Source organism: Bacillus sp. OV322 (assembly GCF_900112495.1).
In the GTDB taxonomy this organism is placed as follows: domain Bacteria; phylum Bacillota; class Bacilli; order Bacillales; family DSM-1321; genus Peribacillus.
On record NZ_FOMA01000008.1, the window covers coordinates 57,672 to 160,125 of the forward strand.

Below are 102,454 nucleotides of genomic sequence, written 5' to 3' on the forward strand. Positions count from 1 at the left end.
GGCTTAAGAAAGCTCCACGCAAAGGAACTTTCTCTAAAACTTATTTTAAAGAATAGAAGGGATATTCCGGAAGTAATAAACGAATTAAAGGAGTATCAAATGAAAATTGACCATTTTCATATAAAGGAATTGGCGGATTCCACTTATCTGCTCCATTTAAAAGTAAGGGTAAACTACCGTGAAGATATTTATGACTTCTATAATAACATCGCGAAAATAGACGAGGTTTATCGGCCGGAGATTAGTGGCTAGGGTAGTGAATCTTTTGTAAAGGAAATTTGATTTGCCTGCTTCTGGATCTAACTTAGCAGAAAGGGGAATGGCTATTTGCCGTTCCCCTTTTTCTCCATTCATTTTAAATTTGTCTTTCTCTCTTCCTTTTCTACATCATGATCATCCTTCATTAATGTCTTCATATCAATTTTTAGCATCCGGTCCGTGGGGTATCTGCCGGTATAACGGTACTTGTTGGCCCCAGATTCAAAGGAGACATAGAGGTCGCTTTTTACTAATACGGCTCCTTCTTTCATTGGAATGGCCACAATACTTTGAACCGGTTTTGCTGTTTGGCCATCTAAAAACCAGAGCGGCACCTGTTTTTCGCCTATCTTTACATATTGATGCGGCTCCTCTTTTAGCGGATCATTATAACGGTATAAAACACTGTCATTTGCCCGGCCATAGGAGGTTACTAACGAAATTCCTTTCTTTTGAACAATTGCTCCCTGTACTTTTCCTGTGGTCGATAAGACATAATCAGGAGTGGCGGGCTGCTCGTAATTTTTGTTCCATTGCTCGCTTGAAAGCATATCCGTGCTGTTTTTAATTTTATATCCGACCATCCAGGCATATTGCATTTCACCGGTCCGATTAACCAAGTGATGGGATGGGTCTGTAGGATAACTGCTTGGTTCGTAGAATTCACCTACCCAAAGGATGCCATAATCATCGTCATATACATCATAGGCTGCTTCGACTGGAACAGGAATCTGGTTCGTAAACTTTATTTCATCATTATTTTGTGCTGTGACAATATCACTAATATTTAATGTAAAAAGATATTTTTCGGAAGAAACCCAAACATGGTCCTTGCTTACAGCAACACCGCCTGCGTGTCCTCTGTATGGTGTACCATCAGGATTGTACAACTCGATGGATTTAATTAATTTTTCGGTAGCTGCATTAATCACACATAAAGTTCCAGGCCTGCCGTCATCCAAATAATTGATGGTAAATAACCAATCTTTTTTCTTATAATAACCGAGCCCCTGGGGTACCAGATCCTGTGCCAGCCCTGGGATTACCGGGCCGTCGCTGCTAATATTCCAAAGTGCCTGATAGTTTGGATTTTTATTGTTTGCGGACCTTTCAACCTGTCTAATGAGTTGATGTCCTGGTCTTACCGTGTAAATCGCTGATTTTGCCGATTCATTTCCCGAGGTATCAACAGCTGTCATTTGAAGGTGATAATCCAAATTCCCCGTAAGCAGGGAAAGGGTGAACTCTTGCTTGGAAGCGGGCACGGAGTACTCTATTGCGCCATCTTTATAAATATTATATCGGTAGAGGTCGGACTCTGGATTTTGATCCCAAGTTAATGAAACTTCACCGTTACCGGCAGCCGCTTTAATATTAGCAGGAATTTGCGGTGCGACCTCATCTAGCTTTGGCCTAGGAGGTGCCTGATTCGGATGGATCCAGCCTGGTGTCGGTGTTTGATTGCCGGAAAGAATTTGCATCGAGTGGCTTCTATCTTGCGGAAATCCAAAGGTGATGGATTTATTGGCGATGACGTTATCCCCTTTATAAGTGGCTTTAACAACTTCCTGGCCATTTGGTTCGATAAGGGATACTGTCTGCTGGCTGCTATTCACCAAACCGCCGATATTTTCTAACCGTTGTATACGATTTTCATTTACATATTTGCTATTGTAGGATGAAAAATAAAAGTGGTTAAGCCCTTCCAATGTGAGAGACTGAATTTCTTGCCTCCTTGTCCAAAAAAGCATCGTATCCCATGGGGCAATTTTTGCAGGCTGCTGAATAACTTCATTCCAGCCGCCGGATTTAAGGTGATACCCTTGTAAGTCTACCTCCTTGTCGCTATTATTATAGATTTCTACATACTCATAGGCATCATAACCAGAATAGTTATCTGTATCTGGAACAACCTCAGTGATCAGCAGCTTAGGAACCACATTTTCAGTTGCCTTTGATTTGGCAGTATCGAACACCAAGATGTTTCCTAGTGACAAAACAAGTGCAACAAGATATACTCCCCATTTGTGTGGCTTACTACTCGTCATTCGTTCCCCACTCCTTCATTTTTGGTGATCTTCAAAACAATCAGACTTTCCCAACGCAATTTTCCTGCAATAGAATCCTAGGCTTATACAAGGAAATAAAATAAAAAACCCTGTGACCTTCAAATATACTACAAAACTTGTAGTATATTTGAAGGTCACAGGGTTCTCCGTATCTCTACCCAAGGACCTACAATAGAAAAGTACCTAAATATCTGATTATTCAAATAATAACATAAGGTAAATGAAATGGCAATATTAAATATCAAAGTTCCAAAGGGAAGGATCCCCTGACGAAATAGCCAAGGCACCTGCTTCTAGCCCCTGCAGGATATCATCCTTGCTACTGATTAAGCCGCCGGCAATGATAGGAAGATTGATTTGTCCGGTAAGTTGATCAATTATATTTGGCATTAAACCGGGTAAGATCTCGATTGCATCCGGACTATAAGTCTTGCACATTTCAATCCCTTTTTGGATTGCAGATCGATCAATTAGGAAAATGCGCTGAATGGTCATCATTTTTTCTTCTTTTGCAAATTTAATGAGGGTGTTCTTCGTCGTAATGATCCCTGTTGGCTTCCAACTTTGGGCAATGTATTTAATTGCGCTTCTTGTGTTGGATAGGCCTTCGATAAAATCAATATGGATAAAAATATGCTTCTTTGCTTGTTTTAACCGGTCAAGATAATCCTTCATATTTAATAGATTTCCTGTTAATAGGAAAACAATGTTACAATTACTTGCTATAGCTTTTTCAATATCCGCTTCACTTTTTATGGATGCAATAACTTGTGACTGAACAAGATCGACAATATTCAAATGCAACAGCCCCTTGATTTTTACTGGAAAATTGAATAATAGTTCACATTATAACTATTGAAAAAATAGTATATATTATTATTCTATATAAAGTATTTTTTTCCTTTAAATAAGATATTAATATCATGATGTACTCACCTTGGATTCATTATGTTATTTAACAGAGAGACCACAAAACATTATCTGGAATGATAATGTTTTTGTGGACTCTTTTTATTTCCCTTATAAAAATAGGAAGTATGCAATAGATTATTCAAAGAATAATTGTTGCCGGTCCTTTCTTATTAAACTAACCATTGCGCTTTTAGTAGATATATTCTTCCTGCTGTTATCGTTCTGATAATGGATCTTTTAACAAGTTAGGTGCCTCTTATTAAGTTGTTTATTGGCTGCCCGCCCCTGAAGCAGGAACACCTTCTTTGATTAATGCCTTAGCAATAAAGTTTTCGCTATGAATCTTTCATTATTTTTTGTTGTATATGCAACAATTTTGAGGTACATTTAATGGGTGGTATTTTTGTTGCGTTTACAATAAAAAGGTGTGCTAAGGAGGTAATGATGAAAGAGATTCTTCGTGAAATTGGCATGATTGCAAGGGCATTAGACTCTATCAGTAATATAGAATTTAAAGAATATGACCTCACTAAAGGACAGTATTTGTACCTGGTCAGGATTTGTGAAAACCCGGGGATCATTCAAGAAAAGTTAGCTGGGATGATAAAAGTAGACCGGACAACGGCAGCCCGGGCGATAAAAAAACTTGAGATGAATGGCTTTATTGAAAAGAAAGAAGATCAGCATAACAAGAAAATCAAAAAACTGTTTCCAACAGATAAAGGGAAAAATGTTTTTCCTATTATTAAAAGAGAAAATGAATATTCCAATACGGCTGCATTGAAGGGGTTAACCCAAGAAGAGACAGAAATCATTGCCAATCTTCTTCAAAAGGTAAGGAAAAACGTAGAAAAGGATTGGGAATTCGTTAAAAAAGGAAACAAGAGAAGATATTGATGATGTAAAGGAGTGAAGATTTTAAGATGTCTATACATTTAAAAAAGTGTACGCTTAAAGATTTACACGAGCTTCAAGAAATGAGCTGTGAAACATTTAAAGAGACATTTATGCACCAGAATTCAGCTGAAAATATGAATTCCTACTTAGAAAAAGCATTTGATTTAAAACAATTAGAAAAAGAATTAGACAATCTTTCTTCTCAATTCTTTTTTGTTTACTTTAATAAGGAAGCCGCAGGATATCTAAAGGTCAATATCAATGATGCCCAGTCTGAAGAAATGGGCGATGAATCACTTGAAATCGAAAGAATTTATATAAAAAATAATTTTCAAAAACAAGGGCTTGGTAAATATCTGCTGAACAAAGCTATGGATATTGCGATGGAATGCGGCAAAAAGAAAATCTGGCTGGGTGTATGGGAAAAGAATGAAAACGCGATTGCATTTTATAAGAAATTAGGATTTGCCGAGAAGGGAGCCCACTCTTTTTATATGGGGGATGAAGAACAAACAGACATAATAATGACGAAGACACTCAGCTAGATCATGGCTGTTATGTATCCTTAAAAATACTTACCTTCGAAATATATAGGGAGTCAGATGGCGGCACCGCACTTTGCGGCATCTTTGGCTAAAAAGTATTTTTTATCGTTGCTTCCTGGAATTAGGGGTATAATTAGAATACTCATATTACTAACAGGAGATTGGAACATTGAATAAACAAGATAGTAAGTATAGATGGATTGTTTTTGCTTCAGTATTATTGTCATACTTTTTAATCGTAAGCCAAAGGACTGCACCCGGGCTGATTTCTGATCAATTGATGAAGGACTTTAGTGTATCGGCATCAATGATTGGATTGTTTGCAAGCGTTCAGTTTTTTGCCTATTCTGGATTGCAGATTCCGATTGGAATTTTATCTGACCGTTTTGGTCCCAACTTTTTTCTTATAGGAGGGACACTGATGAACGGCCTTGGAACCCTGCTGTACAGTCTGGCACCAGATGCACATGTTCTCCTGATTGCCAGAATGATGGCAGGAGTGGGTGACGCCGCCATTTGGATTAATTTGGTTCTTATATTAAGCCAATGGTTCAGGGCACAGGAATTTGTCGGTTTGCTGGGGATGGCAGGCATCACAGGCAGCTTAGGGTTTCTATTTGCTACCGTCCCGTTCTCAGTGTGGATTTCATCTGCGGGATGGAGACCGCCGTTTATGACAACAGGCATCATCCTGATTGTTTGTTCGCTTGTCCTTTATGTGGTCCTCGAAAAGAAACCAAAACAAATGAATTTTTTGTCTCCGGATAAAAAAGAGCATAAGCGGGAAAAAACTGTTTCGATCCTTCGCCGTGTCTTTTTCAGCAGGCAAGCCTGGAGCACGTTTTTCTGCCATTTTGGTGTTGTGGGAACTTATGTAGGATTCATCGGCTCCTGGGCTGTGCCGTTCGGAATGCATGTTTATGGCATGACAAGGTCCCACGCAAGCCAGCTTATTATGATTGGCCTTGTGGGAGCGATTGTCGGGTCGATTTTGACCAGCTGGATCTCTAAACGGATTGATACGGTGAAACGTCCATATCTTATTATTTATATATTAGTTGTCTTAAGCTGGTCGATGTTCTTAGTGATGGATGGGAAGCCTCCGTTTGTGATGCTCGTTATTCTGTTCTTCATCATTGGTTACGGAAACGGGGCGAGTATGCTGACCTTTGTCGTCGTCCGCCAATCCTTTCCTATAACAGAGGTTGGGGTCATTTCCGGCTTGGCTAATACCGGCGGTTTCACCAGTGCCATTCTTTTGCCGGTCATTTTTGGCAAGGTATTGGACCATTTTCATGCCAGTGCCGCGGTAACAGGGTATCATTATGGATTCATCATTCCCGTTGCCTTTTCGCTTATTGGCTTATTAGGAGTCCTTCTTATAAATGAGGAGCAGATAGCAAAAAGGACTGGCAAACAGTTATCTTCATGATTTTCGGGCAGAGTGGCAGATACCATAGGTCATTCAGCTCTGCTAAACGAATTAAAAAACATCTGCATAAAGCTGCAGATGTTTTTTTATAGGAGGAATTTAAGATGTTCACAATAGGAGTTACACAAAAACTGCAAAAAGAATTAATGCTCGACCTCTCAAGCTATGAAGAGAAGGCACAGGGCACTGCTGAGATATGGCATATGAATTTATTCAAAATTGGCAGATACAAAGGCATCGCCCTCGCCCATGATAAAACTCTATATAGTTTAGTGAAAATAGGGCTTAAAAAGAAAGACTTTATGAATATTGGAGAAATCATAAGAAACGGTCTCGAAGAAAATATGAAGGCTGATGGCTTTAAAAAAGAAGCCATAAACAGCTTCATGCAAAAGGGAGGAGAAATGGAATTTACTAAAACTCATGACAGAAGCACGATTGGCTGCCTCAATGAGATTATCTACAATGTTGAGCATTTCATTCAAACCGGGCAAGATGTATTGAACTTTAACCCAGAAGAAATGAATCGTTTTAATAATAGGTTTATTTTTATGAAGCTAAAGGGATATCCGGTTGATTTAATGAAGGAGTATGTAAATCAAGGCTGATAATTAGTAATAAATATGACGAAAAAGGAGAAATAAATGAAGGAATTACAGGCATTTGCAAAACAGTTTCAGAAAGAGATGGGCTGGGAAATAAATGAGGAAAATTATGAGAAAAGCAGAGCTTCAATTTTAAATAACTATATGCTTTTGACTACAGAGGTTGCTGAGGTTGCTGAAGAACTGAGAAAGGCCTTTAATCAGACAAATGAAAGTATTCATGATGGAATGGACGAAGAAATGGCGTTTACATTAGCAAGAGAAAGCATTAAAGCAGATTTGGGCAAGGAGCTTGCCGATTGCATGGCGTATATTATGAAGTTGTCTAATTACTTTGAAATAGATTTAGAAACAAGCTTTTACTCGAAAATGGAGGAAGTAAAGGCCAGAAAAAACAAAGACATCAGGCTGAAAACGAGTAAGTGATGATAGAGATGATTCAGATACATGCTTCTGTAAGTGTGGACGGGCTATTTAGAATTGGAAAACTGCCAAGAGCTCTCATTCATTTCATTTTGCAGTAGGAAGGCGAAGGTTGCAGCGACTACTGTTTCAATTGACGAAATGGGCGCTATGCTAACCCCTGAAAAGTCTACAGTGACTATTGCTATTATTTCCGTTTTGTTTTCTGTAAAATGAATGGTAATGACCTTGCAGTTTCAAAGGGGTCCATAAACCAGAAAGAGGGGATAATTATGGCTTTATCTTTATCTAAAGGGCAAAAGATTGATTTGACGAAAACAAATCCCGGGCTTACCCGAGTAGTGGTCGGACTTGGCTGGGATACAAACAGATATGACGGCGGCAATGATTTTGACTTGGACGCAAGTGTATTCCTTTTAAATGCAAATGGAAAATGCGCTACAGAAGCAGACTTTGTTTTTTATAACCAGCTAGAGGGCGGAAATGGTTCTGTAGTACATACCGGAGATAATCGCACAGGTGAAGGTGAAGGGGACGACGAGCAGATTAAGGTGAACCTTGCTAATGTTCCAGCAAATGTGGAGAAGGTTTCTTTCGTTATCACGATTCATGACGCAGAAGCACGCAGCCAAAACTTCGGGCAAGTTTCCAATGCCTTCTGCCGCATTGTCAACGAAGATACTAATGAAGAAATCATCCGCTATGATCTTGGCGAAGACTTCTCAATTGAAACAGCTATCATTGTTGGAGAGCTGTACCGCCATAACGGGGAATGGAAGTTTTCTGCAGTCGGTTCCGGCTACCAGGGCGGATTGGGGCGTATTGCTACAGACTTTGGCCTGCAGGTTTGACTATTTAGAGCAGTTTGGCGCATGAATTCGTTCATGCGCTTTTTTTCTGCCGTAATTAACTATTTCATATATGCTGGAGATATGTTACAATTTTTTTAATAACGACCGAGAGGATGATGGGTGGCCAATGGATAACTAACCTATTTTTTATCATTTGAAATTGCATATTTCAAATCATATAACATAGGATTAGTCTGCCCATTTTCTTTTAACTGTAAAGCTATTAACAATAGCTTATTCGAGTATGCAAAACGCGGCTAATCCTTCCAAAATATTGGGAGGATTTTTTTGTTCTCCCTTAAACGAGGGATGGATTGTATGAAAGAGCTTATGAAATTACAAAATATATGTTTTGAAATCAAGGATCATGTTGTTTTTGAAGATGTGAATGCAAGTGTACAGCAAGGAGATATCATCGGTGTCATTGGCAGTAATGGTGCTGGAAAATCCAGCCTGCTTGATATTATCAGCAATAACAGGGTTCCAGCGCAGGGGCACATACGCTGGCTCCAGCAGGACTTGAAGGTGGTGTTGGTTGAACAGGAAACCGAGTCTTATTCTGTGGAAGGAAGAAACCCTGCTGAGGCCAAATTACTGGAAAAATGGCATGTGCCAGTCCATGATTACCGGACATTAAGCGGCGGAGAAAAACTGAAAGCACGTCTTGCCGCAGGCTTTTCAATGGACGCAGATCTTTTGCTGCTGGATGAACCGACGAACCATCTTGACTCGCAAAGCTTAGAATTTCTTCATAAACAAATTAAAAATTATAAAGGCACCATCATTTTTGTTTCCCACGATCGATATTTCCTGGATGCTGCGGCAACAAAGATTTGGTCGATCGAAGGCAAAAAACTCATTGAACACAAAGGGAATTATTCCAGTTATATGGAGGCCCGAAAATTGAAAAGGCTCACCCAGCAGCGGGAATATGAAAAGCAGCAAAAGATGATGGAAAATATTCAGGCTCAAATGAATGAGCTTAATTCCTGGTCGCAAAAAGCCCATGCACAATCAACAAAACAAGAAGGTTATAAAGAGCACTATCGTGTTAAAGCAAAACGGATGGATGCACAAGTGAAGTCAAAACAAAAACGTCTTGAAAAAGAACTTGAGAAGGCAAAAGCAGAGAAGCTCGTGCCGGATCATGATGTGCGATTTTCTATGAAAGCAAATAATAAGACCGGCAAGCGGTTTTTAGAAATGAAGAATATCACAAAATCCTTTCACGGACGGACACTGTTCCAAAATGTTAATTTCACGATTCAGCATGGTGAGAAGGTATCCATATTAGGACCAAATGGCAGCGGAAAGACGACTTTACTGAAAGTGATTGCCGGACTGGAACGTGCACAGGGTGAGGTATGGGTATCGCCATCTGCAAAAATTGGCTATTTAACGCAAGAGGTATTCGATTTGCCTCTGGATCAAACTCCCGAGAAGTTGTTTTTTAAAGAAACCTTCCAGGAGAGAGGGAAAGTCCAGACACTGATGAAGAATTTAGGGTTTTTGGCATCACAATGGTCAGAACCTATCGGGAATATGAGCATGGGTGAGCGCGTGAAATGTAAGCTAATGGAATATATATTAGAAGAAAAAGATGTGCTGATGTTAGATGAGCCGACGAATCATCTTGATTTAGCTTCACGGGAACAGCTTGAAAAAACATTGTCTGAGTATAATGGCACATTAATCGTTGTGTCGCATGACCGGTATTTACTCGAAAAAACAACAACAAGCAAACTTGTTATTACCAATCATCGCATTCAAAAACAATGGAATGGAGAGGAAGAAAAAAAGGGTGATCAGGATGAATGCCGGTTAAGGCTTGAAACAGAAAGACAAGAAGTATTAGGGAAGCTAAGCTTTCTCACACCAAAAGACAAAGAGTATCAAAAGCTGGATTTGAAATTTATAGAGCTAACCAAACAAATCCAGCAGCTATTGAAGGAATAAATGATGATGTAAAAAAGTAAAAAAGAGGATATAGGGGTTTTGAGGCGAAATATGTGGATTAAAGGGGCGAATCTACGAACGAAATGAGGGGAAGGAGTTTTTCTATTGAATCAAGCGTTGCTGGTCATTGATGTTCAACAAGAGCTGGTGGATGGAAATAACGAAAATAAAAGTGTGCACAATAAAGAAACATTGCTTAATCACATTAATTTGGTGATTGATAAGGCACAAGAATCAAACGCATTAGTTGTCTTCATTAGAGACACAGATGTGGCTGGCGGTGAAGGGCCAGGTTTTCAGATACACCCTGAAATCAAGGTGCCGGCGGCTGCCAAAATATTTAATAAAGCAGCAACCAATTCGTTTTATAGTACGCCGCTTCTCGGCTATTTAAAGGAAAATGAAATCGGGCATCTTGTTATCATGGGATGTGCAACTGAATATTGCATAGACACTGCGGTCAGAACGGCAACAGTGAACCAGTTTGATGTTACCCTTGTCGGGGATGGACATTCAACCACTGATTCTTCCATTTTGTCTGCTGAACAGATAATAAGCCACCATAATAGAATTCTGCATGGCCATTATAATGTTGACAATTTTTCTGTGGTCCGTGCAGCAGAAGAGGAATTATTCCAGCCAACCCATGACAGCTATCGCAGCTGATACGGCTGGTAAAATAATTGAAAGATCATGCCCTCACGGGGCATAGTCATCCGGCAATTTGGAACTCTCGCCGATATATTGAAGCTGTTTATGGTGTTACATTTATAGAGGCATTCCGCTTAAACTTGGCATAGATGTGACTGTTGAAAATGTCTATAACAGAAAAGTTAAATCCATATAGATGAATTCATCAATACAGGAAGGAGGATAAACACTATCCTCCTTTTTGCATTGGTAACCTATTCACCTGCTGCTAACTTGTTATATCCTTCCTAAATGAAGCGTTAACATGAAGAATTAAAATTATTATAATTTTAAAGCATAGTTGTTTAATTCCTTACTCATTGTTTCTATTTTTACAATAAATGAAGAGAGTTCTTCTGTTGATTCTGCCTGTGCATTTCCAACTCGAACTACTTTGTCAATAGATGCTGTGATATCAGTCATAGACTTTTGGATGTTGTTTAAAATTGTACGGATTTTTTCTGTAGAAGATACTGTCTCATTGGAAAGTTTCCTTATTTCGTTTGCTACTACACCGAAACCCGCTCCTTTTTCTCCTGCTCTGGCAGCTTCAATTGCAGCATTTAAACCTAAAAGGTTTGTTTGGTCTGCGATTCTTTTTATAAAAGAAAGGACATCATCGGTATTATGTACTTCTTTTGCAGCTTGATTTGACTGCTCAAGAAGTGTATGAGTAATTTCTGCCAGACCTTCTGCACTGTTGGAGATGTTAGTGATCCTATGATTTGCCTGTGTGATAGAATCGACTATTTGCTCAGAGATATTTCGCAAGTCTCTTTCATTCTGTTTTTGCAATTGAATGGCTAATGCACCAATTACTTCACCATTATTTAAAATAGGTGCTGCTAATCCAGTAAAAGGAATACCAAATAACTCCTCCGGTATGTCTTGTTCAATCCGTTCGTTATTTCTAATACAATCCGCCAGTGGTTCCTTAGGATTTATTCTTTGGCCGGGTTTTAAACCAATATTGATTTTGTTTCCAGGATAATAAACCAGCCATTCCTCAGTGTTAGCCAAGCCGATCGATAGTTCTGGCAGCATAGAGTGAACAATAGAAAGCGCTTTAATATAGGGGGTTAGAATATTGGTATCTTGTTCTATTTTAGTCATTGCCGGCACCTCTTTTAGTTATAATTACCTATATACATATTAGCACTTTTTACCTAGCAGTCTAACTTATTTTTAGATTTATTAAATAATTATATTTAGTCCTGAATAACCTATATATCTTGATTACAGAAATTGATCCTGAATCAATCCCTGTGAATGTGCCTGATTGTGCCTGATTAAAATAGGAATCTAAATCTATCTTTAGGCCTTTTTCATATTACAATTTTGTAGTAAAGTAAATTTAAACTAAATAAGGGAATAAGATGAAATTAAACTGCAATATTGTAGCATGTATATTAGCAGCAGATTGTCCTGAAAAAAATGGATGTCAAATTCAATAAAGCGATCAGACGTTTAATAGCCATAATTTTAATTTATAGCTCTTTTCTTAGAGATTGTTGTTTTTTTAATTTGTTATGTGAGCCGTTCCCATTGTCAAGTCAGGTTGATTGGAGCGTAAGGTGCGAGATTCCTGCGGGATGAGCAGAACAGCCGAGGAGGTTCACCGGCTGCCCCGCGGAAAGCAGCATCCTGGAGCGGAAATCAACCACCTTTTCATACCAACAATGTTTACGGAAATAGCCTAATATATTTTAAACTTTAATCTGAATTATATTTGAATAGTTGATAGTTTTTCATCTCCTTCAAATATTGGTTGCGGAATATAAAGTAAGAGAAAAGAAGGATGATAATATATTAACTTTTGTTTGACCATTTTTTGGTCATAATTAGCAATTCCCTTATCATTTATTTAGGACTCTAAGTTATAAAGGAGAGGAAAAGATGTCTCAATCAGTCATTTTTGATATGGATGGAACACTATTTCAGACAGATAAAATATTGGAGCTATCACTTGATGATACATTTAATCATTTGCGGTCATTAAATAAGTGGAATGAAGGAACTCCTATTGATAAATACAGAAATATTATGGGTATACCGCTGCCGAAAGTATGGGAAGCACTGCTGCCTGATCACTTACAGGAAGAAAGAGAACAAACGGATGCTTACTTTCTCGATAGGCTTGTTGGCAACATAAAAAGCGGGAAAGGTGCTTTATATCCTCATACTGAAGAGATTTTCCGTTATCTGAGAGAAAACGATTATTCAATATACATAGCGAGTAATGGGCTAATAAAATATTTACAAGCAATCGTGAGCTATTATCATTTAGACAAGTGGGTTACTGAAACCTTCAGTATTCAGCAAATACCAACACTGAATAAAGGGGATTTAGTCCAATCAATCATAAAAAAATATGATATAAAAAAAGCGGCGGTGATCGGTGACCGTCTTTCGGATATCAATGCGGCGAAAGATAATGGATTAACTTCCATAGGATGCAATTTTGATTTTGCACAAGCTGATGAACTCGCACAGGCTGATTATGTAATAAATGACTTAATTGAACTAAAAGAAATTTTGCCTGATTTGAATAGGGTTGAGTGATAAAGGCTGCCGCTGAAGCAGCCTTTTTTATTTTCAAAAATGTATAAAGGAAATATTAAAAATCGGAATCTAACAGAGAAAATAGGGTAGGTGTATATAGTAAGTGCTGATGTTCAAGGGATTTCCTTTGAAGATTTGTTTCAGGTGTAACTCCAAGTTACACAACTTTAGGAATTATGGAAAATAAGGAGTGTTTAACATGATGCAGCGACATTTAAATCAGGATGAATATTCCTCTAGAGAATATATGGATAAACTCGATGCCTATTGGCGTGCAGCTAATTATTTATCAATAGGGCAGCTTTATTTAAAAGATAATCCTCTGCTAAGAGAACCGTTAAAGGCTTCTGACATAAAGGTAAAACCAATCGGGCACTGGGGCACCATTCCGGGGCAAAACTTTATTTATGCCCATTTAAACCGGATAATTAACAAGTATGATTTAAGTATGCTTTATATTGAAGGGCCTGGCCACGGAGGACAGGTTATGGTTTCCAACTCATACCTTGATGGCAGTTATAGTGAAATTTATCCGGAAGTTTCTCAGGATACAAATGGAATGAAAAAACTGTTCCGGCAATTCTCATTTCCTGGCGGTGTAGCCTCACATGCGGCCCCCGTCACACCAGGTTCTATTCATGAAGGGGGAGAATTAGGATACTCGCTTTCCCATGGTGTTGGAGCCATTTTAGATAATCCCTACTTGATTGCTGCTGTCGTCATTGGCGATGGTGAAGCGGAAACAGGCCCATTAGCAGCTTCATGGTTTTCAAATAGATTCATCAATCCGGTAAATGATGGCGCTGTTCTGCCGATTCTTCATTTGAATGGTTATAAGTTAAGTAATCCAACTATTTTATCGCGTATGAACGATGAAGATTTAACCAAATATTTTGAAGGAATGGGCTGGGAACCGTTTTTTGTCGAGGGCAGCGATCCTAATAACATGCATGGAGAAATGGCAGAAGTGCTGGACCAAGTGATTGAAGAAATCAAAGCAATACAGCTTAATGCCCGTGAATCTGGCATGTCTGATGATTATTCCTGGCCAATGATTGTTTTTCGGACACCTAAAGGCTGGACAGGACCTAAAGAAAGGGATGGAGACCCGATTGAAAATTCATTCCGTGCGCATCAGATTCCTCTCCCTGTAAGCCAGAATAATATGGAATATGCTGAAGCATTGACTGATTGGCTAAAAAGCTATCAGCCTGAGGAATTATTTGATGAAACAGGCCGGTTAATACGGGAAATTGCGGATATCACACCTAAAGGCGATAAACGCATGGCCATGAACCCTGCCGCAAATGCGGGTAAACACATCAAGGACCTGATTTTGCCGAATTTCCCTGACTATGCTATTGATAATACCATTCCAGGCAAGGAAACGGCCCAGGATATGTCTGTTTTGGGTGAGTATTTAAAAGATGTAATAAGAAAAAACCAGGATAATCGCAACTTCAGGATATTCGGTCCTGATGAAACAATGTCTAACCGCCTGGCGCCTATATTTGAAGTGACAAACCGGCAATGGGAGGCGTCCATTAACAGTCCCAACGATGAATCATTAGCTGTTGAAGGACGTGTCATTGATTCCCAATTATCCGAACACCAAGCTGAAGGGATGCTGGAGGGTTACGTTTTAACTGGCCGTCATGGTTTTTTTGCCAGCTATGGATCCTTTCTGCGTGTTGTTGATTCAATGCTGACACAGCACTTCAAGTGGCTGCGTAAATCAGCAGAACAAAAGTGGCGGGATGATATTCCTTCGTTGAATATCGTTTCAACTTCAACTGTGTTCCAGCAGGACCATAACGGCTATTCACATCAAGACCCGGGAATTTTGGGACATTTGGCTGACAAGAAACCCGAATTTATACGGGAGTACTTGCCAGCAGATGCAAACACGCTGTTAGGTGTCTTTGACAAAGTTTTAAATGACAGACAAAAAATCAACTTAATTGTTTCTTCCAAACACCCGCGTCCACAATGGTTTTCTGCTGCTGAAGCAAAGGAATTAGTGGATAAGGGCTTAAAGAGAATTGATTGGGCAAGTACAGATAACGATGCTGAACCCGATCTTGTAATTGCTGCTGCAGGAACAGAACCCACACTGGAAAGCTTAGCGGCAATCAGCTTATTGCATGAGCGGCTTCCTGACCTGAAGATTCGTTTTGTCAATGTGGTGGATATACTGAAACTCAGAAGCCAAAGGTTGGATCCCCGGGGATTATCAGATGAAGAATTCAACCATTTTTTCACAAAAGATAAACCAGTTGTTTTCGTATTCCATGGCTTTGAAGGCTTAATCAGAGACTTGTTCTTTGACCGCCAAAATCGAAACGTACACATCCATGGCTATCGTGAAAATGGCGATATCACAACTCCATTTGATATACGTGTCATGAATGAGATGGATCGCTACAGCTTGGTCAAGACGGCAGTACAGAACCTGCCTGATGATCAGGCAAAGGCACATATCACTCAAGAAATGGACGAAGTGCTCGAAAAGCATTACCATTATATTCGTTCTGAAGGTAAGGATTTACCGGAAGTGGAAGATTGGGAATGGAAGGAACTTAAATGATTAACATCCTTCACCCCAATGAAAAATAACTAATGAAAAGCTCCAATGCACAAGAAAAGTGCCTGAACCTGAAAACAGGATCAGGCACTTTTTGGTTCAAATGCACAGTCCCGCCTTGACTTCTCCATAGATTACTAACTTCCGCGCGCAAGCCTTTGGCACGATAACGTCCTGGAGCATAAATCAACGGGTCATTTTAACAGAGGCTAGAGGCTATTCTTAAAGCCTCTTTCAGCCGTCCATAATGATAGAATCAAGATTTTTTTTTCTTAGTACTGCTAAAACTCTATGAATCTCACCCATTATTGTATGAAGCCAGCATCTGAAGTGTAAGATCAGCAGACAAGTTTCTCATACTTAAGGAAATCTTAAGGATTTCCCAATTTAATGGGAAACAACTGAGATGAATATGCTGATTTGGAGGAATTTATTTGAAAAAGAATTATACAAAAATTGTACTGGACTTAATGACGGCAATCACTTTTGTACTGTTAATGAATCCGAGAGTATTTTAATTTATAGAAACAGAGGAGAAGATCCGGCTGCCTTGTTAGGCGGCTTTATTTTGTTCCATAAAAGAATGAAATCAATCGTAAATCTTTCATTTGATAGACTGTTTTTGAAAAATGCTTCTGGTATGGAACAAGGTAGCGGATTTCCGCTTCTGGCTCTCAGATCTCATCTCCTTACGTAAGCTCCAAGTTTGATTAAGTTACCTGGCTGTGAAGGATTTAGCTAACTAATAAAGAATTTAATCATGATAATTATCTTTTGCAGGAAATCATAAAGGAGGAGTATCAGGTGGATGCAAGATATCCAGTAGGGACATTTATATGTAATGATGAGATTACAAGTGATGTAATTGATCAATGGATAAAAGAGATTGAGGATTTACCCGGTTTATTGCGCGATTCTGTAAGTGGCATGGATGATGTGCAGCTTGACACGCCATACCGTGCGGGAGGGTGGACAGTCCGCCAAGTCGCCCATCACCTGGCAGATAGCCATATGAATGCCTATATCCGCTTTAAATTGGCCCTTACGGAAGTAAATCCTGTCATCAAGCCTTATGATGAAGCGGAATGGGCGGAGCTTCCGGATTATAAGCTGCCCATTGGCGTTTCATTATCCCTGCTTGAATCCTTGCATATTAGGTGGACAGAGCTTTTACGCAGCTTAAGTCCGGCAGATCTTGCAAAGACATTTATCCATCCGGAATCCGGCAAAGTTTCAGCTGCCGAAAATATAGGCATTTATGCCTGGCATGGCCGGCATCATCTTGCTCATATTACTTCTATAATATAAGTTAGAAAAATGGAAGAATCAAAAATTTACTTAATGGGAGTTGATTTAGCGTGGATACGCAAGTAACAGCGAAGTTTAAAATACTCAAGCCGGCTAATGAAGTGTTTGAAGCTATAGCAGACCCTGAAAGAATGTCTAATTATTGGTTTTCATCAGGAACTGGAAGAGTGGAGCAAGGCAAGACGATTACTTGGAGATACGATGAATACAATGCAGAAGTGGTGATAAATGTATTGGAAGTCGAGGCGAATAAGAAAGTCATGTTCTCCTGGGGGGGCCGGGGCCAAGAAACGATTGTGAAAATTACGCTAAAAAAGCTGGATGATACGAGTACAATCATTGAAGTAAACGAAGCGGGTTTGAGAGAAGATGACCCTGAAATAGTAAACAAAATGATTGGACAAAAAGAAGGGTGGGTATACATGTTAACTTGTTTGAAGGGTTATTTGGAAAATGGTATCAATAATTTAAGGGCATCTTTAATCCATTAGGTAACGCCTAATGAAGTCTTTTGGCTTTTTAGACAAAAATAAAAAACTTTTCTGAGCGGCGTATTTTAGTTGAATTAGGAATATGGATACATATTAATGACAAAAGAATAGGAGATCATCCATGAAAAAATATCAAAATCAAATACCAACTGTCATGAATATGGGAATCAGGTCTATGTTCAGCATGTTAAGGGATTCATTGTCAGGAAGAGCCGGGCGAAGGCCAGCCGCTTCCATCGATGCACGGGCCTTTAAGCAGGCTGAGTCTATCACGGCCAGTGATGCACCCCGGGTCACGTGGTTCGGCCATTCGGCTTTTTATCTTGAAATGGAGGGCAAGAGGCTGCTCTTTGATCCAATGTTCGGCTCTCGCCCTTCGCCTGTTTCGTGGGCAGGCACAAAACGGTATACTCGAAGCTTTCCTGTGCAGCCTGATGATTTTGTGGAGCTTGATGCAATCATTATATCCCATGATCATTATGATCATCTTGATTACCTGTCCATCCGCCAATTAAAGGACAAGACCCCGCGGCTGATTGTGCCGATGGGTGTGCGCCAGCACTTGATTAAGTGGGGGGTTCCTTCTGAGAAAATTACCGAGCATAACTGGTGGGATGAGCTGAAATTGGACGGGCTTACACTGGCTTGCACACCTGCAAGGCATTTTTCTGGAAGAGGTTTGTTTAACCGTGATTCAACCCTCTGGTGTTCATGGGTGATTGCCGGCCGGGAGACTAAGGTTTTCTACAGCGGAGATAGCGGATATGGACCTCATTTCAAGGAAATTGGCGAAAAATACGGTCCCTTTCATTTGACGCTGCTCGAATGCGGGCAATATGACGAGCGGTGGTCTGCAATTCATATGATGCCGGAACAGACCGTGCAGGCTCACCTTGATCTTGGCGGAAATCTGTTAATTCCCGTTCATTGGGGAGCTTTTACACTGGCCTTTCACTCATGGACAGATCCCGCTGAGAGGGTAACGAAGGCGGCACGAAAACATCAGATTGACATTTCAACACCCAGAATCGGTGAAACAGTCTTATTTGCTTCCGGGCAATATCCAAATACCTCCTGGTGGGGATAGCTATATGTTATATGTTATATATTATATATTCTTTAAAGTTACTGGAGTTTAATGTTACCTGCTGATAAAAGATGATGCAGGAGCTAAATAATGAAAAGGGGGAGTTAGTTATGCCATTTTGCAAAGTCGGTCAATTGAATATTTACTATGAAGAGATTGGGGAAGGCATTCCGGTCTTGATGATTCATGGGTTTTCTCCAGATCACAGATTAATGAAGGGCTGTATGGAGCCTGTTTTTAAGGATAGAGCAGGGTGGAGACGTATTTATATCGATCTTCCCGGGATGGGGAAAACAGAAAACTACAGTCATATAAGGAATTCAGATGAAATGGCGGAAGCAATATTACTGTTCATAGAGACTATGCTACCTGATCAGCCATTCCTGATTGCCGGGGAGTCTTATGGCGGCTATCTAGCAAGAGCAATCATTAATAATAGGAAGAAACAAATCTTAGGTGCTGCGTTTATTTGTCCCGTCATTTTTCCTGAAAAAGAAGATCGAATATTGCCCCAACATACAGTTGTCTTTAAAGATCATCAATTTATGGATACCTTGACGGAAGAGGAAGCAGAGGACTTCAGCCGTCATCAAGTTGTTCTGGATGAATACAACTGGCTTAGATATACCAATGAAGTGTTATCCGGCTGCAAAATAGCAGATCAGGATTTCTTATCGAAGATACAGGACAATTATGGATTTTCTTTTAATCCAGATGAAGGCTTGTTTGAAAAACCAAGTGTATTTCTTTTGGGAAAACAAGATTCTGTTGTCGGATTTCAAAATGCCATTGAACTGATGGATAAATTCCCAAGATCAACTTTTGCTGTATTAGACAGAGCTGGCCACAATCTTCAAATCGAGCAGTCCCGGCTGTTTACATTACATATCATTGATTGGCTGGAAAGGGTAAAAGAATACATGACTGAAGCATTCTGTTTTGCTGAACAATCGGGTGCAGAAGGCAGCTGTGATTAAAAGGATAGATTCAAGGTTTACAGAGATTTTACTGTTTTCAATCATCCCCGGCAATGTCAGTGCCTTATTGTCTGGCTGACAGGCTGTTATGTATGATTCAGCACTTGGTATTTAATGAATATTGTCGGCAAAAAGGAGAGCGTATGAAATTTGTTCTGATATTTGGACCTCAGGCAGTTGGTAAAATGACCGTAGGACAAGAGTTAGCGGATATAACGGATTTAAAGCTTTTTCATAACCATATGACAATTGATTTAGTGAATCCCTTTTTTGACTACGGTACGAAAGAAGGAAATAGGCTGGTAAGTCTATTCCGCCAGGAAATATTTGAGGAAGTATCGAAAAGTGATTTGTATGGGCTGATTTTCACTTATGTATGGGCGTTTGACCTCCAGGCAGACTGGGATTATGTTAATAAAATCAGTGCCATTTTTGAGTCCCGGGGCGGCAGTGTTTATTACGTAGAGTTAGAGGCTGATTTGAAAGAAAGGCTAAAGCGGAATAAAAGCCACAATAGACTTGAACATAAGCCAACAAAAAGGAATATTGAGAATTCTGAAGCTGATCTAAAGAGCACCATGCAAAAGTACAGATTAAACTCTTTTGAGGGTGAAATTAACAAGGGGAACTATTTAAAGATAAATAATACAAATTTGAGCCCAAAGGAAACTGCTAAAATCATTAAGGAAGAGTTTGGACTGTAATCGTGTCTGGAACGTTTTGCGGGAGTTTAGCAGATGGAAGATTACATTAATTAAGTATGGTTAATTATAAGAGTCCAACTAATTAAGAATCATCTAAGCGTCGTACAAAACGGGAACGGAAAAGGGCAAAGAGCCTTATTTATAGCAGAGGAAAATAAAAAATAAAATAATCAGCCAGTTCACGGCTGACTTATTGGAAAGAGGGATTTTTGAGGAAAAGATTTGCAATTATATCTAAGAAATTGAATGTAAAGGTAAAGCAGACAGAGGCTGTTTCAACTTACTCAACGATACCTTCAGATACAAACGGAAGATAGCGCATTCAAGGCTATCTGCCCGCACTAATATGTCTCATATCTTGACTCTATAAGTGAAGCTGGTTCTCTAATTTTCTTTTTCTGTTTTTTTGTATCCTCTTACTATTTCAGATGTGTGTTTGTTGGCAAACACAAGGTGGACTTTTTTATTTTGTGTATAAAACTAAATATAACGTACCTGGTTGACTGTGGTTTAGAGATGAATATAAAAAGTCTGCATCATTAATCTAAATAGTTACGGCAATTGTATCGTTTTAATGTGCTCCACATTCCAATACACCGCTTCCCCTTCAGCTGTTATCAAAATCATTTTGTTATTTCTTATCTTTTGGAGTAAACCAATTTTTTCAGGGTGGTCCCCGCCATCTAGTATAATTAATTGATTTTCAAATTTAGCCAACTGTTCACTAAAGGATCTGGCTAATGGAGCGGTTTTGGGCATTAGGGGCAGATCTTTACTCTTTAAGGAATACGGCGTTGTATTTGGCGGGTATGGAATTAGCCATTTTACATGGTTCATCGAAATAAACATTGATTTATACACAGGGGAATGAAAAACAAAATAGTCATTCATAATACTAGTTAAATAGCCATGGATGGATTTATTTCCTGTCACGTAAACCTGAACAAACGAGCCTTTAGCAATCGTTAATGCTTTACGAAAGGATATAGTATCCGTTTCAATCGGATTATCTGAAGGGGGATCATAAGAGGTATCTTCCTCCTCTTTGATGATTTCTTTAAATCTCTGAATATGAACCGTTGGAATGTAAATAAATGAATGTCCATCGTATAGCACTATGATGTCCAGCCCGGCATCTAGCAGGTTTCCTATATGAAAATTACCTCCAGAAATTTCCACCTCAATTTTCTTCCCTATTAAATCTGCAAAATCTATCAGCATCTTAATTCTCCTTTTCTAGAAATAATCTTATCGTTCAAGAACTCCGCCAAACAGCCAAAAAACCCAATAATATAAAACGATTAAAGTGAATAGCAGAACAGGCGGAATTACAACACTCGTAACTTTTACATACTCCCACCAAGTGATTCTTACTTTTCCTTTTCTAACAATATGCATCCACATCAATGTAGCGAGCGTTCCCATAGGAAGCAGTAAGGATCCTATGTCGCTGCCAATCACGTTTGCCAGATAGGCAACTTTCAAGGAAAGCAGATCTAGGTCCATATGTGTTAACGTGAGGGTTCCGACCATGAGGGCTGGGTGATTATTGAAAATATTGGAGAGTACAGAAAGAAGGATACCCATCATGATACTCGCATGGAGCAGGCTTCCAGATACGATAGGCCGCATGAATCCAATCAGCCAGTCCGTTAAACCAATGTTATTCAAACCATAAATAATGACATACATACAAAAGGCGAAAACGATAATATACCACGGCGTCTTTTTTAACATATCGCCAGGAGGTATTTTTAAATAAGCCCATCTCCATATTAAAAGGATAAACGAGCCGATAACAGCCATAAGGGAAACAGGAATATTCACAAATGAAGCTACAAAGAGACTGATCCGTACAGCAAAAACAAATAGAAGAACATTCCGCATGAATTTTGATCGTTCTTTTTCCGAAGTATGCGGATATCCTGTTTTGAGCGGATGGTAAGATTTAAGTGAAAACCCGGTTACTGTAGAAGGAATTGTCTTTGGTAAAACTTTGTAAAATCTCAGGAACAGGAGCCCGACTAGCAATAGAAGGCCAAGTGTTGCAGGTACAAACATCATTGCCGTATGCAAGTACAAACTCATGTGCACGATTTTCAGGGCGATTAGATTTACAATATTACTAACACCAATGGGAGCGCTAGAAGCAGTGGCTATCAAACCCCCTGAAAGTAAATAAGGGATTTTTTGATGATTTTTTAAGCGCATGTTATTTAATAACATGACTAGAATTGGGGTTGTGATTAAGATACTGCCATCGTTATTGAAAAAGAGTGTCATGAGAAAACATAAAAGATTCACATACCAGAATAAGCGAATCCCTGACCCTTTTGCTTTGGCAGCAAGTTTTTCTGCCATCCAATTAAAGAAACCAAAACTTTCTAAAACAATTGCCATGACAATGGTCGCCACAATGGTAATAGCTGCACCACTTATAGTGCCGGCTATTATAGCCAGGTCCGATATTGAAACACTCCCGCTAATCACAATGATAATCGCACCAATTGCAGCAGGTATGGCCTCATTTATCCCTCTAGGTCTCCATAGAATAAATCCGAGGGTAACCAAAAAAGTTAATATGGTTATCCAGGCGGTTAGATGAATCATATTTGTTCTCCTTTCATCCAGCTAGTTTTCCTTTATGTTTCTCCGAGACGGCCACACCTCCTCATTAAGTAAGTCCGCTCTTGTCCCCCCCATCCATCTGTCCCTCTTGTAATGTTGTCCTATATTTATATGTATCGCGAATAAGACAGGCTTTAGGTTTGTACCCGTTTTTACATAATTCCGCATGAGTCTATAAAGGAACTGGAATGTAAGTAAGACAATAGGAACTCGGAACTCACTAATGTGGTTGTAATTTTAAAATAATTTACAGCACCTAAAAATAGATAGGAATAAAGTGATTGATGTGAGGGTGAATCACTGGGAAGGGGTGTTAAGCACGGAAAAGACGAACATAATAAATAAACAAAAAGATAGTGTTTCTTCAGACATGTTAAAGATGGCCTCAAGACTTATATCAATATTTACAAGACTAATAATCATGCAAACACAGGCCAGGGTGTAAAAAATGAGGGAAGTATAAAATGAAAAATGAAACAAGCAAATATGGCTCAAGCAAAGAATGGGAAGAAGACAATCCAAAAGCATAGCTCACGAAATTTTTTTATGCTCCTAACTTGTATTAAAAGGTTAAATGTTCAAATGTAAATGTTGAGTAGACTGTGATAGTCTCTTTAGCCAGGCAGCTTATGCAGAAAATGCAGTCTAGACAAGGGTTCACCTTAATTTAATCAAACGTTTGATTAAATTAAGGAATGATAAAAACAGGATGCATGCCGTCTGTTACTGAGAGCAGACTTCCCCGGTTTGTGCAATCCTGCGATTTTATCTATAATACTCCTGCGGTACTTTGTAATAAAAACATATGGGAGGAACTTTGTGGATTTAAACTATTTTTATACCTTTAAGGAAGTTGTTAGATGGGGGAGCTATACCAGAGCTGGTGAGACGCTTGGTTATGCCCAGTCCAGTGTGACTACCCAAATTAAGAAGCTGGAGCAGCATTACCGGGTCAGGCTCTTTGAAAGGGCTGGGGGAAGGATGCGGCTGACACTGTCTGGTGAAGAGCTCTATTATTATGTTGATAAAATTCTGGCCCTTGCTGAGGAAGCCGAAGAAAAACTATCTAAGGAAAGCAATCTTAGAGGGACGCTGCGTATCGGGACGGTAGAGTCGCTTGCTGCATATTTCATTACCCCTTACATTAAGCAGGTTAAAGAAAAGCATCCGGAATTGAAGATTCTGCTGGAAGCTGGCCTTTGTCCGAATTTAACAGAAGGAACACTTGAGGGTAAGTTCGATATCAGCATCATACTGGACCGGTACAGGGAGCATCATGAGCTGACCACGATACCAATTCGCGAGGAAAGGCTTGTCATGGTGGCAGCGGCGGACCATCGGCTGCAGACACTGGATGAAATGGATTTGAAGGAGCTTTGTGAGGAAACCGTTATACTGACAGAAGAAGGATGTCCGTACCGGGTGCTGCTGGAGCAGCTTCTTCAAAAGGAAGGTGTGCAGCCGAAATCTGTTATTTCATTTAGCAGCCTGGAAGCCATCAAGCAGTGTGTCGCGGATAATCTGGGGATTGCTATATTGCCTGAGATTGCAGTGGAAAGCGAAATCAGGAGCGGCAAGGTGGTAAAGCTGCCATTTCATCATGAGCAAGCGAAATTATATACCCAAATTATTTACCAGAGGAAAAAGTGGCTGTCTCCGCCGCTGAATCAATTAATCGGACTTCTAAAGAGATAGCTGTATTATCAATAATATTGATAGTTGATATCAATAAGTATCAATAATTAGCCTTATCTTGTCTGTGCTAGAATGGTACTGCAATCTATTTATAATGAGGTGCTGAAATGAATACATTTTTACAATATAACCCGACAAAATTATATTTTGGCAAGGGAGAAGTCCGGCAATTATCAGCGGAACTTAAAAAAGGCATGAACGTTCTGCTTGTATACGGAGGCGGAAGTATTAAAAAAAATGGTGTGTATGATGAGGTCATCATTGAACTTGAAAAAATGGAAGCGAATGTGTTTGAGTTATCGGGTGTTGAACCCAATCCCCGTTTATCCACTGTACATAGAGGGGTTGAAATCTGTAAAACAGAAAAAATCGATTTCTTGCTGGCGGTCGGGGGAGGCAGTGTAATTGACTGTACCAAAGCAATATCTGCAGGTGCTAAATATGATGGAGATGCATGGGAGCTGATTACGAGAAAAGCCCCCATTGCTGAGGCTCTTCCTTTTGGGACTGTTCTGACACTTGCTGCTACCGGCTCTGAAATGAATGATGTTTCCGTTATTACCAACTGGGAAACAAAAGACAAGCTGGGCTGGGGCTCGATGCTTGTGTACCCTGCTTTTTCAATCCTGGATCCAAGCTACACATTTTCCGTTCCGAGTGACCAGACCGTTTATGGCATTGTGGACAGCATGTCGCATGCACTGGAAAGTTATTTCCACCGTACAGAAAACACACCAATGATTGACGGCTTTATCGAATCGCTTTTGAGAACAGCGATCGAAACGGCTCCCAAATTGCTTGAGGACCTCCATTCCTTTAAGCATAGAGAAACAATGATGTATATCAGCACTACAGCTTTCAATGGTTCTCTTGCAAACGGAACAGATGGGGGAGACTGGGCAACACACCGTATCGAACATGCAATTTCTGCGATTTATGATATTCCCCATGGCGGCGGATTGGCGATTCTTTTCCCAAACTGGCTGGAGCATGTTCTTGAAGAAGATCCTTCCCGTGTAAAACAGCTGGCTGTTAATGTTTTTGGAATTTCACCAGAAGGAAAAAGCGAATATGAACTGGCAAAGGAAGGCGCTAAAGCTCTGCGTGATTTCTGGAATTCAATAGGTGCTCCTAGCACATTGCGCGACTATGGGATTGATGATAAGGAATTTGATGCGATTACAGAGAAAACCTTTATCAAGCCAGGTGTGGGAATGTATAAAAAAATGGACCATGCCAGTGTCCGTGATATTTTAAAAAGATCTCTATAATCATACTAAAGGCCAAACGTTTAGCATGAACGTTTGGCCTTTTTTTGCCGGATCCGTAAAAGGTTCCTGGCACTCCTGCTGATCGCACCTGACTAATCCATCTTCAATCAGCAGTTCTTTAACCTTTTTTTATAAGGCTGTTTTCGTAAACTTTGTTGCTGCCTGAACAAGGGGTTGATTTTCGCTCCAGGATGCTCGCTTTCCGTGGGGCGGGCGGTGAGCCTCACAAGCAATGCTTGCGGGGTCTCACCTTCCCGCTAATCCCACAGGAGTCTCGCACCTTACACTCCAATCAACCCGGTTTAACAACAGGTTCGCTTCACAGAACAATTAAAAAACAACAATCTCTAAGAAAAGAGCCTTTTATAAAGATTTATTAGTGTCTTTTATAGCCATTTCATGTTCATATTTTATAACTTTCTGCTGAATCTTCTTCAGGTTTTCCTGTGTTTCGCGAATTTGCTGAAGGATGCTGCTTTCTAGCTGCTTGATCATTTCTAATCGTTGAGGAAGTGTATCCTCATCCCCATTCATTGTCCATTCAATGAACTGTTTGATTTTTTGGCATTCCCGTGTGTTTTAAAAATAAAATCATTTCAAGAAACTTTAGGGCGCCTTCGTCAAAAATCCGGTCTCCCTTTTCGTTTCTCTTAAGAAAAGGCAGCAAACCTTTATTATCATTGTAGCGCAACCCGAGAAATGATTAGCTGATTTATTTTTGCAGCTTGCCCGATTGTATAATTCATAGCAGTCTTCCTTACAGGGATTATTGTGTTACCAAGGGATAATTCCGTTCTTATCCAGTATTTTTCCGTTATAACTTTTGTCGCTTAATGCATAGGCAGTAATGATATGTGCACTTTCTGCCGTTGTATTGCCGCCTGGTGCGTTTCCATTAAGATCGGTTGTGGTAAAGCCGGGTGTAACGCCAAATATTTCAGGGCCATCTGAACCAAATTCTTTCCCAAAGGCTAATGTTAAAGCATTGAGGGCAGTTTTTGAAGAATTATAGCCTAATGCATTGATTGGGGCGACTTCTCCGTTATCAAACATTGTTTGTGAAGACATATCGGTAGTTACGTTAACAATTTTACCTCTATGAGCTTTTTTTACTAATGACATGAAAGCCTGTATCATTTGGAAGGTTCCAAAGAAGTTAACATCGAATGCTTGGCGCAGTGTTTCTAACTTTAATTCACTCGGCAAAGTATGAAGATCTAATGAGATACCGGCATTATTGATTAGTAAGTCCAAGTGGTTTGTTACTTCGAGAATTTGATTTACCGAGTTTTGAATCGACTGTGTATCGGAAATATCAACTTGGATGAACGAAACATTTGAAAGCCCTAATGACTTTACAGCTTCCTGTCCGAGTTCTTCACTGCGGGCTCCTAAAAATACATGAAAATTATTATTAGCTAATTGATGGACGATATCATACCCTATCCCTTTATTAGCGCCTGTTACAAAAGCAAATTTTGTCATGGTTATTCCTCCAATCTCTATATTGAAAAGATATAGCCTATACCCAGGTTTAGGTCAAGGGTTTTTTGTAGTTTGTTTGACGGAAAGAATATAGTATTCCTCAACATAGTTTCCAAACAGCGGGAATATAATAAGCAGCTTTTAGGCAATTTACATGCTTATCAATTGATTGACAGAGTTTGGATGGCGTGATATTATTATCTCGAATTAAAGATATATGAATTGAAAATAGATAAAATGATTTGTGCTTCTGTAAACAGGGAATTATGAAGGAATACAGGTTAAGACAAAATAATGGAGGAATGCAATGATGAATCATTTAAAAGGAATACACCACGTTACAGCTATTACCAGCAGTGCAGAAAAGAATTATGAATTTTTCACATATGTGCTGGGCATGCGCCTGGTAAAGAAAACGGTCAACCAGGATGACATTCAAACGTATCATTTATTTTTCGCGGACGATGTAGGCGGACCTGGAACAGATATGACATTTTTTGATTTCCCTGGCATCCCTAAAGGCATACATGGAACGAATGAGATTTCAAAAACAGGCTTCCGCGTACCAAGTGATGCAGCACTGGATTACTGGGTAAAACGTTTTGACCGTCTTCAGGTCGGGCACACGGGCATTAAGGAGCAATTCGGCAAAAAGGTGATTTCATTCTCAGACTTTGATGACCAGCAGTACCAGTTGATTTCAGATGAGAAAAATGAAGGGGTACAAGCAGGCATACCATGGCAAAAGGGTCCAATCCCTTTAGAATATGCCATTACTGGCCTTGGGCCGATTTTTGTCCGCATCGCCCAGTTTGATTACTTCAAGGAAATGATGGAAAAGGTTTTAATGTTCAAAGAAATCGCTAAAGAAGGCTCATTCCATCTGTTTGAAGTAGGCGAGGGAGGAAACGGGGCATCGGTCATCGTTGAACATAATAATGTTCTTCCACAGGCACAGCAGGGCTTCGGAACCGTACATCATGCAGCATTCAGGGTAGAAGACCGCGCTGTTTTAGAAGAATGGATCACTCGTATGGAAAGCTTCGGATTCCATACATCAGGCTATGTGGACCGCCACTTCTTCGAATCATTGTACGCGAGAGTCGCACCGCAGATACTTTTTGAATTTGCTACAGACGGCCCCGGATTCATGGGAGACGAACCTTACGAAACGCTTGGCGAAAAATTGTCCCTGCCGCCGTTTCTCGAAAATAAACGCGAAGAAATTGAAGCAATGGTGCGTCCAATTGATACTGTAAGAAGCACGAAGGAACTTGTGAAAGAATAAAAAGAAGCGGCGGAATCCGTAAATGGAGGTTCCGCCGCTTTTTTATTTGTCATTAAAAGTTTGTGCTGGAAGACCTTTAACTCCAGTTTTTACCTTGAATAATCCTCCTGACAAAGGATACTTTGCCAGCTGTTCATCGTTCATGCCTTCTCTAGCTGTCGTGATATATAATTCACTTAAATCTTTTCCTCCAAAGGTACATGAAGTGACATTCAGCGCTGGAATCTCAATTGAGGACAATGGTTTTCCAGTTTGCGGATCCCACCTGGATACTTTGGAACCTCCAAAGTGGGCTATCCAAAGCATGCCTTCTTCGTCAATGGTCATTCCATCGGGCATTCCTTGATCGTCCGGAAAATCAATAATCTCAATCGGATTTTCAATCCCGCCTGTTAAAATATGAAAATCAAAGCGAAGCACCTTCTTAGTAGGCGTATCAATCAGATAGAAAAATTTGTTGTCGGGAGACCAGGCCAATCCATTTGATAAGCTTAATTTATCCCACTTTTTTATTGTTCTGAGATCTGTATCCAAGCAATAAAGAGCACCTTGTTCCTTATTGTCCGACATGTCCATGGTTCCAGCCCAAAAACGGCCTTTGCTGTCGCATTTTCCGTCATTGAATCTGTTATTTGTCAAATGGATTTCAGGTTCGCTGATCCGGGAAATTTTTGCGGTTTCCAAATCTAAAAAATAAAACCCGTTTTCTAATGTGATAACTGCTCCGCCACTGGTTCTTGGAACAATAGCGCTGACACGCTCTTCCAGCTGGATTTCGCGGTTTTCATTTGCAGCTGGATCGAAAATACATACCTTTTTCTCTTCAATGTTAACCCAATACAAAAGATGTTTCTCCGAATCCCAGCAAGGCCCCTCACCAAGTACGGCTTTTGCGTCAAATACCAATTCTGCTTTTTCCGGCATACTAAAATCCCTCCGCCAATTTTAAAATTTATTACACAATCTTTTCTATAAGCTGTTTTCGTAACCTTTGTTGCTATGAAACAAAGTGGTTGATTTCCGCTCCAGGCTGCTCGCTTTCCGAAGGGTCTTACCTGTTCTGCTAATCTAAGCAGGAGTCTCGCATCTTACGCTCCAATTAGCCTGACTTAACAATGGGAACGTCTTAAATAATAAATTTAAAAAACAACAATCTTTAAGAAAAGAGCCTTTCTATAATTACCGGTACGTCAACATTCAATGCATCTCACATTCACTTTGGCTCCGTGCTGTAGAATTCGGCTTTTTTGCCTCTCCGGGAGCTGCAGCAGCGCACCCCATCGCTTGTCCAAAATTAACATACATAGCCTTGTGTCCGCTATATAGCTGCAGATGCATACGGCGATGTCCATAGCGTATCAAAAATTCGCCTATCCCACTTTTCCACAAATTCACCAGGCATAAACTGTACAGGGCTCTGGTTCTTAAATTTTCTCCTGATAATTCAATGTACATTGTGTGTTTCCTTTTGGAATGAAGATGGGAATAACTTAGAAGAAGAAAAATATACATTGGAGCTGATATTCATGCCGAATAACGGCCAATTGCCAAGGGACAGCGGTTTAGATCATACGCTGGGCTTATTAAAGGAAGGGTATTCATACATTTTGAACAAGCGCTACAGCATGAAGTCTGATATTTTTGAAACACGGCTGCTTGGGCAGAAAGCCATTTGTATGGGCGGGGCGGAAGCGGCAGAAATATTTTATGATCCTGAAAAATTTAAGAGAGAGGGGGCTGCACCTAATCGCGCCAAGGAAACTTTATTTGGAAAAAATGGTGTTCAGGGACTTGATGGGCAGGACCATAAGCACCGGAAGGCCATGTTCATGTCCCTTATGTCTCCTGATAGAATAAGTGAATTGACACGCATTGTCACAAAGCAGTGGGAGCTGGCCGCACATAGCTGGGAAGGAATGGATGAAGTACTGCTATATGAAGAAGCACAGAAAATAATGTGCCGGACTGCATGCCATTGGGCAGGGGTTACCGTTCCTGAGGAAGAAGAGAAAAGGCTGGCCGCGGATTTGGCTGCCATGTATGAATCTGCAGCGGCAGCTGGTCCTGCCCATTGGAAGGGAAGGCATTCGCGCAACCATGCTGAGAAGTGGATTGGAGAGCTTGTTGAAAAGGTTCGCGAGGGGAAGGTGAATCCTCCGGAAGGTACTGCTCTTCATACTTTTTCCTGGCATAAGGACTTGGAAGGGAACCTTCTGGATACTGAAACCGCGGCGGTGGAGGTGCTTAATATTTTGCGGCCAATTGTGGCTATTTCTGTATTCATCAACTTCCTTGTGCTGGCGGTCCATCATTATCCGGATGAAAAGGAAAAGCTTAGATCCGATAATGAAAACTATGCGCAAATGTTTGTACAGGAAGTCCGCCGCTTTTATCCTTTTTTTCCTTTTGCTGCAGCACTGGTAAAAAAAGATTTTATCTGGAGAGATTATAAATTTGAAGAAGGCACCTTAACATTGCTGGATCTTTATGGAACAAACCATGACCCGCAAATCTGGGACAGTCCCGATGTGTTTAATCCCGGGCGTTTCGCTGGCTGGGAAAGCAGCCCCTTCAGCTTCATACCTCAGGGAGGAGGCGATTATTTTATGGGACATCGCTGTGCAGGCGAATGGGTTACGGTTGAGGTACTGAAGACGAGTCTGGATTATCTTGTGAATAACCTGGAGTACACGGTTCCTGCCCAGGATTTGAGCTACAGCATGGTCAAGATGCCAAGTGTTCCTGAGAGTAAAGTTGTGCTCAGTCAGGTTAAGCGCCGCTTATAATTCATAATTCAGCAAAAAAATACATGATGGATCCAAGAAGCCGATTCCTTATTAAGGTAAACCGGCTTTTTGACATACCATCATAAAGTGCTGGCTGAGATTCTTTTGCAAATATATTGACTCTGCCCTAAGGGGAGACTTTATATTGAAAGATATCAGTGTAAGATAAAGGGGAAGCATCATGCAAAAACAGAACTCAACAATGTTTATTTTATTATTAAATTTATTCATCGCATTTTTAGGCATTGGCCTTGTTATACCTGTAACGCCAAAGATTATGAATGAACTGCATTTATCCGGCGCGGCAGTCGGTTACATGGTATCGGCTTTTGCATTAACCCAGTTAATTGTGTCTCCCATTTCAGGCCATTGGGCTGACAGGTTTGGGAGGAAAAAGATGATTCTTATTGGCCTGCTTATTTTCAGCGCTTCAGAGTTTTTATTTGGAATCGGAAAAACATCACAAGTGCTGTTCCTTTCCCGTATGCTTGGCGGAGCAGGTGCAGCCTTCATCATGCCGGCGATAACGGCATTTATTTCAGACGTTACCACACTCAAAACACGTCCAAAAGCAATGGGATATATGTCTGCAGCCATTTCAACAGGCTTTATTATCGGCCCTGGAATAGGCGGGTTTTTAGGGGATATCAGCACTCGCCTGCCATTCTTTTTTGCAGCAGGCCTTGGGGCTGTTGCCGCCGTGTTAACCATGATTGCGTTAAAAGAACCAGAAAGAAATCCTGAAAACGAGGAGAAAGCAGGACAAGAAAGAAAGCTGAAGCGAATTTTCTCTCCTTTATATTTTACCGCTTTTCTAATTATTTTTATTTCATCATTTGGTTTAGCTTCATTTGAATCGTTATTTTCCTTATTTGTTGATCACAAATTCGGTTTTACACCCAAGGACATTGCCATAATTATTACGGGCGGCGCCATTGCGGGAGCCATCGTCCAATTGTCTTTATTTGGCCGCTTAACAGCATGGCTTGGAGAAATCCGTCTTATCCGCTATAGTATGATTTTTTCAACTGCCCTTGTTGTCCTGCTGACATTCGTAAACTCATACATGGCCATATTGCTTGTTACAGTAACGGTGTTCATTGGCTTTGATATCATGCGCCCTGCACTTACAATGTATCTATCCAAAATTGCCGGCAAGGAACAAGGATTTGTCGGCGGCATGAACTCGATGTTCACTAGCATCGGCAATGTCTTTGGCCCAGCCATTGGCGGCATTTTATTCGATATTGACTTAAATTACCCATTCTATTTTGCAACGGCATTCTTAACAGCGGGAATTGGGTTAACGTATGTTTGGAAAAAGAAGGAGCATACCTACAGTACAAATTAGCCTTGAAGAGGAAATTAGGGGGGCGGCCATATTGAGAGAAACATTATATACAATCGGCGAGGTATCAAAGCTTGCGAACATATCGATTAAAGCCCTCCGTTATTACGATAAGATCAATTTGTTTAAACCTTCCTATGTGGATCCCGGCACAAACTACCGCTACTATAAGGATTCTCAGCTATATCGCCTTGACCTGATTAAATCACTCAAGTATATTGGAACACCATTAGAGGAAATGAAAAAAGCCCAGGAACTAAAGACGGAGGAACTATTTACATTTCTTACAGAACAAGAGAAGATTGTGCGGGAAAAGGTAGATTACTTATTGGAGATTGAACAAAACATTGCAAATGTGAAAAAAAGAATGCAGCGGCAGAAGGACTATCCGGTACTGGGTGAAGTATCTGTTCTCGAAGAAGAGGAAATGCGTATTATCCAGGTCGAGGCGGACGGGATCTCACAGAAGGAATTTCTGAATGCTTTTTACAGCAAACTTAAACATACAATAGAATCAATTGATGGATTTCTGAACAATGGGGAGGGTGCTATTTTCTCCTACCAGCCATATGTGCAGGCTGAAGAAATCAGATATATGAAATTGTTTATGCCGGTATTAACAGCCAAACAAGAATTATCTCTTCCTCAGAATGTGGAAATATCCTCTATTCCAGGCGGGAAATATGTATGTATTGCCTTTATTTACTCGCCGGAAAGCTATTTTAAAAGCCTGAAAAAGCTGATTTCTCATATTGAGGCTCACCATTTCACAGTAATCAGTGATATATATGAGGTATTCTCACCGAGCCATTACTCACCAAATCAAAGTGAAGAATATATCGTTGAGATGAAAATTCAGGTAATTGATTAATCGAAGCCGATTTCTATGAATCGGCTTTTTGGGTTATATCAACGCTTGTTAGTATAAATCGAGTCTTTTGAAATGACTGATCAGACCAGGCTTCCCGGTTGTGATATCTAGTCCAGCAGTACGGCTATTTCCTGCCCTGCCCGTTTGTCAAAAAAAGGATTGCGGTTTTCACTGAAAACTAATTCCAGTCCGGATAGATTGTCCGGCAATGGAGGAGAGACGACGAATTGGTAAGATATATGTCCATCTGATCCGCCGCCGCCAGTCATTCTGCAGTAATAATCTCCGCTGATCTTAAGCTCCCACAAACCGTGAAACCGATTTTCGCGTTCATCAGGGCCTGATGGAATTTCCCGATCAATGTTCAGATTTACGACACTTGCATTATCATACTGTTTTATAAAGGTAACGGAGTATACGGAATCTTCTTTTTCCACTAGTTTAAGGACTGGCAGGAGTTTCCGGTACTGATTTGGTTCAACAATAGGCCGAAAGGTTTCCTCATCTCTTAGCATGGAAAATAAGCCATGCAGTAAATCTTCATACAGTTCATATTCACTTGCCCAATTCTTGAGAAGCCCTGCACCCGGAAAACCAGGATTGCTATTTGATTGTTCCCTGCGCTGTTTCAGCAAAGCACAAATCTGTTCGTCAATATTAATAATGCTTTCGTCATAGTATTTTGCCGCCGATTCAAAATGAATTCGCTTCATTGTATGTATCACTCCCTTCTTATAGTTACATATTAACAGAAAATGGTATTTGGGGCTTTTGTTAATCACTGTCTTGGCAATGGAGGAACAATAGCGAGTTCCTTTAAAGAAAGAAAGGATAAGGTATAATGGATTACAAAGAAAGCCATCAGTCAGGAGTTTAGCTATGAACGAAAAGTATTATGATGCATTGCTGAATATTAAAACGGGCGGAGATCAGAAGGGATTTCATCAGTCGCTGCACTATCACCGCTACGAGCCAACGCCGTACAGTGCGCTTGAGCATTTATTTACTCAGCATGAACTGGAAAGCAGTGATAGGATTGTAGATTTCGGCTGCGGAAAAGGGCGCTTGAACTTTTACATACACCATCTATTCAATGCACATGTTACCGGTATTGAAATGGATGAAAAATTTTACCGGGAAGCATTGGAAAACAGGAAAAGCTATCAAAAGAAAAATAGGCATACACCGGAAAAAATCCAGTTTCAGTGCACACTTGCACAAGATTATGTAATTCATCCTTCTGATAACGTGTTTTATTTTTTCAATCCTTTTTCAGTCCAGATTTTCATGAATGTGGTCAAAAATATTCTGCAGTCTGTGGAAGAAAACAAGAGGGAAATAGAATTGATTTTATATTATGGATCAGAGGATTATACTTTTTTCCTTGAAAATCAGACAGCCTTTGAATTGAGGGAACAAGTTCTGCTGCCGGGATTATATGAAAGCAATCCTTTTGAAAAGTTTTTAATCTACCGTTTGGCTTATTGAATGGAGAACCTGGAACTTGATTCTAACTAGAATTTTAAAGGCGGGGTTATTTTTAGTAAGAGAAAATTCATGCAAAACTTGAGGGAACGATTACAATGGAGTGCAGCCGCATTTAAATCGTTCCGAAGCACAAGGGCATGATTAAACTTAAAAGACAACGTGAGCGTTCCCGATGAATGGCCGGAACTTTATTGCCGGTGTGAGAGAAGCTACTTCATGCGGATGTATTTAATCCGGGATTTGCGGGGATCGCGGTATCCTCCATTTATTTGATGTCCGAGCGAGCAGCTGATAATTACAGCCGCAAAAAAAAGAATAAGCCTCTTCAATTTAAAAACTTCTTTCTCTATTTTTTTTTCAAGGATACACCCATATAAATCATACATCAAGATATCTATGATAATGTTGAAAAAATGCCACAAAATTATTATAGGTTTATAGAAAAGATTGAAAACCAGGCCGAGAATTCTTTGCTTGGTTTTTTTATATGGAGGGAAACTGAAGTTTAATTCTCCCAATCAAATTTTTTTAGCAAAATGACGTGCGTTGCGAGCAGAATCAAAAAGATATGAGCGATTCACATGGATTTATGGGCACCTATTATTAAATATCAGGGCCATTCAACAATAAAATTGGAAATAAAATGGATAATAAGTCCAAATGAGGCTTCATTCGAGCCAAATCATGTGTGATTAGAGCGAGATTAAGCTTCATTAGAGCCAAATGGCTTGTCATTCGAGCCAGATCCAAAATTAAAGGTCAGCTCCGGTACATTCAAAGCGCCAAGAATACTTCAAAACATTTTCAGGTATAAAACTCGAAAGACCATGTATAGTTGAGGTATAATATAGGAGAATGCAAAAAGCTGGGAAGTGCCACGTGAGGGCTTCTGTGATACCAAAGAAGCATGCAGCATTGGCTAAGTTTATTTAATCATTTTGTGAACCCGAAAGAGAGTGGAACCCAATGGGACGTAAATGGAATAATATTAAAGAGAAAAAGGCTTCAAAAGATGCGAATACTAGCCGTATTTATGCCAAGTTTGGCCGCGAGATTTATGTGGCAGCCAAGCAGGGTGAGCCGGATCCGGAATCAAATACTGCGCTGAAAGTTGTGCTGGAGCGCGCAAAAACGTACAGTGTGCCGAAAACCATCATTGACCGTGCAATTGAAAAGGCAAAGGGCGGCTCAGAGGAAAGCTATGACGAGCTTCGCTATGAAGGATTTGGCCCGAATGGTTCAATGGTCATTGTTGATGCATTGACAAATAACGTAAACCGCACAGCTTCCGATGTTCGTGCGGCATTTGGAAAAAATGGCGGAAACATGGGTGTGAGCGGATCGGTTACGTACATGTTTGATGCAACGGCGGTCTTTGGCGTTGAAGGCAAAACCGCGGATGAAGTACTTGAACTTCTGATGGAAGCAGATGTGGATGTTCGGGATATCATCGAAGAAGAGGATTCAGTGATCGTGTATGCAGAGCCAGATCAATTCCATGCTGTGCAGGAAGCTTTCAAGAACGCTGGCATCACTGAGTTTACAGTGGCTGAGCTGACAATGCTGGCACAAAATGATCTTGAACTCCCTGCGGATGCACAGGCACAATTCGAGAAAATGATAGATGCGCTTGAGGATCTTGATGATGTTCAGCAGGTCTACCACAACGTAGATTTTGGAGAATAATGCATCTATAATCCTGCGCAGGCGCCCATTAAGGTGCTTGCGCTTTTTAACTAACATATAAGGAGGTGGCAGCAATGGCAATTTCCATGCCGAACTCTGCAGCGTCTCATGCAAAGCCTGATTTTGAAATGGCGATACTTTGCATGGGGCGGTCTTCTATTTTAAACAAATCGCCCAAGTAAGCGTATATTGCCTTTCATCTATTCGGCTTTGCACCTTATTTCATTGGATTAAAAATAAGGGGCTGGCAGAAATGAAATATGTGAAAGCAACCGCTATACTACCTGAAAAGCTGATACTTGAAATTCAAAAGTATGTTCAAGGAGAGACCATTTATATTCCAAAGCAAGAAGCTGCATACCAAAAGTGGGGTACGCGTTCTGGAAGCCGAAAGCTGATTGATGACAGAAATGCTTTAATAAAGACTGCCTTTAAGAGCGGCAGCAGCATTTATCATTTATCTGAGGAATATTGCCTCTCCATTGAAACGATAAAAAAAATCGTTTATTCCAAATAAGAATGCAAGGCAATCATATGGACTATCAAAATGGCCCCGGTTTTATGCCGGGGCCATTTTCTGGAATCTCATTTATGGAAATCGGAAGTTGTTAAGCAGTGATTTATTTGTCATATTCAAAAATTATTTGGACATAACTTCAGGCAGGGGGTGAAATAATGCAAACTGCAGTTCTATTAATAGTAGTGATTATCTCAATTTTAATTTATTGGGGAGTACAAAAAGGCAGTATGAGTGCTACGGCTAAAAAATTTATACTGGGATTCCTGATCACTATAGTAATCATTAATATTATCATGGTTTTCCTCATGTAAGAGAAGGACAGCTGGAATACTCTGCTTTTAATGCAGTAAAGTTTTAGGTATAGTTTGATTCGTATTCATTTTCTCCATTTACTGGCATTTGCTTTTCTTTTATAGTAAAGAGGAGAGCAGGGAGGGATTGGTATGGAACCTTTCATTAGGAGTGACCAGTTTAACTTTATTAAATATCAGACACAGATCATTATAAATGGCCATGCGACAGCAAACGACCTGAATGTCCGCCGCACGGTTAAGGATCTTGCAAAGGAGAAAGCTGCGGGTCTGTTCAGTGATTTAAACGAGGAACAAACAGAGCTGATTGAGGCCATTCATAACGTTGAGGATAAGGCACAAGCAGATGCCTATGCTGCGAGGCTTTACCCTTATGTTATTCCTTTTAAATCCATTTCAGAGGAAGGCATTAAGAAATTGTTCCGGAAGGTAAAGAAGCTCCGGGTTCCTTCTATTGAAGAATGGGATTTTCGTGATATATCTTATTTAGGGTGGAATGATGCGGGCTCTAACAGAAAATATCTCATTATACAGCAGGGCGATAAGCTTGCTGGATTGCATGGGACCTTCCGCAGCATTAATCAAAAAGGCATGTGTGCGATATGCAGCAGTTTCCAGGAACTTGGCTTATTCGTGTCTGAAACAAAAGGGTCAGGCAGGGATACCTTTATTAAAAGAGGAAACTATATTTGCACGGACAGCATGATCTGCAATCAACATCTTAAATCACTTGATAAATTACACGATTTTTTTGAGCGGCTGAATGGGTAATGCTTCATCAGTGAACAAGTACTGCGTAAAAGGCCAAGACACCTTAAAATGGATTCTTGGCCCTTTTTGTGTCTTTTTTTCAGTAAAATAGAAAATAAGGAAAACTTTTCAATGTGCTGCCTCGTCTAAGTTATAGAGAGGAGGGGCAGAGATGGAGGATTTAATGCTTGACGTATCTGAACTTGCAGATAGTGATGAACTGATTGATGAAATTATGAAAAGATATGGACAGGACATATTGCAGCTCGCTTTTTCATATGTGAACAGTAAAGAAGTTGCCGAGGATTTAACACAGGATATCTTTATCAAGTGCTATAAATCCCTTCATACATATAACGGAAAATCGAAGCTTAGAACATGGCTTTGGCGGATTGCGATTAATACCTGCAAGGATTACCTGAAAAGCTGGTATAACAAACGTGTTTTGGTTTCTGAAGAAGAGCCGCCGAACATGTCCACTAAAAGTGATGAAATAGAAGAAGCAGTTATTCAGAAGGATGAGGATAGCCGCCTGGTTTCTGCGGTAATGAGCCTGCCGATTGAATATCGTGAAGTGGTTTATTTATATTATTATGAGGAATTGCCAATAAAAGAGATTTCAGTTTTGATAGATACGAAGGAGAATACTGTGAAAACAAGGCTAAGGAAGGCTAAAAAGCTTCTTAAGGAAGGAATTGAGGATCAGTATGATGGATGAACGTTTAAAAGGGCTTCGGAAATCTATGAAAAAAACAGCATTCAGGGAGCTCCAATTCACCGGGGACCATGCTGCGGAAATCCGTAAGAAAATCAGCAGGGGCAATGATTGGGAAGAAGATATATTACTAGCAGTCATGCAGCTGACGGTACATGAAAAAACCGGGTTTGTTTTGGCCGGGCAATTACAGAGCCGCGGCATAAAAAAATTCGAAGATAATGAAGGTTTTTTATATACCGTATTGCATCAGCTTGAACAGGCCGGGATTTTGCAGTCATCCTGGGATCAATCTGAAAAGCTGTACCAGCTGACGGATAAAGGAAGAAAAGTGCTGAAAAAATCAGAAAAAGCAGGAAAACATGAGCGGTTTTCAAGAAACTGGCTGAGAGGTGAGGCATAAATGGCTGATAAAAAAACCTTTATAAGCGAGGTCACTGCCCAAATCCGGTCTAAAGAAGCGAAACAGTATGTGTCAGAGGAATTAGGCTATCATTTGGAGGAAGCGAAAAAAAGCTTTCTTCAAAAGGGCATGGCAGAGACTGAAGCTGAAGAAAAAGCAATCAAGAGGATGGGAAGCCCGCAAGAAATTGGCCAGCAGCTTAACAGGGTTCACCGTCCAAGGCCGGACTGGTACTTGTTAGGCTTGCTTTGTACGGTTTTGTGCCTTGGATTTTTGCCGTTGTTAATGCCGGGTTTCTTGGTTCCCCGGTTTATCTTATCAAAAGTGATTATAGTAGTGATCAGTGCAGCGGCTGCTTTTGTGCTGATGAAGATAGATTATAGGAAATGGAAGAGAGCCGGATGGCTGTTTTATACAGTCGGAGTATTGTTTCTGATTGGAATCGACTTTTTTTCTAACCTAACGATTAATGGAAAGGCATATTTGAAATTCGGATCCATTACTTTAGACAGCATTATGGTAATGCCGTTTTTTTACCTAGCGTATGCTTCTTTTATGAATAACCGCAAATGTAAAGTTTGGCACTTTGTACTGTTATTTCTGGTACCGCTTATTTTGTTTGGTTATGTTCCAAATCTTTCTGCAGCCTTTATCTATAGCATGATGGTTTTTATCATGCTTTGGAAAAGTGTTTTTTCAAGGAAAACCATCATTGCCATCTGGTCAGCAGCGGCAATGATGCTAGCTTTTATCACTGCCATTTTTTGGCATAGTGCCAGGTATTATCAAAAAGAAAGGATATTGGCGATTTTACATCCTTACCATGATACTGGATATACGAGTATGCAAGCTAAAAAGCTGCTAACCCATGCAGGATGGTTCGGCCAATCAAACCCCTATGACCTTTTCATTGCGGAGCCTTACACCAATTTTGTTTTCGTTAGCTTCACTTACTGCTATGGATGGCTCTTAGCTGCTTTCCTTGTGCTGATTCTGATTATGTTCCCGGTAAGAATGGCCATGACGGTTTCAAAGGTGAAGGATGGGTACGGGAAACTTCTTACTGTTGGTGCAGCTGCATTTTTTACAGTCCAGTTTGCCTGCCATATTGGAATGGCAGCGGGTGTTTTTCCTATGACGGAGATGTCTCTTCCGTTCATCAGCTATGGATTGGCGCCTGCATTGCTTAATGCTGCTGTGATTGGAATTGTACTCAGTGTATACCGAAAGAAAAACCTGGTCGCGGCGGGGATTTCTGCAGAAAAAAGGTAAGAGAGGATGAGGATATTTTGATTCTGCTTAATGGTAGCTTAGCATTAGCAGCAGGACTCCGATGTTATGGCAGAAATTCAGGAGACTGAAATCGATTCTATTACTGGGAGTGCTTATGTCGATAGGAATTGAGTTTCTGCAATTTTTTGAGTTGCTAGTTTCAAGTGAAATGGGCAGGACTGTCGACATTGACGATGTGATCTGCAATACGGCAGGCGCTATTCTCGGCTATATTTTATACCAACTAATAACCGCCGTCGCAAACAAGTATCGCATCAAATCCCTGCAGCAGATGTTTATCGGCGGATGACATAAAAAAGACTGCTGACTGAATTACTTATGCAGAAATTTAACAAGGTCAAAAACCAGTCAGAACAAAGCACAAATTGACAGGATTGCCCGAACTGAGGCTGGTAGGATATGAAGTAAGGAGTGAGTGATATGGGCTGGGTTGAGTCTTTGCAAAAAGCGATCGATTATATGGAGGATCATTTACTGGAGGATATGGATATGAAACAGATCGCGAAAGAGGCGAATTCCTCTGTTTTTCATTTTCAGCGCACCTTTGCGCTGCTGACTGATGTATCTGTCGGTGAGTATCTCCGGCGCAGGCGTTTGACACTGGCAGCCCAGGAGTTAGTTAGATCTCAATGCAAAATTATCGACCTGGCCTATAAGTACGGCTATGACACTCCGGAGGCATTTTCCAGGGCTTTCCGAAGGCAGCACGGCGTAAAACCCAGTGAAGTCAGGAAAAATCATGGAAAGCTGAATGCTTATAATCGCCTGATTATCCAGGTAACCTTGAAAGGGAGAGATCCGATGAAGTATAAAATTGTAGAACGGGAAAGTTTTCAAGTTGTTGGTGTCAAACGGGAGTTTTCGTTAGCAGGCGGTGAAAATTTAAAGGGAATCCCGCTTTTTTGGAACGATGTCCATTCTGATGGAACAAATGACGTGCTGCTTAGCTTGGACAATGGAAGAATGTACGGAATATGTGTGGATAAAAGCAGTGAAAATCAGCAGATGGATTATTGGATCGCTGCAGAATACGGCGGTGAAGTACCAGAAGGATTATCAGCCTTTACGATGCCTTCCTCAAAATGGAGTGTTTTTGAAGTTCATGGTGCAATGCCGGATGCCATTCAAAAGGCGTGGAAGCAAATCATGTCAGAGTGGTTTCCATCAGGGCATTATCAGCATGGAGGCACCCCGGAGATGGAAGTCTATTCCGACGGAGATCCGTCAAGCCCGGATTACTATTCTGAAATTTGGATTCCAGTAAAATAAGTAAATGATACTTGCATTTTTATGAAGCAGGGACCGGTCGCCACAAAAACCAGCATTCCATCTTGGATGCTGGTTTTCCACACTGTTTTATGAATTTTTATCTGGGATGATGCTGAAGAACTTTTTCAGTGTCTTTTTTGAGTTTGTTCCATTCAAACCAAAATAGTTGCCAACCAGCTTAATGTATTCAGTATAGGTGATTTTCCTGTTCAGGCTTGTCAGCCACCACGTTGCAGGATGATAATGGCTGCCGCCGCTTGAGCAATAGGTCAGAGTGATGCCTGTTTTCTTAAATGCCTTATCATAATTATATTTAACCCGTCTCATATGATAATTGGAGGAAACCACAATCGCAGATTTCAATCCGTGCTGCTTCATAAGCTTTTCTGTAAATAAGGCATTTTCCGACGTGCTTGTCGCATGATTTTCTAAAATGATGGAGCGGGCAGGGATACCGGATGCACGGGATCCCTGATAAAGGTTGTTTTCACGGCCGTTAGAGAACATCAGATGAGATGCATACCCCTTTTTATATAATTCGATTCCTTTTTCCAGGCGGTTAGTGTCGCCGCTTAATACAATTACAACATCTGATTTAACAGGTTTTTCATCCACAACAAGAAAATTCCCCGCAAGCTCTATAAGAATGATGAAAATAATCATCACCGCCATTAATTTTTTAAAAGTACGTTTCTTCCGCATTTTTATCCTTCCTCTACCAATGCTTCAAAGCCTTGATGCAGATTGCGGACTGTGAGAAGCAAGAATCATATTTATGTGAAAATAAAAATTTAAAAACTCTTTTTGTTTATTAAATATCCATTTGCAGTCATGGTAAAACTGTGCTCGCCATTGCTTGGCCATGACAAGTATAACATAGGATATTCGTAAACTTTAGAGAAAATTACTGACAGTATTCTGCTTTTAATGAGGATGTTTTTAAAAGGACACTTGAATACAATTCATGGTGATGGGGTACACGTAAGAATATATACGTTGGCTTGAAAAATAATCAATAGACAGGAGATTCATATGAAACCGAACGATCACTCCGATTTAGCGGTACAAGCAGTAGATGATATTGAACATATTTCAGGCACGTTTCCCGGGTATCGGCGTGCCCATGCCAGAGGGCGCTGCTATAAGGGGATATTCACTCCGAATGGAAAGGCAGCTCCTCTCACCACTGCTCCTCACCTGCAGACAGAACCTGTGCCTGTTATTGTCCGGTTTTCCAACAGTTCGCCCAATCCCGGCCACTCAGATGCCCTAACTCCTGTTAAAGGGATGTCGGTGCAATTTCAATTAGGGAACGGAGAGATCACTAATTTAATAGCTGTTACTATCCCTGTTTTCTTTGCGAAATCTCCCGAGGCATTCTCCGAAATGTTTAAATTGATAAAATCAGCGAAAACAGGCTTGCCAAATCTTAAAAGCCTGATGAAGGTGCTTGTGAAATACCCGGAAGGCGATGCTGCAGTTCGGATCTTGAAGGAAATGCACCCTCCAGCAAGCTATGGCTCTGCACAATACTATTCGATTCATGCTTTTTATTTTGTGGATAAAGAAGGAAGAAGGCAGGCGGTTAAATACCAATGGAAGCCAGATGCAGGGCTCGGCATGCTGAAGCTAAAAGAAGCGGCAAATCGTCCAGAGGACTATCTTGATCAAGAAATGGATGAACGCCTAAAACAGGCGCCTGTAGGGTTTGACCTTGATATCCAGCTGGGAGCGGAAGAAGACCCTACGGATGATCCAACCGTACTCTGGCCTGAAGACAGACAAAAAATGACTGTAGGCCATCTCGAAATAACAGAAAGGCTTGAAGATCAAGGAGAAGAATTGCTTTTTGATCCAACAGTGATAACAGACGGAATTCAATTGTCTGAGGATAAAATCCTGCATTTTCGCCATGCTGCTTACAAGGAATCCTATCGTCGCAGAATTCATAATGAATGAAAGCGTAGCTGTTTCAAAGGACGTTAAGCACCATGCCTTTGAGACAGCTTTTTTTGTGATTCATTTCAAAAACATCCGGAAAAACCGATATAAGGAAAAAGATAGGAAATAACTTAACTGCGCAGGTGAAATTTTGCATATTACATATAGGACGTTTATCAAAAAGCTGATTAGGAACTATGTAATCGGTTCGCTGACAGCTGTATTCGGGGTAGGAGGAATATTTATTTTCTTTGCTTTAAAGGTATCGGCTGAGGAAATAGTAAGCCTTCTGTCCATTCTATTCATATCGCTTGTTGTTATGCTGTTTGCAGAGTTTATTGTATTTTCCAGGCATATCCGCCCTATACGGAGCCTGTTTTTGGAGAGCAGTCCGGACTTCAGCATGCTGCAGTCTGTATATTTTCAGACACACCGGTTTCCAATTTTGGCAATTAAGCGGATTATTGGACCGCATTTTCTGGGTCTGTCCATTCCAGCCATGCTCATGCTTTGGGGGGGCATCCATAGCGGACTTTTGAACTTGCCCCATTATTATATTTTGCTGGCTGCTTTTGGATTGCCGCTTGTAGCTTGTATGCATGCCTTTATCGAATTCTTTTTAACATCACAGTCCATCCGTCCAGTTGCCATGCACATCAGACAGCTTTCCATGGATTTATACAATATTGATTTGTCTCTGAACGGAGAGGTGCTGGTATCTATTCAGCGGAAATTTCAATTCAGTACCTTTTTAATTGGAACATTTCCGCTGTTCCTCTTCAGTCTGGGTGAGTATATCCGCCAGAATGTGCTTCATGAATCTCATGATTACTGGAAATGGACGGGTATCATTCTTCTTGCAGGGATTATCTTTTCTTCACTTGGAGCCTGGGTATTGTCAAAAGAGGTGCAGCATCCGATTACGAGCCTTTATAAGGGGTTGGACTCTGTACGGAGCGGCGACTTTGACGTGCGTACAGCTGATATTTATTCGGACGAGTTTTCCATGCTTGTGGCCGGCTTCAATCATATGGTGAGCGGGCTGAAGGAGCGGGAAACCATGAATAACCTGCTCATCCAGAGTTACTTCTCGACCCTTGCTGCGGCTCTTGATGCCAGAGATCCTTATACGGCGGGGCATTCCGAGCGGGTGGCATATTATTCCCTGAGAATCGGCAGGCTTGCAAGACTGCCGGAAGCTGAGCTCGATATTTTGCATAAAACCGCACTGCTGCATGATATTGGAAAAATCGGCGTCCGTGATGATGTTCTTCTTAAGGACGGCAAACTTACTGACGAAGAATTTAAGCAAATTAAACAGCATCCAGTATTAGGAGAGAAAATTTTAAAAGAAATAAAGCCCGCCGAATCCATGGCACCATTGCTTCCCGGTGTAAGATCACATCATGAACGATACGACGGAAGAGGATATCCGGATGGCTTAACAGGCGTCGGCATCCCGTTAATGGGCAGAATCATTGCTATAGCAGATGCCTTCGATGCAATGACCTCTGACAGGCCGTATCGCAAAGGAATGCCCGAAGAAAAGGCTTTGAGCATCCTTGCAGGCGGCAAAGGAACACAGTGGGACCCGGAATTGACCACTCTTTTTATTGCTAATTACGGAGAAATTAAGCTTCGGGAAGCAGAAGAGGGACAGGCTGAAGAATATGCAGGGTAATGTAGGACCGGATTTGATCTGGTTCTTTTTTTTTGGCTTTATTCGTAAACTTTTCTGCTGTGGAAGAAGGTCTCCTGTTCGTGATAAGTGTGTAGTTCATTAGAACTATTTTCACGGAATATCCTTGTATGACTTGCGAGCATTTTTCTTCCTTTAAGATACATCTATCCAATAATTTACAAATAAAGAAATTTGTGATGAGTCTGCGAGAAAGGAATTCCGATAAAAATGTCTGATAAACTCTATGATGCAAAAGCACTAATAGATGCAATGGAAGGACGCACAAAGGAATATGAAAGTCTGCATAAACAATTGGCGGCAATCAGGAAGGAATTTGATCTCATAGTAAAAATGGATGACGAATTGAAGGGAAAAGGTGCCGAAGCCATTAAGGGGTTTTACCAGGCACAGATTGATACAGTGGATGCTTGGACGGGTCTTGTTGATAGGCATATTGCCTTTTTTAAGGGGATAAGCGGGGATGCGGAGGAAGCCAAGCTTGGAGAGGGTAAGATTATCGATGTTCCCTTTTTAGAAAGTGAAGTGGCCCTTGCAGATCAAAAATCCAAGGATCTAGTTTCAGACCAAAAAAGGGACCTCAAAGTGATATTAGATCGGATACATGACATTATTGATCTAAAACCCTTCTCTGATGATGACTTTCAGGACGAAATTCAAAGTGCAGAAAATAAGCGGAATAAATCCATCGCTAAATTAAATGAAATTGACGGGAAGTGGCTGACAGAATACGCTGAATCAAGAGATGACCAGGTTTCTATCACGGCTCTCATGAAGCAGCTTAGCGAATCCAGCACAAGAGGCGGAAAGGTATCTCCGCTCCGCTGTACTTTAATGCCAAGTCCTACAAAAGTAGTGAGGTATACAAAGACCTGCAGGAGCAGAGAAAAGAAGACGAAGCCTATCTAAAGGTGAAGAAGAAAGAAGCGGAAGAGCGAAAGCGCAGGGAATTGAATGCAGACCTTGCTCGGCAGGTTTCAAATCCGCAGGAATATTTGAAAGTCGCTGATAAAATTGGCTTTACAAACCTCCATCAAGATCAGCGGAGCCTGTACATGAGGTATATGGAAGAAGAGCTTAAAAAAGGAGCTACTATAGGTTTACTTGATGCGGGAAAGGACTTCGCGAAAGATATCTTTAATTTTGTGATGGACCCGGAAGCAGCGGAGATGGCAGTCTATGAATCTGTCATTCATTACAAACAAACCTATAAGATTATGGCAAAAGCGATTCACGACTCCTATGAAAAAAACATGGTGAATGGAGATTGGTATTCCAGGGCGCACTGGGTGACATACGCCATCGGTTCCGCTTTCGCCAATGCAGCCGGCACAAAAGGAATGGGAGCTGCCGCCAAAACAGGGATGACTACAGCCAGAATAGCCACAAAGACTGTTGTTTCCAAGGCAGGAAAGCTGGCACAGATTCCCTCAAAAACACCCCTCGAATACTCACTTGCGGTAGACGGGCAGGTGCCCTATAATGCGATTAACAGCAAAGGATTAATGGACCGGCTTTCTGCGTTTAGTGGTGAGGGGAAGGTTGGTGGGGGTGCTGGTAAAGTTGAAATAAAGTATCCTTTAAGCTCCACGAATAAAAAGCATATTAACAAGCATAATATTGAATCTATAAAGCAACAGTATAAATATTTATCCGACTCTCAACTGGCAGATAAATTAGAATCTAGTTTTTTTAATCCAAAGTGGAGTGATGATGAGATAAATAAATATGCTGAAATTGCATATAATGATCTGAAAAACCAAGGTAAAACTGGGAAGCAGACATATGAAATAGGCGGGGAAATAATTGATGTCTTTATTCATCCTGATGGTCAATTAGGTAGTGTGTATGGTAGACATAAATTCACAGTTGAAGATATTAGAAAAATAACTAAATAAGGTGGAAGACAATGTTTAAAATAAGTTATAAAATATTTGAAAATAATAGCTTAGATGAAATGGAGCTCAATGGGGCAGACGGATATTTCCAATTTGAAATTGATAATGAAACTTATGGTATCCTCATCCCTGAAGATATCGATGAATTTTCAGTTTCTATTTATTGGTGGTTGTACTATTTTTCAAAAGCAATACTAATTTTGAAAACTGAAAGTTATGTTTTAATAAGTGATATTGACAAACCTAAGATTTGGATTGAACTAATAAGAGAAAAAAATATAGTGAAAATAAGTAAAGTTACAGCTGATAAACCTGAAGGAAGTGGGGCAATAGAAACGAAAAAGATGCCTAATTTAATTCAGTATTGGAAAGACAAACAAGTTAATTATGAAAACCTTAAAACAGAATTGGTAAATAAAACGAAGTTATATATCAAAGAAATGAGAGCGTTAAATAATGAAGGGAATAGAAATATTTTGAATTTGGAAAGTTTGTTACTTGAAATAGAGAAATAAATTCTTATATATTCTTATTTTGATAAGGAGCAATGGATTTCATTTGAGTATGGAAGCTATTTAAGAGAGTACAAAATATTTTGTGTAATGGAAAAAATGAAAAAAAGAAGACCTTTTCTTGGTAGAATTAAGTCACCACAAAAATTTCCTAGAAAGAGGTCTTCCTTATGAAGAACTTTTATTATTAAGTGAGGTTTTCGAAGAACTTCTTTATAGTACTTTTCAATTATTGGGCCTTACATTTAATAATGAGACAAAGCCTCTTTCTCAAGGAAGGGGTTTTGTTTGCGTTACAAAAGTTTTTGCCTGCCACATAACCAGTCCTGATTACGCTTCAATTGAGAGCACTCCTTAGTCTCTCTTGTTAACTCTTCTAAACTGATAAAACGGCAGCGTTTTACGAATTCTGTCTTGATGATTTTAAATGTTGCTACTGCAATAGCGTTATCATAAGGAAAACCACGCCCTGCTATCCATGACATTATTGATCTAAAACCCTTCTCTGATGATGACTTTCTGGACGAAATTCAAAAAGCAGAAAATAAGCGGAATAAAACCTTCGCCAAATTAAATGAAATTGACGGGAAGTGGCTGACAGAATACGCAGAATCAGAAGATGACCAGGTTTCCATCACAGCTCTCATGAAGCAGCTCAGGGATTCCAGCACAAGAGGCGGAAAAGTATCTCCGCTGTACTTTAATGCCAAGTCCTATAAAAGTAGTGAGGTATACAAAGACCTGCAGGAGCAGAGAAAAGAAGACGAAGCCTATCTAAAGGTGAAGAAGAAAGAAGCGGAAGAGCGAAAGCGCGAAAGCGCAGGGAATTGAATGCAGACCTTGCTCGGCAGGTTTCAAATTGCAGGAATATTTGAAAGTCGCTGATAAAATTGGCTTTACAAACCTCCATCAAGATCAGCGGAGCCTGTACATGAGGTATATGGAAGAAGAGCTTAAAAAAGGAGCTACTATAGGTTTACTTGATGCGGGAAAGGACTTCGCGAAAGATATCTTTAATTTTGTGATGGACCCGGAAGCAGCGGAGATGGCAGTCTATGAATCTGTCATTCATTACAAACAAACCTATAAGATTATGGCAAAAGCGATTCACGACTCCTATGAAAAAAACATGGTGCATGGAGATTGGTATTCCAGGGCGCACTGGGTGACATATGCCATCGGTTCCGCTTTCGCCAATGCAATCGGCTCAAAAGGAATGGGAGCTGCCGCCAAAGCAGGGATGACTACAGCTAAAATAGCCGCAATAAAGAGCGCTTCCAAGGCCAGGAAATTTGTGCAGATTCCCCAAAGAACACCGTGGAACTATCAGTTTGCGGTAGATGGGCAGGTGCCCTATAATACGGTTAACAGCAAAGGATTGATGGACCGGCTTTCTGCGTTTAGTGCGGAGGGGAATGGTAGTAAAGGTATAGATAAAACTGTTAAACCTAATGATGTAGTACCATATAGACCTAGTAATTCACCTTTAGAAAATCATCATGGTGTTATGGATATATGGGCTAAACATAATGTTCCTAACTATGTAAGTAGAGGTGGGAATACCCCAACAGTAGCACTTACAAAAGAACAACATGCTGCTACAAAAGCTGTTTATAGAGAATGGCTATATGAAAAAACAGGTAAGAAGGTTGGGGGCAAAATTGATTGGCAATCAGTCTCTCCAAGGGAGATACAAGAACTGACAGAAAGAATGTTTAATGCTGCAAATGTTCCCAAATCAGCCAGACAAGAATATTATAATTCCTTAAATAAATATAATTATCGGGAGTGAAGCTAATGGAAAAGATAAAGCAGTTGCTCACACAAATAAACACTTTACCACATTGTCGTATCTTTGAGCCTTCTGGATTACCCATTATTGATGAAGAAAAGCATATTTTACCTAATGATTTAAAAGAGTTTTATAGTCTTTGTGGGGGACTAATTCTATTTGAAAATGAGGAATATCCAATTTATCTTGTGTCTCCTGATAAGCTTGTATTGGCAAATCCAATAATTGTAGGAGAATTATGTGAAGAAGATATCTCATCTAACTGGTATATTATTTGTAATGATGGAACGGATGAATACTTAACGATTGACCTCAATGAAGATAGACTAGGTAGATGCTACGATAGTTTTTTTGATCGCCATGGACTTGTAGGTGAGTCCCAGATAATAGCTACTTCTTTTACTGATTTACTTGAACAACTTATAAAAAATAAAGGTCAATATTGGTATTGGCTAAGAAGTGATTTTATCTCCCTAGGTGATGCATATGATGAGATTGAATAGCTAATCATTTATATAGAAAAAAAGTTGACCTTGATTGTCTATATGCCTTTCAAGGTTTCTTTTTTTGTTTGTGGGGCACCGAGTGACGAATAGTTTATTTTTTATTGAGAGATTATGAGTAACTCCTGTTAGCCATATATTATGTTTTTAAGGAATTATATAGTACTTAAAACACCTTTGAAACGTATTCCCTATTTACTCCTTATATTTGTTAAGAATAACCATAATATCATCATTATTCATTCTTTAACCTTTTTCTTACGAAGTGTTCAATACCGACTACCAAATCAAGAAGGCTGAAGGTAAGCGAACTAAAACAATAGCCAAATTAATCTGCATGATGAAGTGTTGATCCGACTGTTCACTTGAATGTCCATTGCAGATACTTCATCCCGAAGATATACCGGAGTATTTAAAAGCTTTGAAGCAATGGAAAGACAGCGTACTCAAAAACCCGTTCTAAAAAGATCTTTCTTAAAAGATGGTGCTTTGTTTATCAATTTTGCAAAGGTTTTTCATTGAATTGTTGAGTGGAGGAAGGTGCGAAACTCGAGCGCACCCCCGCGGAAAGCGAGCATCCTGATACGGAAATCAGCCTCCTAAAGCACATGGTTACGAAAACAGATTTTTTAAAAAATGGGTTTGACCTTTACGCTGCGTCAAGGTGTAAAGTGAAGATGTCAGGAGGGAATCACATGGAATATACAGTCCGAAAATTAGGCATTCTGGCTGGCATCAGCACGAGAACACTTCGGTATTATGATGAAATTGAACTCCTTAAGCCGGCAAGGATCAATTCGTCAGGCTACCGCATCTATGGCCAGCGGGAGGTCGATCGACTTCAGCAAATCTTATTTTACAGAGAGCTCGGACTCACATTAGAACAAATCAGGGAAATTGTCAGCAATCCTGCCTTTAACGGGACCGAGGCCTTAAAAGAACACCGTGAGAAACTCCTGGACAAACGAAGGCAATTGGATGAACTCCTCCTTAACGTAGAGAAAACGATTGCTTCACATGAAGGGAGAATGACAATGAAAGATCAGGAAAAATTCGATGGGTTTAAACAAAAACTGATTGAAGATAATGAGAAGCAATACGGAAAAGAAATTCGAGAGAAATACGGTGAAGATACCGTAAACAAATCAAACGAAAAGCTGAAGAATATGACACAGGAAGAACACGCAGAGATTACTCGTCTGACGGATGAATTGGAACAAACCCTTTCAGCCGCCTTTAAGGAGGGTGACCCTGCAGGGAAACTCGCTCAAAAAGCTGCGGAAATGCATAAACAATGGCTTACTTTTTATTGGAATGAGTACAGCAAAGAGGCCCATGCCGGACTTGCGCAAATGTATGCGGACGACGAACGGTTTAAGCAGCATTACGACAAGGACCAGCCAGGAACGGCAGAATTTCTAAGAGACGCCATCCACATCTACACAGGCGTAAAAAAATAACCCAAAAAGCAACCCTCCATTTTGCGGGAGAGTTGCTTTTTTTACTATATGCAGAAGTTATCCTGGCTTCCGATGCTGCTGCTCTAGGTAGCACGGACCTTAACCACTGCGGGCAGGTAATAATGGTTGTAATGGATGAGAAAGTTCAACCTCAATCGCCTCTAACGCACATGGCTCAAAAGAAATCATTATATAGATCCCAAAAACTCCTTTTCTCTAAAAATGGAAAAAGGAACTTGGGGCAATTTTATATTCAAAATTCATGAAAGCTATATAATAGGAATAAAAGCGCTTACTATACATAATTAAAAGCGGGGGATAAGTTTGGCTGAACAAGAGCTGTGCAGAACGCTTATTGTGGATGATGAAATTTTAATTAGACAGGGCATTAAGCATTATATTAACTGGAAGCAAGAGGGATTTATCATTTGCGGTGAAGCGTTTTGTAAATCTGGCCAAGCTGAAGGAAATCAGTAAATTCATCTGTCAATGTAAGCCCGGTTCCAGGCCCGCTATTTAACCAAAAAAGGGAGGATCTTAAAGATATGGAAATAAAACCTGAAATCAGCTGGTTAAGTGATGTTAATAAATACGCAGTAAATAGGCTTCCGGCACACTCTGACCATGTTTACTATGAAACGCTCAAGGAGGCAAAAGACGCAGGGCAAATGAGCATGAGGCATGAATTAAACGGAAACTGGAAATTTGACTACAGCACCAATCCTGGCAGCCGCCCCGATCATTTTTATGAAAAAGAATTTAATTGCTCGGGCTGGGGGGACATTAAGGTCCCCGGGCATATCCAAATGCAGGGTTACGGAAAACCTCAATACGTGAATACCATGTATCCGTGGGATGGCCTTGCTGATATCCGTCCCCCGGAAATTCCGATGGACCATAATCCTGTGGGAAGTTATGTGAAGGAATTTTCACTTCCGCAAAACATGCAGGGCAAGCCAGTCTATATTTCTTTTCAAGGTGTAGAATCCGCTTTTTATGTGTGGATGAACGGAGAATTTGTGGGATACAGTGAGGACTCCTTCACACCCTCAGAATTTGAGCTTACTCCTTTTCTTTCAGAAGGAAAGAATAAGCTTGCGGTTGAAGTATACCAAAGGAGTACCGGAAGCTGGCTTGAAGATCAGGATTTTTGGAGGTTTTCCGGTATATTCCGTGATGTGTACCTTTATACAATTCCGGAGATTCATATAAGAGATCTTCACATTCATGCTGATCTGGATTCAACATTTACTAAGGGTTCTCTAAAAGCAGATCTTTCATTTTTAGCTGAAAATCGTGTTCCTTCTAAAATCACTGGGGAATTGTTTGATGCAAACGGAAATAAAGTTGCCTCAGGAACAGGGGAATATGCTGGCGGAAGCTCAAATTTGTCGCTGACTCTGGATAATCCGGAGCTATGGAGCGCAGAAAGCCCTTATTTATACAAGCTGTATATTCAAGTATTTGATGAAGACGGGCATTTATTAGAGGTTGTACCGCAGAAGGTTGGGTTCAGAAGGTTTGAGATGGTTAACAAGTTGATGACATTAAACGGAAAGCGCATCGTTTTTAAAGGCGTTAACCGGCATGAATTCAATTGCCGGACTGGACGTGCCATAACGAAGGAAGATATGCTCTGGGACATCAAAACACTGAAACGAAATAACATTAATGCAGTCCGCACGTCTCACTATCCGAATCAAAGTTATTGGTATGAATTATGTGATGAATACGGCGTATATGTGATTGATGAGATGAATTTGGAAACACATGGATCCTGGCAGAAGATGGGTGTGGTTGAGCCTTCATGGAATATTCCCGGAAACAAACCGGAATGGAGGGATATTGTCATCGACCGGGCAGTATCCATGCTCGAGCGCGACAAAAATCATCCTTCCATCCTAATATGGTCTTGCGGGAATGAATCATATGCGGGTGAAGTGATCCTGAGTGTTTCCCAATACTTTAAAAAAGCAGATCCGAGCCGGCTTGTCCATTATGAGGGTGTTTTTTATGACCGCAATTATAATGATACCAGCGATATGGAAAGCAGAATGTACGCGAAGCCGGCTGAAATTGAGACATACTTAACTGAAAACCCGGAGAAGCCTTACATCAGCTGCGAATATATGCATGCAATGGGGAATTCTTTGGGAGGCATGTATAAATACACAGATTTAGAAAAGAAATATCCTATGTATCAGGGTGGCTTTATATGGGATTATATTGATCAATCACTTATAAAAAAAGATCGTTACGGACAGGAATTCCTTGCTTATGGCGGAGACTTTGAGGACCGGCCGACAGATTACGGCTTCTGCACCAATGGAATTGTGTATGCCAACCGCGAGCTGTCTCCAAAGATGCAGGAAGTGAAATTTTTGTATCAGGACTTCAAACTGCACCCGGACAGAGATGGAGTCACCATCTTTAATGACAGTCTTTTCACAGACACATCACTATATGACATGGAGTACATTTTGTTCCTTGAGGGCAGGGAAGTATTTGGGGGTGTACTGAAAACATCTGTAGCGCCGCAAAGCGAAGGGCGTGCTCACTTTAACTGGCCTGCGGAAGCTGCGGAGCGTTCAGGCGAATATTGTATCCAAACCTTTTTCAGGACCAGGGAAAACCGGGATTGGGCGGAATCCGGCTATGAAATGGCATTTGGGCAGTATGTATTTCAAGTGGAAGCTCAGCATGCGGCTCCTTCAATAGAAAGCATAGATGAGCTGAAGGTTATCCATGGCGATGTGAATATCGGGGTGCACGGCAAGGATTTCAGAGCGATCTTCTCCAAGCAGGCCGGCAGTCTTGTTTCCCTGGTTTATGATGGAAGAGAGATGATTTCCCTTCCTCCGGCACCATTGTTTTGGAGAGCCACAACAGATAATGACAGAGGCTTCTCCCAAATGTTCGAATCAGGATGCTGGCATACGGCAAGCATGGCACGCAGATGTACAGACATTGATGTTGAAGAAGAAAATGGGTATGTTAGCATCATCTTCACCTATAAATTTTCCATCAGCGGAGATATTGGTGTCATGATGAAATACACAATTGACAGCGCTGGACATGTTCGTGTCCGTTCTGTTTACAAAGGAGCAGCTAAGCTTCCGCAGCTGCCGATCTTTGCTGTCACTTTTAAGGTTCCGGCAGATTATGATCAGCTTGAATGGTATGCAATGGGCCCTGAAGAGAACTATTCTGACCGTTCTATGGGTGCAAGGCTCGGAATCTTTAAAAATAGTGTTTCAGAGAATATTTCTTCCTATCTTATGCCTCAGGAATCTGGAAACCGGACCGGTGTACGTGAATTGAAGATTGCAGACAAGCTTGGGCAGGGAATCAAAATCGCCTCTGCTGGTGAACCGCTGGAGTGCAATGTTTCCCCTTATACAGCTTTTGAACTTGAAAATGCCCAGCATCACTATGAACTTCCGAAAACGCATTATACAGTCGTTACGGTTGCGGGAATACAAATGGGTGTTGGCGGAGATGACAGCTGGGGAGCGCCGGTTCACCAGGAACATCTCCTGCTGGCAGATCAGGATTTGGAATTTGAATTTACCATGGACAGAATCTAGATTGTTATAAAAGGAAACAAATTCAGGACAGCAATAGTTTGAAACATAGAGGCCTATCCCCTGTATAGCAAGGGCTCTCATGTTTCTGCAGTGCCCAATCACCAGACACTGCGCAATGTACCGCTTTCATCTAGGGCGAATACAGCTTACTTTCGAACCATTAGTAGGAACTTGATCCTCTGAAACTATCTGAAGAGGAGAGAGGGAGATTAAAGCTCAAGTATCTTTGTATACGCTTCCTACAGAGTTTAACGGCGCTAACAGCCAGCAGGCCATTCGCGGAGGAACTATCAGTCACAAATCTTTTATTTAAAAAGTACCCATTATATAATGTAAGATATATCTAAGTCTGTCTGCACTGGCGATTCTCCTTAGGGGAATCGTCTTTTCTTTTGCATTCATGGGGACATTTAATTACGAATTAAAGAAAGAAAATCAGAGGAGTTTCATAGATTAAGAAAGAAACATTTAAGAGGATCGTCCAATTAATGGTAAATAAAAATACAAGGAATAGCTTAAATAATAAAAGGGTATAGGATAACAGAACCGAAATAGATAACAAAGGGATTAATTTTTCTCAAATTCTCATATAGTTATATGGAATTACTATTTGTTTGGAGGAATGAGATATGAAAAAGTGCCTGATCTTCTTGATTGCCATCATGATTCTGCTGCCATCTGCCCTTGCATCTGCCGCTTCATCCAGTACGAATGCCACTACATATTTTACATCCATGAATTCAACCAGCAAAGGTGTTACTGCAAAAGCCGATTATATCCAATGGTATAGGGGCGAACGTGCCAGCCAGGAAGCCCAAAAAGACCACGAGTGCTACTGGTATAAAGGGAAATGCTATGTACCGGATGATTATTACATACGAAATGTGAATAAAAAAATCCGCAGCTTAAAAATCTCGAAAAGTGCCGTTATTACAATGGTGACCTATCAAATAGAAAAAACAAACGATATAAAGAAACAAAGAATTTCTTTGTCAGCATTCACTAAGGAAATGAAAAAGAAGCGGTACCGCTATATACCCTTCCATATCACCGTTAAAAATGGTGTCATAGTGAAAATAACTGAACAATTCATTCCTTAATAACTAAAACGGCATCATTCCAAAGATTAGGGGTTCGGTTGTGAAATACAAAATCAATTCACATCAAATCACACCCAAATTCGCACCTTGATTAACACTCCAATTAGCATTTATATTAGCGTAGAAAAACGCTCTGAGTTTTTATTCTCAGGGCGTTTATTTAAATTGGCACATATTTAATGCTCAAAAAAAATTCGTTAGCAACATCCATTCAAAAGCAGCATAAACCAAAACCGCAATAATAAGGAATATTATAGTTTTCTAAATTTTTTCAATGCGTGTGTGTTTAATAAGTATAACAGAAGAGCATATGCCATTAGACCAAGAAGATAACCCCAGATTTGAAGGAAACCATCGCCATAAAGCATTACACTCTTAATTGCGGCTACACCATAATAAACTGGCATAATGTAACACAGATTTCCCAGATGGTATGGAATCACATCTAATGGAATCAGCCCCGAAAAGAAAACTTGCGGAATAATAGTAAACGGTATCAGTTGCACGACTTGCAGTTCTGAACTAGCAAATACAGAAATCATCGCACCAAATGAAACGGCTGTAACCGCTAATAAAACCATTGCGGCCAAAATCCAACCAAGGTTCCCGACTGAACTTAATTTCAGCACATATAAGGAATAGAACACAATAAGAATTGCTTGAATAATCGCAAATACTCCGTATCCAATCGTGTAACCAAGAATGACCTCACCACGTTTGATTGGTGTCATCATCAACCTTTCCAATGTTCCGCCACTTCGTTCTCTTACAAGCGCCATCCCCGAAATGATAAACACTAGCAAGAATGAGAAGAGACCAAGAAACACATATCCGAGGGAATCAAATGTTGACTCACCTTGCGACCCATAGACATAGGACATTTTTACTTTTGCCGAAGGATTTAATGAAGTCATCGCCTTTTGAATTTCATTTACTGCCTTTGCACCCTTAGATGAAGATTCAAACATTGTAATAGTCGTTCCTGAGCTTTTTGAGATAGTGAAAATCGCATCTACATTTTTATGTTCTTTCAAATAATGTTTTGCATGTTGAGCATCATTGTTTGAAACATTTACAACTTTTAAATCTTGTGCTTTTAACGCTGTTACAAGAGGTACAGGCATTGTGTTTTTATTTATTCCAACTGAAGGTACATAACTTGAATTACCAAGCAGGAAATAAATCAAGGTCAAAGCAAATAGCGGTGCAACTAAAATCATCATTACGCTTCGTTTGTCATTTAACGTTTGGAGAATGACACGTTTAGCTAAGTTCATCATTGCCCAACACCACCTTCTGAATCATTTGAAGCAATAAAGAACAGTTCTTCGACTCGTCCACTTTCAGTTTTATTAAGTAAATTTTTGACAGTATCATATTGAATCAAGGAACCGTTATAAATGAGCGCTGCTTTATCGCACTCTGTCACTTCGTCCATAACATGAGTGGAAACAATAATGGTTGTTCCTGATTTTTTAATTTCCTGAAACTGGTCCCATATCGTTCGACGTAACACAGGGTCGATTCCAACTGTCGGCTCATCTAAGAATAAAACTTCAGGAGAATGCAAAATGGCAGCCGCAAGCGATAGCCGCTTTTTCATACCTCCAGAAAAATTTTTCACCAATTTTTTTCGATACTCAGCTAAATTCACTAAATAAAGTACCTCATCAATACGCTTTTCTAATTGAACTTTATCTAAATGATAAAGTCCTGCAAAAAATCGTAAATTAGCTTCAGCGGATAAGTCGTCATACAAAGCATCGTTCTGTGGCATATACCCTATCTTTTTTAACATGTTCATATTAGGCATTTTCACGTCTTCATAATGAATGGTTCCGTTATCCGCAGCAATAGCTCCTATCATCAGGCGAATCATCGTTGTTTTTCCAGAACCCGAAGGACCGAGCAAACAACATATTTCTCCAGTTGGAATCGTAAGGGTAATATCTTTTAAAACTGTCTTTTTTTCAAAACTTTTACTGACATTTGAGACTTGAATATCCATTGGATTTTTACCTCCTCTTATTGGCGGTGATAACACTATATAATTTTTCTTATACACATTTATTTCAGTTCCTCTATATCTTTAAATAAATAAACAACACGTTGTTTGCTGTGCAATTTCATTGTAATTATAGAGAAAACCATTATCAATAATCAGAAACAAAGGATATGTCGGTTATCCAACACATTTTCTGAATGTGTTGGAAAAAATAGGAGGAATGGGAATACGGGCTGTAAATCCTGAATTTGAGATGCACTAGTGGAATTAATAGAAGAAAATGGTTTAGATGTACTTACGGTTAAAGACATTACTATGAGGGCAAAAATCAATCGAGGAACCTTTTATGCCCATTACCAGGACAAGTATGAATGCGAGGAAGTTTATTGTCATATGAGCATAACAGAAATTGTAAATATATACGATGAATTGTTAATGTCCTTGAGCGTATTTTGGATTGAATTAGAGTAAAGATAGCTTTTTCCATCACCACGGCTGTTGTGAGTGGTCGTTCCAAAATGGATAATTTTCTACGGATGTGTTGAATAAACAAGTGGCTGCATTGTCATTTGCATAAAAAAAATTAACCCCGCAATATCTTTTGGCTAAAGAGAGGATAAATCCGTGGTGCAATCAACAGAATGGAAACCTCTATCGGGAGTGGCTAAAGAATGTTCAATCGGATTATCTGCATATTCGTTATTTATCCCGTTCTTGTGAGAACCACGATGGATGGAGTTGATTAATGATTTTTCCTCGTCTGTTAAAAAAGCCAGCATCAAGGAGGCTCACCGCACGCCCGGTAAAAGAGAAGATTCCTGCGTTCCAATCGATCGACCAATTTACAAAGGTTATCTTTTGAAGACTTTATCAGTGTTTTCGCTTTGTATATGTAGTTTTTTGCCGAAAAATAATTGTTCAGGGTGTGAAGGATTTATTATCAAGAGAAAAGAATTTAGGAGAGGAGTTGATTTTAGGTATATTATACCAAAAGGGGAGATTGTGATGAACGGGAAAAAGAAAGCAGCCAGCTTGGCTCTGGCCGGTGTTTTGTGTATTGGGCTGCCTTTTAGCGCCATGGCAAAACCAGTACAGAAAGACCTTCCTCAGCACGTGCAGTATGTTGCTTTAGGGGACTCTTTGGCGGCAGGGCAGACACCCAATGGCTATATTGACTACAGCTATGCGGATTATCTTGCAGGAGACTTTTCTGCGAATAAGTACAAATATAAGCTCGATGATTTCGATAACTTTGGTGTGCCCGGCTATACATCTGCACAGGTCAAAACGGACCTTCTAAAAAGCGGGAAGATAAGAAAAGAAGTAAAAGAAGCCACACACATCACCCTGGATATAGGAGCGAATGACCTTCTCGGCAAGCTTAATGACCCAGCGCATGTATCGGAAGCCATTTCTGCCGTAAGCTCAAATCTGCAGACAATCCTTTCCACTATCCACAAGCTTAACCCGCATGTGAAAGTGTATGTAATGGGCTATTATAATCCATATCCATATATGCCAAAAGATCAGCAGGCAGCATTAATGCCGCTTTTGAAAGCGCTTAACGCGCAAATCCAGACAGTTACTATGCAATATAAGGGTACCTATGTAGCGACAGAATCGCTGATTGCTAAAAAATACAAAGAATATATTACAAATAAGCAAAATATCCATTTATCACTAAGCGGCTACAAAGCGATTGCGGGTGAGTTCTGGAAAGCGATGATGAAGAAGTAATAAAGCTAAAACATCTGATACTAAAAAATAACGGGTTCAGTTTTAAAGTACAAGTGCTTTTCACGCGATAAATCGCAGTTGAACGGCAGTTAGCAACAAAAAAAGCTCGGAGCTATTATGCTTCGAGCCTATTTTATATACTTTGTTGAGGCTCAGTACCCATAGCTTAAGAAATCGTTTCACAAACTACAGAGAATTTTGGAATTACTCAAGTCTTATTTTACACTTTTTCACATACATAAATTAATTCATAACTATCGTTTGATATAGGCGTTTCCTTCCAATCTTTAAATATGTTCACTATCTTCAAGCCGTTAAATAATAAGATTCTTTCCATCTCTTTTGGGAAGACGTAGCGTAATCTTATATTAGTTCTTTTTTCATCTATAATTTTACCTTCATTGTTTAGATATTTTCTTATGGTTGCATAGTTTTGAATTTGCCTCAACGAATCATATCTACTAATGGTAAACACATCCACCTTATTTGTAGTATCTTCATCTATATATGACTTCCAATATTCTTCAGTATCAGGCTGGAATAACTCTTCAGGACTAGGGAATCTTGTATTAAAAATAAAGACGCCACCATGTTCTAAGTGTTTATTTACAGATGAGAATAGCCCATCCTGTTCCTCATTCGTAAGAAAGTGCTGAAACGAATTTCCTACAGAAAATATAAGATTACTCTTTACATTTAAGTTAAATTTAGTACAATCCTGTTCAACCCATTCAATTTGCAATTCAGGTTCTGGTGACTTCTTTTTGGCCTCACGCAACATTCCTTTATGGATATCAACTCCTATGAGCTTATAACCTAATCTCGCTAAAGGAATGGTTGCTCGGCCTGTTCCACAGGCTAAATCAATTATTGGTAAGCCCTCGCTTTTTGAGGCCCATTTAATTAAAAAAGAAAGATCCTCAACATACTTATCATTTTCCCTATCATATAAAATAGGATCATCGTACTCTTCCGAATTTGTTTTTACCTTTTCCATCATTTACTCCTTTAAAAAGTCTTTTCCTCAACTTTATACCGTAAACAGTAAATCCTTCTTATACATTACTGCTCTGTTATTTGAATAAGCCTTCCTATCATTTTAACATAAATATCCAGAAATTTTCTTGATCATTTATAAACACCAAATCACATAGCAAATAGCATGCTGACAATCACTTTTGTCACCTTACTGAAAGGAGTCAAAATTCGTGTGCTAAAACCCCCTAAATGAACTACCAAAAAAAAGCAATCAAATTCAGTTACGAATTGAACTGCTAATTTGTATGCGAATTTTATTTTTATGTTCGAAAACCGAACCCGTTACTAAAAAAATCAGGTGTTTTTATTTTGTATTTCAGCTAGAATAGCAGAATCAGACGAAAGCAGGTTGAACATGAGAATTAATAAGTATATAAGTGAGACAGGGTATTGCTCCAGGAGGGAAACGGACCGGCTGATTATGGCTGGGAGAATCACGGTAAATGGGCTGGTTTGCATGAAGGATACACTAGTTGAATATAATGATGATATTTTAATTGACGGAAAGCCTATCCCTTGTAAAAAGGAGCATGTGTATCTGATGCTGAATAAGCCTGCAGGCATTACCTGTACGGCAGCGAAGCATGTGGAAGGAAATATTATAGACTTTATTCATTTCCCTGAAAGGATTTTTCCGGTCGGCAGGCTGGATAAGGATTCCGTTGGATTAATTTTATTGACGAATGACGGAGATATTGTCAATAAAATCATGCATTCAGAGAATATGCATGAAAAAGAATATATTGTCACAGTGGATCGTCCCATCACAAATGCTTTCATTGAAAAGATGTCTGATGGGGTAGAGATATTGGACACGGTGACAAAGCGTTGTGACGTACAAAAGGTCAATGAATTTATGTTCAGAATCATTCTGACACAAGGGCTTAACCGGCAAATAAGGAGGATGTGCAAAGAACTCGGATATAAAGTGGAGAAGCTGGAAAGAGTAAGAATCATGAATATCCTTTTAAATGAACTGGAACGGGGACAGTGGAGAAATCTCACAGAAGAAGAACTGACGCTTCTATTCCTGCAGTTATCATAATAATCCAAGGTTTCGCTTAGGACAGTATAGCGGGATCTTTTTTTATGTTCAATTTTGAACCGGTTATTTTAGGGTGCTTATCACAGGCCATATTAAGTATTTGTCCATTGCCAAAGCTGCGGTTGTTTTGTTGACTTGAGGGGCAATTATTCATATAATCAGAAAAAGTAACATTTTCATGTGAGGAGATATAACATGGATGTATATGATGATTATTACCAGAATATTGCTTTTACAGTTCCTTATGAAGAAATGATTAAAATATTTAAAAATCTTAGAGATAAACGAAATCACGAGATTGACAGGATTAAAGAAAAGATTAAAAAATATGAACAGAAAAAAAGAGCGGAGGAAGCTTGGTATCAGTCATTGTCTTCAGTGAGAAAGTTTTTTGCGGGCCGCCCTCCCGCACATCATCAGGCCGTCGAATATCTTGTTCATGTAAAAGAACGATTTGCAGCGATTGAGCAATTAAAAAAGCAGATAAATAACTTGGATGAAATGACTGCGATGCTTAAAGAAGAACCTGAAAAAGAAAGGATTGTTCTGCCGCATTCCTTAATAGAAGAAATCAGGGAATGGAGGGACAATGAAAAATGACGATACATGAAATAAATGCAGGCCTTGATACCATCTGGGTTGTTCTTACCGCAGCTATGATTTTGCTGATGGAAGGCGGATTTGCCTTGCTGGAGGCGGGATTTGTGCGTTCGAAAAATAGCGTTAATATCATAATGAAGGTATTCGCGGATATTACAATAGGCACGCTTTGTTATTATCTGGCTGGATTTGGCTTAATGTGGGGTGCTGATTATCTGGGGATATCAGGGAAAAATGGCTTTCTGTTAAACGGTGATCTTTCCCATCTGAAACTCTCAATATCGAATGACACCTTTTGGCTGTTTCAAGCAGCCTTTGTCATTGCGGTTGTCTCCATTGTTTCAGGCGCAGTAGCTGAACGAATAAATTTCCGTGCATATTTGTTATATGTTGTGCTGATGACAGCTTTTATCTATCCTATTGCCGGACACTGGGTATGGGGAGGCGGGTGGCTTGGCAAATTGGGGATGCAGGATTTTGCGGGGTCTGCTGTGATTCATGCTCTGGGAGGGTTCTCTGCGTTGGCTGCCGCTAAGCTTATCGGGCCGAGAGCCGGAAAGTTTACCTTAGGCGCTGCAAGCTCCGTTGCCTTGCCGAGCAATCTTCCCTTGGCTTCTGTGGGGGCATTTTTACTTTGGTTTGGCTGGTTTGGTTTCAATGCCGGCAGCACGCTGCAGGCAACTGATGGCCGGATTGGGCATATTGCTATTGTGACCATGCTGTCCGCTGCATCAGGCGGGGCTGCTTGCCTGATTTATACATTATTTATTTACGGGCGTTCAGATGCACCGGCTGTAATTAATGGCTCCCTGGCAGGACTTGTCGCTATTACGGCAGGCTGCGCCTATGTCAGTGACGGTGCCGCGATTTTTATCGGTGCCTCAGCAGGTATGGTTATGCTTGCCGCAACAAGCTGGCTGGAAGCGAAACAAATTGATGATCCGGTTGGTGCCTTTCCTGTCCATGCCGCATCAGGAATATGGGGCACGATAGCGGTAGGGCTTTTCTCTGGAGATGGCGGCCTTTTTACAGGAGGCGGATGGAAACTGCTTGCGGTACAGCTTCTCGGATTGGCTGTTTTATGTGCATGGGGCTTTTTATTAACCTGGTTTGGTTTAAAGCTGATAAAAATCTGGGTTCCGATCCGTTCAACAGAGGAAGAAGAGGAAATTGGCCTTGACATCAGCTACCATGGAATCATGGCGACTCATGATTCAGCCGATTTTATTATAGCGGAAAATAGGTTTCCTGATAATAAAGACTAAAAAGGAGATGCAGCGCTGCATCTCCTTTTTCCTGGTTTTGCCGGATTTTTTGTCTTCGTGAAATCCTCTCTAGTGGTTAAAAAACCTCCGCCTGTCCGTCTTGCAGTAAAATAAGTCCCGTTTAAAATCTACATATCCTTCAAAACTTCAGGAACTACTTTATATCCTTTTGATTTAACTGCACCGACAATAATCCCTATCAATAGCCAGCTGAAACCGGCGAGGAAGGTCATCTTATCGAATCCCGACCATACGTAAGCGATAATCGCAAATCCAACAAGAGGAAGCACCAGGTATTTAATGGACTCTTTAAAGCTGCGAAATTTCTTTTTGATATAAAAATATACAAACACCGTAATATTGAGCAGCATAAAGGATGTTAATGCTCCGAAGTTTACAAACTTGATAATGGTTTCAATCGATAAAAAATTGGCAGCAATGACAGACAAACCTCCGACAAAAAGAGTGGCGTTGAACGGCGTTTTATATTTCGGGTGGATTTTCCCGAGAAAGCTTGAACCAGGCAGAAGCTTATCACGGCTCATGGAATACAAAATCCTTGAAATGGCTGACTGTGCGGCTAGTGCATTTGCGATGCCGGATGCCAGAACATTTACAATGATCAGCATGTAATAAAGAAAGCTTCCGCCAGCTTCCCTGGCAATATCGAAGAACCCCATATCCGGATCAAGATTTTTGTATGCTGGATGAATAAGGGCCGCCATGTAGGTTTCTGCCATGAAAATCAGTCCTAGTATGATCAGTGCAGCCACTGTTGCCTTTCCGACCGTCCGGGTTGGATTTTTTGTTTCCTCAGACAGCGTGCTGATGCCGTCAAAGCCGAGAAAACTTAATACAGCAATAGATGTTGCTGTTGCAATAAAACCGAGATTTAGGTGCTCGGATTGAAATAAAGGGGCTATAGCGAATCCGCCCGCACCCATTCCGTCAGCGAAAACAAACTTTAACGCATAGCCAATGAAAATTAACAAAGCAATCAATTCAATCCCTAAAAGAATAAAATTGGCCCGGGCAGCCATTTGGATGCCTACTGCATTCACGATGGTATTAATGGCGATAAAGGCAAGCACCAAGACAAATGCAGGGATTGACGGGGCTAGAGTATGAAGCCATAGACCGGAGAATGCATATAACAGGGCAGGAGCCAAAATATAATCCACCAGTATCATCCAGCCTGATAAAAACCCGATATGAGGATTCAGTCCCCTCTGGACATATGAATAAACAGAACCCGCAACAGGGAATTCGCGGCTCATTCTGCTATAGCTGAGTGCCGTAAATACCATTGCGATGATGCCGACCAGGTAGACAAGCGGGACCATCCCAAAGCTTTCTTTAGAAACGATGCCATATACACTCATTGGGGCAATAGGGACCATAAAGATCATTCCATAAATGAGCAAATCCTTAAAGGTTAACACCCGGTTTAATTCCTGTTTATAGCCTTTTGAAGGAGGCTGCCCTGCGGCAGTTCCGGTTGTTTTCTGTGCTTGTGCCATCTTATTTCCTCCAATTCTATCGATATTTGAATTTTCTGTCATGTTTTGTGAGACTGTTGCTTTCAAGTATTATTGCAGTACTCTTTTACGATGTTAATAGTTTAGTTCGCTGAAGGTTTGGTGTCAATATATTAGTTAGTTTAATTTAGATAATTCTAATTAGTTTAATTATTTAGTGTGAATACGTATAATAATAGAAAAATCGTAAAAGGGGTTATTCTGAAGTGGAATTAGTAGAATGCAAGCAACAATCCATTTATGCTTTCAGCAAAAAAAATGAACCCATACAGAGTGTGGCTGCCGGTTCAACGATAACAATTGAAACCTTTGATTGTTTCGAGAATCAAATTACTTCAAACGATACAGGAATTAACTCTATTGACTGGGACAGGATCAATCCGGCGACTGGGCCGATTTTTGTAGAAACAGCACATCCTGGAGATATTTTGGCAGTCAAAATAGAAAAGATAGAGTTGGGCGATTTAGGAGTGATGACAGTAGGCCCTGATTTAGGAGTGATGGGACATAGGCTTCAGGAGTTTGAAGCAAAGATGATCCCGATTAAAGAGGGAAAAGCAATTTTTGATGAGCGCCTTCACATTCCGCTGAATCCGATGATTGGCGTAATTGGCGTTGCGCCAGATGGGGAACCGGTATCTTGCGGAACGCCTGGGGCCCATGGCGGGAATATGGATACGAAATTAATCACGGAAGGAGCAACCCTGCTGTTCCCTGTTTTTGCAGAAGGTGCCCTATTTGCACTGGGCGATCTTCATGCCGCAATGGGTGACGGTGAAGTTGGCGTATCGGGCATTGAAATTCCAGGCAAGGTAACTGTTACGCTATCGGTGATCAAAGGACAGTCGATTGAACATCCGGTCCTGCTTTCAGATGAAGGTGCTGCAACCATCGTGTCTGCGCCGACTTTAGATGAGGCGTCAAAAAAGTCAGTGGAAGAAATGATAGATTTACTTCTTCCGCATACAGATTTAACGATCAATCATATGACCATGCTGATGAGTACAGTTGGGCAGGCCCAGATCTCCCAAATCGTCGATCCGCTTTTAACAGCGAGATTCTTCGTGCCGCAGTGGGTGCTTGATGCATACGGCATCAAACTGTTTTCTCTATGACATGCTAGACTTTTCCTGGACTTAAGCTTTGGCTTGGGTCCTTTTTATATGGAACGAAAAGCTGATAAAGTGGTTTTTACACCTGTCCGTGATACACTTTTTATATAGATTTTGAGCCAGACGTTAGACCTTTGCTGATGGTTGTCCAGCTTTTTGAGAGGAATTGGGCTGGCAAGTTTAAAAGAGTCTTTATACAAGAAAAATCATCTAAGCAATTAAATATAGATAGCTATAATCTCGTAATAGAAAGGTGATAAAGTGAAATTACAGCTGAAAGATATTGTTTCCAAAAGCATTCTGACCCCTGGGAAAGGAGCATTGGATGATTATACACATTCATTGAATCCTTACGCTGGATGCTCATTTGCATGTGAATATTGCTATGTCAGGCAGCTTCCGCTTTCGCTGTACCGCGAGGAAGAGTGGGGAAGCTGGGTGGATGTGAAGACCAATGCCGCTGAGCTGCTGAAAAAGGAATTGTCGAAGGCTAGGAAGAAGGGGGCTGTCACCATTTTTATGTCGTCCTCTACAGATCCGTATCAGCCTATAGAGGTTAAAACAAATCTAACCCGCAGTCTGCTGGAGGTCATGCTTGATGATAGTCCGGATTTTCTTCACGTTCAAACACGCTCTCCTCTTGTAAAGCGCGATATAGACTTGTTTAAGGAATTTGGAGACAAGATTAGAGTATCCATGACAATTGAAACGGATAAAGAAGATATCAGAAAAGCCTTTTCTCCGTCAGCTCCTCCTATTCAAGCCAGGATGGAGGCCTTAAAAGCAATCAGGGAAGCTGGTATTACTGCTCAGGCAGCCGTTTCGCCGCTCCTTCCGTGTTCAAGGGAGTTTCCAAAAAAACTGAAGAACATTGCCGACCGGGTTGTCATTGATGATTATTGGATGGGAGACGGAAGCAGGGGAAAGCGGACAGAAAACCTTGGGATATATGAGATTTATAAAAAAACAGGCATGGAAAAATGGTACAATCCAACCGCATATAAAGTAGTCCTCAGAATGCTGCAGCAGGAGTTTGGCGATGATGGGATTTATGTTTCTAAACCTGGCTTCGGTCCCCGGAATTAGAGAGCGCATTCGGATGTGCGGGCAGCATGCTGAAAACGGAAAATCAGTGATGAGTCTGATATGCTGGGAAGACATACCGCATTACAGAAAATGGAGGGTTTCTATGAGCAGAGTGATTGATATTGACCGGTCGAGAGTGAGAAATTTCTTTCACTTTCAGCGTGATCCGCTTGGTTTTTTGGTGGAAACAGCTGATAAAGGAGATGTTGTTTCTTTAAGAACAGGCACCTTTCAATCCACATATGTGGTAAATTCCCCAGAGTTTATCAGGGCTTTGCTTGTCACTCATGAAAGCAGGCTCGTAAAAGGGCGATCTTCAAACGTGCTGAGGCGAACCATAGGAGACGGCCTCCTGACGTCGGAACATAATCAGCATAGGCAGCAGAGGAAGTATATGCAGCCTGCTTTTTATAAAGAGCGAATTAACAGTTATGCCAGGACTGTAGTTGAAGAAGCAGGAAAATTTGCAGATGGCCTTCAAAATGGGAGTGTCATTGATGTTCATGAAGAAATGATGCAGCTTACACTGTCAATTATCACTAAAACCATGTTTCACGCTTCAGTGGATGAAGATAAACAAAGGCTATCGGACGCCGTGGATACAACCATTGCCCAGACAGCTGGCACACTGTTTTCTCCGCTGATTCTTCCGCTTGGATTTCCAACAAGGGGGAACCGCAATCACAAGCATGCGATTTCAGAGCTGGAGACGATGATATATAACACTCTGAATAGAGCAAAACAGCAGGAACTCCCTGATGATTCTTTATTGGGCATGCTGATAGAAACAAAAGATGATGATGGCAATCCTATTTCTGATGAGGAAATCAGGGACCAAATGATGACCATGCTTTTAGCTGGCCACGAAACGACCGCAAGTCTCCTGACATGGGTGTTCTATCTATTGAGCGATCATCCCGAAGCGAGAGAAAAGGTGCTGGCTGAAGTGAAGCAATGCCATAAACCCTATAGCTTTGAAACCTTCATGCAGCTTAGCTATACCAAGCAAGTAATAGAGGAAACTCTAAGGCTATATCCTCCTGCGTGGATTATTTTAAGAGAGTCGAGGCAGTCGATTGATATTCTGGGGGAAACCTTCACTGATAAAAGCTCTTTTCTCATTTCCCCTTATGCTATTCATAGGAATCCAGCTGTCTTCCAGGATCCGTATTCCTTCAAGCCAGAACGCTTTAGTCCTGGCAGGTCTTATGAGCCATATACTTATTTTCCGTTCGGCGGCGGTCCCAGAGGCTGCATCGGTTCGCGTTTTGCCATGATGGAAGCTGTATTGATTCTGGCTGTCTTAATAGAGAAAGCAGAGTTCCGCCATAAAGAAAAAGAAATTATACCTGAGCCGCTTGTCTCTCTCAGAGTAAAAGGCGGACTTAAAGTGTCAGTAGAGTTAAATGGATGAAGACAGGATATTCACTATAATGCAGGGCACAATACGACTTAGGGCTTAGTGCTGATAAAACCCGCGGTCTATAGAAAAAATCCTCGGTTTTATGTAGAATGTACGGAGAATATGATTTACTTTTTCTTACTTTTTCGGCCGGGAAATGATACGATATTGATAGAGAATAAGTCAGGAGTCGATATAGAATGAAACCATTTTTTACTGTTGTCCTTCAGTTGTTTTTTGCGATCCCTGCTGCAGTTTTTGTTTGGCTTGGCAGTTACTTTGCCATCAATCAGACCTTTTTGCTTTCGAGTGTTTATGCATTGGGCGCTGGGGCATTGGTGTACCTGTTTGTTTCTCTGTATATGAAAATCAGGTTTTTGAGAAAGCATGGGCTTTCAAGGAAAGAATATCAATATATTAAGGGCAATCTTGACGAAGCAAAAGCAAAAATTCATCGTTTGCATAAATCCCTAATATCAATCCGCCAAATTACATTTTTGAAAGAAAGGCTGGAATTAGTGCGAATCACCAGAAAAATTTATCACCTTACAAGAAAAGAACCTAAACGCTTTTATCTTGCAGAGCGCTTTTATTTTTCTCATTTGGATTCGGCCGTGGAGCTTACTGAAAAGTATATCCTGCTATCCTCGCAGCCAAGGAAAAGCAAGGAAATTACACAAACGCTTCAGGATACCCGCAGCATGCTTGTTGAGCTTAATGCAACAGTCGAAGAAGACTTATTCCAGACTTTATCGAATGATATTGACCAGCTCCACTATGAACTGGATGTGGCCAGGCATTCGATGAAAGCCATGAGGGAATCTTGATTAGAGACCTGGAAGCGGGGGCAATCATGGAAGGATATGGCCAGGGGCTGAAAGAGGCGCAGGATGCATCCGGGCGGTTAACAGCGGAAAACCGGGAAGAAGCTAAAAGGCTCGCCAATGAGCTGGACCTGAAGGATCATCATGCAATCCAGTCATTTGGAGGACAGGCTCAGCAGAACCTTTCTTATCTCTCCGATAAGCTGTTGAAGCATATTCAAAAAAGAGATATTGCCTTTGCGGGTGATGTGATTAGTATGCTTGCTGCAAAGCTTACAGAGCTTGATCCTAACGAGCTTTTTGAGAATGAATCTTCCTTTTTGGGGAAAATTTTCGGCAAAAAAGGAGCTGTACCGCAAGAACTGATTTCCAAATTCCAAAAGGCGAGTGCGGAAATAGACCGGCTGACAGTAAAAGCAGAACGCTGCAGAACAGCACTGTTATCTGATATGTTTTTACTGGAGAAGCTGTCTCGCATCAATGAAGAATCTTTGCACCTGCTTAATAGCCATATTGCTGCGGGGGAAATCAGGCTTAAAGCCATGGAACTGGATGTGAATCAGGGAAACTGGGACACAAGCCAGGTTATGTTGGGGGAAAAGCTGGAAGAGCATGCTGCTCAGAAATTGGAGCAGCGTTTATACGATTTGAAATTAAGCCGTGAAGTCGCTGTGCAAAGCGCTCCGCAAATCAACTTGATTCTTCAGGCTAATTCCGCGCTTGCTGACAAAATCGAAACATCTATCATGACAGCCGTTTCACTATGGAAAAACCAGGTGGCCATGGCCATATCGCAGCTGCGGAAACAGAGTACCCGTCAAATGAGGGACAAGGTTCCAGAAGCTGAAAATGAATTGTTTGTAAAGAATGCTGAAATTCTCAAGACGGTAACCGCCAACACGGTTAAAGAGCAGCAGAGCGGGCTGATTGATGTGCAGACCCTATCTTCAGCGTGTAAGAAACTGCTTGCTATTATAAAAGCAGAATAAAGAAAACCAGTGAAGGAGCTTCACTGGTTTTTTATATTGTTCGGCTATTATTTATGCTTCATATTCTGTAACGCCTTGAAAAGAAATATGTTTTCACAAGGAGTATGGATTGAGTATATGGTAAAATTTAGTTATCTTTCAGCGGTCCAGCATAGGGAAACAATTTTATTTGAGAAGGGAATGAGGGAGCATGGCACAAAGATTGAACTATTACTCATTCATAGCGTCATTTGTTTGTTGGGGATTGTTCTTGTTTGTGTGTTTTACAGGTGTTTTCAATTCAATTAAAACTTCATTAAACATTATCTTAACTCTTACTATCATTTCTTTTTTTATATGCTTCATTGGACTTAGCTGGATGAAAGATTGGAAATCATGCATAAGGAGTATGACAGCATTATTTTTAACTTTAGGGCTATTGGCCGTACTTATCTTTATCATCGGTACAGGCAAACTGCTTGGCTAAAAACTTGGCTAAATCAAATAATAGTTCAAATTTATGGACACTTTCTGGTTTTTTTGGCTCTTTTCTTAAAGGTTATTGTTTTTTTAATTTGTTATGTGAGGCGTTCCCATTGTCAAGTCAGGTTGATTGGAGCGTAAGGTGCGAGACTCCTGCGGGATTAGCAGAACAGGTGAGACCCCGCAGGCGCAGCCGAGGAGGCTCACCGCCTGCCCCGCGGAAAGTGAGCATCCTGAAGCGGAAATCAACCACCTTGTTTTATAGCAACAAAGTTTACGAAAACAGCTTTTTTTTGTTGAGCTGAAGAAGAGGATAAGTACAAATAATTATTGTAAAGATACCCAAAAAAGTGCCTTTCGCTCATAAAAAACAAAAACTCGCTCTTATCAAGCCGGATTTGGCTCGAATGACGGAAGATTTGGGTCGATTATCCATTTAACTAGGAATTATTGCGGTCTGTATTCCTGGTTAAAGAGGTCAAAACGTCGCTTTCTGGAAAAGGTCACTTAAGTACCGCAGAAGATAAACTATTGAAAGCAATTTTTAAAAGAAATCTTCAATAAAAAAACCTCCAGCGAATATCCGCTGAAGGTTTTAGCCGCAGGCTTATTTCCTTTTGGCATGTTTTCTCATATCAAAGGCTACAGCCAAGATGATGATGGCTCCTTTTACGATGAATTGGATGTACGGGCTGACTCCAAGGAAGGCTAGTCCGTAGTTGATGATCTGGAAAATGAGAACCCCTGTAATAACTCCAGGGACTGTTCCGATACCTCCTGATAAGGATACGCCTCCTACTACGCAGGCTGCGATGGCATCAAGTTCGTACATGTTTCCTGTGTTGTTTGTGGCACTTCCGACACGTCCTGCTTCAAGGGCGCCGGAGAATCCATATAATAAACCTGCAATTGTATAAATAATGATCAGGTTTTTTGTAACGTTTACACCTGAAACCTTTGCAGCATCAGGATTTCCTCCAATTGCATACATGTTTTTTCCAAGCTGTGTCTTATTCCAGATCACCCAGATGATAATGGAAACAATGGCAGCATAGATGACAAGGTACGGCAATTCATAGGATCCGATTGGAATGCCCCGCTGTGCAAATGTAGTAAAAGCCTGGCTCAAACCGCCGATCGGCTGTGCTCCATATGGAGGACGGTCAAAATAGATGGAGGTAAGTCCGTATACAGTAATCATCATGCCGAGAGTGGCGATGAAAGGCGGCACGTGAAGTTTTGAGACAATAACGCCATTAAGCGCACCAATAAGACCAGTAACGATCATGGCGATTAAAATTGGTACAAATAGCGGCAGTTCAGCTAAATGCGGGTACATCCGGTACGCATAGTCTGAAGCCTGCAAAAGGGAGGCCGAAATTACAGCAGCAAGGCCGACCATCCGCCCTGCTGACAAGTCGGTCCCGAATGTAATCAATATTCCGGCCACGCCAAGGGCGATGATGATGCGGGAAGATGATTGGCTTAGGATATTTAAAAAGTTAGTAACCGATAAAAAGTCCGGAGAAGCAATGACAATTACGACTACCAATAGCAGTAACACTACATAAATTACATTATCAACGAGCCATTTTAGATTAAGTCCAGATTTCTTTGACGCTTCATTATTCATTGTACTCTCCTCCTAATACAGGGCTGCAAGCCGCATGATTTCTTCCTGTGAAGCGGCTGCCGTATCGATGATTCCAGCTGCTTTTCCGCTGCTCATGACAAGAATGCGGTCTGTAACACCTATAAGCTCTGGCATTTCAGAGGAAATCATGATAATTCCTTTTCCGTCTGCTGCAAGCTTATTGATGAGCTGGTAAATTTCAAATTTAGCTCCTACATCGATTCCCCTTGTAGGTTCATCAAGCAAAAGTATTTCAGGGTTCGTCAGCAGCCAGCGTCCGATGATGACCTTCTGCTGATTTCCGCCCGACAAGCTGCCGATTGGCGTTTTTTGTGAAGGGGTTTTTACCTTCATGGAGTTAATGACCCAGCTCGTATCTTCATGCACCTTACCGTCTGAAAGGAAGACTCCTTTTGTTTTGTAGCGCGGCAGATTGGCGATGATTGAGTTGAAGCTGATGCTGAGTTCCGGGAAAATTCCAGTTGTCCGCCGTTCCTCCGTTACAAGGGCAAATCCGTTTTTGATTGCATCCTGCGGTGAGTTGTTGACAATCTTTTTCCCGTGCAGCTCAATGGTCCCGGAAGTTAAAGCTCTCATTCCGAATAGTGCTTCGACCACTTCAGTCCGCTTGGATCCGACTAGTCCTGCAATTCCCAATATTTCTCCTTTGCGCAGCTCAAAGCTGACATTATTGAAGGAAGGCTGGGTAACGGCTGTTAAATCAGATACCTTCAGGATGACTTCTCCTGGATGGTTTAATTTGTCCGGGAAGCGGTGTGAAAGGTCGCGCCCTACCATCAGTTTGATGATTTCATCTGTCGTAAGCTCATCGGCAGGCTTTGTGGCGATGCTCCTGCCATCACGCATGATGGTAACTTCATCAGAAATCTGCAGGATTTCCTCCATTTTATGGGATATGTAAATCACTGCGATATTGTCGCTTTGCAGCTTTTTAATGATCCTGAACAAGTGCTCTACTTCTCTTTCAGTTAGGGAGGAAGTAGGTTCGTCCATTACGATAATTTTAGAATGATAGGAAACCGCCTTTGCAATTTCAACCATCTGCATTTCTGACACAGATAATGTGCTGACTTTGCTTCGCGGATCTACTTTAATATCCAGGTTTTTGAAAATGGCGACCGTATCTTCGTACATTTTCTTTTCATCTATGAAGATCCCTTTTTTGGGATACCGTCCAAGCCAGATATTATCCATTACATTCCGCTGGCGGACCTGGTTCAGCTCCTGATGCACCATGGATACTCCGCTTTCAAGCGCCTGTTTTGATGTGGAGAATTGAACCTCCTGGCCATCCAACAGAACCCGGCCTTCATCCACGGAGTAAATGCCAAACAAGCATTTCATCAATGTGGATTTTCCTGCTCCATTTTCACCCATTAAGGCATGTACCGTCCCGGCCTTTACTCTTAGTGTTACATCCTGAAGAGCGATGACACCGGGGAATTTCTTAGTTAGATTCTGCATTTCAAGTAGATAAGCAGTACCCGCTTCTGACATGAGCGAACCTCCTCGCATGACCATTTAAAAAATATGAGAAGCACTGAAAGGAAATGTGCCTCTCATATTTTGATAGTTTTATTACTTGTAAGCGGCTTTACCAACGTCGATATTATCTTTAGTCACTTCTACGTAAGGTACACGCACCGCTTTTGAATCATCCAGTTTCCAGTCTGTTCCAGAAAGAACATCTTTTCCTTTTGCTGCATTTGTTGCAAGGTCGATTGTAGCTTTACCCTGATTTTTTGCATCGTTAAGTACTGTTCCGGCCATTTTGCCTTTTTCAATCATTTCAAGTGCTTCAGGAATTGCATCCACACCTACAACAGGCATGTATTTGTCTTTAGTGAAGTACCCCGCTTTTTCTAGAGAAGCGATGGCTCCAAGTGCCATTCCATCGTTGTTGCAGATTACATATTCAATTTTATCGCCGTATTTAGCGATCCAGGCATCCATTTTTTCTGTAGCTTTTGTTGCATCCCACATAGCTGTATCCAATGCGAGCTGATCGACCTCGATGCCTTTTCCTTTTATCGCATCGATTGCATACTTTGTGCGCGCTTCAGCATCTGGATGCCCCGGCTCGCCTTTCAGCAATACGTACTGGATTTTTCCATCTTTATTTTTATCCCATTTCGCTTTGTTGGCTTCCCATGATTTTGCTACCATTTCACCCTGGATCACACCGGATTCAGAAGAGGTTGTACCAACATACCATGCCTTGTCATAGCTTTTCATTACCGCAGCATCCGGTTCTTTGTTGAAGAAGATGACAGGAAGGTTTTTCGCTTTTGCTTTATCTACGATTGTAGAGGCAGCCTTAGGGTCAACAAGGTTGATGGCCAGTGCTTTAGAGCCTTTTGCAATCAGAGTGTCCACTTGCTCGGTCTGTTTTGACTGGTCATTCTGGGAATCGTTCAGCATAAGCTTTACTTTGCCTTTTGCTTCTGTGTCCATGGAACGGCGGACATAAGACATGAAGTTATCATCAAATTTGTAGATAGTTGCGCCAACAGCTGGAAGACCGCCTTTATCTGATCCGCCTGATCCGCCTGTTGTATCGCTGCATCCGGCAGCGAGCAAAATACTTGAAGCCATTGTTAAAGACAGGATGACACCTTTTTTCTTGTTTAGCATTTCATCATTCCCCTTTTTTTTTATGTGTAACAGCTGGTAAGCGTTTGCTGAAAGCGCAAACATTTACAATTAGTTTACGGTTTTACTAAAAATATTACAATAAAAATTTTTAATAATTTAATATAAATTTCTTATTTTAGTATTTTTAAGTGAATATATGCGGTATTTTTATACTTAGGACCTATTTATTTTTCTTATAAATTCTGAATCTCCTATCTTTTTCTTAAAAATATTGTAAGCGCAACCATTTTAATGTAGATACTTAAAAAGAAAGATAGTAAACTTTTTAGTGAATCAGTTTCAGCAAAATATTCAAATAGCACAAATCAGTTATAAGCAGAGGAAATATGCTGTAAAAAACTTGCAGCAGCGGGGATATTGACTAATCCCGCTGGTGTTAGTGGCGGAACCGGGATGCGGGAAGTTATCTATCTCTTAACTTGAAGGCTGCTGTCTTGAAGCGGAAATCTTGCAGGCCGTTTATTCCGGAGTAAATGAAAGCTTAATAAAAGGGCGGGTGCAGCAATAGTGGCAACATTAAAGGATATTGCAAAAAAGGCAGGAGTGTCGATTGCAACTGTTTCACGTGTATTAAATGATGATGATAGCCTTTCTGTTGCGGCGGAAACGAGGGACCGCATTTTATCCATTACGGATGAAATGGACTATCGAAGGTCGAAACAGCAGAAGCAGCAGGCTAAAGCCGTCATGAATGTAGGACTTTTTTATTGGTATTCTAAGGATCAGGAGGCAGCGGATCCTTATTATTTATCCATTCGCTTAGGGATTGAGAATGCCTGTGCCGAGCGGGGCATTAACCTTGTAAAACTCTATAAAACCAGTGAAAGCTACCGGACTAATTTTAAAGGATCGCTTCATGGCATAATAGCTGCCGGGAAATACAGCAAAAAAGATGTTGAGTGCTTCAGGAATCTTTCCCCCCATTTTGTTCTTGTGGACTATGCATTGTCTGACAGTATTGATTGCGTGGTGCCAGACATCAGAAAAGCCATGATTGGGGTGCTGGATTACCTTTTTAGCGGGGGACACAGGAAAATAGGCTATATCGGCGGCCACGAGTACGTACAGACCAATCAGCCGATCGGTGATGAGCGGGAATCTGCCTTTTGTGAGTATATGACAATAAAAGGGCTTTACCGTCCTGACTATGTTTGGACGGGGCGTTTTACCGCAGAGGATGGTTTTGAATTAATGAGGGAGGCATTGGCCTGTGCAGACAGGCCGACCGCTTTTTTCGTTGCAAGTGACTCGATGGCCATAGGTGCCTTAAGGGCATTGCATGAAAAGAAGGTGAGGGTGCCGCAGGATATCTCGATTGTCAGCTTCAATGATATCGAAATGGCCCAGTATATACATCCCCCGCTTTCTACTGTAAGGGTCGAGACTGAATTCATGGGGGAGACGGCTGTAGATCTCTTAATGGAGCAGATGCAGTCAAATCGGACACTTGCAAAAAAAATCGTTACCCCGTGCACCTTGATGATCCGGGAAAGCTCCTCCAGCAGGCAGTATATATCCGCAGATTAATTTAAAAAGGCACTGGAAAAAGCCCCATTCATTTATTGAATCGGGGCTTTGCTTGTCTTCTTTTTACTTACAGTCTCCATGCGAAGTGAGAAAGATGGCAAGATGGCTGGTATCGTATATTTATCTTAACTTTTCATTAATAACAAAAAAGTTAAATATGCATATCCTTCTTTCTGGAAAAGCAAAGGCATCCCTCTAAGGAAAATTATAGTGATACGCAACGCATGACATGGAATGCAAGAACCATGGCCATATGCACCCCTGCTCATTCAATTGGGGGATAGGGGTTAAAGGTGAACTTTGAACATGAAAGAAGCCATACATATCCCAGAAAAAATGGAATACGTATGGCTTCTATGGCGGGTCTGCAGGTTCCCTGCTGATATATGTTTTTTAGATAGGTATTTTAATAATGATTAAAATCCATCGTCGGAGGCTGCGAAAGGAATTTTTAAATTTCGCTCTACAGCCCTCAGCCTTACATTCAATCTGTTCAATCTCCGGGTGTGAGTTTCATCGTTCCGATTTAGCCGGTTAATGTCCTGATTGATGCGAAGAATCTCTTTATTCAGTCTGAGTATCTCCTGGTTTAAACGGTTAAGCTCTCTAACCTGGTTTTCATTCTGGGTTTCAAGGGCGCTTATTCTTCTTTCAAGCCCTTGGTTCTGCGGGGGCCTGCGGTTAAAATACGCCTGCTCCTCAAGCTGTGGGAATGGCTGGGAGTATACATACTGTGCAGGCTGCGGAATGTATTCCGGATAGTAGCCATAATGATTCATCAAACACCGCTCCTTTATCCTTCTCAATCTCTATAAGATATGTACAATTGTCATGGTTGATTGGGCTGATGCCCGGTGATGGCTGTGCAGTTTTTTTCCCTGAACGTCCATACAAAAGTCACAAAAATCCCGCCGGTTTATAAACCTGGCGGGAAAGCTATCACTTATAAATGTGTTCAGAGTGCAGGAAAAGTCCAAATTATTCAGCTGATTTTCAGTGAACAACGGCGATTTAGTGTCTTTTACTTTGAAAAGAAATTTTCTGTGTAATAAGGCTGGTACTTTGAATTAAAGGCTACTCCGACCCCAAGGTATTCAAAGGATTCTTGAAGGATATTTTCCCTGTGCCCGAGTGAATTCATCAGTCCTTCATGAGCAAATATGCTTGAAAACTGGCCATAAGCCAGGTTTTCCCCTGCAGAGGTGAAAGAAATATTATCTTGGTGCATCCGGTCAAATGGGGATTGGCCCTTAAGGTCTGTATGGTCAAAATAGTTATGCACCGCCATGTCTTCGCTATGTTTTAGTGCTGTTTTCCTGATCTTCCCATCCCAGGACAGCACGTTAAGATGATGGTTTACCCTTGCTGCATTAGTCAAATCGAATAGCTGGTATTCGAAGCCTTTTTCCAGGTTTGCGTCATTGTGCGCATAAAACCCTTTTTTGTGATTTTCAAGCTTTTCGTTTACGATTTGTATTGAAGTGACTTTATTGTCATTATGCTTATCATAGAAAATAGTTACATAGCTTCCATCTACACGGAAAACATCATAATCCCGGTCCTTTTGGAATTCATAAAAAACCATGCCTTTTCGGATGTTTTCAAGGGGAGAACCCAGCTGCTTTAAAACAGTCTGCTTGGGAGTTCCTTGTTTTATGTTTTTCGTAGAGGAAATCAGGTCCTGGTTTGTATATAACCCTGTCACTTTATTATTTGCATCATAGGAGACCATCATAAAATTTTGATAGTTTTTGTAATAGGCATACCACTTTGTTCCATACTCATTATAAGTAGAACGCTTCGCGGGACCGGCTTCTTTTTCCACCTTATCTTTAGAATCCCCAAGCCCTATATTATAAACGGTGAACACATGCTGTGATGGAATGCTTAGCTTAGGTTTTGCGGCTTGTCCCGATTCAGCCTTCTGCTGGGGAAGCTTATCCGCAGTTTTTTCCAGCTTGCCCAATGCTCCCTGAATGTCTGCCGAAATTTTATCCATTGCTGTTGCAATATCAGGATTATTTTTTGCTTGCTTTATCTGTGCTGCCGCTTTTTCAAAAGCATGACCAAAATCATTTCTGTCCCAGTGTTTAACAAAGACAGTATACATGAGCAGCAAGCAACCTATCAGAAGAATGAAACGCCTCAACTGCATCCCCTCCGCTTCTATTTTCATTCTGCCCGTTTTTTGGAAATATATGTGCGGCTCTGATGGAGCACGGAATATAAGTATAGCAGGAATAATAGCCATTTTCTAAATTAAGGAGCAGGTTAATTATGTAAGGAAAGAGGGGAAGACGTTCATATTGCAGGAATGGGATGGTTTTTGTACAAAAAGAAAGACAAAAAATGAAAACGGGGGTTAGAAGATGAGCGGAGCGGTTTGGGAAGGGTTCAATTTTGCTTATTCTGAAACTGGTAAGCGGCAATATATTCATCAAGCTCTTGGCTCAGCTTGATTGTTTCAGGGGATGCAAGTCCGAGGGTATTGGCAGATGAAATCATTTTTTTGCGGATGGAATCTATCATTGAAGTGATTTCATTTTTCTGCAGCATGAATTTTCCTCCTTCTTTAGAACTAATTTTTTTTATTTTACACTAAAAAGTACAAAATGTAACCAGGTATTTGGGAATTATAGTAAATTTTTTCTTTGTTATTGAAGATTAAAGCAATAATATTATATTAAAATAATTACAGGGGCCTCAATTCATTAGTAAGAGTAAAAGGTATACTTCTGCAGAAGGCAATAAGCAGGCAAGAATCTGCCTGCTTATTGAGTGCCCTGATATATAAATTCCATTTTTTCTGCGAGATTCATGCTGCACTCCAGAACATATCTGCAGGAAAAAAAAACTGTGCAACCAAAGAACCGCGCTAACTGGTATGCGTTATTCCAGATTGGCATGTCTTCCGTACATGTTTGTTGTATCCAAACCCTTTTTTTCCATAAAGCGCAAAATCACAGCGTCAAAAAACAACAGCAATGTTTGTTCGAATAATGAGCCCATAGGCTGGATGGTGGTCCTATCATCATTAGTTTTATCTTTGGGTGACCCTGGCAGCTGGATCACAATGTCAGCCAGCCTTGCAATAGAGGAATCAGGCGAGATAGTCACTGCTGCAATGGTTCCGCCGATGCTTTTTGCCTTTTCTGCCAGGGAGAGCAGGCTTTTTGTTTCTCCTGAACCTGTTCCGATAATGATTAAATCATCCTTATCAAAGCTGGGAGTTACAGTTTCGCCAACCACATAACCATCCAGGCCCATATGCATCATCCGCATAACAAAGGATTTGGCCATGAAACCTGAACGTCCTGCTCCTGCTGCAAAGATTTTTTTTGATTCCAGAATTTTATTGACAAGCTGTTCTGCTTCTTCGTCCGGCAGCTGTGCTGCGGAGCGGGTTAACTCATCTACAATGGTCTGAAAATACTCTGTGGTTTTCATGCTGGTTATCCTTTGATCAGCTTTTGCATTTCTGCCGCTGCCGCTTTTTTATCATTTTGGCCAGTGATGCCGCCGCCCACGATTACAAGGTCTGGCTGTGCTTTTAGGACCTCTGGAAGAGTTTCAAGTTTAATGCCGCCAGCTACAGCGGTTTTAGCATTTTTCACTACTCGTTTGATTGCCATCAAGTCTTCGAAAGAATTCTGTCCGACAGCCTGAAGATCGTATCCTGTATGAACACAGATGTAATCAGCTCCAAGCTCATCCAATTCTTTGGCGCGTCCTTCGATGTCTTTCACAGCAATCATATCCACAAGAATTTTTTTGCCTTGTTTTTTTGCTTCCTCAACTGCCCCTTTTATCGATTCATTTTCTGCAGCACCCAGAATCGTTACGATGTCAGCTCCTGCTTCTGAGGCTTTCATTACCTCATATCCGGCAGCATCCATGATTTTTAAGTCAGCCAAAACCTTTAATGAAGGAAAAGCTTCTTTTATTTCCTTCACAGCTCTAAGTCCTTCATTAATGACAACTGGTGTGCCGATTTCAACGATATCAATATGATCCTCAACTTCTTTGATCAATTTCTTTGCTTCCTCAATGTTTACTAAATCTAATGCCAGCTGCAATTCCAAGCTGCTCACTCCTCTTTTTTATTGGCTCTTTTCTTAAAGATTGTTGTTTTAAATGAGTTCTGTAAGATAATCCCATTGTTAAATCTGGCTGATTGGAGCGTAAGGTGCGAGACTCCTGCGGGATTAGCGGGACAGCTGAGGAGGCTCACCGCCCGCCCCGCGGAAAGCGAGCTCCTGGAGCGGAAATCAGCCACCTCGTTTTATAGCAACAAACTTTACGAAGAAAGCCTTTTTATTTTACAAAAATAATATACCCTTTTTGCATTGCACCTAAGCTTCCTGATGCTTTTATTTGAAGCAAGTGTACAATGTATAAAGCGTTATGAGAAGTACGCACTTTTTATTTACATAGTGTATGAAAGTATACTGTAAGGAAGGATGCGCAACTTTCGCTCCAATCAACCCTATTTAACAATGAGATCATCTCAGAACTATTAAAAATAGCAAGTCTCTTGAAGAACAAAGCGCATGAAAATAATAAATGTACAAATCAAAAAACCCGCCTTAAGGAGGGCGGGTTGGTGTTTTATGGCTTCAGTACAACCTTGATGCAATCATCTTGGTGATTGTAGAAGGTACTGTATGCATCGCTTGCATGATCAAGCGGTACTTTATGAGTAATAATCTCGGTAGGGTCGAATTCCTTGTCGATAATTTTCTTGAATAGTTCAGGCATATAATGAATAACAGGGGCCTGTCCCATTTTAAGAGTAATATTCCGTTCAAAGAGATTGCCAAGAGGGAACATATTGTACATAGAGCCATATACGCCTGTCAGCTGAATGGTGCCGAATTTTTTGACGGCATCTTTGGCAATTTGAATCGGGCTCAGTGTACCTCCTTGAAGTTTAAGCTTTTGCTCAATTGCTTCAAGAGCGGATTTTTTTCCATCCATTCCGACACAGTCAATCACTACATCTGCGCCGCCTTTTGTAATTTCTTTAATATATGAACCAGTATTATCATAATCCTCAAAGTTAATGATTTCAGAGTTATTCATTTTCTTAGCATGGTTCAGGCGGTATGGAACATGGTCAATCGCAATTACGCGCTTGGCACCTTTCATCCATGCGAATTTCTGTGCCATTAGGCCAACAGGCCCGCAGCCAAGCACAGCGACGGTATCACCTGGTTTCATTCCTGAATTTTCAACACTCCAGTAGGCTGTGGGCAATACATCGGATAAAAATAGAAAAGCCTCGTCTTCTTGTTCGGCAGATTCCGGGATAACAAATGGCATGAAATTGCCATATGGCACACGCAGATATTCTGCTTGTCCGCCTGGATAGTTTCCGTAGCGTTCAGTAAAGCCAAAATAGCCTCCTGTATCAATGTGCGGATTGGAATTGGAGTTGTCACACTGGCTTTCCATATGGTTTTCACAGTAATGGCAGTGTCCGCAAGAGACATTAAACGGAAGAACAACTCTGTCTCCTTTTTTAACTTTCGTTACATCAGGGCCGATTTCTTCAACAATGCCCATTGGTTCATGTCCGATAACATAGCCTGGCACTGCAGGCAATGCTCCCTGATAGATGTGAAGATCAGAGCCGCAGATGGCTGTGGATGTTATGCGTACTATAATATCATCATTTTTTTGCAGCTTTGGATCTTCCACTTGTTTAACTTGGATATCTTTTGCTCCCTGAAACGTTACAGCCTTCATAATCATCCTCCTAAATTTGGAATACCCCTTTTTTATACCCCACATGGATATCATGTATTCCTTTTGGCTAAATCTTGCTTGACTCCTTAGTGGAAATTATTCCGCTTATATTCAATGCGTATATATATGTGAAGGATTTTTTAAAAATTTTATTAGGTCACTTGCCGTAAAGCCTACATAGGATACAAAGTAATCAAGGGGAACTTTAAGATGGATGGATCCCGAAAAATCCTGAAGAAATGGAGTGATTGGATGTCTGACGGTGTTGCCGGCGGTTACGGATTTGGCGGAGGTTTCGCCTTAATAGTCGTTTTGTTCATATTAATCATAATTATTGGCTGCAGCTGCGGTTTTGGCTGCTAAGAAGTTTATTAAATGATACATGAAACATTCTTTTAGCAAAATTCATATACCTGTATAACAAGCATGAAGATTTACATGCAGCTAAACAGCTGCCAATTACGAGGAGGAGCTTTACATGGAAGAAGTTAGACCGATGTATGGAAGCGGAGGCATGGGAGGATACCCTGGCCACGGCGGCGGAGGCATGGGAGGATACCCTGGCCACGGCGGCGGAGGCATGGGAGGATATCCGGGCCACTGGGGCGGTGGAAGCATGGGAGGATACCCTGGCCACTGGGGCAGCGGGGGCATGGGAGGATACCCTGGCCACTGGGGTGGCGGAAGCATGGGAGGATATCCGGGCCACTGGGGCGGCGGAGGCATGGGAGGATACCCTGGCCACTGGGGCAGCGGGGGCATGGGAGGATACCCTGGCCACTGGGGCAGCGGAAGCATGGGAGGATACCCTGGCCACTGGGGCAGCGGAAGCATGGGGGGATACCCGGGCCACTGGGGTGGCGGAAGCATGGGAGGATACCCTGGCTCTGGCTATGGCGGCGGAAGCATGGGAGGATATCCTGGCACTGCAAGCCCTGGCACAGGACAGCACGGGTAAGTAAGTTTCTTTACCCTGTACGCGTGAGACAAGGAAAAAGTGCAAAGCCGCCATCCTTCCGGGATAGCGGCTTTGCGCTTTTATTTTTTAAACAGTGAGATGATAGATCGCATTTGATTGAGCATTTGAAGCCCGTTCTTCACCTTGCCAGCGTGTGACATGATATTGCCAAGCCCAGAGAAATTGCTGTGCTCAGATGCTGCAGTGTTTCGCTCTTTGCTTCTTGGGCTGCGGGGGAGATGATTACGGCGCCCATCGGATGGCCGTCTGTTCACCCTTCCTTTATAAGGTGCCCTCCCGCCATTATGAAATTGAAATGGCATGCATTTGCCTCCTTTTTACAATGCCTTTCTAAAAGCCTTCTATCTAAATTATGCGGCAGCACAAAATATGCTTGGACGAAAGCGGGACAGCCAAAAGAAGTGTGATCAGCGGGCAGTCTGACTCCGGTTAACCCCCGCGTTTTATGCATGAAAAAGATAAACGATCCCAATACTAAATAAATAGTAAAAGGAAGAGGTGTTGATAAAGACTATGGAAAATGAAAGTAAGGTCATCAGCACCTTAAAGAGAAAATTTAATGAAAGCAAAGACTTTATTATTCATGAATTTCAATACTACGAAAATGGCATTGTGCTGGTATATCTTCAAAGCATGTGCGATGAAGAAAAAATAAAGAAAGAAATTATTCAGCCGCTGATGATGTGCGATAAGGAAAGTAGATTTGTTCTGCATTTGTTATCTTTGCCAGGTTCGGTAAAGATAACAGACCAGGAAAGTATAGAGAGCAAACTGCTGGGAGGAAATACGATAGTATTCATTTCTGGATCTGTGTATGCACTCAGTGAAGTTAAAAAAGTCAACATAGAACCTCTGGAAACCATGGTGGAAACATCTGTCCAGGGACCCCAAAAAGGTTTAAGTGAAGAGTTATATACAAATATTACTATGATCAGGAACCGGTATCCTTCCACTGATTTAATGGTTGAACACCATACAGCTGGCACCCTTTCTAAAACCCCTGTTGCTCTTATGTATGATGTTTCTTATGTGCAGGAAGATGTGCTGAATCAATTAAAAAGCAGCCTGGCAGAAATTGATATGGATATGATCCAATCAGCGGGCCAGCTGCAGAATGCATTAACAAAGAAAAAATACCGCTTATTTCCAACCATAATGATTACAGAACGTCCTGATAGGCTAGCTTTGTGTCTTGCACAGGGAAAGGTTATTGTACTAGTGAACGGGACACCATTTGGGCTAATACTGCCATCGGTGTTTTTTGATTTTATTTCAGCAATGGATGATTTATCCCATACATATTGGATTGCACAGCTAATGATCATTTTACGTTATATCGGATTGATTATAACGCTTGTTTTACCTGCCTTATATGTGGCGATTACCTCTTACAATCCGGAAATATTAAGATCTCAGCTTACATTGACTATTGCGGGAAGCAGGGAGGCAGTTCCGTATCCCTCTTTTTTTGAAGTGATTTTTATGATGCTGGCCGTTGAAATGCTGGTGGAATCGAGCATCCGGCTGCCAAAAGCAATAGGTCCGACAGCAACTACAGTCGGAGGGCTGATTCTCGGACAGGCCGCACAGCAGGCACAGCTTGTCAGCTCCATTATGATTATCATTACAGCTTTTGTGGCGATATCGAATTTCACGATCCCGATTAATGCAATGAGTTTTGCTATCCGTGTTGCCAGATACCCGCTGATTTTATTTGCCAGCTTCTTCGGAATTGTAGGACTGATTGCGGGATTTGTCATAATGCTTTCTTATTTGACTGATCTGCGGAGCTTTGGCAAACCGTATCTTGCTATTGCCGGCGGATCTAGTAAGCGCATTATGAAAATAACAGGGAGCAAAAAGGAGGATTCACGCTAGTTGTCGCGCTATTTTTATTACCTTGTGATTATGTGCATGTCCTTAAATATTGTGATTAATGTTCCAATGGTCCTTGTGCAGGAACGTTTTAACGGTGCAATAATGTCGATTTTGATCAGCATACCTGTTGGAACCTTTCTTGCTTACTTTTTCACCAAAGCAATGAGCCGCTATAAAAGCAAGGGCCTTCCTGAAGTTTTTGCTGAGGAACTGCCGAAATATGTAAGTATACCGTATCTGTTTTTTTTAGGAATGATGTGGATCCTTAGCGGAACGTTTGCAGTTGTTTCATTCAGCTATATTATAAAGCTTTACTTAATGCCAGAAATGGATGTCAGGGTCATCACGGGGCTTCTCATAGCTACAGTCATATTCGGGGCAGCAAGGCAGACGAAATCAGTTATGTTCTTGACCGAGATTATCATCATCATTACTTTTCCATTGGTGGCTTTCATTCTGTTTAAGGCAGTGACCAGTGATTTTTTTTACCCCATCCATGTACTAAGAGAGCTTCATTTCACATGGCAGTGGCCTAGTTACAGCAGTATTTGTGCTTCAACATATTTATTTACAGGGTATATAAATTTAGGTATAGCAAATCGCTATATTGACTCATCGAAGGTTTTGCGGTTCTTTTGGCTTGTCCCGGTCCTCGGAACTTTAATTATAATCAGCACATTTTTTATTCCTTTGGGGTTTTTCGGAATTGAAGCGATTGGTGATTTTGTTTATCCATGGTTAATTACAGCGGATACTTTAAAAATGGAATATGGCTTCATTGAACGGGTAAGTTTTTTCTTTCTTTTAGTTTTCCTTCTTTTGAGTCTCCTCTTTGGAATTGTGACATGGCATATTGGTCTTAAATTAATTATAGGTATGGTTGCGGGAGCTAAGAGAGGGAAGCGGCGCCTTCTGTCCCAGCGTGCTTATTCTTTCATCTTTTTAGCGGCAGTGGGTGCGGGGACCCTGGTGCTTGGAGAGTCTGTAAATCAGAGGGAATTTTTCACAATTGTGCGCTATTGGCTGAATTTCCGGCTGCCTGCAGAAGTTCTTTTAGTTCTCACCATTCTTCTTATGTCGTTAAGGAGGAAAAACACATGAGCAAATGGCATATCATCCTTATTTCGCTTATTCTGTCTGTTTCAGGAGTGCTCTGCGGATGCGGATTCAGGGATATTGATAAACGATTTTTCGTTGTCTCGATGGGAGTTGATAAGTCTTCGGATCCTAAAAAGCCTTATCATGTGACATTGAAGCTTGCCATCCCGGCAGCACAGGTTGCTGCAGGCAAATCAAACAGCCAGATCATCTCTCAAAATGCTGATTCTATACCAGAGGCCATCCGGGTAATGAAGGCAAAAGTAGACAAAGAATTCGACTTCGGCCATTGCAAAGTGCTGCTATTTGATAAAAAAATCATCGATGAAAATCCGAAAACTGTCCTGAATTGGTTTGTGCGCAGAAGGGATATACAGGGAATTTCCTTTATAGCCATTGCAGAGCCTTCCTCAAAAAAAGTCCTTCAAATCAACCCTAAATCCGAAAGGCTTCCCGGCAACGCATTGGTTTTTGCTTTTGATGAAACGACAAATACCTCCACATATGTCCTGACTGAAATCCTGAATGATTTTTATTCAAAGCTTAGGGAGGAGGGAATTGATCCGGTATTGCCGATCATCAGGCCAGCTGAAAAAAGCTATACCATCGATACAGCAGCGGTGTATGGGGGAACAAGGCTTAAGGGTGAGCTTGACCGGAATGAAACCAGAATGCTGAACGAAATGCTAAACACATCTAAAAGAGGGCAAATCAATACGGGAAAAGGGAAAGAACATTTTTTTATCAATGTGAACAGATTCAGTAACAATATTGATATCATCACTCCTGCCAATCAAAGGCCATACGCCAATATTTATATAAAGGTAGAAGGGTATGTAGAAGAATCCAACGGGAAATTAAGCACGAATAAAGAATTATTAGAGCACCAAAGAAAAGCCTCGCTTGACATAAATCTCCGGATAGAAGAGCTATTAAAACATTTGCAGAGAATGGGTGCGGATCCATTGGGTTTGGGCCTGAAATATGGTGCCAGGCATGGTTCAGGACAAAAACAGGAGAACGAATGGAAGGAAGTTTACAAGAATTTGGATTTTCATGTACATTCAAAGGTTAAGATTGATGGAAGCGGAACAGTATATTAGCCTCAAATGGCTGAAACGAAGCAAAACCCGGGAACATGGAATGCATGCCCGGGTTTTGCTGGATTATAGAAATCTAATCAATGTTCGATTCAGTTTTTAAAATATTTTCATGAAAGGCTTCAACGGCCAGAAGATACTTTCCATCATTAAGGTCTGCTGAATATTTATTAAGCTCAATTTCAGAAACATCTGTGTCTGCAGAAAATACACCGTCGGCTTCATAAGGGCTTGATGTGAAGAATTCCATGAGTTGTTCCATAACGGATTTATCTTCTGGTGTATACTTTGTCCGATCCACCTCTGCGCCTGTCCGGTTTTCCAGATAGCTGCTGTCAGAACGATTTGTAATGACCGTAATGCTTTCTTTTTCATATCCTTTATTTTTTAGATTTTCAATCGCTGAAATCGTTTCGGCGGGTGTTTCGTAAACGCCTACTATGCTTTTTGCCATTTCTGTTTCCTCCTTATTCTCTCTTTAGTATTACATTTTTCCCCGCCGCAGAGCCTCTTAAACAATTAGCCGTACTAATTGGGACCTGTTACTGCAGGAATTAAGGGCTGCCCGCTAGAATGAATAGGTGTGGCGAATGTCTATGCCGAAGTCATAACAGGGGAGTACTTATGGAAAATAAAAAAAACATGGCGGAGATTGGCGAAGATTTGAGACAAACAGAAAGCAACTATAAAAAAACGATTGAGCCTTATCGTTCTGTTTTGTGGAGCTATTGCTACAGGCTGACTGGCTCACCGTGGGACGCAGAAGATCTTGTGCAGGAAACACTTTTGAAGTCACTTTCGCTTCTCTCCAAGGTCTTTCAGGAGATGAACATTAAAGCATATTTATTCAGGATTGCAACAAACATCTGGATTGATCAGCACAGGAGAAGGAAAGCAGAGATAGTAGACGTTTATCCAATGGAAATGGTTCAGGACCCTTCTGGTTCCATTCAATTTCAAACACTTGAAAATATGGAGTTTTTATTAAAACATCTTACGCCTAAACAATTTGCAGCACTGCTATTGACGGATGTGTTTCTTTTTAAAGCAGAAGAAGCAGCCGAAATAATCGGGACAACAAGGGGAGCAGTATATGCTTCATTGGAACGGGGCCGATCAGCGTTAAAGAGCATCCCAAAGGGTCAGGCCCAGCATACAAGAGAACATGCAGTGAATCTTGAACCTTCAAATATCGTGATTGAAAGACTTTTGGAAGGCTTTCGCAATAAGGACGCGAAAGCGATTGCTTCACTGCTCCATGAACATACAAGAACAGAAATTATCCATGCAGGCATTGAATATGGAAAAGAGGAAACCAAGAAAAACTCGCTCAGAGATTGGGAAGAGTCGGCACAAAGGCAGGGTGAAACGGTTGCCCTATACAAAACTCTTTGGGGAAGGCCGGTCATTGCAGAAATGGAAAGAAGGGAGGAAGACTTATTTTTAACAAATATCCACTCCTTTGAGGTTGAAGAGGGGTACGTAATGAACTGGAGGTTTTATTGTTTTTCCTGGGAATTAATGAACCTTGCTGCCGAGGGGCTTAAAGCAGGACTGAATGCAAAGTGTTTTCAAAACCAGTATTAAAAAAGGAGGCCGGCTTCCGCCGTTCCTCCTTGCCTGTTCATTCCATTTCTCTAGTGATGCTTGTCAGTCCATCTGCGGATGAAGCGACCTGGTCAAACGCTTTGCCTAAAGAAGTGATTACACCAGTGAATGAGATCAGTTCTTGCTCAATCCGGTTATTCTGCAATTTTGTTTCACCCATCGTCTTGAGAATCTGTTCAAAATGCTCCCCGGTTTCTTTCATGCTGCTGTTGCCTTCTTTTACGGCTTCCCTTATTTTCTCAAGTGATAAAGTCAGCTTTTCTGCCTGGGAATTAGTATTTAAAATAAGGCCAGCAACATTGGTGACGGATTTTTTTGTTTCATCTGAAAGCTTTCGTACCTCTTCTGCCACAATAGAGAAGCCTTTACCATGTTCCCCGGCCCGGGCTGCTTCAATCGCAGCGTTCAGGGACAGCAGGTTTGTCTGGTCAGCTATGCCTGTTACAATGCTCACGATTTCCTGCATCTGCTTGGAGATTTTCAGTAAAACCTGAAGATCATTTGATATGTCATTTACAGAGTCTTGGATATCAGACATATTATGGTTCTGCTGCTGCAGCTGCTCTTTTCCTTTTTGGGCTCTTTCTTCCGCCAAAATAGAAAGTTCCGTACCAGTATTGGCGAGTGAAACAATTTCGTCTGATTGGGCATTAAGATGATGAAAGGAAGCGTTCGTTTCCTGTGAGATTGCCGCCAGATTCTGCGTGGCATTTGCCACATTTCCGCGTATTAAATTCTTTTGTTCCTCTACCTCATTTTTTAATCGTTCTGTCTCCGCGTCATATGCCTCCAGCACAAGCTGCTGCTCTAAATTCAGTATTTTTGATACAGCCTTCAAAGCAGCAAAGCCTTCTTGTCTATCTTCAATATTTTCTTCAATAATGGAAGAAAGTGAAAGAAACAAGTCCTGAAATGCGCACATATACCATTTTGTCTGCAATCCTATTTTTACATGTATTTGTGCAATCTTAATTCTTTTAAGAAAATAGTCATCGTTAATCACACCGTCAAACATCTCTGAGATATGCCGCTTCAAGGTATTCTTTAAGCGTTCAATTGAACTGTGATGGTTAATGGTGTTCAGTAGAGAAGGTTCATGTTCGAGGTTTTCATAAAACCTATCCACAATTACGTCCATTTTTTCCGCAGCAAATGGCTGAAGATAATTAATCACCCGCAAATCATCCTCTGTTAAACCGATCATCTTAATCTGCTTTTCTACTGAGCTGCCTTTCGTGATTTCAAGCTGTGCTGTGCCTTGTCTCGCTGCAGTTTGCTTTTGTTTTGTCTTTTTAAAGATCATTCTCATATGCCCCCTTGTGTATCTTCCGGCATTTCCCTTATATATACAGCATAATGTCTTTTTCAAAAAGCGGACTATGGTGACTGCGCCGAATATTGATTTTCGCTAAGCTCTGAACTCCGCAAAAATCAAGCGGCAGCTAAATGACGCTTTTTAAAATATTTTAAAAGGCCGTATAATCCCAGCGAAAACATCCGTTTAATAAAGTGAAACCTTTTTGGAAATGGAGTGTGTCAGATGAATAGTCCAATAAAAAATAAGATAAATACCGTATTTATCCCTGTCACAAACCTGGAAAGGTCAGCTGCCTGGTACAGCCGGCTGCTTGGCCAGGAATACAAAGAAAATCAAGCGAAGCGCCCTGTGTTTAATGTGAAAATGAGCGAGTACACAGGTCTGACTCTGGATGCAGGAGCAGAAGACAATCCAAATAGCCCTGCACCTTCTGAATATCCGATTTTTAATTTCCATACTGACTCTATCGGCAATGCAAGGCAGTATATTAAGGAAATGGGATATGAAGGAGATATGGAAATCGTGAAATTTGACGATTTTTCTTTCTTTACTGTTAAGGATCCTGATGGGAATATTATTATGATTTGCAGCGGCTGAGGAAAGGAACGCGTGATGAATGAATATCCGCTTACTGGGTAAGATTTCAAGGATGTCTATAAAGGGGCTTTTAAGAATGGTCTCACGGGGAGCTTTTTATAGACCTTTTTTAATTAGGCTCTTTTTTTAAAATTGTTGTTTTTTTAATTTGTTATATGAGTCGTTCCCATTGTCAAGTCAGGCTGATTGGAGCGTAAGGTGTGAGACTCCTGCGGGATTGGCAAAAAAAATTAAAATTAAATTGACAACTACTTAATGCGGATATATATTTAGTAATGTTAAATATTAATCAAAGTTAATTATTGTGCGGCTTGGATAATTCAAACAGGAGGGTTCATGTGGAAGGCACACAGAAATATTATGACCGGATACAAACCGGGCTTCAAGTCACTATCCAAAAGATACAGCCAGAAATGCTTGAAGCATTGAATAACCAGGGAGTCACACCGACACAATGGTTTGTTCTTTTTTTTATAAAAAATAATGGACTATGCAGAATTTCTCAGCTGGTTGACCTGATGGAAGTCAAGCCGAGTGCAGCTACCTTTATGATCGACCGGCTCGAGCAGGGCGGATTTGTGTTCCGGGAGCACGACACAAAAGATAGAAGAGTTGTCAATATCGGGCTGACCGATAAAGGGAGAGAAAAGTTTGAAATTATTTTATCTGAGAGAAGGGCTATTGTGGAACGCTGGCTTTCCATACTGTCAAAACAAGAGCTGTCCATGATGGCAGACATTATGGAAAAGCTTGCTGGCAGCACTGCAATTTGATTGATATTAAAGAGAGAATAGATTGATTTAACAGGGAGAGAGATACGTGGAAAATACAAACCAAGACTATAACCGCAAATTATTGCTGATCGGGCTGATCATCGCAATGTTTTTCTCGGCGCTGGACGGTACGATTGTAGGTACAGCCATGCCGAGAATTGTTGGCGATTTGGGCGGATTAAGCATGATGACCTGGCTGACAACCGCTTATATGCTGACTTCAACGACCATTGTACCCATTGCCGGTAAGCTGGCAGATTTATTGGGACGCAAAACTGTTTATGTGACAGGCCTTATTATTTTTATGGCAGGATCCGTTTTTTGCGGATTGGCTAATGATATGACTGAATTAATCATTTTCCGCGGTGTGCAGGGAATTGGCGGCGGAATTATGATGCCTATGGCCATGATTGTTATTGGAGACCTATTCACAGGAAAAGATAGAGCCAAGTTCCAGGGAGTTTTTGGAGGGATTTACGGCCTTGCATCTGTTATTGGCCCGCAAATAGGAGGATGGATTGTAGATTCTCTTAACTGGAAATGGGTATTTTATATCAATCTGCCAGTGGGGATTATCGCAACCGTCTTTATTGCGATGGGATTAAAAGCGAAAAAGAATGAAGGACCGATTAATTTTGACCTTGCCGGCATGTTCACCATGATTGTTGGGGTTGTAACACTGCTTCTTGCCTTAAGCTTCGGAGGCAAAGACTACGCATGGGGATCCTGGCAGATTATTACTTTGCTGATTGTTGCGGCGGTCGGTCTGATAAGCTTTGTTTTCATCGAAACAAAAGCGAAGGAACCCATTTTGCCTATGTACTTATTTAAAAACAGGACCTTTACTTTATTAAATTTAATCGGCTTTTTTATGAGCGTCGGTATGTTTGGCGCCATCACATTCGTTCCATTCTTCATGCAGGGAATCGTTGGGGTAAGCGCTACTGCTTCCGGCACGATTATGACTCCGATGATGATTACCATGATTGTTGCAAGTATCATTGGCGGCCAGTTAGTGTACAAAATCGGCATTAAAACACAAATCATAATCGGGATGCTGATTATGGCGGGAGGTTTTGGCCTGCTGACTACACTTAATATGGATACAACAAAGTTAACTGCGACCACTTATATGGGGGTAATTGGCTTGGGAATGGGTCTGGTTATGCCGATCCTGACACTCGCACTTCAAGAGAGTTTTTCTAAAAAAGAACTGGGAGTTGTAACCTCATCAAGCCAGTTTTTCCGTTCTATCGGAGGAACCTTTGGGATTACCATCCTGGGTGCTGTCATGAACAGCAGGGCAGGAACCCTTTTAACAGATAAATTCGTTCCATTCCTTAACAGCCTGCCAAGCCAGGCAGAAGCCATGAGTGCAAAGTTTAAATTTATGGTTGATGATAATCCAAGCGGCTTATTTCAGATGCTTTTCTCACCAGAAGCTTTGAAGAAAATACCATCAAGCTTATTGGATAAGATGCTGCCGATTATTAAAACTTCACTGATGGATTCCCTGCATACTGTATTTTTTGCAGGCTTGATTTTCATTGTTATTGGAGCAGTATTTACATTGTTCCTACACAAAATCCAATTATCTAATAAGAAGACCCAGGAACAGGTTTCTGAGGAAACGAACGCCTCACCGGAATTGGGCTAACATAGAGATAAAGGAAACAAACAGCCAGGATAAATTCCTGGCTGTTTGTTTTTTTAAGGAAATTAAGAAGATTAAAATTGTACAAATTAATCATTTTTCATCCGCAAGTTCATCATAAATGCCGGTTGGATGATTAAACAAGAGAGAGTTTTTTAGGAGAAAAGCAATAGCATCAATTATGAGAGCAGTCAGTTAAATCCGGGGATTTTTTTTATGGTTTTTAAAGTCTGCGGTTATTCCAAATCGTTATTAATCTGCTCTTCATATTGCTCGTGTTTTGACCCATTGTAAAGCTGGTTGATTTCCCGTGCTACTTCATCCAAGAACTCATCAGAAAGCAGCGGATTTTTTTCCTTGCGCATAACGGCCCACCTCTTTCGTTTATTATTTGCCTATTGGAGAATTCCATACATATAAGGTAAGCATATAACATATTCCTTAAATTTTCTAATTATTTGCTCAATATATATAAATATTGTGATAAAAGACTCTTGAATTAAGCGTACTTTTGTAATTCATTGAAGAGTGTCTCATGCCCCAGGTATTTTGTACAAGAGGAGGCTGCAAAAACTAACGTAACCAGCAGGTGCAGAAGCTCCGAAATGTCTGGAACGATGGGTTTTAGCAGGAGTATAAGATAAAAAACCTTCATATACCTTTCACGAGCTAATGAAATTTTCATTCAGCTTTTATCTATGCTGAGGCTTTCTGACTATTTATAATGAAAGCGATTTCAATATGTTTTTTAACGTGATAAAGTAGAGAAGGATTATTCCACATAATGTCAGGAAAAGGGAGGGGTTTGGGTGAGCTTCAAATTGTTTAAAAAAGGGATTGCGGCAACGGCAGCATGTATCCTATTGCTGGGGATGATTTTTTCATTCAGTTTTGCGCAAACGTTTGCAGTGGGAAAAACTAAGATTATTATTCACTATCAGGAAGCGGAAGGAAATACGAAGGATTGGAATTTATGGGTCTTCCCTGAGGGGGGCGAGGGAAAAGCCTATCCGTTTACAGGCAGCGATGCCTTTGGCAAGGTTGCCGAGATAGAATTGGATGGGAACTTAAAAAAAGCAGGATTTATCGTACGAACTGACAGCTGGGAAAAAGACGGCGGCGACCGAATGATTGATATTTCTGGGGGAGAAGGCGAGGTCTGGGTAAAATCCGGGGACGATCGTACATATACAGAGCCTCCTGACGGGGAATATCGCAATCTTCCTTCCTATGAAAATATTAATGTAACAGTCCATTATTTCCGTTATGACAATCAGTATGATGGCTGGAATTTATGGGCATGGCCTGAAGGCGGCAATGGCGAAGCAGTGACATTTAAGGAAAGTGACGATTATGGAAGAGTGGCGCACATCGTTTTGCATAATCTAAAGGATGTTCATAAGGTAGGGATGATTGTAAGGAAGAGCACGGCGGAAAACGAGTGGGCGGAAAAAGATGTTGATAACCGCTTCGTGACAAAATTTAATCCGGACGGCTCAGCCGAGATATGGATCGCACAAGGGCAGGATCGGATTTATTATGATAAAGATTCTGTGGATAAGACGCCGAAAATCGTTAAAGCTTCAATTGATGCTTTTAATGAGATTACCTTTGAAACGAATTTTCCTTTTGATGCATCCAAAGCTGGATTATCACTCGCAGGAGACGCAAAAATCAAGGAAGTCATACCTTACGATAGTAAAACGGGAAGCTTCACAAATAAAGTGAAAATTATAACGAAAAATAATCTGGACCTGTCAAAAACCTATGAAGTAACAAAGGAGAATTTCGGAACGGCGCCTGTTGAAACGGGAAAGGTGGTACGTTCTCCGGAGTTTGATTCCCTTTTCTATTATCCTGGGCATGATTTAGGAAATACCTATACGAAGAGAGGAACGTCATTCCGTGTCTGGGCCCCAACGGCTAGCGAAGCAAAACTTGTAACCTACCGTTCCTGGGATGACAAAACAGGGAAGGAGACTTCTCTCAAGAAAGCAGAACGGGGAACCTGGACTTCCTTCATTAAAGGAGACCAGGAGGGTTTAATCTATACGTATAAGGTGAAAATCGGAAACAAATGGAATGAAGCAGTTGATCCGTACGTCCGCGCAGTAACTGTTAATGGAGATAAAGGTGCAGTGATTGATCTTAATAAAACGAATCCTGCTAAGTGGAGCGGCAGAATGAAGCCGTTCACACCTGAAGATGCAATTATTTACGAACTGCATGTTAGAGATCTTTCGGAGGATCCTAAATCCGGGATTAAAAATAAAGGTAAGTATCTGGGCGCAGCAGAGGAAGGGACTAAAGGGCCCGGCGGTGTTAAAACAGGATTGAATCATATCAAGGATTTGGGTGTAACTCATGTACAGCTTCTGCCAATCTATGATTACCGGACAGTAGATGAAACAAAGCTCGATCAGCCGCAATTCAATTGGGGATATGACCCTAAGAACTATAATGCTCCTGAGGGGTCGTATTCAACAGATCCATATAATCCTGTCAAGCGGATCACAGAGGTTAAACAGATGGTCCAATCTCTTCACAAAAATAATTTAAGAGTGATTATGGATGTGGTTTATAACCATATGTTTTCTACTAGTGAATCAAACTTCCAGCAGCTTGTTCCCGGCTATTATTTCAGATATAACGAAGACGGAACATTGGCCAATGGGTCAGGGGTAGGAAATGATACAGCATCCGAGCGGAAAATGATGAGGAAATTCATTGTCGACTCTGTAAGCTACTGGGCGAAGGAGTATAACCTGGACGGCTTCCGATTTGATTTAATGGGGATTCTTGATGTGACAACCATGAATGAAGTAAGGAAGTCTTTGAATAAAATCGATCCTTCCATCATCGTTCTTGGAGAAGGATGGGATCTGAATACCCCGCTTGATCCTTCTCTGAAGGCCAATCAAAAGAATGCTTCAAAAATGACAGGAATTGCTCATTTTAATGACGGCATTCGGGATGCCATAAAAGGCAGTGTCTTTGAAGATGGTGATCCGGGCTTTGTGAACGGAAAAGAAAATACCGAAAATAGCATTAAAGAAGGAATAAAAGCAGGTATTGATTACCCTGCCTCCATTGCCGCATATAAGGACCCGGAGCAGGTTGTCGAGTATGCGGAAGCACATGACAATCTTACTCTTTGGGATAAATTGCAGAAGACCAACCCGGAAGATTCACTTGCGGTCAGGAAAAAAATGCATGAGCTTGCTTCTTCCATTGTCCTGACGTCCCAGGGAATTTCATTTATTCATGCGGGGCAGGAGTTCATGAGAACAAAGGGCGGAAATGGAAACAGCTACAATGCACCAGACTCCACAAATCAGCTTGACTGGCAAAGGCGTGCTGATTTTGATAAAGAAGTAAAGTATATGAAAGGGCTTATTGAGCTTCGAAAAGGCCACCCTGCCTTAAGGATGAGAACAGCTTCTGATATCCGCAAGCATTTATCATTCCTTGAAGCACCGAAAAATACGGTGGCGTACCATATTAATGGACATGCCAATCGAGATCATGCAAAAGACCTTACTGTTATTTACAATGCCAACAGAAAAGCTGTTTCTGTTGCTCTTCCATCCCGAGGGACGTGGAAGGTGCTTGTAAACGGAGAAAAATCAGGGAATAAAACCTTGCAGATTATAAAAGGATCAAAAGTCACTGTGCCTGCACTGAGCACTTTTGTACTTGAAGTAAAATAAGTAAATGATGAAGTGGAGGTCAGGTAAGAAAAATCCTGATCTTCCTTTTACAACTATTTCAGGAGGAAAAAGATATGAAAAGAAAGCCTCTCTTTCTTGTAATCCTGTTTTTTATGTTCTGCTCGTTTTTAACACCGGCCCACTCGAGTGCTGCAGATTACAGCAAGGTTGTAGTCAGGGGAAGTGAAGCGCCGCTTGACTGGGGCTCGGATAATAACCAGCTTGCCAAGCAAAGCGATGGAACCTGGATATCTAAGCCCATTCCTCTGGCAGGAGGAAAAACGCTTGAATTTAAATATGTAAGAGACGGAAATTGGATGGATGGAGACAACTTAACATACACCCCTCCTCAATCAGGGAACTACGTCTTTGTTTTTCACCCTGATAACGAAAGGACAGTGGATCTTAAGCTTACAGAAGCTGAAGGAAAAGTGACCTTAAACCTGACCATGCCCGCTTCTGCTCCCAGCTGGGCAGTTCCATCTGTAGCTTCCAGTCTCAATAATTTCAATTATGGAGTCACTTACATGAAAAGAACAGGTGAAAGAACCTGGACCCTTACTTTAACGGGCAATCCGGGCGAATCGTTCACATACCTGTATGGGCTGGGGGATATGAGATATGCAGAAGACCGCCAGCTGCCCCGTGAAGCAGTTTTCAGCAAAGAAGGAACAATCTTCAATGATACAATTTCATCTTTTAAAGCTGTCCCTGTAGCAATCAATGTGAGCCATAATTATGACTTTATGCCAAAGGTGCCTGACAGCAAGGATAATGTGCGGATAAAGGTCAAGGCTGAACACTATGGCCCTATTGATAAAGGGGGAATTTATTATACAACCGACGGATCTTCTCCTTCCGGAAAAAGAGGGAAGGTGCTAAGAGGGCATTTTGTTCCACTGACAGTACAATCATCGTCGAAAAATGAGGAAGGAATGATTACAACTGTCTTCAGCGGAATGATACCGAAGCAGAAAAATCAGACTAGAGTAAAATACAAAACAGATATTTGGTACTCAAAGGGGCAAGGATCTCAATTTGCAGATACCAATAGCCTCACAGCTGAAGATGCCACGGAATTTGCTTATTATGTGGATCAGTTCAAATCTCCCGATTGGGCCAAAACTGGATCCATTTATCAGATTTTCGTGGACAGATTCATGAATGGGAATTTAAAAAATGACGATCCCAAAAGCCTTGCCCTGCCATATGATGAGCGACTTAAGGGCTGGATGGGCGGTGATCTTGCCGGTGTAAAAGAAAAACTTGGATACATTCAGAGCCTGGGTATTAAAACAATTTGGATATCCCCTGTATTTGAGGGTCCTTATTCACATGGCTACCATCCGGCAAGTTTCACGAAAATCGACCGCCGTTTCGGTGATGAGCAATTAATGAAATCAATTATTAAAGAAGCGCACCGCAGAGGGATGAAAGCTGTATATGACCTTGTCCCGAATCATACTTCAAACCAGCATCCGTTTTTCAAGGATGCACAAAAAAATGGAGAAAAGAGCCCTTACTATAAGTGGTATACCTTTACGCACTGGCCGGACAAATATGAAACCTTCAGCGGTGTTTCAGAACTCCCGCAGTTAAACAATGACAATCCAGACACTAGAAACTATATGCTGAAAACGGTTGTGCCATTTTGGCTTAAAAATTTGGGGTTTGATGGATTCAGGCTGGATTATGCAAAAGGCCCGAGCTACAGCTTTTGGGTGGATTTCAGATATGCTGTAAAAAGAATTAATCCAAATGCCTATATTTTTGGAGAGGTTTGGGACAGCCGCGAAAAAATCAGCACCTATGCTGGAAAACTCGATGGTGCTCTCGACTTCCCTATGCAAGGCGCACTTAGCGATGTTTTCGCAAAAAATAAATCTATGAAGGAACTCGGGGAAGCAATCACAAGCAACGAGAAAACATATCCGAAGGAATTCCGGATGAATACGTTCCTCGATAACCATGATATGCCGCGTTTCTTATTCGAAGCAGGCGGGGATACAAATAAATTAAAGCTGGCTGCTGCTGCACAATTTACCCTGCCAGGCACACCTGTTGTCTATTACGGAACAGAAGTCGGCCTATCGCAAAGCAAAGACCATAATCAGGCTGCGGATTATAAAGACCGCTATTTCCGCGAAATGATGCCGTGGGATCCGAAGGTTCAAAACCTGGAACTAAAAAAGTATTATCAGCAATGGATTTCCCTGAGAAACCATGAAATAGCCCTTCAAAAAGGCACCTATAAACAAAAGCTTATAAATGATAATGTGCTTGTTTTTGAAAGAAGCTATAAGAAAGACCGCCTGCTTGTTGTCATAAACAAATCGCAAACCCAGCCTGTAAAGCTAAGCAGTGCTGACTTTAAATATGCTGAAAATGCCTTTACGCATAAGTACCTGAAAACACAAAAAACAGGCAGTATCAGTCTTCCTGCAGTAAAAGGAACAGTTTCAGTTTATAAACTTTCCAGCACTCAGCATAAGGGGAAGTAATAATTGATTTTTGCCCGCAATCCATATGGATTGCGGGTTTATTCATTCCGGGTAATTCTCCCGGCGGTGAACCGTAATTAATCCTTCTAAATATATATAATGAACAGTAAAAAAGGATACAGTCCAATTACTCGTTTATGATAGCTAAACTATCGTGGTTATGTGTTTAATAAAATGGTTAATAGAAGGCAGGCATTTCTTGCTGGGACATAAAAATAAATTTTTGCCTGAAAAGGTGATCCAAATTCAGACTTTTGACGTTATCCTGATAAACGACCTTATAAATGAAAAGAGGAGTATAGAGATGAAACGATTTTCTTCCATTATGGCTGCCGCTTGTTTATCAGGATTGCTCCTCGCAGGGTGCCAGGGAACTCCTGTTATGGACTCTACCCATTCAACCCACTCCCATCCAACCAGTCCGGAAAAAAAGAAGCAGGATGGAAAGAAAATGTCCAAGGACCCCATTTTTAAAGAATTTGTACTCTCTGAGGAGGATGCGGCATCTTTTGTAAACAAACGTATAGAACTGGAAAGAAGGCAAATTGAAGAAAGCGAGGGATTGATTCCGTCTAGGATAAAAATCCCTTCACTAAAAATAGATACCAAGGTAGAAAAAGCGGGAATCTTAAAGAACGGGGAAATGGATGTTCCGAAAGATGATAAGCATGCGGCATGGTTTGAGCCTGGAACAATCCCGGGCGAACTGGGAAGTGCTGTGATTGATGGGCATGTGGATAATAAAACTGGACCTGCGGTTTTCTTTAAATTAAAAGATCTGAAAGCAGGAGATGAAATCATTCTCTATGACCAGAAATCAAAAAAAATGACTTTTACTGTACAGAAAAAGAAGAGTTATCCATACAAAAGTGCACCGATTAAAGAAATTTTCGGCAAGAGGGATATGGCAAGGCTGAATGTCATTACCTGCACCGGACTTTTCGACAGGTCAAAGGGCACTCACCAGGAGCGGTTAGTTGTGTATTCAACACTAAAGGAAAATGTAAAGGACCAAAAAACCCTGCTTAAAAAGCCTGAATCTCCGCCGGATTTAACTATAAGTGGAACCTTCATTTCCTGGCATGCTGTGAGGCAGGATACGATAGTCGGGTACAGAATTTACCGTAAAGATCAAAACGGAGAATATAAATATGCCAAAAGTGTATCGGCCCTCCAGCGAAAAAGTTATACAGATTCCAGTGCACCTAAGCATCAATACTATGTGACCGCGGTTGATTTGTTCGGCCAGGAATCCAAGCCATCAAAAACAATTCCTGAAGATATGGCCAAATAATGGATTGAAAGGCTTTCCGTCTTTTCGGAAGGTCTTTGTCATGTATGCAGATTCATTTAGGCTGTAAGCTTAGCAGATCTGCTTTCCGATGGGCGGGCGGTGAGCATCCCCGGCTGGCGCCTGCCAGTTCTTACCTGTTCCGATATTTTAAGCAGGAGGCGCGGCCTTACACCAATCAACCTGGCTTTACAATGGAATCTCCTCACAGAACATAAAAACAACAAACTTTAAGAAAAGAGCCATCTCAAAAAAAGACTGTTGACAGGAGCAGAGAAGGCAGTTATTATAAGTAAGTACTTTTGATTTAGGCGGTAAGCCGCATGGCTTCTAATAAATTAATAGTAAGCTGAATAAGTCGCTGATGAATAGCGATTTTTAAAAAGAAGTTCACTTCGCAGAAGTTGACAACTGATCAACCTCATGTTATGATAACTAAGTCGAGTGAACAAGATTGCTCTTTGAAAACTGAACAAAACTAAGCGCCAACGTTTTAAAATAGTGAGCACACACTTTAAAAGCAAATGAGCAAGTCAAACATTTCTTCGGAGAGTTTGATCCTGGCTCAGGACGAACGCTGGCGGCGTGCCTAATACATGCAAGTCGAGCG

91 protein-coding genes, 1 rRNA gene and 5 pseudogenes (1 of these 97 running past the window's edge) are annotated in these 102,454 nt (G+C 41.0%); 68 read left to right on the forward strand and 29 right to left on the reverse strand.

Annotated elements, in window-relative coordinates; genetic code table 11:
• A protein-coding gene (locus BM126_RS18715; RefSeq protein WP_371261473.1) for an MgtC/SapB family protein crosses the window boundary here: on the forward strand, window positions 1-252 show its 3' end. The gene continues 450 nt to the left of window position 1, outside the view; the window shows 252 of its 702 coding nt (coding positions 451-702); its start codon lies beyond the left edge, outside the window; its stop codon occupies window positions 250-252.
• A gap of 98 nt (window positions 253-350) precedes the next feature.
• Here the strand turns inward: BM126_RS18715 and BM126_RS18720 are convergent, their stop codons facing one another.
• Entirely contained in the window at window positions 351-2,306 is a 1,956-nt protein-coding gene (locus BM126_RS18720; protein WP_090990949.1) for a lamin tail domain-containing protein, read from the reverse strand.
• 255 nt (window positions 2,307-2,561) lie between these two features.
• Complete coding sequence (locus BM126_RS18725; protein ID WP_090990950.1) at window positions 2,562-3,125, reverse strand: glycerol-3-phosphate responsive antiterminator; 564 nt, start codon at window positions 3,123-3,125, stop codon at window positions 2,562-2,564.
• A gap of 558 nt (window positions 3,126-3,683) precedes the next feature.
• On the opposite strand from BM126_RS18725, the gene BM126_RS18730 reads away from it, so the two are divergent.
• The 8 genes from BM126_RS18730 to BM126_RS18765 all read left to right on the forward strand — a co-directional run bounded on the left by BM126_RS18730 (window position 3,684) and on the right by BM126_RS18765 (window position 10,614).
• Complete coding sequence (locus tag BM126_RS18730; protein WP_090990951.1) at window positions 3,684-4,136, forward strand: MarR family winged helix-turn-helix transcriptional regulator; 453 nt, start codon at window positions 3,684-3,686, stop codon at window positions 4,134-4,136.
• 26 nt (window positions 4,137-4,162) lie between these two features.
• Window positions 4,163-4,681: a spermidine/spermine N(1)-acetyltransferase gene (locus BM126_RS18735; RefSeq protein ID WP_090990952.1), complete on the forward strand. Its 519-nt coding sequence runs from the start codon at window positions 4,163-4,165 to the stop codon at window positions 4,679-4,681.
• Window positions 4,682-4,850: 169 nt separating this feature from the next.
• Complete coding sequence (locus tag BM126_RS18740) at window positions 4,851-6,113, forward strand: MFS transporter (protein WP_090990953.1); 1,263 nt, start codon at window positions 4,851-4,853, stop codon at window positions 6,111-6,113.
• A gap of 104 nt (window positions 6,114-6,217) precedes the next feature.
• Window positions 6,218-6,721 (forward strand): DUF6933 domain-containing protein, encoded by a 504-nt coding sequence (locus tag BM126_RS18745; RefSeq protein ID WP_090990954.1) that lies wholly within the window; start codon window positions 6,218-6,220, stop codon window positions 6,719-6,721.
• Window positions 6,722-6,757: 36 nt separating this feature from the next.
• On the forward strand, window positions 6,758-7,144 hold the full coding sequence (locus BM126_RS18750; protein WP_090990955.1) for a MazG nucleotide pyrophosphohydrolase domain-containing protein: 387 nt from the start codon (window positions 6,758-6,760) through the stop codon (window positions 7,142-7,144).
• A gap of 269 nt (window positions 7,145-7,413) precedes the next feature.
• On the forward strand, window positions 7,414-7,992 hold the full coding sequence (locus BM126_RS18755; RefSeq protein WP_090990956.1) for a TerD family protein: 579 nt from the start codon (window positions 7,414-7,416) through the stop codon (window positions 7,990-7,992).
• Window positions 7,993-8,310: 318 nt separating this feature from the next.
• On the forward strand, window positions 8,311-9,948 hold the full coding sequence (gene abc-f / locus BM126_RS18760) for a ribosomal protection-like ABC-F family protein (RefSeq protein WP_090990957.1): 1,638 nt from the start codon (window positions 8,311-8,313) through the stop codon (window positions 9,946-9,948).
• Window positions 9,949-10,053: 105 nt separating this feature from the next.
• Window positions 10,054-10,614 carry a cysteine hydrolase family protein gene (locus BM126_RS18765; RefSeq protein ID WP_090990958.1) on the forward strand — a complete coding sequence of 187 codons (561 nt, stop codon included), beginning with the start codon at window positions 10,054-10,056 and terminating at the stop codon, window positions 10,612-10,614.
• A gap of 306 nt (window positions 10,615-10,920) precedes the next feature.
• On the opposite strand, the gene BM126_RS18770 is transcribed toward BM126_RS18765, so the two are convergent.
• Window positions 10,921-11,751, reverse strand: coding sequence for a methyl-accepting chemotaxis protein (locus BM126_RS18770; RefSeq protein WP_090990959.1), 831 nt, complete (start codon window positions 11,749-11,751; stop codon window positions 10,921-10,923).
• A gap of 783 nt (window positions 11,752-12,534) precedes the next feature.
• Here BM126_RS18770 and BM126_RS18775 point away from each other — a divergent pair.
• The 7 genes from BM126_RS18775 to BM126_RS18810 all read left to right on the forward strand — a co-directional run bounded on the left by BM126_RS18775 (window position 12,535) and on the right by BM126_RS18810 (window position 20,351).
• Complete coding sequence (locus tag BM126_RS18775; protein ID WP_090990960.1) at window positions 12,535-13,200, forward strand: HAD family hydrolase; 666 nt, start codon at window positions 12,535-12,537, stop codon at window positions 13,198-13,200.
• Window positions 13,201-13,402: 202 nt separating this feature from the next.
• On the forward strand, window positions 13,403-15,787 hold the full coding sequence (locus tag BM126_RS18780) for a phosphoketolase family protein (protein WP_090991041.1): 2,385 nt from the start codon (window positions 13,403-13,405) through the stop codon (window positions 15,785-15,787).
• A gap of 801 nt (window positions 15,788-16,588) precedes the next feature.
• Window positions 16,589-17,092 (forward strand): YfiT family bacillithiol transferase, encoded by a 504-nt coding sequence (locus BM126_RS18790; protein ID WP_090990962.1) that lies wholly within the window; start codon window positions 16,589-16,591, stop codon window positions 17,090-17,092.
• A 50-nt stretch (window positions 17,093-17,142) separates the two neighbouring features.
• Window positions 17,143-17,583 (forward strand): SRPBCC family protein, encoded by a 441-nt coding sequence (locus BM126_RS18795; protein WP_090990963.1) that lies wholly within the window; start codon window positions 17,143-17,145, stop codon window positions 17,581-17,583.
• Window positions 17,584-17,704: 121 nt separating this feature from the next.
• The gene (locus BM126_RS18800; RefSeq protein WP_090990964.1) at window positions 17,705-18,670 is read left to right on the forward strand and encodes an MBL fold metallo-hydrolase; all 966 of its coding nucleotides are present in this window, start codon (window positions 17,705-17,707) and stop codon (window positions 18,668-18,670) included.
• Between the two features lie 110 nt (window positions 18,671-18,780).
• On the forward strand, window positions 18,781-19,647 hold the full coding sequence (locus BM126_RS18805) for an alpha/beta fold hydrolase (protein ID WP_090990965.1): 867 nt from the start codon (window positions 18,781-18,783) through the stop codon (window positions 19,645-19,647).
• 143 nt (window positions 19,648-19,790) lie between these two features.
• The gene (locus tag BM126_RS18810) at window positions 19,791-20,351 is read left to right on the forward strand and encodes an AAA family ATPase (protein WP_090990966.1); all 561 of its coding nucleotides are present in this window, start codon (window positions 19,791-19,793) and stop codon (window positions 20,349-20,351) included.
• A 552-nt stretch (window positions 20,352-20,903) separates the two neighbouring features.
• On the opposite strand, the gene BM126_RS18815 is transcribed toward BM126_RS18810, so the two are convergent.
• Window positions 20,904-21,572: a DUF2642 domain-containing protein gene (locus BM126_RS18815; protein ID WP_090990967.1), complete on the reverse strand. Its 669-nt coding sequence runs from the start codon at window positions 21,570-21,572 to the stop codon at window positions 20,904-20,906.
• 27 nt (window positions 21,573-21,599) lie between these two features.
• A complete protein-coding gene (locus BM126_RS18820; RefSeq protein ID WP_090990968.1) occupies window positions 21,600-22,961 on the reverse strand; it encodes an arsenic transporter in 1,362 nt (453 codons plus the stop codon).
• Window positions 22,962-23,798: 837 nt separating this feature from the next.
• On the opposite strand from BM126_RS18820, the gene BM126_RS18825 reads away from it, so the two are divergent.
• The gene (locus BM126_RS18825) at window positions 23,799-24,674 is read left to right on the forward strand and encodes a LysR family transcriptional regulator (RefSeq protein WP_090990969.1); all 876 of its coding nucleotides are present in this window, start codon (window positions 23,799-23,801) and stop codon (window positions 24,672-24,674) included.
• 107 nt (window positions 24,675-24,781) lie between these two features.
• Window positions 24,782-25,945 (forward strand): iron-containing alcohol dehydrogenase, encoded by a 1,164-nt coding sequence (locus BM126_RS18830; RefSeq protein ID WP_090990970.1) that lies wholly within the window; start codon window positions 24,782-24,784, stop codon window positions 25,943-25,945.
• Between the two features lie 363 nt (window positions 25,946-26,308).
• Here BM126_RS18830 and BM126_RS18835 read toward each other — a convergent pair.
• Both BM126_RS18835 and BM126_RS18840 read right to left on the reverse strand, forming a co-directional pair.
• A pseudogene (locus BM126_RS18835) lies at window positions 26,309-26,691 on the reverse strand (MerR family transcriptional regulator).
• Window positions 26,692-26,719: 28 nt separating this feature from the next.
• Entirely contained in the window at window positions 26,720-27,430 is a 711-nt protein-coding gene (locus tag BM126_RS18840) for an SDR family NAD(P)-dependent oxidoreductase (protein WP_090990971.1), read from the reverse strand.
• A 310-nt stretch (window positions 27,431-27,740) separates the two neighbouring features.
• Here BM126_RS18840 and BM126_RS18845 point away from each other — a divergent pair, with 310 nt between their 5' ends.
• Window positions 27,741-28,718 (forward strand): ring-cleaving dioxygenase, encoded by a 978-nt coding sequence (locus BM126_RS18845; protein WP_090991042.1) that lies wholly within the window; start codon window positions 27,741-27,743, stop codon window positions 28,716-28,718.
• A 42-nt stretch (window positions 28,719-28,760) separates the two neighbouring features.
• On the opposite strand, the gene BM126_RS18850 is transcribed toward BM126_RS18845, so the two are convergent.
• A complete protein-coding gene (locus BM126_RS18850) occupies window positions 28,761-29,642 on the reverse strand; it encodes an SMP-30/gluconolactonase/LRE family protein (RefSeq protein WP_090990972.1) in 882 nt (293 codons plus the stop codon).
• A 602-nt stretch (window positions 29,643-30,244) separates the two neighbouring features.
• On the opposite strand from BM126_RS18850, the gene BM126_RS18860 reads away from it, so the two are divergent.
• The 3 genes from BM126_RS18860 (at window position 30,245) to BM126_RS18870 (ending at window position 33,723) form a co-directional block, all read left to right on the forward strand.
• Window positions 30,245-31,504 (forward strand): CYP152 family fatty-acid peroxygenase CypC, encoded by a 1,260-nt coding sequence (locus BM126_RS18860; protein WP_090990974.1) that lies wholly within the window; start codon window positions 30,245-30,247, stop codon window positions 31,502-31,504.
• Window positions 31,505-31,685: 181 nt separating this feature from the next.
• Complete coding sequence (locus BM126_RS18865; protein WP_090990975.1) at window positions 31,686-32,855, forward strand: MFS transporter; 1,170 nt, start codon at window positions 31,686-31,688, stop codon at window positions 32,853-32,855.
• 31 nt (window positions 32,856-32,886) lie between these two features.
• Window positions 32,887-33,723: a MerR family transcriptional regulator gene (locus BM126_RS18870; protein WP_090990976.1), complete on the forward strand. Its 837-nt coding sequence runs from the start codon at window positions 32,887-32,889 to the stop codon at window positions 33,721-33,723.
• Between the two features lie 107 nt (window positions 33,724-33,830).
• On the opposite strand, the gene BM126_RS18875 is transcribed toward BM126_RS18870, so the two are convergent.
• Window positions 33,831-34,436: a hypothetical protein gene (locus BM126_RS18875; protein WP_090990977.1), complete on the reverse strand. Its 606-nt coding sequence runs from the start codon at window positions 34,434-34,436 to the stop codon at window positions 33,831-33,833.
• 166 nt (window positions 34,437-34,602) lie between these two features.
• Here BM126_RS18875 and BM126_RS18880 point away from each other — a divergent pair, with 166 nt between their 5' ends.
• The 9 genes from BM126_RS18880 to BM126_RS18925 all read left to right on the forward strand — a co-directional run bounded on the left by BM126_RS18880 (window position 34,603) and on the right by BM126_RS18925 (window position 42,158).
• A complete protein-coding gene (locus BM126_RS18880) occupies window positions 34,603-35,211 on the forward strand; it encodes a methyltransferase (protein WP_090990978.1) in 609 nt (202 codons plus the stop codon).
• A 966-nt stretch (window positions 35,212-36,177) separates the two neighbouring features.
• Window positions 36,178-36,897, forward strand: coding sequence for a YebC/PmpR family DNA-binding transcriptional regulator (locus tag BM126_RS18890; RefSeq protein ID WP_090990980.1), 720 nt, complete (start codon window positions 36,178-36,180; stop codon window positions 36,895-36,897).
• Between the two features lie 253 nt (window positions 36,898-37,150).
• Window positions 37,151-37,414, forward strand: a complete 264-nt coding sequence (locus tag BM126_RS18895; RefSeq protein WP_090990981.1) for a CD3324 family protein — start codon at window positions 37,151-37,153, stop codon at window positions 37,412-37,414.
• 446 nt (window positions 37,415-37,860) lie between these two features.
• A complete protein-coding gene (locus BM126_RS18900; RefSeq protein ID WP_090990982.1) occupies window positions 37,861-38,499 on the forward strand; it encodes a FusB/FusC family EF-G-binding protein in 639 nt (212 codons plus the stop codon).
• Window positions 38,500-38,650: 151 nt separating this feature from the next.
• On the forward strand, window positions 38,651-39,196 hold the full coding sequence (locus tag BM126_RS18905) for a sigma-70 family RNA polymerase sigma factor (RefSeq protein ID WP_090990983.1): 546 nt from the start codon (window positions 38,651-38,653) through the stop codon (window positions 39,194-39,196).
• Window positions 39,189-39,596 carry a PadR family transcriptional regulator gene (locus tag BM126_RS18910; RefSeq protein ID WP_090991043.1) on the forward strand — a complete coding sequence of 136 codons (408 nt, stop codon included), beginning with the start codon at window positions 39,189-39,191 and terminating at the stop codon, window positions 39,594-39,596. Before BM126_RS18905 ends, BM126_RS18910 begins: the two co-directional genes overlap by 8 nt.
• Window positions 39,597-40,868 (forward strand): FtsW/RodA/SpoVE family cell cycle protein, encoded by a 1,272-nt coding sequence (locus BM126_RS18915; protein ID WP_090990984.1) that lies wholly within the window; start codon window positions 39,597-39,599, stop codon window positions 40,866-40,868.
• Between the two features lie 61 nt (window positions 40,869-40,929).
• Window positions 40,930-41,178 (forward strand): VanZ family protein, encoded by a 249-nt coding sequence (locus BM126_RS18920; protein ID WP_090990985.1) that lies wholly within the window; start codon window positions 40,930-40,932, stop codon window positions 41,176-41,178.
• 131 nt (window positions 41,179-41,309) lie between these two features.
• Entirely contained in the window at window positions 41,310-42,158 is an 849-nt protein-coding gene (locus BM126_RS18925) for an AraC family transcriptional regulator (protein WP_090990986.1), read from the forward strand.
• Window positions 42,159-42,245: 87 nt separating this feature from the next.
• Here BM126_RS18925 and BM126_RS18930 read toward each other — a convergent pair whose 3' ends face one another.
• Window positions 42,246-42,860: a YdcF family protein gene (locus tag BM126_RS18930; protein WP_090990987.1), complete on the reverse strand. Its 615-nt coding sequence runs from the start codon at window positions 42,858-42,860 to the stop codon at window positions 42,246-42,248.
• Window positions 42,861-43,190: 330 nt separating this feature from the next.
• Here BM126_RS18930 and BM126_RS18935 point away from each other — a divergent pair, with 330 nt between their 5' ends.
• From BM126_RS18935 to BM126_RS18955, 5 genes are all read left to right on the forward strand, one after another.
• Window positions 43,191-44,117: a catalase family peroxidase gene (locus BM126_RS18935; RefSeq protein ID WP_090990988.1), complete on the forward strand. Its 927-nt coding sequence runs from the start codon at window positions 43,191-43,193 to the stop codon at window positions 44,115-44,117.
• A gap of 133 nt (window positions 44,118-44,250) precedes the next feature.
• Entirely contained in the window at window positions 44,251-45,780 is a 1,530-nt protein-coding gene (locus BM126_RS18940) for an HD-GYP domain-containing protein (RefSeq protein ID WP_090990989.1), read from the forward strand.
• A gap of 228 nt (window positions 45,781-46,008) precedes the next feature.
• A complete protein-coding gene (locus tag BM126_RS18945; protein ID WP_090990990.1) occupies window positions 46,009-46,707 on the forward strand; it encodes an LXG domain-containing protein in 699 nt (232 codons plus the stop codon).
• 155 nt (window positions 46,708-46,862) lie between these two features.
• Window positions 46,863-47,696 carry a hypothetical protein gene (locus tag BM126_RS18950; protein ID WP_141770106.1) on the forward strand — a complete coding sequence of 278 codons (834 nt, stop codon included), beginning with the start codon at window positions 46,863-46,865 and terminating at the stop codon, window positions 47,694-47,696.
• Window positions 47,697-47,707: 11 nt separating this feature from the next.
• Window positions 47,708-48,211, forward strand: a complete 504-nt coding sequence (locus BM126_RS18955) for a hypothetical protein (RefSeq protein ID WP_090990992.1) — start codon at window positions 47,708-47,710, stop codon at window positions 48,209-48,211.
• A gap of 356 nt (window positions 48,212-48,567) precedes the next feature.
• Here the strand turns inward: BM126_RS18955 and BM126_RS23415 are convergent.
• Window positions 48,568-48,684 (reverse strand): annotated as a pseudogene (locus tag BM126_RS23415) (IS3 family transposase); the annotation flags it as partial.
• Window positions 48,685-48,736: 52 nt separating this feature from the next.
• Between BM126_RS23415 and BM126_RS23420 the strand changes: the two are divergent.
• From BM126_RS23420 to BM126_RS18995, 8 genes and pseudogenes are all read left to right on the forward strand, one after another.
• Window positions 48,737-48,838: pseudogene (locus BM126_RS23420) on the forward strand (hypothetical protein); the annotation flags it as partial.
• A gap of 15 nt (window positions 48,839-48,853) precedes the next feature.
• Window positions 48,854-49,039, forward strand: a complete 186-nt coding sequence (locus tag BM126_RS23030; RefSeq protein WP_256213183.1) for a hypothetical protein — start codon at window positions 48,854-48,856, stop codon at window positions 49,037-49,039.
• A gap of 28 nt (window positions 49,040-49,067) precedes the next feature.
• Window positions 49,068-50,000 (forward strand): hypothetical protein, encoded by a 933-nt coding sequence (locus BM126_RS23035; RefSeq protein WP_256213184.1) that lies wholly within the window; start codon window positions 49,068-49,070, stop codon window positions 49,998-50,000.
• Between the two features lie 5 nt (window positions 50,001-50,005).
• Window positions 50,006-50,503, forward strand: coding sequence for an SMI1/KNR4 family protein (locus BM126_RS18975; protein ID WP_090990995.1), 498 nt, complete (start codon window positions 50,006-50,008; stop codon window positions 50,501-50,503).
• Window positions 50,504-51,198: 695 nt separating this feature from the next.
• On the forward strand, window positions 51,199-51,963 hold the full coding sequence (locus BM126_RS18980; RefSeq protein WP_090990996.1) for a MerR family transcriptional regulator: 765 nt from the start codon (window positions 51,199-51,201) through the stop codon (window positions 51,961-51,963).
• A 324-nt stretch (window positions 51,964-52,287) separates the two neighbouring features.
• On the forward strand, window positions 52,288-52,440 hold the full coding sequence (locus tag BM126_RS22575) for a response regulator (protein ID WP_177201498.1): 153 nt from the start codon (window positions 52,288-52,290) through the stop codon (window positions 52,438-52,440).
• 68 nt (window positions 52,441-52,508) lie between these two features.
• Window positions 52,509-55,550 carry a beta-galactosidase, LacZ type gene (locus BM126_RS18990; RefSeq protein ID WP_090990998.1) on the forward strand — a complete coding sequence of 1,014 codons (3,042 nt, stop codon included), beginning with the start codon at window positions 52,509-52,511 and terminating at the stop codon, window positions 55,548-55,550.
• A gap of 629 nt (window positions 55,551-56,179) precedes the next feature.
• A complete protein-coding gene (locus BM126_RS18995) occupies window positions 56,180-56,650 on the forward strand; it encodes a hypothetical protein (RefSeq protein WP_090990999.1) in 471 nt (156 codons plus the stop codon).
• A 251-nt stretch (window positions 56,651-56,901) separates the two neighbouring features.
• Here BM126_RS18995 and BM126_RS19000 read toward each other — a convergent pair whose 3' ends face one another.
• The gene (locus tag BM126_RS19000; RefSeq protein WP_090991000.1) at window positions 56,902-57,930 is read right to left on the reverse strand and encodes an ABC transporter permease; all 1,029 of its coding nucleotides are present in this window, start codon (window positions 57,928-57,930) and stop codon (window positions 56,902-56,904) included.
• Window positions 57,927-58,658, reverse strand: a complete 732-nt coding sequence (locus BM126_RS19005; RefSeq protein ID WP_090991001.1) for an ABC transporter ATP-binding protein — start codon at window positions 58,656-58,658, stop codon at window positions 57,927-57,929. Before BM126_RS19005 ends, BM126_RS19000 begins: the two co-directional genes overlap by 4 nt.
• A 249-nt stretch (window positions 58,659-58,907) precedes the next feature.
• Between BM126_RS19005 and BM126_RS23045 the strand changes: the two are divergent.
• Window positions 58,908-59,036, forward strand: a pseudogene (locus tag BM126_RS23045) (TetR/AcrR family transcriptional regulator); the annotation flags it as partial.
• Between the two features lie 624 nt (window positions 59,037-59,660).
• Window positions 59,661-60,392: a GDSL-type esterase/lipase family protein gene (locus tag BM126_RS19015; protein WP_177201507.1), complete on the forward strand. Its 732-nt coding sequence runs from the start codon at window positions 59,661-59,663 to the stop codon at window positions 60,390-60,392.
• Between the two features lie 220 nt (window positions 60,393-60,612).
• On the opposite strand, the gene BM126_RS19020 is transcribed toward BM126_RS19015, so the two are convergent.
• Complete coding sequence (locus BM126_RS19020; protein WP_090991004.1) at window positions 60,613-61,392, reverse strand: class I SAM-dependent methyltransferase; 780 nt, start codon at window positions 61,390-61,392, stop codon at window positions 60,613-60,615.
• 393 nt (window positions 61,393-61,785) lie between these two features.
• Here BM126_RS19020 and BM126_RS19025 point away from each other — a divergent pair, with 393 nt between their 5' ends.
• The 3 genes from BM126_RS19025 to BM126_RS19035 all read left to right on the forward strand — a co-directional run bounded on the left by BM126_RS19025 (window position 61,786) and on the right by BM126_RS19035 (window position 64,340).
• Entirely contained in the window at window positions 61,786-62,475 is a 690-nt protein-coding gene (locus BM126_RS19025; RefSeq protein WP_090991005.1) for a pseudouridine synthase, read from the forward strand.
• 195 nt (window positions 62,476-62,670) lie between these two features.
• The gene (locus tag BM126_RS19030) at window positions 62,671-63,075 is read left to right on the forward strand and encodes a hypothetical protein (RefSeq protein WP_090991006.1); all 405 of its coding nucleotides are present in this window, start codon (window positions 62,671-62,673) and stop codon (window positions 63,073-63,075) included.
• On the forward strand, window positions 63,072-64,340 hold the full coding sequence (locus tag BM126_RS19035) for an ammonium transporter (RefSeq protein WP_090991007.1): 1,269 nt from the start codon (window positions 63,072-63,074) through the stop codon (window positions 64,338-64,340). The genes BM126_RS19030 and BM126_RS19035 overlap by 4 nt, the downstream gene beginning before the upstream one ends.
• Window positions 64,341-64,468: 128 nt before the next feature.
• Here BM126_RS19035 and BM126_RS19040 read toward each other — a convergent pair whose 3' ends face one another.
• Complete coding sequence (locus BM126_RS19040) at window positions 64,469-65,860, reverse strand: APC family permease (RefSeq protein ID WP_256213186.1); 1,392 nt, start codon at window positions 65,858-65,860, stop codon at window positions 64,469-64,471.
• A gap of 224 nt (window positions 65,861-66,084) precedes the next feature.
• Here BM126_RS19040 and BM126_RS19045 point away from each other — a divergent pair, with 224 nt between their 5' ends.
• The 5 genes from BM126_RS19045 to BM126_RS19065 all read left to right on the forward strand — a co-directional run bounded on the left by BM126_RS19045 (window position 66,085) and on the right by BM126_RS19065 (window position 71,291).
• Complete coding sequence (locus BM126_RS19045; protein ID WP_090991008.1) at window positions 66,085-66,993, forward strand: acetamidase/formamidase family protein; 909 nt, start codon at window positions 66,085-66,087, stop codon at window positions 66,991-66,993.
• A 258-nt stretch (window positions 66,994-67,251) separates the two neighbouring features.
• The gene (locus BM126_RS19050; RefSeq protein WP_090991009.1) at window positions 67,252-68,076 is read left to right on the forward strand and encodes an SPL family radical SAM protein; all 825 of its coding nucleotides are present in this window, start codon (window positions 67,252-67,254) and stop codon (window positions 68,074-68,076) included.
• 103 nt (window positions 68,077-68,179) lie between these two features.
• Window positions 68,180-69,490, forward strand: coding sequence for a cytochrome P450 (locus BM126_RS19055; protein ID WP_090991010.1), 1,311 nt, complete (start codon window positions 68,180-68,182; stop codon window positions 69,488-69,490).
• 188 nt (window positions 69,491-69,678) lie between these two features.
• Window positions 69,679-70,305, forward strand: a complete 627-nt coding sequence (locus tag BM126_RS19060) for a 5-bromo-4-chloroindolyl phosphate hydrolysis family protein (RefSeq protein ID WP_090991011.1) — start codon at window positions 69,679-69,681, stop codon at window positions 70,303-70,305.
• Entirely contained in the window at window positions 70,302-71,291 is a 990-nt protein-coding gene (locus BM126_RS19065) for a toxic anion resistance protein (RefSeq protein WP_090991012.1), read from the forward strand. Before BM126_RS19060 ends, BM126_RS19065 begins: the two co-directional genes overlap by 4 nt.
• 1,069 nt (window positions 71,292-72,360) lie before the next feature.
• Here BM126_RS19065 and mglC read toward each other — a convergent pair.
• The 3 genes from mglC to mglB form a co-directional block, all read right to left on the reverse strand.
• Complete coding sequence (gene mglC / locus BM126_RS19075) at window positions 72,361-73,386, reverse strand: galactose/methyl galactoside ABC transporter permease MglC (protein WP_071349890.1); 1,026 nt, start codon at window positions 73,384-73,386, stop codon at window positions 72,361-72,363.
• 12 nt (window positions 73,387-73,398) lie between these two features.
• On the reverse strand, window positions 73,399-74,904 hold the full coding sequence (mglA, locus tag BM126_RS19080; RefSeq protein ID WP_090991014.1) for a galactose/methyl galactoside ABC transporter ATP-binding protein MglA: 1,506 nt from the start codon (window positions 74,902-74,904) through the stop codon (window positions 73,399-73,401).
• An 81-nt stretch (window positions 74,905-74,985) separates the two neighbouring features.
• Window positions 74,986-76,041 (reverse strand): galactose/glucose ABC transporter substrate-binding protein MglB, encoded by a 1,056-nt coding sequence (gene mglB, locus BM126_RS19085; RefSeq protein ID WP_090991015.1) that lies wholly within the window; start codon window positions 76,039-76,041, stop codon window positions 74,986-74,988.
• Between the two features lie 528 nt (window positions 76,042-76,569).
• Here mglB and BM126_RS19090 point away from each other — a divergent pair.
• Window positions 76,570-77,589: a LacI family DNA-binding transcriptional regulator gene (locus BM126_RS19090; RefSeq protein ID WP_090991016.1), complete on the forward strand. Its 1,020-nt coding sequence runs from the start codon at window positions 76,570-76,572 to the stop codon at window positions 77,587-77,589.
• A gap of 416 nt (window positions 77,590-78,005) precedes the next feature.
• Here the strand turns inward: BM126_RS19090 and BM126_RS19095 are convergent, their stop codons facing one another.
• The 6 genes from BM126_RS19095 to BM126_RS19125 form a co-directional block, all read right to left on the reverse strand.
• Entirely contained in the window at window positions 78,006-78,368 is a 363-nt protein-coding gene (locus tag BM126_RS19095; protein ID WP_090991017.1) for a hypothetical protein, read from the reverse strand.
• A gap of 242 nt (window positions 78,369-78,610) precedes the next feature.
• Window positions 78,611-79,765 (reverse strand): CAP domain-containing protein, encoded by a 1,155-nt coding sequence (locus BM126_RS19105; protein WP_090991046.1) that lies wholly within the window; start codon window positions 79,763-79,765, stop codon window positions 78,611-78,613.
• Window positions 79,766-79,983: 218 nt separating this feature from the next.
• Window positions 79,984-80,145: an aspartyl-phosphate phosphatase Spo0E family protein gene (locus BM126_RS19110; RefSeq protein WP_090991019.1), complete on the reverse strand. Its 162-nt coding sequence runs from the start codon at window positions 80,143-80,145 to the stop codon at window positions 79,984-79,986.
• A 333-nt stretch (window positions 80,146-80,478) separates the two neighbouring features.
• Entirely contained in the window at window positions 80,479-81,036 is a 558-nt protein-coding gene (gene hxlB, locus BM126_RS19115) for a 6-phospho-3-hexuloisomerase (protein ID WP_090991020.1), read from the reverse strand.
• 5 nt (window positions 81,037-81,041) lie between these two features.
• Window positions 81,042-81,671: a 3-hexulose-6-phosphate synthase gene (gene hxlA, locus BM126_RS19120; RefSeq protein ID WP_090991021.1), complete on the reverse strand. Its 630-nt coding sequence runs from the start codon at window positions 81,669-81,671 to the stop codon at window positions 81,042-81,044.
• Window positions 81,672-82,197: 526 nt separating this feature from the next.
• Window positions 82,198-83,337 (reverse strand): zinc-dependent alcohol dehydrogenase, encoded by a 1,140-nt coding sequence (locus BM126_RS19125; RefSeq protein WP_090991022.1) that lies wholly within the window; start codon window positions 83,335-83,337, stop codon window positions 82,198-82,200.
• 252 nt (window positions 83,338-83,589) lie between these two features.
• On the opposite strand from BM126_RS19125, the gene BM126_RS19130 reads away from it, so the two are divergent.
• Both BM126_RS19130 and BM126_RS19135 read left to right on the forward strand, forming a co-directional pair.
• The gene (locus BM126_RS19130) at window positions 83,590-83,700 is read left to right on the forward strand and encodes a YjcZ family sporulation protein (RefSeq protein WP_071353283.1); all 111 of its coding nucleotides are present in this window, start codon (window positions 83,590-83,592) and stop codon (window positions 83,698-83,700) included.
• Between the two features lie 115 nt (window positions 83,701-83,815).
• Window positions 83,816-84,295, forward strand: coding sequence for a hypothetical protein (locus tag BM126_RS19135; RefSeq protein ID WP_090991023.1), 480 nt, complete (start codon window positions 83,816-83,818; stop codon window positions 84,293-84,295).
• 80 nt (window positions 84,296-84,375) lie between these two features.
• Here the strand turns inward: BM126_RS19135 and BM126_RS19140 are convergent, their stop codons facing one another.
• Entirely contained in the window at window positions 84,376-84,618 is a 243-nt protein-coding gene (locus BM126_RS19140) for a hypothetical protein (RefSeq protein ID WP_090991024.1), read from the reverse strand.
• Between the two features lie 211 nt (window positions 84,619-84,829).
• Here BM126_RS19140 and BM126_RS19145 point away from each other — a divergent pair, with 211 nt between their 5' ends.
• From BM126_RS19145 to BM126_RS19155, 3 genes are read left to right on the forward strand one after another with little or no spacing between them, the layout of a single operon-like run.
• Complete coding sequence (locus BM126_RS19145) at window positions 84,830-86,194, forward strand: spore germination protein (RefSeq protein ID WP_090991025.1); 1,365 nt, start codon at window positions 84,830-84,832, stop codon at window positions 86,192-86,194.
• Complete coding sequence (locus BM126_RS19150; protein ID WP_090991026.1) at window positions 86,195-87,295, forward strand: GerAB/ArcD/ProY family transporter; 1,101 nt, start codon at window positions 86,195-86,197, stop codon at window positions 87,293-87,295. It abuts the gene before it with no gap.
• On the forward strand, window positions 87,292-88,395 hold the full coding sequence (locus BM126_RS19155) for a Ger(x)C family spore germination protein (protein ID WP_090991027.1): 1,104 nt from the start codon (window positions 87,292-87,294) through the stop codon (window positions 88,393-88,395). The genes BM126_RS19150 and BM126_RS19155 overlap by 4 nt, the downstream gene beginning before the upstream one ends.
• 73 nt (window positions 88,396-88,468) lie before the next feature.
• Here BM126_RS19155 and BM126_RS19160 read toward each other — a convergent pair whose 3' ends face one another.
• Complete coding sequence (locus tag BM126_RS19160) at window positions 88,469-88,846, reverse strand: general stress protein (RefSeq protein WP_090991028.1); 378 nt, start codon at window positions 88,844-88,846, stop codon at window positions 88,469-88,471.
• A gap of 170 nt (window positions 88,847-89,016) precedes the next feature.
• Between BM126_RS19160 and BM126_RS19165 the strand changes: the two genes are divergently transcribed.
• Window positions 89,017-89,979, forward strand: coding sequence for a sigma-70 family RNA polymerase sigma factor (locus BM126_RS19165; RefSeq protein WP_177201508.1), 963 nt, complete (start codon window positions 89,017-89,019; stop codon window positions 89,977-89,979).
• A gap of 37 nt (window positions 89,980-90,016) precedes the next feature.
• Here BM126_RS19165 and BM126_RS23425 read toward each other — a convergent pair whose 3' ends face one another.
• Window positions 90,017-90,796, reverse strand: coding sequence for a methyl-accepting chemotaxis protein (locus BM126_RS23425; protein ID WP_371261475.1), 780 nt, complete (start codon window positions 90,794-90,796; stop codon window positions 90,017-90,019).
• A pseudogene (locus tag BM126_RS23430) lies at window positions 90,779-91,309 on the reverse strand (protoglobin domain-containing protein); the annotation flags it as partial. The pseudogene BM126_RS23430 and the gene BM126_RS23425, both read right to left, overlap by 18 nt.
• Before the next feature lie 231 nt (window positions 91,310-91,540).
• Between BM126_RS23430 and BM126_RS19175 the strand changes: the two are divergent.
• The 3 genes from BM126_RS19175 (at window position 91,541) to BM126_RS19185 (ending at window position 94,345) form a co-directional block, all read left to right on the forward strand.
• Window positions 91,541-91,915 (forward strand): VOC family protein, encoded by a 375-nt coding sequence (locus BM126_RS19175; protein WP_090991031.1) that lies wholly within the window; start codon window positions 91,541-91,543, stop codon window positions 91,913-91,915.
• A gap of 338 nt (window positions 91,916-92,253) precedes the next feature.
• A complete protein-coding gene (locus BM126_RS19180; protein ID WP_256213187.1) occupies window positions 92,254-92,688 on the forward strand; it encodes a MarR family winged helix-turn-helix transcriptional regulator in 435 nt (144 codons plus the stop codon).
• Window positions 92,689-92,734: 46 nt separating this feature from the next.
• The gene (locus BM126_RS19185; protein ID WP_090991032.1) at window positions 92,735-94,345 is read left to right on the forward strand and encodes an MDR family MFS transporter; all 1,611 of its coding nucleotides are present in this window, start codon (window positions 92,735-92,737) and stop codon (window positions 94,343-94,345) included.
• A gap of 233 nt (window positions 94,346-94,578) precedes the next feature.
• Here BM126_RS19185 and BM126_RS19190 read toward each other — a convergent pair whose 3' ends face one another.
• A complete protein-coding gene (locus tag BM126_RS19190) occupies window positions 94,579-94,707 on the reverse strand; it encodes a hypothetical protein (RefSeq protein ID WP_090991033.1) in 129 nt (42 codons plus the stop codon).
• A 507-nt stretch (window positions 94,708-95,214) separates the two neighbouring features.
• On the opposite strand from BM126_RS19190, the gene pulA reads away from it, so the two are divergent.
• The 4 genes from pulA to BM126_RS19210 all read left to right on the forward strand — a co-directional run.
• Entirely contained in the window at window positions 95,215-98,052 is a 2,838-nt protein-coding gene (gene pulA, locus BM126_RS19195; RefSeq protein ID WP_090991048.1) for a type I pullulanase, read from the forward strand.
• 74 nt (window positions 98,053-98,126) lie between these two features.
• On the forward strand, window positions 98,127-100,553 hold the full coding sequence (locus BM126_RS19200; protein ID WP_090991034.1) for an alpha-amylase family glycosyl hydrolase: 2,427 nt from the start codon (window positions 98,127-98,129) through the stop codon (window positions 100,551-100,553).
• Window positions 100,554-100,857: 304 nt separating this feature from the next.
• A complete protein-coding gene (locus BM126_RS19205; RefSeq protein ID WP_177201509.1) occupies window positions 100,858-101,847 on the forward strand; it encodes a class F sortase in 990 nt (329 codons plus the stop codon).
• 539 nt (window positions 101,848-102,386) lie between these two features.
• Window positions 102,387-102,454: ribosomal RNA gene (locus BM126_RS19210) — 16S ribosomal RNA — on the forward strand; the annotation flags it as partial.

Bases quoted from the DNA above. Each gene is read 5' to 3' on its own strand.
- BM126_RS18935 (WP_090990988.1), top strand. From the start codon at position 43,191: ATGAAACCGAACGATCACTCCGATTTAGCGGTACAAGCAGTAGATGAT.
- BM126_RS18770 (WP_090990959.1), bottom strand. From the start codon at position 11,751: ATGACTAAAATAGAACAAGATACCAATATTCTAACCCCCTATATTAAA.
- BM126_RS18990 (WP_090990998.1), top strand. From the start codon at position 52,509: ATGGAAATAAAACCTGAAATCAGCTGGTTAAGTGATGTTAATAAATAC.
- BM126_RS18925 (WP_090990986.1), top strand. From the start codon at position 41,310: ATGGGCTGGGTTGAGTCTTTGCAAAAAGCGATCGATTATATGGAGGAT.
- BM126_RS19175 (WP_090991031.1), top strand. From the start codon at position 91,541: ATGAATAGTCCAATAAAAAATAAGATAAATACCGTATTTATCCCTGTC.
- BM126_RS19110 (WP_090991019.1), bottom strand. From the start codon at position 80,145: ATGCTGCAGAAAAATGAAATCACTTCAATGATAGATTCCATCCGCAAA.
- BM126_RS18995 (WP_090990999.1), top strand. From the start codon at position 56,180: ATGAAAAAGTGCCTGATCTTCTTGATTGCCATCATGATTCTGCTGCCA.
- pulA (WP_090991048.1), top strand. From the start codon at position 95,215: ATGATTTTTTCATTCAGTTTTGCGCAAACGTTTGCAGTGGGAAAAACT.
- BM126_RS18815 (WP_090990967.1), bottom strand. From the start codon at position 21,572: ATGCTGATAGATTTTGCAGATTTAATAGGGAAGAAAATTGAGGTGGAA.
- BM126_RS18890 (WP_090990980.1), top strand. From the start codon at position 36,178: ATGGGACGTAAATGGAATAATATTAAAGAGAAAAAGGCTTCAAAAGAT.
- BM126_RS19130 (WP_071353283.1), top strand. From the start codon at position 83,590: ATGTCTGACGGTGTTGCCGGCGGTTACGGATTTGGCGGAGGTTTCGCC.
- BM126_RS19125 (WP_090991022.1), bottom strand. From the start codon at position 83,337: ATGAAGGCTGTAACGTTTCAGGGAGCAAAAGATATCCAAGTTAAACAA.
- BM126_RS19030 (WP_090991006.1), top strand. From the start codon at position 62,671: ATGGATGTATATGATGATTATTACCAGAATATTGCTTTTACAGTTCCT.
- BM126_RS18930 (WP_090990987.1), bottom strand. From the start codon at position 42,860: ATGCGGAAGAAACGTACTTTTAAAAAATTAATGGCGGTGATGATTATT.
- BM126_RS18865 (WP_090990975.1), top strand. From the start codon at position 31,686: ATGCAAAAACAGAACTCAACAATGTTTATTTTATTATTAAATTTATTC.
- BM126_RS18720 (WP_090990949.1), bottom strand. From the start codon at position 2,306: ATGACGAGTAGTAAGCCACACAAATGGGGAGTATATCTTGTTGCACTT.
- BM126_RS18820 (WP_090990968.1), bottom strand. From the start codon at position 22,961: ATGATTCATCTAACCGCCTGGATAACCATATTAACTTTTTTGGTTACC.
- BM126_RS19025 (WP_090991005.1), top strand. From the start codon at position 61,786: ATGAGAATTAATAAGTATATAAGTGAGACAGGGTATTGCTCCAGGAGG.
- BM126_RS18950 (WP_141770106.1), top strand. From the start codon at position 46,863: ATGGAAGAAGAGCTTAAAAAAGGAGCTACTATAGGTTTACTTGATGCG.
- BM126_RS19160 (WP_090991028.1), bottom strand. From the start codon at position 88,846: ATGGCAAAAAGCATAGTAGGCGTTTACGAAACACCCGCCGAAACGATT.
- BM126_RS19165 (WP_177201508.1), top strand. From the start codon at position 89,017: ATGGAAAATAAAAAAAACATGGCGGAGATTGGCGAAGATTTGAGACAA.
- BM126_RS19035 (WP_090991007.1), top strand. From the start codon at position 63,072: ATGACGATACATGAAATAAATGCAGGCCTTGATACCATCTGGGTTGTT.
- BM126_RS19055 (WP_090991010.1), top strand. From the start codon at position 68,180: ATGAGCAGAGTGATTGATATTGACCGGTCGAGAGTGAGAAATTTCTTT.
- BM126_RS19200 (WP_090991034.1), top strand. From the start codon at position 98,127: ATGAAAAGAAAGCCTCTCTTTCTTGTAATCCTGTTTTTTATGTTCTGC.
- mglB (WP_090991015.1), bottom strand. From the start codon at position 76,041: ATGCTAAACAAGAAAAAAGGTGTCATCCTGTCTTTAACAATGGCTTCA.
- BM126_RS18900 (WP_090990982.1), top strand. From the start codon at position 37,861: ATGGAACCTTTCATTAGGAGTGACCAGTTTAACTTTATTAAATATCAG.
- mglC (WP_071349890.1), bottom strand. From the start codon at position 73,386: ATGAATAATGAAGCGTCAAAGAAATCTGGACTTAATCTAAAATGGCTC.
- BM126_RS18805 (WP_090990965.1), top strand. From the start codon at position 18,781: ATGCCATTTTGCAAAGTCGGTCAATTGAATATTTACTATGAAGAGATT.
- BM126_RS18830 (WP_090990970.1), top strand. From the start codon at position 24,782: ATGAATACATTTTTACAATATAACCCGACAAAATTATATTTTGGCAAG.
- BM126_RS19015 (WP_177201507.1), top strand. From the start codon at position 59,661: ATGAACGGGAAAAAGAAAGCAGCCAGCTTGGCTCTGGCCGGTGTTTTG.
- BM126_RS18880 (WP_090990978.1), top strand. From the start codon at position 34,603: ATGAACGAAAAGTATTATGATGCATTGCTGAATATTAAAACGGGCGGA.
- mglA (WP_090991014.1), bottom strand. From the start codon at position 74,904: ATGTCAGAAGCGGGTACTGCTTATCTACTTGAAATGCAGAATCTAACT.
- BM126_RS18730 (WP_090990951.1), top strand. From the start codon at position 3,684: ATGAAAGAGATTCTTCGTGAAATTGGCATGATTGCAAGGGCATTAGAC.
- BM126_RS19020 (WP_090991004.1), bottom strand. From the start codon at position 61,392: ATGATGGAAAAGGTAAAAACAAATTCGGAAGAGTACGATGATCCTATT.
- BM126_RS18735 (WP_090990952.1), top strand. From the start codon at position 4,163: ATGTCTATACATTTAAAAAAGTGTACGCTTAAAGATTTACACGAGCTT.
- BM126_RS19040 (WP_256213186.1), bottom strand. From the start codon at position 65,860: ATGGCACAAGCACAGAAAACAACCGGAACTGCCGCAGGGCAGCCTCCT.
- BM126_RS18875 (WP_090990977.1), bottom strand. From the start codon at position 34,436: ATGAAGCGAATTCATTTTGAATCGGCGGCAAAATACTATGACGAAAGC.
- BM126_RS23030 (WP_256213183.1), top strand. From the start codon at position 48,854: ATGAAGCAGCTCAGGGATTCCAGCACAAGAGGCGGAAAAGTATCTCCG.
- BM126_RS18905 (WP_090990983.1), top strand. From the start codon at position 38,651: ATGGAGGATTTAATGCTTGACGTATCTGAACTTGCAGATAGTGATGAA.
- BM126_RS18780 (WP_090991041.1), top strand. From the start codon at position 13,403: ATGCAGCGACATTTAAATCAGGATGAATATTCCTCTAGAGAATATATG.
- BM126_RS18850 (WP_090990972.1), bottom strand. From the start codon at position 29,642: ATGCCGGAAAAAGCAGAATTGGTATTTGACGCAAAAGCCGTACTTGGT.
- BM126_RS18920 (WP_090990985.1), top strand. From the start codon at position 40,930: ATGTTATGGCAGAAATTCAGGAGACTGAAATCGATTCTATTACTGGGA.
- BM126_RS19005 (WP_090991001.1), bottom strand. From the start codon at position 58,658: ATGGATATTCAAGTCTCAAATGTCAGTAAAAGTTTTGAAAAAAAGACA.
- BM126_RS18840 (WP_090990971.1), bottom strand. From the start codon at position 27,430: ATGACAAAATTTGCTTTTGTAACAGGCGCTAATAAAGGGATAGGGTAT.
- BM126_RS18845 (WP_090991042.1), top strand. From the start codon at position 27,741: ATGAATCATTTAAAAGGAATACACCACGTTACAGCTATTACCAGCAGT.
- BM126_RS19155 (WP_090991027.1), top strand. From the start codon at position 87,292: ATGAGCAAATGGCATATCATCCTTATTTCGCTTATTCTGTCTGTTTCA.
- BM126_RS18810 (WP_090990966.1), top strand. From the start codon at position 19,791: ATGAAATTTGTTCTGATATTTGGACCTCAGGCAGTTGGTAAAATGACC.
- BM126_RS18860 (WP_090990974.1), top strand. From the start codon at position 30,245: ATGCCGAATAACGGCCAATTGCCAAGGGACAGCGGTTTAGATCATACG.
- BM126_RS19095 (WP_090991017.1), bottom strand. From the start codon at position 78,368: ATGAATCATTATGGCTACTATCCGGAATACATTCCGCAGCCTGCACAG.
- BM126_RS19060 (WP_090991011.1), top strand. From the start codon at position 69,679: ATGAAACCATTTTTTACTGTTGTCCTTCAGTTGTTTTTTGCGATCCCT.
- BM126_RS19000 (WP_090991000.1), bottom strand. From the start codon at position 57,930: ATGATGAACTTAGCTAAACGTGTCATTCTCCAAACGTTAAATGACAAA.
- BM126_RS19140 (WP_090991024.1), bottom strand. From the start codon at position 84,618: ATGCCATTTCAATTTCATAATGGCGGGAGGGCACCTTATAAAGGAAGG.
- BM126_RS18800 (WP_090990964.1), top strand. From the start codon at position 17,705: ATGAAAAAATATCAAAATCAAATACCAACTGTCATGAATATGGGAATC.
- BM126_RS18945 (WP_090990990.1), top strand. From the start codon at position 46,009: ATGTCTGATAAACTCTATGATGCAAAAGCACTAATAGATGCAATGGAA.
- BM126_RS18750 (WP_090990955.1), top strand. From the start codon at position 6,758: ATGAAGGAATTACAGGCATTTGCAAAACAGTTTCAGAAAGAGATGGGC.
- BM126_RS18915 (WP_090990984.1), top strand. From the start codon at position 39,597: ATGGCTGATAAAAAAACCTTTATAAGCGAGGTCACTGCCCAAATCCGG.
- BM126_RS19105 (WP_090991046.1), bottom strand. From the start codon at position 79,765: ATGAAAATAGAAGCGGAGGGGATGCAGTTGAGGCGTTTCATTCTTCTG.
- abc-f (WP_090990957.1), top strand. From the start codon at position 8,311: ATGAAAGAGCTTATGAAATTACAAAATATATGTTTTGAAATCAAGGAT.
- BM126_RS18910 (WP_090991043.1), top strand. From the start codon at position 39,189: ATGGATGAACGTTTAAAAGGGCTTCGGAAATCTATGAAAAAAACAGCA.
- BM126_RS18955 (WP_090990992.1), top strand. From the start codon at position 47,708: ATGTTTAAAATAAGTTATAAAATATTTGAAAATAATAGCTTAGATGAA.
- BM126_RS18775 (WP_090990960.1), top strand. From the start codon at position 12,535: ATGTCTCAATCAGTCATTTTTGATATGGATGGAACACTATTTCAGACA.
- BM126_RS18745 (WP_090990954.1), top strand. From the start codon at position 6,218: ATGTTCACAATAGGAGTTACACAAAAACTGCAAAAAGAATTAATGCTC.
- BM126_RS18895 (WP_090990981.1), top strand. From the start codon at position 37,151: ATGAAATATGTGAAAGCAACCGCTATACTACCTGAAAAGCTGATACTT.
- hxlB (WP_090991020.1), bottom strand. From the start codon at position 81,036: ATGAAAACCACAGAGTATTTTCAGACCATTGTAGATGAGTTAACCCGC.
- BM126_RS18975 (WP_090990995.1), top strand. From the start codon at position 50,006: ATGGAAAAGATAAAGCAGTTGCTCACACAAATAAACACTTTACCACAT.
- BM126_RS19190 (WP_090991033.1), bottom strand. From the start codon at position 94,707: ATGCGCAAGGAAAAAAATCCGCTGCTTTCTGATGAGTTCTTGGATGAA.
- BM126_RS19145 (WP_090991025.1), top strand. From the start codon at position 84,830: ATGGAAAATGAAAGTAAGGTCATCAGCACCTTAAAGAGAAAATTTAAT.
- BM126_RS18755 (WP_090990956.1), top strand. From the start codon at position 7,414: ATGGCTTTATCTTTATCTAAAGGGCAAAAGATTGATTTGACGAAAACA.
- BM126_RS19135 (WP_090991023.1), top strand. From the start codon at position 83,816: ATGGAAGAAGTTAGACCGATGTATGGAAGCGGAGGCATGGGAGGATAC.
- BM126_RS18980 (WP_090990996.1), top strand. From the start codon at position 51,199: ATGGAATATACAGTCCGAAAATTAGGCATTCTGGCTGGCATCAGCACG.
- BM126_RS19205 (WP_177201509.1), top strand. From the start codon at position 100,858: ATGAAACGATTTTCTTCCATTATGGCTGCCGCTTGTTTATCAGGATTG.